This is a genomic window from Okibacterium endophyticum (assembly GCF_054780075.1).
The window spans coordinates 172416-270899 of the sequence record NZ_BAAGXA010000006.1; the positions used below are offsets into that span (position 1 = coordinate 172416).

General features: G+C 65.8%; 91 protein-coding genes and 1 riboswitch (1 of these 92 cut by a window edge). Of the genes, 31 read left to right on the forward strand and 60 right to left on the reverse strand.

The window, feature by feature from the left end:
* Window positions 1-970, forward strand: partial view of an o-succinylbenzoate synthase gene (locus ACYVF5_RS09385; RefSeq protein ID WP_460945632.1) — the 3' portion only. It extends 20 nt beyond the left edge of the window; 970 of the gene's 990 nt are visible here — the last part of the coding sequence; the start codon falls outside the window, past its left edge; it ends in the stop codon at window positions 968-970.
* 32 nt (window positions 971-1002) lie between these two features.
* Here the strand turns inward: ACYVF5_RS09385 and ccsB are convergent, their stop codons facing one another.
* From ccsB to ACYVF5_RS09410, 5 genes are all read right to left on the reverse strand, one after another.
* Window positions 1003-2058 (reverse strand): c-type cytochrome biogenesis protein CcsB, encoded by a 1056-nt coding sequence (gene ccsB / locus ACYVF5_RS09390; RefSeq protein ID WP_460945818.1) that lies wholly within the window; start codon window positions 2056-2058, stop codon window positions 1003-1005.
* Between the two features lie 262 nt (window positions 2059-2320).
* Window positions 2321-4003: a cytochrome c biogenesis protein ResB gene (gene resB / locus ACYVF5_RS09395; RefSeq protein WP_460945634.1), complete on the reverse strand. Its 1683-nt coding sequence runs from the start codon at window positions 4001-4003 to the stop codon at window positions 2321-2323.
* Window positions 3987-4712, reverse strand: coding sequence for a cytochrome c biogenesis CcdA family protein (locus ACYVF5_RS09400; RefSeq protein WP_460945819.1), 726 nt, complete (start codon window positions 4710-4712; stop codon window positions 3987-3989). Before ACYVF5_RS09400 ends, resB begins: the two co-directional genes overlap by 17 nt.
* A 44-nt stretch (window positions 4713-4756) precedes the next feature.
* Entirely contained in the window at window positions 4757-5374 is a 618-nt protein-coding gene (locus ACYVF5_RS09405; protein ID WP_460945636.1) for a TlpA family protein disulfide reductase, read from the reverse strand.
* Entirely contained in the window at window positions 5371-6006 is a 636-nt protein-coding gene (locus ACYVF5_RS09410) for a histidine phosphatase family protein (protein ID WP_460945637.1), read from the reverse strand. The genes ACYVF5_RS09405 and ACYVF5_RS09410 overlap by 4 nt, the downstream gene beginning before the upstream one ends.
* 254 nt (window positions 6007-6260) lie before the next feature.
* Between ACYVF5_RS09410 and aspS the strand changes: the two genes are divergently transcribed.
* Window positions 6261-7601, forward strand: coding sequence for an aspartate--tRNA(Asn) ligase (gene aspS, locus ACYVF5_RS09415; protein ID WP_460945639.1), 1341 nt, complete (start codon window positions 6261-6263; stop codon window positions 7599-7601).
* A gap of 178 nt (window positions 7602-7779) precedes the next feature.
* Here the strand turns inward: aspS and ACYVF5_RS09420 are convergent, their stop codons facing one another.
* From ACYVF5_RS09420 to ACYVF5_RS09445, 6 genes are all read right to left on the reverse strand, one after another.
* Window positions 7780-8082 carry a Dabb family protein gene (locus ACYVF5_RS09420; RefSeq protein ID WP_460945641.1) on the reverse strand — a complete coding sequence of 101 codons (303 nt, stop codon included), beginning with the start codon at window positions 8080-8082 and terminating at the stop codon, window positions 7780-7782.
* A complete protein-coding gene (locus tag ACYVF5_RS09425) occupies window positions 8079-8357 on the reverse strand; it encodes a glutaredoxin family protein (protein WP_460945643.1) in 279 nt (92 codons plus the stop codon). Before ACYVF5_RS09425 ends, ACYVF5_RS09420 begins: the two co-directional genes overlap by 4 nt.
* Window positions 8358-8432: 75 nt before the next feature.
* On the reverse strand, window positions 8433-9782 hold the full coding sequence (locus ACYVF5_RS09430) for a phosphotransferase family protein (protein WP_460945645.1): 1350 nt from the start codon (window positions 9780-9782) through the stop codon (window positions 8433-8435).
* Window positions 9783-10054: 272 nt separating this feature from the next.
* A complete protein-coding gene (locus ACYVF5_RS09435; protein ID WP_003792170.1) occupies window positions 10055-10153 on the reverse strand; it encodes a 30S ribosomal protein bS22 in 99 nt (32 codons plus the stop codon).
* Window positions 10154-10261: 108 nt separating this feature from the next.
* Window positions 10262-10456, reverse strand: coding sequence for a helix-turn-helix domain-containing protein (locus ACYVF5_RS09440; protein WP_460945647.1), 195 nt, complete (start codon window positions 10454-10456; stop codon window positions 10262-10264).
* An 85-nt stretch (window positions 10457-10541) separates the two neighbouring features.
* Window positions 10542-10982 carry an ArsR/SmtB family transcription factor gene (locus ACYVF5_RS09445; RefSeq protein WP_460945649.1) on the reverse strand — a complete coding sequence of 147 codons (441 nt, stop codon included), beginning with the start codon at window positions 10980-10982 and terminating at the stop codon, window positions 10542-10544.
* Window positions 10983-11163: 181 nt separating this feature from the next.
* Here ACYVF5_RS09445 and ACYVF5_RS09450 point away from each other — a divergent pair, with 181 nt between their 5' ends.
* On the forward strand, window positions 11164-11835 hold the full coding sequence (locus ACYVF5_RS09450) for a potassium channel family protein (RefSeq protein ID WP_460945651.1): 672 nt from the start codon (window positions 11164-11166) through the stop codon (window positions 11833-11835).
* Between the two features lie 615 nt (window positions 11836-12450).
* Here ACYVF5_RS09450 and ACYVF5_RS09455 read toward each other — a convergent pair.
* Entirely contained in the window at window positions 12451-13230 is a 780-nt protein-coding gene (locus ACYVF5_RS09455; protein WP_460945653.1) for a hypothetical protein, read from the reverse strand.
* 119 nt (window positions 13231-13349) lie between these two features.
* Window positions 13350-13712, reverse strand: coding sequence for a DUF4190 domain-containing protein (locus tag ACYVF5_RS09460; RefSeq protein WP_460945655.1), 363 nt, complete (start codon window positions 13710-13712; stop codon window positions 13350-13352).
* Between the two features lie 462 nt (window positions 13713-14174).
* Between ACYVF5_RS09460 and ACYVF5_RS09465 the strand changes: the two genes are divergently transcribed.
* A complete protein-coding gene (locus ACYVF5_RS09465) occupies window positions 14175-15851 on the forward strand; it encodes a molybdopterin-dependent oxidoreductase (protein ID WP_460945657.1) in 1677 nt (558 codons plus the stop codon).
* 18 nt (window positions 15852-15869) lie between these two features.
* On the opposite strand, the gene proC is transcribed toward ACYVF5_RS09465, so the two are convergent.
* The gene (gene proC / locus ACYVF5_RS09470) at window positions 15870-16712 is read right to left on the reverse strand and encodes a pyrroline-5-carboxylate reductase (RefSeq protein WP_460945821.1); all 843 of its coding nucleotides are present in this window, start codon (window positions 16710-16712) and stop codon (window positions 15870-15872) included.
* Between the two features lie 123 nt (window positions 16713-16835).
* Here proC and ACYVF5_RS09475 point away from each other — a divergent pair, with 123 nt between their 5' ends.
* Window positions 16836-17798: a cation diffusion facilitator family transporter gene (locus tag ACYVF5_RS09475; protein ID WP_460945659.1), complete on the forward strand. Its 963-nt coding sequence runs from the start codon at window positions 16836-16838 to the stop codon at window positions 17796-17798.
* A 167-nt stretch (window positions 17799-17965) separates the two neighbouring features.
* Here ACYVF5_RS09475 and tadA read toward each other — a convergent pair whose 3' ends face one another.
* Window positions 17966-18430 (reverse strand): tRNA adenosine(34) deaminase TadA, encoded by a 465-nt coding sequence (tadA, locus tag ACYVF5_RS09480; protein WP_460945661.1) that lies wholly within the window; start codon window positions 18428-18430, stop codon window positions 17966-17968.
* Window positions 18431-18474: 44 nt separating this feature from the next.
* Between tadA and upp the strand changes: the two genes are divergently transcribed.
* Together upp and ACYVF5_RS09490 are read left to right on the forward strand one after the other, a co-directional pair.
* Window positions 18475-19107 carry a uracil phosphoribosyltransferase gene (gene upp, locus ACYVF5_RS09485; protein WP_460945663.1) on the forward strand — a complete coding sequence of 211 codons (633 nt, stop codon included), beginning with the start codon at window positions 18475-18477 and terminating at the stop codon, window positions 19105-19107.
* A 464-nt stretch (window positions 19108-19571) separates the two neighbouring features.
* Window positions 19572-20321 (forward strand): winged helix-turn-helix domain-containing protein, encoded by a 750-nt coding sequence (locus ACYVF5_RS09490; protein WP_460945665.1) that lies wholly within the window; start codon window positions 19572-19574, stop codon window positions 20319-20321.
* 134 nt (window positions 20322-20455) lie between these two features.
* On the opposite strand, the gene ACYVF5_RS09495 is transcribed toward ACYVF5_RS09490, so the two are convergent.
* The 3 genes from ACYVF5_RS09495 to ACYVF5_RS09505 form a co-directional block, all read right to left on the reverse strand.
* Complete coding sequence (locus ACYVF5_RS09495) at window positions 20456-21208, reverse strand: YidC/Oxa1 family membrane protein insertase (protein ID WP_460945667.1); 753 nt, start codon at window positions 21206-21208, stop codon at window positions 20456-20458.
* A 68-nt stretch (window positions 21209-21276) separates the two neighbouring features.
* Window positions 21277-21588, reverse strand: coding sequence for a DUF6412 domain-containing protein (locus ACYVF5_RS09500; protein WP_460945669.1), 312 nt, complete (start codon window positions 21586-21588; stop codon window positions 21277-21279).
* Between the two features lie 113 nt (window positions 21589-21701).
* A complete protein-coding gene (locus ACYVF5_RS09505; RefSeq protein WP_460945671.1) occupies window positions 21702-22412 on the reverse strand; it encodes an SDR family oxidoreductase in 711 nt (236 codons plus the stop codon).
* Between the two features lie 331 nt (window positions 22413-22743).
* Between ACYVF5_RS09505 and ACYVF5_RS09510 the strand changes: the two genes are divergently transcribed.
* A complete protein-coding gene (locus ACYVF5_RS09510) occupies window positions 22744-24312 on the forward strand; it encodes an aldehyde dehydrogenase family protein (protein ID WP_460945673.1) in 1569 nt (522 codons plus the stop codon).
* Between the two features lie 71 nt (window positions 24313-24383).
* On the opposite strand, the gene ACYVF5_RS09515 is transcribed toward ACYVF5_RS09510, so the two are convergent.
* Complete coding sequence (locus ACYVF5_RS09515) at window positions 24384-25619, reverse strand: IS1249 family transposase (RefSeq protein WP_460945823.1); 1236 nt, start codon at window positions 25617-25619, stop codon at window positions 24384-24386.
* A 200-nt stretch (window positions 25620-25819) separates the two neighbouring features.
* Between ACYVF5_RS09515 and ACYVF5_RS09520 the strand changes: the two genes are divergently transcribed.
* Window positions 25820-26119 (forward strand): hypothetical protein, encoded by a 300-nt coding sequence (locus tag ACYVF5_RS09520; RefSeq protein WP_460945675.1) that lies wholly within the window; start codon window positions 25820-25822, stop codon window positions 26117-26119.
* Window positions 26120-26189: 70 nt separating this feature from the next.
* On the opposite strand, the gene ACYVF5_RS09525 is transcribed toward ACYVF5_RS09520, so the two are convergent.
* The gene (locus ACYVF5_RS09525) at window positions 26190-26717 is read right to left on the reverse strand and encodes a nitroreductase family deazaflavin-dependent oxidoreductase (RefSeq protein WP_460945677.1); all 528 of its coding nucleotides are present in this window, start codon (window positions 26715-26717) and stop codon (window positions 26190-26192) included.
* A 197-nt stretch (window positions 26718-26914) separates the two neighbouring features.
* On the opposite strand from ACYVF5_RS09525, the gene ACYVF5_RS09530 reads away from it, so the two are divergent.
* The 3 genes from ACYVF5_RS09530 to ACYVF5_RS09540 are packed head-to-tail and all read left to right on the forward strand — an operon-like array spanning window position 26915 to window position 29516.
* Window positions 26915-27403 (forward strand): MarR family winged helix-turn-helix transcriptional regulator, encoded by a 489-nt coding sequence (locus tag ACYVF5_RS09530; RefSeq protein WP_460945679.1) that lies wholly within the window; start codon window positions 26915-26917, stop codon window positions 27401-27403.
* A gap of 32 nt (window positions 27404-27435) precedes the next feature.
* On the forward strand, window positions 27436-28983 hold the full coding sequence (locus ACYVF5_RS09535; protein ID WP_460945681.1) for an AlkA N-terminal domain-containing protein: 1548 nt from the start codon (window positions 27436-27438) through the stop codon (window positions 28981-28983).
* Complete coding sequence (locus ACYVF5_RS09540; protein WP_460945683.1) at window positions 28980-29516, forward strand: methylated-DNA--[protein]-cysteine S-methyltransferase; 537 nt, start codon at window positions 28980-28982, stop codon at window positions 29514-29516. The genes ACYVF5_RS09535 and ACYVF5_RS09540 overlap by 4 nt, the downstream gene beginning before the upstream one ends.
* Here ACYVF5_RS09540 and ACYVF5_RS09545 read toward each other — a convergent pair.
* The 7 genes from ACYVF5_RS09545 to ACYVF5_RS09575 all read right to left on the reverse strand — a co-directional run bounded on the left by ACYVF5_RS09545 (window position 29501) and on the right by ACYVF5_RS09575 (window position 36684).
* Window positions 29501-30586, reverse strand: a complete 1086-nt coding sequence (locus ACYVF5_RS09545; protein WP_460945685.1) for a YihY/virulence factor BrkB family protein — start codon at window positions 30584-30586, stop codon at window positions 29501-29503. The genes ACYVF5_RS09540 and ACYVF5_RS09545 overlap by 16 nt on opposite strands.
* Window positions 30570-30878 (reverse strand): hypothetical protein, encoded by a 309-nt coding sequence (locus tag ACYVF5_RS09550; protein WP_460945687.1) that lies wholly within the window; start codon window positions 30876-30878, stop codon window positions 30570-30572. Before ACYVF5_RS09550 ends, ACYVF5_RS09545 begins: the two co-directional genes overlap by 17 nt.
* Before the next feature lie 56 nt (window positions 30879-30934).
* The gene (locus ACYVF5_RS09555) at window positions 30935-31612 is read right to left on the reverse strand and encodes a DUF6766 family protein (RefSeq protein ID WP_460945689.1); all 678 of its coding nucleotides are present in this window, start codon (window positions 31610-31612) and stop codon (window positions 30935-30937) included.
* A 97-nt stretch (window positions 31613-31709) separates the two neighbouring features.
* Window positions 31710-32327: a flavodoxin family protein gene (locus ACYVF5_RS09560; protein WP_460945691.1), complete on the reverse strand. Its 618-nt coding sequence runs from the start codon at window positions 32325-32327 to the stop codon at window positions 31710-31712.
* A gap of 65 nt (window positions 32328-32392) precedes the next feature.
* Window positions 32393-32968, reverse strand: a complete 576-nt coding sequence (locus ACYVF5_RS09565) for a hypothetical protein (protein WP_460945693.1) — start codon at window positions 32966-32968, stop codon at window positions 32393-32395.
* 14 nt (window positions 32969-32982) lie between these two features.
* Window positions 32983-34188 (reverse strand): serine/threonine-protein kinase, encoded by a 1206-nt coding sequence (locus ACYVF5_RS09570; protein ID WP_460945695.1) that lies wholly within the window; start codon window positions 34186-34188, stop codon window positions 32983-32985.
* 51 nt (window positions 34189-34239) lie between these two features.
* Window positions 34240-36684 (reverse strand): bifunctional lysylphosphatidylglycerol flippase/synthetase MprF, encoded by a 2445-nt coding sequence (locus tag ACYVF5_RS09575; protein WP_460945697.1) that lies wholly within the window; start codon window positions 36682-36684, stop codon window positions 34240-34242.
* A gap of 193 nt (window positions 36685-36877) precedes the next feature.
* Between ACYVF5_RS09575 and ACYVF5_RS09580 the strand changes: the two genes are divergently transcribed.
* The 3 genes from ACYVF5_RS09580 (at window position 36878) to ACYVF5_RS09590 (ending at window position 41216) form a co-directional block, all read left to right on the forward strand.
* Window positions 36878-38266: a glycine--tRNA ligase gene (locus ACYVF5_RS09580; RefSeq protein WP_460945699.1), complete on the forward strand. Its 1389-nt coding sequence runs from the start codon at window positions 36878-36880 to the stop codon at window positions 38264-38266.
* A 98-nt stretch (window positions 38267-38364) separates the two neighbouring features.
* Window positions 38365-39801 carry a MinD/ParA family ATP-binding protein gene (locus tag ACYVF5_RS09585; RefSeq protein WP_460945701.1) on the forward strand — a complete coding sequence of 479 codons (1437 nt, stop codon included), beginning with the start codon at window positions 38365-38367 and terminating at the stop codon, window positions 39799-39801.
* A gap of 1067 nt (window positions 39802-40868) precedes the next feature.
* Complete coding sequence (locus ACYVF5_RS09590; RefSeq protein ID WP_460945703.1) at window positions 40869-41216, forward strand: integrase core domain-containing protein; 348 nt, start codon at window positions 40869-40871, stop codon at window positions 41214-41216.
* On the opposite strand, the gene ACYVF5_RS09595 is transcribed toward ACYVF5_RS09590, so the two are convergent.
* The 3 genes from ACYVF5_RS09595 to ACYVF5_RS09605 all read right to left on the reverse strand — a co-directional run bounded on the left by ACYVF5_RS09595 (window position 41170) and on the right by ACYVF5_RS09605 (window position 45345).
* Window positions 41170-41382, reverse strand: a complete 213-nt coding sequence (locus ACYVF5_RS09595) for a hypothetical protein (RefSeq protein WP_460945825.1) — start codon at window positions 41380-41382, stop codon at window positions 41170-41172. The two genes, ACYVF5_RS09590 and ACYVF5_RS09595, sit on opposite strands and share 47 nt — an antisense overlap.
* Window positions 41383-41427: 45 nt before the next feature.
* Window positions 41428-44823, reverse strand: a complete 3396-nt coding sequence (locus ACYVF5_RS09600) for an RHS repeat-associated core domain-containing protein (RefSeq protein WP_460945705.1) — start codon at window positions 44821-44823, stop codon at window positions 41428-41430.
* An 87-nt stretch (window positions 44824-44910) separates the two neighbouring features.
* Window positions 44911-45345 (reverse strand): META domain-containing protein, encoded by a 435-nt coding sequence (locus tag ACYVF5_RS09605; RefSeq protein WP_460945708.1) that lies wholly within the window; start codon window positions 45343-45345, stop codon window positions 44911-44913.
* A 229-nt stretch (window positions 45346-45574) separates the two neighbouring features.
* Between ACYVF5_RS09605 and ACYVF5_RS09610 the strand changes: the two genes are divergently transcribed.
* From ACYVF5_RS09610 to ACYVF5_RS09625, 4 genes are all read left to right on the forward strand, one after another.
* Complete coding sequence (locus tag ACYVF5_RS09610) at window positions 45575-47569, forward strand: S1 family peptidase (RefSeq protein ID WP_460945710.1); 1995 nt, start codon at window positions 45575-45577, stop codon at window positions 47567-47569.
* Between the two features lie 161 nt (window positions 47570-47730).
* Window positions 47731-48726 carry an adenosine deaminase gene (locus tag ACYVF5_RS09615; RefSeq protein ID WP_460945712.1) on the forward strand — a complete coding sequence of 332 codons (996 nt, stop codon included), beginning with the start codon at window positions 47731-47733 and terminating at the stop codon, window positions 48724-48726.
* A 208-nt stretch (window positions 48727-48934) separates the two neighbouring features.
* A complete protein-coding gene (locus ACYVF5_RS09620) occupies window positions 48935-49333 on the forward strand; it encodes a cupin domain-containing protein (protein WP_460945714.1) in 399 nt (132 codons plus the stop codon).
* A 3-nt stretch (window positions 49334-49336) separates the two neighbouring features.
* Window positions 49337-50815 carry an FAD-dependent oxidoreductase gene (locus ACYVF5_RS09625; RefSeq protein WP_460945716.1) on the forward strand — a complete coding sequence of 493 codons (1479 nt, stop codon included), beginning with the start codon at window positions 49337-49339 and terminating at the stop codon, window positions 50813-50815.
* A gap of 97 nt (window positions 50816-50912) precedes the next feature.
* Here ACYVF5_RS09625 and ACYVF5_RS09630 read toward each other — a convergent pair whose 3' ends face one another.
* From ACYVF5_RS09630 to ACYVF5_RS09640, 3 genes are all read right to left on the reverse strand, one after another.
* Window positions 50913-51944 (reverse strand): NAD(P)-dependent alcohol dehydrogenase, encoded by a 1032-nt coding sequence (locus ACYVF5_RS09630; protein ID WP_460945718.1) that lies wholly within the window; start codon window positions 51942-51944, stop codon window positions 50913-50915.
* A 143-nt stretch (window positions 51945-52087) separates the two neighbouring features.
* On the reverse strand, window positions 52088-52873 hold the full coding sequence (locus ACYVF5_RS09635; RefSeq protein WP_460945720.1) for an ABC transporter permease: 786 nt from the start codon (window positions 52871-52873) through the stop codon (window positions 52088-52090).
* Complete coding sequence (locus ACYVF5_RS09640) at window positions 52870-53820, reverse strand: ATP-binding cassette domain-containing protein (protein WP_460945722.1); 951 nt, start codon at window positions 53818-53820, stop codon at window positions 52870-52872. Before ACYVF5_RS09640 ends, ACYVF5_RS09635 begins: the two co-directional genes overlap by 4 nt.
* 83 nt (window positions 53821-53903) lie before the next feature.
* Between ACYVF5_RS09640 and ACYVF5_RS09645 the strand changes: the two genes are divergently transcribed.
* Both ACYVF5_RS09645 and ACYVF5_RS09650 read left to right on the forward strand, forming a co-directional pair.
* Window positions 53904-54692 (forward strand): TetR/AcrR family transcriptional regulator, encoded by a 789-nt coding sequence (locus ACYVF5_RS09645; protein WP_460945724.1) that lies wholly within the window; start codon window positions 53904-53906, stop codon window positions 54690-54692.
* Window positions 54693-54855: 163 nt separating this feature from the next.
* Window positions 54856-55785 (forward strand): hypothetical protein, encoded by a 930-nt coding sequence (locus tag ACYVF5_RS09650; protein WP_460945726.1) that lies wholly within the window; start codon window positions 54856-54858, stop codon window positions 55783-55785.
* A gap of 126 nt (window positions 55786-55911) precedes the next feature.
* Here ACYVF5_RS09650 and ACYVF5_RS09655 read toward each other — a convergent pair whose 3' ends face one another.
* From ACYVF5_RS09655 to ACYVF5_RS09675, 5 genes are all read right to left on the reverse strand, one after another.
* Window positions 55912-57066, reverse strand: coding sequence for a PQQ-dependent sugar dehydrogenase (locus ACYVF5_RS09655; protein WP_460945728.1), 1155 nt, complete (start codon window positions 57064-57066; stop codon window positions 55912-55914).
* Between the two features lie 76 nt (window positions 57067-57142).
* Window positions 57143-58120, reverse strand: coding sequence for an epimerase (locus ACYVF5_RS09660; protein WP_460945730.1), 978 nt, complete (start codon window positions 58118-58120; stop codon window positions 57143-57145).
* A gap of 2 nt (window positions 58121-58122) precedes the next feature.
* Window positions 58123-58344: a hypothetical protein gene (locus ACYVF5_RS09665; protein ID WP_460945732.1), complete on the reverse strand. Its 222-nt coding sequence runs from the start codon at window positions 58342-58344 to the stop codon at window positions 58123-58125.
* Between the two features lie 149 nt (window positions 58345-58493).
* Window positions 58494-60179: a hypothetical protein gene (locus tag ACYVF5_RS09670; RefSeq protein WP_460945734.1), complete on the reverse strand. Its 1686-nt coding sequence runs from the start codon at window positions 60177-60179 to the stop codon at window positions 58494-58496.
* Window positions 60176-60961 (reverse strand): ABC transporter ATP-binding protein, encoded by a 786-nt coding sequence (locus ACYVF5_RS09675; protein ID WP_460945736.1) that lies wholly within the window; start codon window positions 60959-60961, stop codon window positions 60176-60178. The genes ACYVF5_RS09670 and ACYVF5_RS09675 overlap by 4 nt, the downstream gene beginning before the upstream one ends.
* Window positions 60962-61084: 123 nt before the next feature.
* Between ACYVF5_RS09675 and ACYVF5_RS09680 the strand changes: the two genes are divergently transcribed.
* Together ACYVF5_RS09680 and ACYVF5_RS09685 are read left to right on the forward strand one after the other, a co-directional pair.
* Entirely contained in the window at window positions 61085-62308 is a 1224-nt protein-coding gene (locus ACYVF5_RS09680) for a sensor histidine kinase (protein ID WP_460945738.1), read from the forward strand.
* Window positions 62305-62970, forward strand: coding sequence for a response regulator (locus tag ACYVF5_RS09685; RefSeq protein WP_460945740.1), 666 nt, complete (start codon window positions 62305-62307; stop codon window positions 62968-62970). The genes ACYVF5_RS09680 and ACYVF5_RS09685 overlap by 4 nt, the downstream gene beginning before the upstream one ends.
* A gap of 169 nt (window positions 62971-63139) precedes the next feature.
* On the opposite strand, the gene ACYVF5_RS09690 is transcribed toward ACYVF5_RS09685, so the two are convergent.
* The 4 genes from ACYVF5_RS09690 to ACYVF5_RS09705 all read right to left on the reverse strand — a co-directional run bounded on the left by ACYVF5_RS09690 (window position 63140) and on the right by ACYVF5_RS09705 (window position 67377).
* Complete coding sequence (locus ACYVF5_RS09690) at window positions 63140-64681, reverse strand: bifunctional hydroxymethylpyrimidine kinase/phosphomethylpyrimidine kinase (protein ID WP_460945742.1); 1542 nt, start codon at window positions 64679-64681, stop codon at window positions 63140-63142.
* Window positions 64678-65349, reverse strand: coding sequence for a thiamine phosphate synthase (gene thiE, locus ACYVF5_RS09695; RefSeq protein WP_460945743.1), 672 nt, complete (start codon window positions 65347-65349; stop codon window positions 64678-64680). The genes ACYVF5_RS09690 and thiE overlap by 4 nt, the downstream gene beginning before the upstream one ends.
* A complete protein-coding gene (thiM, locus tag ACYVF5_RS09700; protein WP_460945745.1) occupies window positions 65346-66155 on the reverse strand; it encodes a hydroxyethylthiazole kinase in 810 nt (269 codons plus the stop codon). The genes thiE and thiM overlap by 4 nt, the downstream gene beginning before the upstream one ends.
* Window positions 66147-66238: riboswitch (TPP riboswitch) on the reverse strand. (Overlaps the previous gene by 9 nt.)
* Before the next feature lie 140 nt (window positions 66239-66378).
* Window positions 66379-67377, reverse strand: coding sequence for an AraC family transcriptional regulator (locus tag ACYVF5_RS09705; RefSeq protein WP_460945747.1), 999 nt, complete (start codon window positions 67375-67377; stop codon window positions 66379-66381).
* A gap of 87 nt (window positions 67378-67464) precedes the next feature.
* Here ACYVF5_RS09705 and ACYVF5_RS09710 point away from each other — a divergent pair, with 87 nt between their 5' ends.
* Complete coding sequence (locus ACYVF5_RS09710; RefSeq protein WP_460945749.1) at window positions 67465-67758, forward strand: DUF427 domain-containing protein; 294 nt, start codon at window positions 67465-67467, stop codon at window positions 67756-67758.
* Between the two features lie 68 nt (window positions 67759-67826).
* On the opposite strand, the gene ACYVF5_RS09715 is transcribed toward ACYVF5_RS09710, so the two are convergent.
* The 13 genes from ACYVF5_RS09715 to ACYVF5_RS09775 form a co-directional block, all read right to left on the reverse strand.
* Window positions 67827-69020: a thiolase family protein gene (locus ACYVF5_RS09715; RefSeq protein ID WP_460945751.1), complete on the reverse strand. Its 1194-nt coding sequence runs from the start codon at window positions 69018-69020 to the stop codon at window positions 67827-67829.
* 11 nt (window positions 69021-69031) lie between these two features.
* Window positions 69032-70219 carry an acetyl-CoA C-acetyltransferase gene (locus tag ACYVF5_RS09720; protein WP_460945753.1) on the reverse strand — a complete coding sequence of 396 codons (1188 nt, stop codon included), beginning with the start codon at window positions 70217-70219 and terminating at the stop codon, window positions 69032-69034.
* A 33-nt stretch (window positions 70220-70252) separates the two neighbouring features.
* Window positions 70253-71008 (reverse strand): SDR family NAD(P)-dependent oxidoreductase, encoded by a 756-nt coding sequence (locus ACYVF5_RS09725; protein ID WP_460945755.1) that lies wholly within the window; start codon window positions 71006-71008, stop codon window positions 70253-70255.
* 322 nt (window positions 71009-71330) lie between these two features.
* Window positions 71331-72698 carry an HNH endonuclease signature motif containing protein gene (locus ACYVF5_RS09730; RefSeq protein ID WP_460945757.1) on the reverse strand — a complete coding sequence of 456 codons (1368 nt, stop codon included), beginning with the start codon at window positions 72696-72698 and terminating at the stop codon, window positions 71331-71333.
* A 248-nt stretch (window positions 72699-72946) separates the two neighbouring features.
* Window positions 72947-73570 carry an HAD family hydrolase gene (locus tag ACYVF5_RS09735; protein ID WP_460945759.1) on the reverse strand — a complete coding sequence of 208 codons (624 nt, stop codon included), beginning with the start codon at window positions 73568-73570 and terminating at the stop codon, window positions 72947-72949.
* Window positions 73567-74673, reverse strand: a complete 1107-nt coding sequence (locus ACYVF5_RS09740; protein ID WP_460945761.1) for an ABC transporter ATP-binding protein — start codon at window positions 74671-74673, stop codon at window positions 73567-73569. The genes ACYVF5_RS09735 and ACYVF5_RS09740 overlap by 4 nt, the downstream gene beginning before the upstream one ends.
* Window positions 74674-74677: 4 nt before the next feature.
* The gene (locus tag ACYVF5_RS09745) at window positions 74678-75976 is read right to left on the reverse strand and encodes a type 2 periplasmic-binding domain-containing protein (protein WP_460945763.1); all 1299 of its coding nucleotides are present in this window, start codon (window positions 75974-75976) and stop codon (window positions 74678-74680) included.
* Window positions 75977-76054: 78 nt separating this feature from the next.
* Entirely contained in the window at window positions 76055-76876 is an 822-nt protein-coding gene (locus ACYVF5_RS09750) for a carbohydrate ABC transporter permease (RefSeq protein WP_460945765.1), read from the reverse strand.
* Window positions 76873-77808 carry a carbohydrate ABC transporter permease gene (locus ACYVF5_RS09755; RefSeq protein ID WP_460945767.1) on the reverse strand — a complete coding sequence of 312 codons (936 nt, stop codon included), beginning with the start codon at window positions 77806-77808 and terminating at the stop codon, window positions 76873-76875. Before ACYVF5_RS09755 ends, ACYVF5_RS09750 begins: the two co-directional genes overlap by 4 nt.
* The gene (locus ACYVF5_RS09760) at window positions 77805-79943 is read right to left on the reverse strand and encodes an outer membrane protein assembly factor BamB family protein (RefSeq protein ID WP_460945769.1); all 2139 of its coding nucleotides are present in this window, start codon (window positions 79941-79943) and stop codon (window positions 77805-77807) included. The genes ACYVF5_RS09755 and ACYVF5_RS09760 overlap by 4 nt, the downstream gene beginning before the upstream one ends.
* A 36-nt stretch (window positions 79944-79979) precedes the next feature.
* Window positions 79980-80849 carry a MurR/RpiR family transcriptional regulator gene (locus tag ACYVF5_RS09765; protein ID WP_460945771.1) on the reverse strand — a complete coding sequence of 290 codons (870 nt, stop codon included), beginning with the start codon at window positions 80847-80849 and terminating at the stop codon, window positions 79980-79982.
* Window positions 80850-81014: 165 nt separating this feature from the next.
* Window positions 81015-81362, reverse strand: a complete 348-nt coding sequence (locus tag ACYVF5_RS09770; protein ID WP_460945773.1) for a hypothetical protein — start codon at window positions 81360-81362, stop codon at window positions 81015-81017.
* 32 nt (window positions 81363-81394) lie between these two features.
* Window positions 81395-83461 carry a sigma-70 family RNA polymerase sigma factor gene (locus ACYVF5_RS09775; protein WP_460945775.1) on the reverse strand — a complete coding sequence of 689 codons (2067 nt, stop codon included), beginning with the start codon at window positions 83459-83461 and terminating at the stop codon, window positions 81395-81397.
* 303 nt (window positions 83462-83764) lie between these two features.
* On the opposite strand from ACYVF5_RS09775, the gene ACYVF5_RS09780 reads away from it, so the two are divergent.
* Complete coding sequence (locus ACYVF5_RS09780) at window positions 83765-83932, forward strand: hypothetical protein (RefSeq protein WP_460945777.1); 168 nt, start codon at window positions 83765-83767, stop codon at window positions 83930-83932.
* Window positions 83933-83958: 26 nt separating this feature from the next.
* Window positions 83959-84087, forward strand: coding sequence for a hypothetical protein (locus ACYVF5_RS09785; protein ID WP_460945779.1), 129 nt, complete (start codon window positions 83959-83961; stop codon window positions 84085-84087).
* 125 nt (window positions 84088-84212) lie between these two features.
* On the opposite strand, the gene ACYVF5_RS09790 is transcribed toward ACYVF5_RS09785, so the two are convergent.
* Together ACYVF5_RS09790 and ACYVF5_RS09795 are read right to left on the reverse strand one after the other, a co-directional pair.
* A complete protein-coding gene (locus ACYVF5_RS09790; protein ID WP_460945780.1) occupies window positions 84213-88385 on the reverse strand; it encodes an SdrD B-like domain-containing protein in 4173 nt (1390 codons plus the stop codon).
* Between the two features lie 140 nt (window positions 88386-88525).
* Window positions 88526-89221: a hypothetical protein gene (locus ACYVF5_RS09795; RefSeq protein ID WP_460945782.1), complete on the reverse strand. Its 696-nt coding sequence runs from the start codon at window positions 89219-89221 to the stop codon at window positions 88526-88528.
* A 371-nt stretch (window positions 89222-89592) separates the two neighbouring features.
* On the opposite strand from ACYVF5_RS09795, the gene ACYVF5_RS09800 reads away from it, so the two are divergent.
* The 5 genes from ACYVF5_RS09800 (at window position 89593) to ACYVF5_RS09820 (ending at window position 94853) form a co-directional block, all read left to right on the forward strand.
* Entirely contained in the window at window positions 89593-90315 is a 723-nt protein-coding gene (locus ACYVF5_RS09800; RefSeq protein WP_460945784.1) for a cohesin domain-containing protein, read from the forward strand.
* Between the two features lie 68 nt (window positions 90316-90383).
* Window positions 90384-92213 carry an amidase family protein gene (locus tag ACYVF5_RS09805; RefSeq protein WP_460945786.1) on the forward strand — a complete coding sequence of 610 codons (1830 nt, stop codon included), beginning with the start codon at window positions 90384-90386 and terminating at the stop codon, window positions 92211-92213.
* 199 nt (window positions 92214-92412) lie between these two features.
* Entirely contained in the window at window positions 92413-93885 is a 1473-nt protein-coding gene (locus ACYVF5_RS09810) for an aldehyde dehydrogenase family protein (protein WP_460945788.1), read from the forward strand.
* A gap of 242 nt (window positions 93886-94127) precedes the next feature.
* The gene (locus tag ACYVF5_RS09815; RefSeq protein ID WP_460945790.1) at window positions 94128-94583 is read left to right on the forward strand and encodes a VOC family protein; all 456 of its coding nucleotides are present in this window, start codon (window positions 94128-94130) and stop codon (window positions 94581-94583) included.
* Between the two features lie 141 nt (window positions 94584-94724).
* A complete protein-coding gene (locus ACYVF5_RS09820) occupies window positions 94725-94853 on the forward strand; it encodes a hypothetical protein (protein ID WP_460945792.1) in 129 nt (42 codons plus the stop codon).
* Between the two features lie 58 nt (window positions 94854-94911).
* On the opposite strand, the gene ACYVF5_RS09825 is transcribed toward ACYVF5_RS09820, so the two are convergent.
* The 3 genes from ACYVF5_RS09825 to ACYVF5_RS09835 form a co-directional block, all read right to left on the reverse strand.
* The gene (locus ACYVF5_RS09825; RefSeq protein WP_460945794.1) at window positions 94912-96504 is read right to left on the reverse strand and encodes an ABC-F family ATP-binding cassette domain-containing protein; all 1593 of its coding nucleotides are present in this window, start codon (window positions 96502-96504) and stop codon (window positions 94912-94914) included.
* A gap of 205 nt (window positions 96505-96709) precedes the next feature.
* Entirely contained in the window at window positions 96710-97198 is a 489-nt protein-coding gene (locus tag ACYVF5_RS09830) for a MarR family winged helix-turn-helix transcriptional regulator (RefSeq protein ID WP_460945796.1), read from the reverse strand.
* Window positions 97199-97240: 42 nt separating this feature from the next.
* Window positions 97241-98281, reverse strand: a complete 1041-nt coding sequence (locus ACYVF5_RS09835) for a hypothetical protein (RefSeq protein WP_460945798.1) — start codon at window positions 98279-98281, stop codon at window positions 97241-97243.
* Window positions 98282-98484 lie beyond the last annotated feature (203 nt).

The following is a 98484-nucleotide window of genomic DNA, read 5'->3' on the forward strand; positions in this document are numbered from 1 at the left end:
GGCCGCCGAGCTCATCGACTCTGCCCACGTCGTCTCGCTCCCTCTGAACACGCGGTTCAGAGGGGTCGAGCGCCGCGAGGCGCTCCTCGTCGAAGGACCGAACGGCTGGTCTGAGTTCTCGCCGTTCGTCGAGTACTCAGACGACGAGAGCGCGAACTGGCTGCGCGCGACCCTCGAGTTCGGCTGGGGCGACGTTCCCGTCCCACTGCGCACGAGCGTCCGGGTTAATGCGACGGTGCCGGCCGTTTCTGCCGATCGCGTCGCCGAGGTGCTCGCCAGGTACAACGGATGCCGCACGGCCAAGGTCAAGGTCGCGGAGCGCGGGCAGACGCTCTCCGACGATGTCGCCAGGGTGCGACGTGTGCGCGAGCTGCTCGGCGCAGAAGGCCGGGTGCGGGTCGACGCGAACGGAGGCTGGAACGTCGACGAGGCCGAGCACGCGATTCACGCCCTCGCCGAGTTCGATCTCGAGTACGTCGAGCAGCCATGCCCGAGCGTGGATGAGCTCACCGAGATCCGCCGTCGCACCCGCTACCTGGGCATCCCGATCGCGGCGGACGAGAGCGTGCGCAAGGCTGAAGACCCGCTCGCCGTCGCACGCGCGGGCGCCGCGGACCTGCTCGTGATCAAGGCGCAGCCGCTCGGCGGCATCCGGGCTGCACACCGCATCACGGCAGAGGCCGGGCTCCCGGTGGTGGTGTCGAGCGCACTCGACACCACTGTCGGCATCTCGATGGGTGCGCACCTCGCGGCGAGCCTGCCCGACCTCGACTACGACTGCGGGCTCGCGACGGCGTCGCTCTTCGAAAGCGACGTGACGGATGCCCCGCTACGTCCGGTGAACGGAGCGATCGCCGTGCGCCGGGTCACCCCGTCAGCGGACCTTCTCGCGCGCCATAGGGCATCCGCAGACCGGCGTGAGTGGTGGCACGAACGCCTGCGACGCTGTCACGCCCTGATTGCAGGCTGAGGCCAGCGCTCACCCCCGTCAGCGAGCTGCGCTCACAGTCCGCTGTATGTGTGCAGCCCTTTGAAGAACACGTTCACGACGCCGAAGTTGAACAGCACCGCAGAGAAGCCGATGATCGAGAGCCAGGCCGACCGGGATCCACGCCAGCCGCGCGTGGCCCTCGCGTGGATGTAGCCGGCGAAGACGACCCAGATGATGAAGGTCCAGACCTCTTTGGTGTCCCAGCCCCAGTAACGGCCCCACGCGCGTTCAGCCCAGATCGCGCCGGCGATCAGGGTGAAGGTCCAGAAGATGAATCCCACGATGTTCACTCGATATGCGAGGTTCTCGAGACGTTCGGACGACGGCAGCGTGGCCATGAACTTGAGCTTCAGCCGTTTGAGGTCGAGGCCCATGACCTCCCGCCGGTGCTGAACCAGCTGCAGCACGGAGAGGGCGAAACCGAGTGCGAGAAACGCGGTGCCGAGGCTCGCCACAAACACGTGGATGACCAGCCACGCTGACTGCAGCGCCGGAGGGAGCGGCACAACGGCCACATAGAAGTTGACGGTGGACAGACCGAGGAGCACAACAACGAGCCCGATCACAAACGTGCCGATAAAGCGCAGGTCGACCCTGAGCAGCACACCGAGGTAGACCGCGACGATGAGCAGGGTGCCGGTCATCGCGAACTCGTACATGTTCGACCACGGCACGCGCTCGGCGGCGACTCCGCGCAGAACCGTCGCACCGAGGTGCAGCAGAAACGCGATGACCGTCAGGGCGACGGCGACACGCAGCGACGGCGAGCGTTTCGGCTCGACCTCTGCGCCGTCGTCCCGCGCACCCCTCCGTGCGGGACGGGTGAGTGTGGCCGTGCCGGTGGACGCGGCGGGGATGGCACCCGTGGAGGCCGCGTCGCCCGAGGCCGTTCCCGCCGACGCGGTTGCCGCTGTCACGGCTGAAACGCCGGCGACGTCTGCGCTTTCCGCGCTTTCTGCGCTTTCCGCGGCGGATGCATCCGCCGCCTCGGCTGCCGAACGCACCTCTGCGGAGCGCCTGCCGAGGTCGAGCGCGAACGCGATGAACGCGAGAGCGTAGATCGCCATCGCCGACCAGAGAAGAAGCACCGAGTACGCGTTGTAGTCCACGCCCTACAGAGTACCCCGCCCCCACGGGATCGCACTACGCAGCGTAGAACTCGTGCGCTCGCCGAACCGGGTCCTCGGTGGTTGAGCAGGCCGCGAGGAACGAGCGACCGCGTCGAAACCCTCCGCCATCGTCAGTCGGTTCGATGCTCAGGGTCTCGACCCTTCGACACGGCCCTGGCGGGCCTGCTCAGGGCACCGCGGGCTCGACCCCCGGCGGAGCTCAGGGGCGCTCGACCCCGAGAGCCGTGCCGTGCCGGTAGGCGATCGACCCGACGGCCTCTCTGAGCGTCGGGTCCTCGCCGCGCGCGAGACCGGCATACTCGACCCGAACAGTGCCGTCTGGCCCGTCGACCGCTTTCACCCACACCCGTCGCCTCGGAACGAACAGCGAGGTGAGCAACCCGGCCAGGATCAGGATCGCGAAGACCAGCACCCACCCGGCAGACGGATCCGAGTGCACGTCGAACGAGGCGAACCTGTGCACGGAGTTCGAGAAGTCCCCGTCGGCGGCGTCACCGTCTTCGTTTGTGAACGTGACCGTGCCGAGCCCGTTCGGGAGCTCCTGGCTCTGCCCGGGGGAGAGCTCGATGGAGTCCATCCCCGTCTCACCACCCGTGAGCTGCGTCATGTCGTCTGTGTTGAGCGAGTAGACGGACTTCGGAACACCCTCGTCGATGCCGAGATCACCCGAGTACACGTTGAGCGTGAGCACGGGGAGCACGAGGTCCGGATAGGTCGACGTGTATGCGCCCGTGTCGAGCTGCACAGCCGTCGGATAAAAGAACCCGAGCATACCGATCTGCTCGCTCAACCCGTCCGGAACCTTGATCACTCCGAGGGATGTGAGGTTGGCGTCCTGCGGCAGAAAGGGAACGGAGTCGGTGAACACCACATGGCCGTCCGGGTCTGTGACGGTGATCGTCGGAGCGTATCCGTTGCCGAGCAGGTAGACGTCCGTGCCGGCGAACCGCAGCGGGTCGTTGACCTTGACCACTCGCTCGCTCGTCTCACCGTCTGGCGTCCGCGTCGTGACGAACGCGCTGAAGTCGATGGGCTGCCCATAGGCATCGAGATTGCCCTGCTCGTAGGTCGCGTCGAAGCCGTCGAGCGAGAGTGCATACGGTGCGAGATCGTCGGGGTCGAAGAACCGGCCGGGGTTGAACGAGTTGTAGTCGGAAACGGTGTTGACGAAGGTCTGCCCCTCGACCACCACACGCTGCCCCGAGAATCCGAAGCCCCCGCCGATGCCGACGGTGACGAGCACACCGAGGAGCGCGACGTGAAAAACGAGGTTGCCCGTCTCTCTCAGATAACCGCGTTCCGCTGAGACCGACAGATCGCCGTTCTTCGCCTGATAGAGCTCCACGCGGTAGCCCTGCTTCTTGAGCATGCCGCGTGCCGCATCGATGGCTTCTCCGGCCGACCCGCCCGCGTAGCTCTCCGTTGTGTAGGCGGGAAGCTTGGACAGCCGCACAGGGGTGCGAGGCGGTCTCGAGCGCATGGCGTCGAAGTGGTGCTTGGTGCGGGGGATCACACACCCGATGAGCGACAGGAACAGCAGCAGATAGATGCTCGAGAACCACGCCGAGGTGTAGACGTCGAACAGCTGCAGGTTGTCGAGAATCGGCGCCAGATCGGGGTTGTCCCTGAAATACTGGACGACGCCGTTCGGGTCGGAGCTGCGCTGAGGAACAAGGGAACCCGGCACAGCGGCGATCGCGAGCAGCAACAGCAGCACAAGCGCGGTTCGCATGCTGGTCAGCTGGCGCCAGAACCAGCGAAGCCATCCGACGAACCCGAGCTGAGGCTGGGTGATCTTCGTGCCGCCGAAACCCGATTCACCGCTCTCGGATGCCTGTGGCCCTGCTGACGAGGAATCCTGATAATCAGAGGGGCGTGACAAAACCGCTGATCACCACCCCGAGGTGAGACATAACGACTCCCCAGACCCCGGTGACCATAAGCACGCCGAGCACGAGCAGGAGAACACCCCCGCCGATGTTGATGGCACGGATATGCCGCCTGAGGAATGTCACAGAACCGGTCGCCCAGTTGAGGCCGAGCGCGACGAGCAGGAACGGGATGCCGAGGCCGAGGCAGTAGCTCAGACCGAGAAGGGCGCCTCGACCCGCCGAGCCGGAGTCGAGGCTGAGGGCACTGATCGCGATGAGCGTGGGCCCGAGGCACGGCGTCCAGCCGATCGCGAACACGACGCCGAGAAGCGGTGCGCCGACGAGCCCCGTTGCCGGGCGGAACGACGATTTCACGGTGCGCTGCAGAAACGTGACCTGCCCGATGAAGGCCAGCCCCATGATCATCACCACCGCTCCGAGAACGCGGGTGATGGCATCCTGCCACTGGATCACGAACGCGCCGATCGTGCCGGCGAACGTCGAGATGATCACGAACACCAGCGAGAACCCGAGCACGAACAGAAGCGCACCGAGAACCACCCTCGACCGGCCGGCAGATCGCGACCGTCTCGCGCCGTTCGACATGCCGCTGACATAACCGAGGTAACCGGGCACAAGCGGAAGCACACACGGCGACGCGAACGACACGAGGCCGGCGAGCAGGGCGATGGGCACGGCGAGCAGCAGCTGGCCGTCCATCACGATGGCGCCGGGGTTCACAGGGTCCGCTTCATGGGGAGCGCCTAGTCGGATTCTGCGAGAGTGTCGCGGATGAGGGTCGAGAGAATGGATTCGTCTGGCAGCTGGCCGAGGATGCGCGCGGCGACGCGACCCTCCGCATCGAGAACGAGTGTGGTCGGAACGGCCCTCGGCGGCACGGAGCCGGTGAAGGCGAGCTTCACGGCGCCGTCGTTCGCGTCCATGATCGACGGGTAGCTGATGTCGTAGGTCTCGGTGAACGACAGGGCGGTGTCGGGCTGGTCATAGACGTTCACACCGACGAACTGAACGGACTGCTCGGAGTACTCGGTCCACAGTTTCTGCAGCTGGGGGGCTTCTGCGCGGCACGGGGCGCATCCGGCGTACCAGAAGTTGACGACCAGCACCTGCCCGGCATGGTCGGCCGAGTCGAACGGCTCGCCCGTCTCGACGACGCCAGAGAAGGTGACGGACTCTTCGCGCTCGTCGACGGGAATCTCGGTGACGGACCCGTCGCCGGCGATGTAGCCCTTGTCGCTCCCCGCTCTGTACTGCTCGGCCAGCGGGTCGTTGGCCGTGCAGCCGGCGAGCAGCATGGCGGCGGCGGCAGCGGAGGCCACCGCCAGGCGCCAGCGGCGTGCCTTGTTCGACCGGCCACTCATACGGCACCCACATCCGTTGCCCGCGCGGCGAGCGGTGCGGCGGGATCCGTGTATCCGACCTCGACGAAACGCTCGTCTGAGTGCTCGAGAGTGGTGACGCTCGAGAGCGCACAGCGACGGTTGCGCGGGTCATGGGCCAAACGGATGCCGGCGAGCGACGAGTGCACCATCCAGATCGGGAGCTGGTGGCTCACCAGCACAACGTCCCCTCCATCCGTCGTCGACCATGTGCCCTCGATGACGGCGAGCATCCGCCCGACGATCGACGAATACGCTTCGCCCCAGCTCGGCTTGGACGGATCTCGAAGCGCACGCCAGTTGAGGGGATTGCGCAGTGCGCGGCGCATTCTCTTTCCTTCGAAGAAGTTGTGCGGTTCGACCAGCCGTTCGTCGGTCTCGATCTCGAGGCCGAAACGCTCGGCGATGGGCGCCGCGGACTCGCGTGCGCGTTGCAGCGGCGACGAGACCAGGCGCGTGATCTGGCGCCCGCGCTCCGCGAGATCAACAGCTGCCGCGACCGCCATCTGTCCGCCGAGCTCAGAGAGACGGTAGCCCGGCAACCGTCCGTAGAGCACACGCGACGGGTTATGCACCTCGCCGTGCCTCACGAGGTGGATCTGACTGGCTACCACCAGACCAGTCTACGTTCGCGCTCGCTATGAGTTTGCCGGGACGAGCACGTCGCGCGATCCGGCGGACGCCACTCGACCTCACTCGTCGCTCGACCTCACTCGTCGCCGACGATCATCACGCGCTACTCCATTTGTGACGCGCTATCCGAAATAGGGGCGCGCATCACAAATGGAGTAGCGCGTGAGGGGCGGGGCGGGCGGGCGGCAGGCGGCGCGGGGAGGCAGCCGGCGACGCTCGCGTAAGCTTGACTCCCGTGAGTGCACGCGAATTGATCAAGAACCTGGCCGCCCTGCCCGACGGGCCCGTCTCCGTCTCCGGATGGGTGGACACGGTCCGCGACCAGAAAAAGGTGCAGTTCATCGTGCTGCGCGACGAATCGGGAGCGGTTCAGCTCGTGAACCCGGCCGTGCGCGAGCTCAACCCCGATGACGAGGCCTCGCAGGCGAAGCTCGAGATCACCGAGGCCGTCTCGGCTCTCTCGCACGGCTCCTTCATCACGGTGAGCGGTGAGCTCAAGCACGACGAGCGCGTGAAACTCGGTGGCATCGAGGTCAAGGTCCACACCCTCGACGTGGTCAGTGAGGCCCTCCCAGAGACGCCCATCGCCGCTGATTCCAGCCTGGACAAGCGCCTCGACTGGCGGTTCCTCGACCTGCGCAACCCGAGGCAGGCCCTCATCTTCAGGATCCAGACGACTTTCGAGCACGCGCTGCGCGAGTACTGGGTCGACAACGACTTCATCGAGATCCACACACCCAAGCTCATGGCCAGTGCGAGCGAGTCCCGCGCAGAGCTCTTCGAGGTCGAGTACTTCGACACGAAGGCCTACCTGGCGCAGAGCCCGCAGTTCTTCAAGCAGATGGCGCAGTCCGCAGGCCTCGGCAAGGTGTTCGAGGTCGGGCCCGCGTTCCGCGCCGACCCGTCGTTCACCAGCCGTCACGCCACCGAGTTCACCTCGATCGACAGCGAGATCAGCTGGATCGACTCGCACGAAGACGTGATGAGACTGCACGAAGAGCTGCTGGTCGCGGGCTTCACCGCGGTGAAGGCGAAGCACGGCGACGCGATCAAGGAACACTTCGACGTCGACATCGAGGTGCCCACAACGCCGTTCCCCCGCATCCCTCTTGCCGAGGCGAAGCAGATCGTCAAGGACCGCGGCTACGAGATCCCCCGCGCAGATGACGACATGGATCCAGAGGGCGAGCGACAGATCGCCGCATACGTCGCAGAGACGTACGGGCACGACTTCGTGTTCATCACCGACTATGCCTCGAGCATCCGGCCGTTCTATCATATGCGCCACGACGGCGACCCGGCGCTCACGAACAGCTACGACCTGATCTACAACGGCGTCGAGATCTCGACGGGAGCACAGCGCGAGCACCGCATCGACGTGCTGATCGAGCAGGCGAAAGAGAAGGGCATCGATCCAGAGGAACTCGGCTTCTACCTCGACTTCTTCCGCTATGGCGTGCCGCCGCACGGCGGGTTCGGCATGGGCCTCGCACGTGTGCTGATGCTGATGCTGCACGAGTCGTCGATCCGCGAGGTGACCTACCTGTTCCGCGGGCCGACGCGCCTGCTGCCGTAGGCATCCGACCGCTGATGGGCCATGGGCTCGCGCCGCCAATCTCCGCGTCGCGCTGCTGAACGCCCCGCGCGCTGAACCATGGGCCCCGCGCTGAACCACGAGGCCGGAGCACTGAACCATGGACCGCAGTGCGAGTGGCCGCAGCCGGAGCCCGAACCGAGCGCCGCGGTCCGCGACTCTAGAGCGTGATGTCGATCGACGAGCGTTCGGACACAACAGACCTGACGAACGCCGCGACCTCGTGGTGACGCGGATGCGCCTGGTACCGCTCGAGCGCATCGACGTTCTCGTAGTCGGCGATCAGCACAACATCCGCGTTCACGTTGTGGTACGCGACGTTCCCCGAGATCCTGAGTGACTGGATCTCGGTGATCTCAGGAACCAGCTCGTTGAATCGACGCTCGATCTCTGCCGTGTGCTCAGCTTTGGTGGCGGCGTCGGCGGCCGCCAGCTTCCAGATGACGATGTGCCGAATGGTCATGGGGCTCCTTGTGCGTCGCGGATGGCTGTGGCCAGCCGTGTGGGATCGACTCGCCAGTACGTGTGCATACGTCCGTTGACGAGCACAACCGGAATCTCTTCCCAATACTTCGCATACAGCGCCCTGTCGTCGAGGATCGACAACTCCGTGACGCTCGTCTGCGGGGCGTCGGGATCGGCCGAGAGTTCGGCGACGACCGCCTGCACCATGACGCGGGCATCGTCACAGAGGTGACAGTCCGGCTTGCCGATGAGGGTGATGTCTGCGTGGGCCACTCCCCCAGCGTAGCTCCGCGTCAGCAGGGCGGATCGCGATGGTGTGGATGTCGGCTGCCGCTCTCGCGGGTCACGTCACCCGGCGCGACGGCACGCTGGCCCCGTCCGCCGTCCGTGGCCCGTCTCGTCCGCCATGATCGTCTCGGCTTCGCCGATGAACCGCTCGGCCAGTCGACGGCCGTCTGCGTTGTGCTCTCTGACGGCATAGCCGAAGGCGTGGGCGAGCAGGTGAACGCTCGCCACGGCATCCGACCGGTCGACGATCCCGCTGTCGCCCGGAGCGAACTCCCGCCAGCGCGACCGCACGTCGGAGGCCACGCATCTGTATGCCATCGCTCTCTCATCCTCGCCGGCCGTCTCGTTCGCTATCGCGCTCACCATCAGGTGGGCATGCAGGCACCCCAGGTCGTCGGCCCGGTCACCGCGCCCGGCGGTGTCGATGTCGAGCACACCGGTCACCGAGATCGGAATCCCTCGATCCACGAACACCTGCCCCAGGTGCAGGTCGCCGTGGATGGTGACGTCCGGCGCCTGTTCGGCCAGCTCGAAACGCACGGTGGATGCCTCGGCCACCGTGGCAACGCGCCTCGCGTGCTGGGGCATCACCTCGGCGAGCCGCTCGCGGTACCAGTCCACGCGGGTGAGGAGCGAGGTGCGGGCGCGCTCGCCTGACGGCGCAGCACCGATGGCGAGTGTGAGGTCTTTCAGCGCGTCGACGAACCCCGTGTATGCAGCCACGTCGACGATGCGGTCGCTCGCGGGCACCCCGCGAAGCGCGTCGAGCACAACGAGCCCCGCCGGCGACCAGCCGCGGCTTTGCGGCACCGGCAGGCCGGCCTCGTGGAACCGGCGATGGGCAGAGTGCAGTGCCTCTGCCCGCCGAGGCCGCACCACTTTCAGATAGAGAGGGCCTTCTGCGGTTCCGAACCGCAGCACTGCCCGTTTGCCGGGGCGGTAGGCGAGCATGTCGAGGCCACCGGTCATCTCGATGCCGAACGAGGCGACCGAGCGCCTCGCAGCATCGGGAAAAGCCGCCGTTGCAAGCGCCGGAAGAGCTGGATCATAGGGGTGGACCCAGGCGGTTATCCGTTCGCCGGTCTCGGGATGCCGCAGGGAGATGACCGTGTTCAGGCCCTCGTCCGTCTGCGGTTCGGCCTGCACCTGCGGGTCTGCCGGCGTTGTGCGCTCGTCGTCTGTCCGGCCTGCGCGTTCGCCTGGGCCTGTGTGGTCGTCCGGGTCTTCGGCCGGGGTGGTGTCGATGTAGATACGGGCCTTCTTATGCTTCTCGCCGCCGGCCAGCACCACATCGTAACCGAGCATGTAGCCCGCCGTCGCGGGCTCCGCATGCGAGAGCACGGCGTCGACAAGCTCGCGCCCTGCCGCATCGGCAACTCTCTCGAGCACGTCTCTCGCATCGTCGAACACTCCTCCAGTCAACTCCCCCATCGCCTCGGCGCGGTGAGTTCTCGATGAGAAAACTCGAATCGATCAGGCGCGGGATCTGCCGGGCATACGACAGCGAGAGAGAAGACCAGCGGCGAAGAAAGGGGGCAGCCTCGACGACCGGACGGTGACCGGCCGTCTGCCGGCTCTCGTCTGCCGGCTCTCGTCTGCCGGATCCGTCACCGGGCCCGCCGGATCCGCGCGCACCAAAAAGCGCCGGGACGCGGCCCGGCGCTTCGGCGGTGCAGCAGTGACTACTTCTTGTTGCGGCGCTGGTGACGAGTCTTCCGCAACAGCTTGCGGTGCTTCTTCTTCGCCATGCGCTTGCGACGCTTCTTGATTACGGAACCCACGTAGACCTCACAAAGATTGGGTGTTGGCCGCGAATGCCGCGACCGGCAGAAAAAATGCCTCGGAACAGTCTAGCGGAAGACTGGCATAAGCGCGTCGCTCGCGCTGTGCTACGCCGTATCTGCGACGTGACGCTGAACCGCCTCGGCAACGGCGGACTCTGGAACCCGAAAGGACCGACCGAACCTGATGGCGGGCAGCTCACCCGCGTGCACCATGCGGTACACGGTCATCTTCGACACACGCATCATCTCCGCGACCTCGGCGACGGTGAGAAAACGCACGTCCTCAAGATCGCTCGCCATGGAAACTCCTGTGGTTGATGTGACTCGGGTGAATAGCAGAACCCTACCGCCCGCGTGCGCCCGTGTCGAGTGCGAGGCCGGATGCCTATCCCTTGCTGAGCTTCTTGCTCACCGAGTGAACAGCGGATGCCACACGATGCGATGCGCCCGCAGCGACGCTGCCGATCGCATCCGCGACCTGCCTCGCCTGTTCGGGAAGCCCGCGTGCGAGCACCATCGCGTCGGCATCGACGTCGACGTCGAGGCTGAGAAAGGGGATGAGCCAGTCTTCGACCTGCTCGAGCGGTTCGGGCTCGAGGCGGTAGTAGCGGTGCTGCCCGTCTTCCCTGACCGAGACCAGTCCGGCCTCGCGCAGAACCTTCAGGTGTTTCGACACCGTCGGCTGGCTGAAACCGAGCGCGGCGACGATCTCCGAGACGCTCGTTCCGCCTTCATCAGCCGCTGCATCCGGATCGTGCCGCTCGCGCAGAACCTGCAGAATGTCACGCCTGGTCGCGTCCGCGATCACGTCATAGATGTCGGCCATGTGCCAAGGGTAGTGATTCTCGGCGCCGAGTTCTATGACGGATGCCATGCGGCGGCAACACGCGGCGGTTGGGCCATGGCGCTTGCCCTGCTCACGTTGCGCATTGGTACAGTGACTCTCGTCGCCGCTGTCGTGGCCATCCCACGCCGGAACGTCATGCGACCAGAAGAAAGGCCCGTAGGTGGTTGATCGGATCAAACACGACGCTCCCGTGCTCATCATCGGGCTCGGGCGCTTCGGCGCGGCCTGCGCGGGTGAGCTCGACAGGCTCGACCGCGAAGTTCTGGCCATCGACGAGAACTCGGGTCTTGTGCAGAAGTGGTCGGAACGCATCACGCACACGGTCCAGGCCGATGCACGCAACATCGAGGCCCTCAAGCAGATCGGCGCCCAGGAGTTCTCGACGGCCGTCGTGGCCGTCGGCTCATCGATCGAGTCGAGTGTGCTGATCGCGGCCAACCTCGTCGACCTCAAGATTCCGCAGATCTGGGCGAAGGCCGTTTCGCAGTCACACGGAAAGATCCTCGCCAGGGTCGGCGCCAACCACGTCATCTACCCGGAAGCAGAAGCCGGCGAGCGCGTCGCCCACCTGGTGTCGGGGCGAATGCTCGACTTCATCCAGTTCGACGACGACTTCGCGCTCGTGAAGATGTACCCTCCCAAGCCGATCCGGGGCAAGAACCTCACCGAGTCCGGTGTGCGCACCAAGCACAACATCACAGTTGTCGGCGTGAAGTCGCCCGGCAAGCCGTTCACCTACGCGACGGCAGACACGGTGGTCTCTGATCACGACCTCATCATCGTGTCTGGGAGCACCTCTGACATCGAGAAGTTCGCGGCGCTCGGCGGCTGAGGATGCCTCGGTCTCGTCGGCCTCGTGACGGGCCGCGGCGCGGTGAGTCCGAAATACGCTCGGGCTACAGGACCACCGATCAACCCGGCCGGTCACCACGACATGCTGGTCTGGATCGACGATGCCGTCAACCATGCCATCGGTTCTGGTGAGATCCCTGCTCAGTTGCTGAGTGACCCACGACTGGTGACGATCTCACCCTCGCTATGCCTCGGACTGAGACGGGGCGCTTTGGCGCTACTACGTTCACTCACCCACCTGAGCTAGAAGAAATGCCCGTCACATCACCAAGCTTCAGCGTCAGCTCACGAAACCAAGGAGGACAACTATGCCCAAGTCCAGACTGGGTGAGGCCGTTGCCTTCCCCGATTCAGATCAGTATCAAGCACTGACGACAAAACAGAAGGTCGACTTTGTGCGCAATGACGCAGTCGGACACGGCTGTGCCTGGGGACGTCCCAAGGCGACCCGGCGATCGCGTCGATGGTTGAGAACAGCTCGCCGACAACGAGTGAAACCGCATGGGCATTCGGAAACCTCTACGGTCGTTATCGGAAAACAACGACAGTGGTTCCTGATCTGGGATATGCTGGAATCAGACGATCATACGGGTGCTCAATCGATCTTCACCCAGGTACCGCATCCGGTTGAGCTGAACGCGTAGTCGCTTGCTGCAATCGTGACCTGGACGCGCTTGGCTGCCGCGGCAAAGTAGTTGTCGATGGTGTTCCCGTTTGCGTCTTGACGCTCCCAGTAGCAGTCAGTGATGTCACCCTCAATAGCAAACGTGCCGGGCTGGATCTCCGTCCCAACGAGATAGACACCTTCACCAAAGCGGGAACCATCAGCTCTCGCCTTCGCATCGGCATCGACTTGCGCCAGAATCGCGCGGACGTCGTCAGCCGCCGGATGAGTCGGACAAATGAGCAAGGCTGCATTTACCTCTTGCACCTGGGACTCGCTGTACGGGATTGTCGGGTTTGTCGCGTAGCCCATTCCAGGCATTACACAGATTCCGTAGAGGTACTTCAGATGAGACATGTCGGAGTAACCCGCGATCGCGGCGGCAGCATTTTGCTGCTCAGTCCACTCTGAGCCCTGCTTAATCGCTTCGCATGATCCAAGAGCTGCACCCGAGCGCCATGCCTCTTCCAACGATTGGAACACCAGCTTGTTGGAGAACTCCGCGTCATAGCAGCTGAACGTGTACGAGACAGGAACCGGCGTCGGTGTTGGCCTCGGAGTCGCAGTCCTACTGGTCTCAGAGACCCTCGACGGAGTCTCGCTCGGTGCCGATGTAGAAGCGCATCCAATGAGAGAAACTATGACAACTGCTGCCATGACGACATATGCCGATCGTCGCATGACTGCCCTCGAGATTCCCGTATCTAGCATCTCTCCAGTGTGAGCTCACCTTTCAGCCCCGGTCGTGTATACGACTCCCCCAGTTCGGGTCACACACGATCACGGTTGTTCTCACGATTGCTCTGAAACGAAAGAGGAGATCGGGGCAATTAGTAGACAATGCCTGACGCCGAAGAGGCCGCCATGGCCAAAATCCAGAAGAACGTCACCACGATCGAAATGACGAGGGTGATCCCTCCGAGAATGATGCCTGCGATGGACGTTCCCATACCAAGACCGTTCAGCTCATGCGTTCGTTTCATGCCAATGGCTCCGAAGACAACGGCGAGGACAGCCGGTATGAACGCGAAGAACATCGAGACGAGACCGAAGAACGGAATTGGAATCGTGATGCCGATGAGAATTGCGACGAGTCCCAAGACCAACGGTGCGGTCGCCATGCCATTCGATGGAGCGTTTATGTTCTGGTGATATACGATCTGGGTGGATACCGGGGGTGGATACTGGCTCATTCCCTCAGTGTGCCCGAGCGATTGCAACGTGTTTTGCGCGAGACACCCCCAGTTCGGGGATGAGCCCCAGCTGAACATAAACGACGGGAGCGGGAGATGTGCCTAAGTCTCCCGCTCCGTGTACCTACGAAATGGCTGTTGACTTCTAGAACGACTTGTCGTCACCGTAGCTAGCTGCCCCGGGTCTCCAGGAATCTCCGCCAGCGGATGTTCCTGGGTCAGAGGCAGGCGCTCCCCGTGCCGCAGTCGTCCAACCATCTGAAGATGCTGCAGCGGGCGAGGGGGAGCCCCACGAGCTCTCTTGTGACGCGCGTGCCTCGAGAGGCTGGCGCGTCGCAAAGGGCTAGCGCCTGACGAGTTCCGGCGGCGGCGCGGCCTCCGCGGCCAGGCCTTTCGCGATCCGTTCTCGTTTCGCAAGATCTGGCCGCGACACAGAAACTGTCGCCGAAGTACCCTCGGGTTATGACGAGCACCGCGCCACGCCGGCGAACAGCAAGCGAAGCGTGGACCGGTCCCCTCGCCGCGCTCGTCGCCGCCGTGCTTGCGGCTGGTCTCGGCGAGCTGCTCGCCGCCGCCCTCGCGGCGGAGTCGAGCCCGTTCGCGTCGATCGGATCGGCGCTGATCGACCTTGCCCCGACGTGGGCTAAGGATCTCGCGATCGCGCTGTTCGGCACATCCGACAAGCTCGCGCTGCTCGTCGGTGTCGCGATCGCGCTGCTCGGCGTCGCGGCGATCGCCGGTCTGCTGCAACAGCGCCGTCCGCCGGCCGGCGCGCTCATCATGCTGGTCCTCGGCGCGGCAGGTGTGTTCGCCGCCACAACGCGGGCGAACGCGACGAGCCTCGCCTGGATCCCGTCGGCGACCGCTGGCATGGTCGGAGCCCTCGCGCTCATCCTGCTCACCCGCGCCGCGTCTGCGCTCACGGGCGCATCCTCGGCAGAAGCTCCGTCCGCTGGACGAAGAACGATCGACCGGAAGAAGGCTGAGCCACCGGAAGCCGCTCTCTCGACGTCGGGCCTTCCGACGCCTGTTCCTCCCCCCGCGGGCACAGCGCAGAACAGGCACAAAGCCGACCTCAGCAGGCGGTGGTTCCTCGGCTGGAGCATCGCAGCCACGGTGGTCGGAGCCGCTGCGGCCGCCGGATCGGCTGCGGTGCGGACAGCGGGTCGCACGGTCGCGGCCGTCCGCGCGGCGATCCGCCTGCCCGCGCCTGCAACCGCAGCGCCGGCGATCCCCGCCGGCGCCGACCTCGAGATTCCGGGCCTCGCACCCGTCGTCACCCCGAACCCCGACTTCTACCGCATCGACACGGCGCTCATCGTGCCGCAGGTCGATCCGGCCGGCTGGTCGCTGCGCATCCATGGCATGGTCGAGAAAGAGCTGACCGTCACCTGGAACGACCTGCTCGCGCTGCCGCTCGAGGAGTCGGCCGTCACCCTCGCCTGTGTGTCGAACGAGGTCGGCGGCTCACTCATCGGCAACGCCGTGTGGCTCGGCTACCCGATCCGGAACCTGCTTGAACGGGCGCGGCCGCTCGCCGATGCAGACATGGTGCTGTCCCGCTCGATCGACGGGTTCACCGCCGGCACACCGATCGAGGCGCTCACCGACGATCGCGATGCACTGCTCGCGATCGGGATGAACGGCGAGCCGCTGCCGATCGAGCACGGGTTTCCCGCCCGCCTCGTCGTTCCCGGGCTGTACGGCTATGTGTCGGCCACGAAGTGGGTGGTCGAGTTGGAGGTCACCCGATTCGACGCGGCATCGGCGTACTGGACGGATCGCGGCTGGTCGGAGCGCGGCCCGATCAAGCTGCAGTCGCGCATCGATGTTCCGCGCGGAGGAACGATCGACTCGGGCGAGACCGTCATCGCTGGCGTCGCGTGGCAGCAGCGGATCGGGGTGTCGGCCGTGGACGTGCAGATCGACGACGGCGCGTGGCGCGAGGCAACGCTCGCCGCCGCCATTTCGGACGACACCTGGGTGCAGTGGTCGATCCCCTGGAATGCGGCATCCGGCGATCACACCATCCGCTGCCGTGCCAGGAACACACGCGGCGAGACCCAGACGAGCCAGGTGCGGCCGGTCGTGCCAGACGGTGCGACGGGCTGGCACACGCGTCGGGTGTCGGTACGGTGACGCGGATCGTGCGGCGCGTCAGGCGCCGGAGGCGAGCTCTCTCGCCCGCGCAAGCGCGGCATCCGTCGCCTCGTCGAAGACGGCCCTCAACCCGGCCCGCTGCAGCACGGCGACGGCACGTTCCGTGGTGCCATTCGGGCTCGTGACCTGAAGGCGAAGCTCTTCTGGCGTGCGCTCCGACGCGGCGAGCAGCTCGGTCGCGCCACGGAACGTGCCGCCGACGAGGAGCGCAGCCTGCTCCGGAGTGAAACCTTTGTCGATGGCCGTGCGCGTGAGCTCTTCGATGAGATAGAACACGTATGCCGGGCCAGACCCCGAGATCGTCGACAGTGCGTCGAGCTGGTTCTCTGGCACCTCGACGACCTCGCCGACGGTTTCGAACACCGCTCGGGCGAGGGCGAGATCGTCGTCCGACGACCGGGTTCCGGCCGAGAGGCCTGTGATCCCCCTGCCGACGATCGCCGGGGTGTTCGGCATCGACCTGATCACGGGAACAGACGCGGGGAGCAGGCTCTCGAATGTCGAGATCGTCACGCCGGCCGCGACGCTCACCACGATCGTGCCGGGCGAGACGGCATCCGAGATCTCGCGCAACAGATCTGGCACTCCGGCTGGCTTGACGGCGACGAGCACGATCCGCGCCCCGTCGACCGCCCGCGCATTCGCGTCGGGGTCATCGTCGAGAGCGAGCGACGTCACCCCTGGTCCCTCGAGCGCCGAGGCCTTCGCCCTCGTGCGGTTCGTCACGCGGATGCCTGCGGTGCGCACCCCCGGCTGCAGCAGCCCGGAGAGGATGGCGGAGCCCATGGATCCGGACCCGAGGATCGCGATCGCAGGCAGGGAGACGGCTGAAGCGCGGATGTCGATCACGCGCCCAGTTTATGGGCATGTGAATGGGCATGTGAGAGGCACTCCCTTGCACCCCCGGTCGGTCATAGGATTGCGATGTCGGCACCCCACTCGAACGAACGGCAGAAGAGATCCATGAGCGCATCAGGCGGAACCAAGGCCATCATGGCCGCTTTCCTCGCGAACACGGGCATCGCGGCGACCAAGTTCATCGCCTGGTTCTTCTCCGGCTCGGCGTCGATGCTCGCCGAGGCCGTTCACTCCTGTGCAGACGCGGGAAACCAGCTGCTGCTCATCCTCGGCGGCAGGCGGGCACGTCGCAAAGCCGATGCCGAGCATCCGTTCGGATACGGGCGCACACGCTACATCTATGCATTCATCGTCGCCATCGTGCTGTTCTCCGTCGGAGGGTTGTTCTCGATCAACGAGGGCATCCAGAAGATCCAGCACCCGCACGAGCTGGAGGTCTGGTGGCTTCCGCTGCTGGTGCTCGCGGTCGCCATCGTGCTCGAGTCGTTCTCACTGCGCACAGCGGTGAGGGAGTCGAACCATGTGCGCGGAAAGCTCTCGTGGGTTCAGTTCGTGCGCAGGGCGAAAGCACCCGAACTGCCCGTCGTGCTTCTCGAGGATGTCGCAGCGCTGCTCGGCCTGGTCTTCGCGTTCATCGGTGTCGGTCTCACCGTGCTCACCGGGGCGAGCATCTGGGATGCCATCGGCACTCTCGCGATCGGCAGCCTGCTGATCGTGGTCGCGGTCGTGCTGGCGATCGAGACCTCCAGCCTTCTCGTCGGTGAGGGCGCAACAGTTGCCGACAACAACAAGATCATCGCGGCGATCGAGTCGAGCGACGAGGTCGAGCGGCTCATCCACATGAAGACCCTCTACCTCGGGCCGGACGAGATGATGGTGGCGGCGAAGCTCGCCTTCGTGCGAGACATGCCCCTCGGCGACGTAGCGTCGGCGATCGATGATCTCGAGGGCCGCATCCGTGAGGTCGTACCGGTGGCGCGTGTGATCTATCTCGAACCGGATGTCTACAGGACGCCGGGTGCAGACGCACCATCGACCGAGTCGATAGTGCTCAAGAGCGAGGACTGAGCTCTCGGCCGCTCGTGACCGACGGCCGACCCCCGACCCGCGCGCTGGACTCGTAAGCGACGGGCTGAACGGGCCCGCAGCCGGCCGCCCGGCTCCTCGCTTGACCCGAGCGGGCTCTGCCCCGATCGAGAGCGGGACGAGGCCATCCAGCGCGCCCGACCGGGCGGCTAGCGGTCGCGAAAGAACTCGGTCAGCAGTGCTGCACAGTCGTCTTGTTCGACTCCTGACACGACCTCGACAGTGTGGTTGAGCCGGCGGTCGCGCAGCACGTCATACACACTCCCGCCCGCGCCGGCCTTGTCATCCCATGCGCCGAACACCACACGCGGAACACGTGCGGCGAGAATGGCGCCAGCGCACATCACACACGGCTCCAGGGTCACGATGAGCGTCGTGCCGGTGAGACGCCAGTTTCCGGTGGCCCATGCCGCTCGCCTGATCGCTATCATCTCTGCATGCCCGGTCGGGTCGTCGAGCGCCTCACGCTCGTTGTGCCCCCTGGCGATGACCGTTCCCTCGGCGTCGAGCACTATCGCGCCCACGGGCACGTCGTCTGTCTCGAGGGCGAGACGGGCTTCGTCGAGAGCGACACGCATCCCCTCGCGGTCGCCGCGTGCGACGGGCAGTGTCATGCGTCCCCCTCCACGGCAGGTAACGAACGGGTAGGTTAGAGCCTATGCGAGTGCATGTAGCCGATCACCCTCTTGTCACGCACAAGCTCACCGTACTGCGTGACAAGAACACGGCATCCCCCGTGTTTCGCGCTCTCACCGAGGAGCTCGTCACCCTTCTCGCCTATGAGGCGACGCGCAACGTGCGCACGAACAGCGTGCGGATCGAGACACCCGTCACGTCGACGACGGGACTGACCGTCAGCGAGCCGAAACCGCTTGTCGTGCCGATCCTTCGGGCGGGGCTCGGCATGCTCGAGGGTATGGTCAAGCTGCTTCCGACGGCTGAAGTGGGTTTTCTCGGCATGGTCAGGAACGAAGAGACCCTCAAGCCGACCACCTACGCCGAACGCCTCCCCGACGATCTCTCTGACCGCCAGTGTTTTGTGCTCGACCCGATGCTCGCAACGGGCGGGTCTCTCGGCGCGGCCATCGGGTTCCTGTTCGACAGGGGTGCCGTCGACGTCACGGCCATCTGCCTGCTCGCCGCCCCAGAAGGCGTCGCAGCCGTCGAGAAGGCGACGGAGGGTCGCGATGTGACTGTTGTGCTCGGTGCCATCGACGAGCGCCTGGACGAACACGGATATATCGTGCCGGGGCTCGGAGATGCCGGCGATCGGCTCTATGGACTCGTCTGAGCGTCGCAGCTCATTGCGCCGACGAGCATCCTTCGCGCACCACGCCGAACATTCTTCGCGGTAAGGATGCTTGTGGCGCGCTTTCTTCGATCATGCGCGAGGAAACGTCATAGTGTGCAACGACTTGACACACAGCGCAACATTCGGCTTGAATCCTACCTATGACTGAAAACGCGCTGTTCCCAGGCTCCGTCGAGCTTCGCGGGACTGCCGGCATGATGATCGCCGGCAGCGCGGTTTCGTGTTGTCGAATGTGTCACTGACTGCTTCGACCGCCCCACACCACCGAGAGACGTTCAACGGGAACACGGTTCCGACGAAATCCGGTGCAGACACAGCGGTGCAACGCTCGGCATCTGCGTCGAACGCGTCACCGCACCAGGCCTGAAGGGCCGCACAACACCAGCGAATCCGCCTCGGTAGAGAGCCGCCGGATTCCGCGATCATCACAAGGATTCCCCATCATGTCACTTGCACACACCACCACTGCCCCCGCGGCCGTCGCCGTCACCGGAACCGGCATCGCACGCTCGCGCGCCGACCTCAAGGCCGCACCCCAGGCACCCGCATCCGCTTCGCACATTCGCGCCGTGCCTCAGGGGCCTGAAGCTCGCGGCTTCGCGCTGTACGTCGGACTCGACGAAGAGAAGGCGCGCGCCGCCGGCACAAGTCTCGGCGCCATCGTCGAGGCCATCAAGAACCTCGTCGGCGACCTCGCTCCCGATGCAGAGGCCTATGCCGCCGTCGCGCTCGCTCCGACCGGTGTCGGCGGCCGAGACGTCGACGTCGTGCGTCTCGCCCTGCAGGAGCCGTCTGCACTGGCCAAGCACCGCCACGTCGAGGCAGACGAGCAGGATGACGACGGGCAGGACCGCGCGCACGCCGGCGTGGTGATCGACATCTCGCGCAAGCGCCTTGTGCTCGACAACGAGCCGATCTCGCTGACCTACAAGGAGTTCGAGCTGCTGCAGTACCTGGTGCTGCGCGAGGGACGCACGATCGACCGTGCAGAGATCATCACGTCGCTCTGGAAGGGCGAGGACGACGAGATCCCGAACGAGCGCACGATCGACGTGCACGTGCGGCGCCTGCGCGCAAAGCTCGCACGCTACGAAGACATCGTGCGAACCGTGCGCGGAGTCGGCTACCGGTTCGACCGTCACGCAGACGTCTCGATCCGCTACGCCTCGACCCCGTCGCCCGACCTCATCTGAGCCGCCCCGCTCTGAGCCCGCGGGCTCAGAGCGGGAAAACCGGCCGAGAGCGGGGAAAATTTTGAGATTTGCCCCTCCGTCGGCCGGTTTTCCGTCTCTCGGCCATCGTGGTGGGTGCATCGTGGTGGGTGGTCTCACCCCGCGGCGCGCCCGGCCACGACCCGGCGCATCGTCGCCCGTTCGATCAGCGTCCAGCTCGTCGTCACGGTGAGATACACCGTGGCCGCGAGCGGAACGATCGCCGCGAAGACGACGGTGATGAACGGCATCCAGCTGAGGATGCCCATCAGCCCGGCCATTCCCCCGGGAGCACCGTCGGCGACCGGCATGGCCAGCCTGGACGCGTGCCGGCGCGAGACCCAGGCGACCACTCCGACGATCACGAGCAGTGCGAGGTAGACCAGCACACCAGGCCACACCTGCCCGGCTCCCAGAAACCCGAGCAGAGACGAGCCGAGCGGCACGCCGAACAGCAGTTCGGTGAGCAGCCCGTTCGGATGCCCGTTGATCGTCGCCAGAATGAACAGGGCATAGACGACAGAGACGATGGGCGCCTGCAGGAGTGTTGGCAGGCATCCGGCGAACGGTGACGCCTTCTCTGCCGCATAGAGCTCCATGGTCTTGCGCTGCAGAAGCTCCGGCTTCGTCTTGTAGCGCCGCTGCAGCTCCTGCAGCTTCGGGGCGAGCCTGCGCCTGGTGGTCTCTGCCTTCACCTGTGCCCAGCCGACGGGGATGAGCATCGAGCGAACGGCGAGGGTGATGATGACGATGGCGAGCACCGTCGCGAATGCGCCGGCGAACGGTGTGACGAGTGATGCGAGTGAGGTGACGAGCGAATAGGCCACGTCGAGTATCGCCGCGATGGGCGCAAAAGAATAGATGTCCACGTGTGTGGTCCTTACGGTCAGGGAGAGATGGTCGCGATGCGCGACCGCGCTCCCTCACGACGGAAGGACTACGCGATCGCCCCCGACAACGACGGCGCACGCGGGCGAGGGCGCCCCTGGGTGTTCGGATGCCTCGGCGCGACCATCGTGCCGAGCACCTCGCGGTGCTGCCTCGAGCGGGATCCCACCGTCAGGCTGAACGCGACGATGATCACCGCGAGGTAGCGGGCCCCGAGCGCGGCGGCGAGTGTGAGCACGGCGACCCCGGTGACGAGTGCCACGGAGTAGCCAGGGTGCCCAGAGGGTTCGGCCTGAGCGACCGCGAGCGCCACGAACGACACGGTCACGAGCGTGACCAGCCAGGCGTAGAGCGATCTCACGGAGCATTCCCCTCTCGCCGCAAGCCTACCGCGCGCTCACGTTCGGCATCCGGGTGTCACCGCCCCATCGCCGGCACGTGTTCCTGGCGCGGGTGTCTGCGCAAACGCGCTCGTCAGACGCCGAGTCCGGCGGCGAGCTGGGCGACCGCATCGTCGAGAGGTGTGTCACCAGAGACAAGGTCGAGCGTGAGTCCCACCGTGTGCGGTGCGTTGAGCACCGCAGCGACAGCTGCCGCCACGTCATCGCGCGGAACATCGCCGTACCGTGGGCCGGCAGCATCCGCCTCTGAGGCCGCGCCGCCTTCTGTGATCGCGACGAGTGAGACGTGTCCGGTGCCCTCGTCGTCGGTCAGACGCCCGGGGCGGATGATCGTCCAGTCGAGTCCGGAACCGCGGAGCGCGGCATCGGCCTCGCGTTTCGCCTCGACGTATGCCTTCCAGTCCTCGCTCGCATCGTCGGCGACCGGCCCGTCTATGCCCATCGCCGAGATCTGCACAAACCGCGTGATGCCCGCACGGGATGCCGCCTGCGCCGAGAGCACGGATGCGCCGTAATCGACGGTGTGCTTGCGCTCAGGACCGGAGTCCGGGCCGGCGCCCGCGGCGAAGACGACGGCGTCCGCACCGTCGAAGGCACTGGCCAGCTGGTCGACCGTCGCCGACTCCACGTCGAGCAGCAGGGGTTCTCCCCCGTCACCGACGATGTCGCCCGCGTGTTCGGGATTCCGGATGATCGAGAGCGTGCGGTGCCCGTGCTCCGCGAGGCCCCTGGTAAGCAGCCTGGCGATCTTGCCGTGTCCGCCGACGATTGCGATGGTGATCATCTGTTCTCCCTTGGTCGCCTGGGCGTGATGCCCGATGCACGCCATCAGACCAGAGAGCACAGCACTCGTCAAACCCCCTGGCTGAGAGTTCTCTGTCACCTCGCGCCGGCCTGCCCGCATTCAGCCGACGACATAACATGGAGTGCCGTCTGTCACGTCGGCTTGCGTCCGAGGATCGGCAGCCCGCCGAAAGGAGATGCCCGGATGCGATTTCTTGCTACGAGCGCTGTCCCGTCCTACTGTTGCTAGAAACATGACGGACGTCACAGACTCCAACAGTGTTGACACATCGATCCCGCGGGGCGCCACGCGTTCCACCAAGGAGGACCCATTGACCGAGACTTTGACACCGGCACCGACGCCGACACGGAACGTACGGCAGGAGTGGGCTACGGCCCTGCCCTTCATCGACGGACGGAGAGCGACGTCGACGAACGCGAGCGCGCCCGTCACCGACCCGGCGAATCCGTCGATCACGATCGGTTCGGTTGCCGAGTGCAACGCCGACGAGGTCGATGCGGCGGTCCAGGCCGCAGACCGCGCGTTCGCCGGCTGGGCGGGTCTCGGAGCCGCTGAACGAGGCCGCCTTATGCGAGAGGCGGCGGACCGGATCGTCCCGCTGTTGGACGACCTGGCCGAGACCGTGACCCTTGAAGTGGGAAAGCCGCTGGTGGATGCGCGGCTCGATGTCAACGGCGCTGTCCACCTGTTGCGGTCCTTCGCCGGTATGGCGGCGGTGGTTGAACGCGTGACGGACGCCGTGGGCGATCCCGGCGCGGGAGCGGCATCGGTGGTGAAGATCTCTCGCAAGCCGGTGGGTCCGGTGGCTGTCATCTCGCCCTGGAACACCCCGGTCCACCTCTGCTTCAACGCGGTGGCCCCGGCGCTGATCAGCGGCTGCACAGTTGTGGTCAAGCCACCGGAAGCCGCACCTCTTGCTCTGACAGCGGCCGTGACCGAAGTGGCGAAGGCTCTTCCGCCTGGTGTGCTCAACGTGGTTCCCGGGCGCGGTTCGGTCGCAGGTTCGGCCCTGACCGGGCATCCGAAGATCCGCAGCATCCTCTTCACCGGTGGCACGGCCGCGGGTCGGCAGGTGCTCGCCTCAGCAGCAGAGACGATCAAAAAGGTGTCGATGGAACTGGGCGGAAACGACCCTGCCATCGTGCTGGAGTCCGCAGAAATCACCGAAGACATGCTGCGCGAGCTGATTGCCGGATGTTATTCGATGAGCGGACAGATCTGCTACAACATCAAGCGCATCTACGTTCACCGTTCGCACTACCGGGAGTTCACCGAGAAGTTCACCGCACTCGTTGACAGGATCATCGTCGGCAACGGCTTCGACAGCCAGGCTCATATCGGCCCGCTGACGACGAAGGCCGGATACGAGAACGCACAGCGGCTGCTTGCAGAGGCTCGCCAGGCCGGTGCGCACGTCTATGAAGGCGGGATCCGAGCGGCGTCTGCAGACTGGGACAACGGCCAGTACATCGCGCCGACAGTCGTCACCGGTCTGGCCGCAGATTCCGAGCTTGTCCTCGACGAGCAATTCGCCCCGATCATCCCCATCCTCGCCTTTGACACCGACGATGAAGCCGTCGCAGAAGCGAACCGCACGGAGTTCGGGCTGGCGTCCTCGGTATGGAGCTCCGACTACGAGCACGCCGAGCGCGTCGCCGAACGCATCGAGGCCGGCAATACGTTCATCAACGTGCACCGGATCGGAGCATCGGTCCCCATCGCCCCCTTCGGCGGAGTCAAAGGATCAGGACTGGGCCGCAATCACGGCGAATACTCCATAGCGGCGTGCACAGAGGAGCATGCGGTTATCCGTTTCGACGATCCCGGCCGCGATGTGCCGGGCATCGTCCACTGGCAGAACCTGACCCTCGACAGCTAACGGGAGACCGTGAGAAATTTTTCGAGAATAACGGTTTGATAACTAGACGCCGTTACCGTTCCGTTATATATTCATAGAGCGTCAGTTGTTTGCTGTGGCAGCTGACGCGGAATGTGATTGCAGGACACTCTTGGTGCAAGGGAGAGGGCCGGTCGTAAGCCTCTACGACCGGCCCTCAGTCCGTTAACCGGCCCCGCTTTTCGGCTTATAGGCAAGAAATAGTGGATGGGTTCGGGCGTGTCATGAGCGTCCTGCCATCCGGTGCGGTGCCAGAGGCCTTCTTCTGCGGTGAGTGCTGTGTCGTAGAGCGCTGGTCCGATTTGCTCTTCGCTTGGTGCTGGTGGCGGTGTTGGCACGGGTTTGTGCGCGTAGTGGTGTGCGCGGGTGATCGGGATTTCGTGGAGCAGCAGGAACCACTCGGCGGCTCGTCTGCGGTGCGTGATCGGCATGCCGCGGTGGTGTCGGAGTAGGTGTCGGATTTGCGAGTTCAGGCCTTCGAGGCGTGAGGTCGCTCTCGGGTTGCCGTGTTTGAGCGAGGTGAAGACGTGGCCAGCTTCGGTGGCGCGGTGCAGGATGTTCCAGGCTCGGCGGAGTTTGAGATGGGTGTAGCCGAACTGGCCGTTGTCGTACAGGGTTCGTTCTTTGGTGAGGTACCCGAACTGTTGCCACCATTGTTCGAGTGTGAGGCGCCAGGTAATCGCGGCGTCCACGTCCTGAACCTCGGTGAGGTTCAACGCGATCTGTCTCAGCGCACGGCCTGCTTTCAGTCGTGGTTTCCGTGTCAGTTCGCGGGTGACGTTGAGTTGCAGGTGGAAGATGCAGCGTTGGATCGCGGTCTCGGGCCATGTGTTCGCCAGTGCTGAGCGGATGCCGGTTCCGCCGTCGGTGACGACCACGGTTGGTTGCGGAACGTGTTCGAACAGCGCTTCCCAAGCGGCGGTGGATTCACGAGCGGCCCATTGCCAGGCGATCACATGTCCGGTACTGGACTGGGCGATCAGCAGACACCAGGATCCGATCCAGACCCCGTCGACGAGGACTGCATCGTGGACTTCGCCGGTCACAGGTAGGCGTGGTTCCAGCTGCCAGCACCATGCTGTTTCGTGTCGGAACGACCGGCCCGTTCCACCGCCGAACTCGGCCTGTGACGCTTTCCCGGTCAGCCAGGACAGAAACCGTCGCAGCTGTTCGCGCTCGGTCACGTCCGTGCGCGTGCGAGTCGCGGACGAGCCGCAGGTTCGGCACCGCCAGCGTTGAGTCCCTGACGGGTGCCGGCCATTCTTCACAAGATGCGATCCACATACCATGCAGGTCGTTGAATTCGAGGGAAGGTCCACGACTAAGGGTCGCGGACCATAACAATCCCCGTCCTACCGCACGATCACGCGGCTAGACCGAAATCCCATCCACTATTTCTTGCCTATAACCCCGCTTTTCCGCATTATCGCCTTCTGCAACCGCGTCGAGCAACGCGCACCGAGCAATGCACACTGAGTACCCTGGGACGATGAGCGCCAGCGACGACAGGGCGGATGCCGCGGGCCGGCCTCCGACCCAGAAGGCCCGGTCTCAGCGTGTGCTCGGCTTCATCTGCTTCGGTGGCGGCCTTCTCGTCGTCGCCGCCGGCATCCTCCTCGCCGTCCTCGGTTTGGTGCGGGGCGACCTGCTGCTGCTCGTCGGCATCCTCGCCCTCGTGGCCGGCTTCGTGGTGAACGTCTGGGGTCTGGTGCTGCTCTACCGCTCGATCGTCATCCCGCCTGGCCCGACCCGCCCCGCGGATGACAACGAGGCCGAGCCGATCGAGTAGAGAGCTCGTGAAGCGCCGCCGCATCGAGATCGACGCGCGCTCAGATCGATCTCGATGCCAGGCCTCCGTTTCACGATCGTCGCACCGGACCCTCAGAGAGGGTCTCGGGGTGCGATGCCTCCGAGACAGGCACGAGCCGAAAGATCCGCAGCACACGACCCGACGCCCGCTCGTAGTCGCGATAGTGAGGCCAGTTCTCTTCGAGGGCCGTCCAGACCTCCTCGCGCTCAGCGTCTTCGATCAACGTCGCGTGCACCGGAATGCGCCGTCCGCGCACGCTCACCTCGATGTCGGGGTGCGCCATGAGGTTCCAGGTCCACGCCGGATGCCCGCCCCTGGCGAAATTGCTTCCGGTCACGAGCATCCGCCCACCGGGCTCGGGGCAGTACATCACAACTGTCTCGCGTTCGGCTCCCGACTTCGCGCCGATCGTGTGCAGGACGAGCGAGGGAAGGAGCAGCCCGCTCAGTTGCACACGTCCTCGGGTCAGCCACGCCATCATCCGCTCGAGGGGCGGCATCACCGTTGGGCCGACTCGACGGAAGAAGCGCGATCGAGAGAAGCGCGAGACCAGCGGCCGGAACGAACGTGGGAGCATAGTCCGATTCTGCCGCTCGCAGCTCCGCGGTCACAGGCCCTCGTCGACAACGCGTGTCGATTTCTCAGCTCCGGTCACGCCAGCAGGCGGCGCCAGGCACGCCGTGCGCATGTTCCCCGCATCGAGCAGGACATCGACGCCGTATCGGTCCCTCCCCCTTGTGGAGGGGTACCCTCGAGGAGAAGAGCGGAGGAGCGATGGCGTCGAAGTCGCAAGCGGTTGCCACCTGGGAGTCTCTTTTTCGGGCTCAAGTGCAGGTGATGCGAAGGCTCGCGGCCGACTTTCCCACACACGAGATGTCGCTGAACGAGTACGACGTGCTCTTCAACCTGTCGCTTCAGCCGGAGCGCGCCGCTCGTCTTCGCGATCTCAACGAGCTCGTCTTCTTGAGCCAGCCGAGCGTCAGCCGGCTGGTCGACCGGCTCGTCGCGCGCGGAATCGTGATCAAGGAGCAGGACCCGGATGACCGCCGCGGAACCATCGTGCGCATGACCGCCGCGGGTTTCGATGCCTACAGGCGCGTTGCCGCCGCACACATCGACACGATCGCGAATGTCGTCGGCGACCGTCTGAGCGACGACGAGCTCAAGCAGCTCAGGTCACTCACCGACCGGTTGTACGGGAGCAGGCCCGCGAGCCGCAGCCACGTGCCGAGGCCACGAACTGCCGTGTCCGATTCCCGCTAGCGGTCTCGACCTCGGAGTGCGAGACTCGAGGAATGGCAGCACGAGAGCTCAGCTTCGACGAGCGTTACCGCGTGATCCAGGCACGGGATCCTCGGTTCGACGGGCAGTTCATCACCGCCGTGCGGTCCACCGGAATCTACTGCCGCCCCAGCTGCCCGGCGCGCACCCCGAGACCGCAGAACGTCACGTTCTACCCGACGAGCGCCGCAGCACACGAAGCCGGCTTCCGTGCGTGCAAGCGCTGCCTGCCAGACGCCGTGCCGGGGACTCCCCGCTGGAATCTCAGCAGCGACGTCGCCAGTCGTGCGATGCGGCTGATCTCCGACGGCCTCATCGAACGCGACGGCGTTCCCGGCCTGGCGTCCAGGCTCGGGTACTCCACCCGTCACCTCACTCGCCTGCTCACGGCAGAACTCGGCGCGGGGCCGCTCGCTCTGGCTCGGGCCAACCGTGCGCAAACGGCTCGAACCCTGCTCACGTCCACAGACCTCGCGTTCTCCGACATCGCCTTCGCGGCGGGTTTCACGAGCATCCGCCAGTTCAACGACACCGTGGCAGAGGTGTTCCAGCTCACCCCGACCGAGCTCCGCCACCGGCAACGACGCGGTGGCGCCCCATCGCGCGCAACCGAACGCCCCGGCACCATCAGCCTGCAGCTGCCCTACCGCGCCCCCTTCGATTCGGCTGGGGTGTTCGCCTGGCTGCGACCGAGGGCGGTCACGGGCGTCGAATGGGCAGAAGAGGCGCGCTACACACGCACGATCTCACTGGCATCCGGGCCGGCAGTCTTCACCGTCGAGCGCGGTGCGGATGCCGCATCGCAGTTGCGCCTGACCGCTCGCCTGACAGCGCTCGCCGATCTCGCTTCGCTTGTGGCCCGTGTGCGCAGGTTGTTCGACCTCGATGCGGACCCGGTCGCCGTCGACCGGGCGCTCTCGGCCCACCCGGCCGTCGCCGACAGCGTTGCGGCGACGCCCGGCATCCGTTTGCCCGGTGCCGTCGACCCCGAAGAGATGCTCTTCCGCGCCCTCATCGGGCAGCAGGTCAGCGTTGCGGCTGCCCGAACTCAGCTGAACAGGCTCACAGAAGCGGCGGGGGCCTCTCTCGAGGGTGACGACGTCACCCGGCTGTTCCCGACTGCCGCGCAGATTCTCGAACACGGGCCAGCTGCTCTCGTCGGACCGCGGGCACGCATCACCACGATCATGCGCGTGGCCGACGCTCTGGCGACCGGGGCGCTGCAGATCTCCTGGGCAGACGATCCCGACGATCAGCACCTGGCGCTCACCGCCTTCCGTGGCATCGGAGACTGGACGGCCGGCTACGTGAGCATGCGGGTGCTCGGCAGCACCGATGTTCTGCTCACCGGTGACGTCGCCCTCAGAGCCGGCGCGCGTTCGCTCGGACTGCCTGACACCCCGCGTGAGCTCGCCGCCGCGGTCGACGAGCTCTCGCCGTGGCGCAGCTACCTCTCAATGCACCTCTGGCGAGCGGCGGGCACAGCCCCGCCCCGCCCAGCGCGACAGCCCGTCTCACGCACGCACCCCTCATCCGCATCACCGAAAGGCTCCACATCATGAGCACGATGACCCCAGAGACCGTCGCCATCAGACAGACCGTGCACACACCGGACGGCCCGTTCACGATCATCGCGCGAGACGACGGCGCGGTGCTTGCATCCGGCTGGACACCAGACGCCGACGCACTTCTGTCGCGGATCTCGTCGGCTCTGCGCCCCCTGAGCACAGCCGTGGGCGTGACTCCGGCCGCTGACGCCGTGCGGGCCTACTACGACGGCGCACTGCACACCATCGACACCGTGCCGGTGGCGCAATCCGGCGGCGAGTTCCGTGTGCGGGCCTGGCAGGTGCTGCGGCGCATCCGGCCCGGTTCGCCACTCACCTACACCGAATTCGCGGCCGAGGCCGGCAACCCGGCGGCCGTGCGAGCCGCGGCGAGCGCGTGTGCCACGAACGCGCCAGCCCTCTTCGTGCCATGCCACCGCGTGCTGCGCAGCGACGGGTCGCTCGGCGGATTCGCCTGGGGACTCGACGTGAAACAGTCGCTCCTCGACAGGGAAGCCGTGCGGCGCGAGGATCAACCCCTGTTATGACCGCTTGAGAGGCGCAGGTTGCGCGCCTCAAGCACCGCCGCGGCTTCGGCTTCGATGTTCTTGTCGATCTGAGAGGTGTGCCTGAGCGGCAGCTGCACGGTGTATTCGGCCTTGATCCCGGCCTGCAGCTCACGCACGCGTTCGAGTTCTGAATCGATCTCTGCCCCGAAGAGCAGCGCCATGTTGCTCAGATACAGCCACAGCAGAAAGATGATCACCCCACCGAGCGAACCGTACGTCTCGTCGTAGTTCGAGAAGTTGGCCGCATAGAAGAAGAACCCGGTGGTTGCCAGTGCCCAGACCAGAAGCGCAACGGCGGCGCCGACGCTCACCCAACGGAACCTGGGCTGCTTGATGTTGGGGGTGAAGTAGTAGAGCACGGCGATGATGATGACGGCGAGCAGCACGAGCACCGGCCATTTGGCGATGTTCCACACAAGAAGTGCCGTCTCGCCCAGGCCGATCAGCGAACCCACCGCTTCGGCTATGGGTCCGGTGACGATCAGAAGGAGCGCCATCACCGTGAGCAGCGCGATCGCGAAGACGGTGATCGTGAGGATGACCGGTTGCAGCCTGAAGAACGGCCGCCCCTCCTGCACACGATAGATCCGGTTCATGCCGCGAGAGAACGACCGAACGTATCCAGAGGCAGACCAGATCGCCCCGCCCAGACCGATGACGAACGCGAGACCCGCCCCGGGCGCCGCCGTCAGCTCTGTGAGAGGCCCCCTCAGCGTGTCGACGGTGGCTTCTGGAGCGAGGGCGCCGAAGAGCTCCAGCATGCCGTCGATCACGTTCTCGTCCTGGCCGACCAGGGCGAGCAGCGAGACGATGGCCAACAGCGCCGGGAACATCGCGAGAACCGCGTAATACGTCAGCGCCGCCGCGACATCGACGGCCTCGTCTTTTCCGAACTCGCGGATGGCGCGTTTGAAGACGGCGAACCAACTCGCCCGACGGATGCCCGTGGGCGAATTCGCCTTGACCGGTGCGCTGGCAGACGGCACGGCACTGCCCGCAGCGTTCTTCGGACCGTCAGCCTTCTGCGTTGTGTCAGCCTTCTTCGCCACGACGGCTCCGTCCTCTTCGGTGCGATGCGAGTTGCGCTTCGGCGTCACGGTGCTTTCGCAGAGACCCCACACTGATCACGATGGCAAGTGCGGCCGCGACGATCGCGCCGAGCGCAGCGACCGCCATCCCCGCGTTGACCTTGCGTCTGATCGCCGCGATCGTCGCGGCGAGCTCCTCACGCTGCTCCTCGATGTTGAGCCGGCGCACGTTCGGGCCGATGTTGCCGACCCGCTCGCTGTAGTTCGTCGAGAGACCGGTTCCGGTGTCTGCGTCGACCATCGCATCACTCACGTCTGCCTCCATTCCGTGTGTGCACACGCGCACCGTTCATCAGTCGGGTCACTTCATCAGTCGGGGGTCACAGCCGTCACGTCGTGCGGCGCGCCGACGAGCTTCGACTCCGGCGACCCGCGCTGGCGCAGGTACACCGAGAGCGCGACCATGCTGCCGACGGCCAGAAACTCGGACTGCCAGTTCTGCAGGGTGCGGTTCCAGAAATCAGCCGATCCGACGTAGCCGAGCCAGTCCACGGGCGATGCGCCGTGCAGAACCTGTTCCTCGTTATAGACGACCATGCCCGCCACCGACTGCGCCCACCACGAGAGCAGAAAGATCGCGCCCATCACAAGCAGCAGCGAGTTCGAGAAGAGCCAGAGGCGAAACCCGCCGGCTTTCGCCGACGGCGGCGAATCATGCCGCGCATATTCTCCCACCAGCTCTGTCTCGTCGCTGTCGACCCCCTCGTCTCCCGGTTTCTTCGACTCGGGCGATCCACGTTGCACAAACCAGATCGTCGCGAGAATGAAGAGGAAGAACTGCAGGTACTCCGACTGCCAGTTCTCGGCGACATCGACCACGAAGTCCGACGACGTCACGAACTGGCCGAGAGAGACCGTAGCCTGCCCGTGCGACGCCTGCTCCTCGTTGTAGACGCCGAGTCCGGCGAATGCCTGGCCGATGAGGGCCAGAACGAATATCAGCGCGAAAGCCAGGCTCAGTCGGTGCTGTTTCAGCTGTGTGGACATCTCACTCACCTCCCAGACAAAGCGATGACCAGCATGTACACCAGGCCGGCGCCGATCACGATGAGCCAACCGCTGAAAACTGCACGCATCGTCTGCCTCATCCCTCGAGAACCGGGTACGGGCTCGCCGTCAAGAGCCCGGCGAGATGGGAGGTGTTCGCCGCGGCGGTTCTCATCGCCGCCACAACGGGGTCTGGAATCGACGGGAGGTCCTTGTAGTCAGTGCCGTGCATCGCCTCACCGTTCCAATAGGCGACGGCCTGCGACGGCACGGTGAACCCCAGGTCGCTCAGGCCCTGGTAGAGGCTCGCGGTGATCGCGTGAGCGCCGTCCTCGTTTCCCACAACGGCCACAGCGGCCACCTTGTCGAACAGGATCGGGCGACCCATCGCATCCGTCTCGCTCAGCTCGGCGTCGAGCCGTTCGAGCACACGCTGGGCGACGCTCGACATATTGCCCAGCCAGGTCGGTGTCGAGATCATCAGGATGTCGGCGTCGAGAATCCGCTGTCGAATGGCGGGCCATTCGTCGCCGTCTCCCATATCGGTCTGCACGCCGGGCGCGATGTTGTGGTCGACGACACGAATCAGGTCGCCCGTCACACCGTGCCGGGTGAGCTCACCCATAAACTGCTGGGCGATGAGCTCACTGCTTGACGCCCCCGGCGAGGGAGTCAGCGTGCAGATGAGCGCGAGAGCCTTCAAGGTTTCTGTCATAGCCCCAGTGTGGCCCGGCGCGTCAGTGCTCCCAACGGGTCACATCGAGGAGCCTGCCTGCGGCATCACGAGGGTGTTGAGGTTGTCTCGGGCGTGGGTTCGGGCTCTGAGCTGGGCGGCGGACTGTTGCCGTTGCCCTCGTTGCCGCCACCGTTCCCGTTGTCGCCGTTCCCGTCGCCCTGGTTGCCCTCGTTGCCGTTCCCGTCGCCCTGGTTGCCGTCGTTGCCGTCGTTGCCGTTGCCGTCGTTGCCGTTGCCGTCGTCGACGTTGCCCTCGGTGCCGGAGTCGGTCGCCTGGTCTTCAGGCAGCGGTTCCTCGACGGGCGGCGGCTCTGCCGCATCGAGGGCAGCCTGAACGTCGGCTCTCACGGTTTCGAGAGCCTGCTCGATGTCCTGGTGACGTGCGAATGACACCGAGCCGTCGGACGCCGCCTTGTCGAGTGCAGCGGCCAGTTCGTCGAGCTCGGTCATCGCGCCCGCGAAGTCGCCGTCGGCAACGGCCTGGGTCACCTCGAGCACGTTCTGCTGAAGGATCCCGGCGGCTTCGGCATCGAGATCGGCCTGCGGGGCACAGCCCGAGAGGGCGAACACCGCCAGCACGGCCGAGACGGCGACCGCGGGGCGCCACCTGCGTGCGTTCACTGCTCCGTATGCCTTCACTGCTCCACGCTCTCTTGGATTTCTTTCAGGTCTTCACCGATCTGACCGGGCACAGCAGGGTACTGCGGCGGTTCCACGACCTCGCCCCCGCGGGGGAACCCGGTCAGGATCATCGTGACGATCGCCGCGATCAGAAGCACTGCGGCGATGAGGCCGATGCGGATGCCCCAGTTCGGTTTGCGCGCCGGTTTCGATTCGTTTTTCGGCTCCTCTGGCGTCGCCTGGGCGCCAGACCCATCGTTCTCGTCATTCTCGATGTGCGAGAGCAGCTCCGTCGCCACCGTCGGAGCGTCGGCTTGTGTGTGGGCGGCGAATGCCACCGTTTTCGCCTCGTCTGCCGACGACGCTGCCATCGCCTGCGGGTCGGTGCGAAGAGCCATCGCGACCTCGTGCGCCGTCGGACGGTCCTCGGGGTTCTTCGCCGTGAGCGAGCGGATCGTCTCCGTCCACCGTGGACCGACGTCTTCGGGAATCGGCGGCTCGGCGAGAACACGGGCGATAGCGGACTCCACGGCCGGGCCGGGGAAGGCCTGTTCACCGGTGAGGCATTCGAGCAGCACGAGCCCCAGTGAATAGACATCGCTCGGCGGCCCCACGTGCTCGCCCTTTGCCTGCTCCGGACTGAGATAGTTCGCCGTGCCGATCGTGGTGCCTGTCGCCGTCAGCCTCGTGCTGTCGACGAGGCGGGCGATGCCGAAGTCGGTGAGCTTGGGGTGCATCCGGGTGTCGGCCCCGACGGCGTGAGCCATCAGGATGTTCGCGGGCTTGATGTCGCGATGCACGATCCCGTGCGAATGGATGTGGTGGAGAGCGTCGGCGAGGTCGGCGCCGATCTGCGCGACCTCTGGCGGTGCCAGCGGGCCGTCTTCGAGCCGGGAGCGCAGGTCGGACCCGTCGATCAGCTGCATCACCACGAACGCGTGGGGCGGGCCGTCGGGCTGGTCGTCCACACCGGCGTCGATGAGCATCGCAAGCCCGGGGTGGTTGAGTGCGGCGAGCATACGGACCTCGGCCTGCTGACGCAGAAGCTGTTCGGCGTCAGTCGCGTCGGACCGAAAGACCTTGAGCGCGACATCACGGTCGAGCACCTCGTCACGGGCTCGATACACCGACGCCATGCCCCCTCGTCCGATCAGGGACTCAACCCGGTAACGTCCGCCGAGAACAAGGCCTATCGTTTCTACATTCGGTGGTTCTGCCACGATCACGCTCCTGTGTGCCCATGATAACCGGGCGACCTGACGCCCCAACCGTCACCGAGCGACGAGGGTGCGCACCAGCTCTGCGGCCTGCTTCGGGCTCACGTCGGGAAGGTAGGCCCTGCTGATGGCCGTGCCGATCGCCGGCAGGGCGAGCGGATCGGGATAAGCGAGATAGATCGTCGAATAGGTCGGGTTGAACTTCGCCTTGAACCGGAACAGGCTTGAGAACCCGTATGCCGGTTCGAGTGTGTCGGCGAGGAACGTGAGCAGTCTGTCCATGGCGGTGGGCTCCTGGCGCACGTCGCCCGGCTTCTTGGCGAGTGGTGCGCCAGAGAGGCTGAGCACCTCGATCCCCGTCTCTTTCATGTGCAGTGCGGCCGACGCGATGAGAAACTCCATGATGCCGGGCATGCTGTCGTCAGCACGCCGCATGAAGTCGATGGTCCAGCCGACGACCCGGCCGTCTCGATACATCGGCAGCCAGCTGGTGATCGCCTGCACACGATCATCCGGCCCGATCGCGAGCATCAGTTTGACCTCGGGGTCTTTCAGCTCGTCCATGCCGCCGAGGGTGAAGCCCATCTCGGGGAGCGCCTTCTCCGACACCCATTGCTCCGATATCACCTTGAGCTGCGTCGTCCGCACGACCGACAGCTCACGGTAGGTCGTCCATTCGGTGGTGATTCCCGCCTTGATCCCCTTGTTGAGCGCCTGTCTGACCTTCTGCCATGGCTTGCCGACGAGGTCGAACTGCTGCGGGTGCATCAGCGTCTCTTCGCCGACAGACAGGCACTGCCATCCCAGTCGGTCGAAGACCGGCACATGCTCTTCGTGCACGCTGTAGAACGCCGGAGTCCAGTTGTGGGTGTCGCAGAACGCGGCGAACTCCCTGATCGTCTGTTCCTCTCGGCCCGTCGGGCAGATCGGGTCAGACAGGGTGAGTGCGATCCCGCCGGTGACCCGATACGTCACTGCCGCGTCGCCATCGTCGCTGAACCAGTACACGTTCCCCGGCCAGGTCGCCATGTAACCGAGGGTTCCACCGCCCTCGCGGCGCAGAAGCTGCTGCACCCGGTGGTGATCTGTCAGGCGCGCACGAGAATCCGTCGCCCGGAACAGCCGCAGCAGCCCGACGATGACCGCAACCCAGAAGACCACTCCGGCCCAGCGATACACGACGATCGCGATCGGATCCGTCGGCACGATGACGGTGTCGAGCCCAGAAGCCAGGCTCGAGGGCACGAATCGCATCAGCGTGTCGAGCGCGAGCTCGGGCGGTGTTGTGGCGGGAACATACGAACCGAGGGTGAAGAACCCGACGACGAAGTAGACGACGGCGAGCACAACGAAAACGAGTGCCGTGACCGAGCCGAAGCCGATGAGTGCCTCACGCGGAGCGACGAGGGCGAACTCGCCGCGGTTGATCAGCAGCAACGCCGCGATCGCGACCGGAACGAGCACGGCTGACCCGACCCACACCACCCATTCGACAACGTCGACGGCGGTTCCGGAGTCGGCGAGGGCCTGCTGGATGTCTGTCGCCACGTCGAGTCCGGCGAAGCTGATGACGACGAAGGCGGCGTTCACGCCGATGGCGAGCCAGAGCGCGGCTCTGCGGCCCTTGCGCAGCCCGATGGCGGCGACGATCAGCAGCAACAGGGGCATCAGCGAGAGCAGCACCGGCCCGACCCCGGCAGCGCTCACGAGAGCGAGGTCATGCTCGCAGGCGGCGGTCGCATCGTCGGCACAGCGGGCGAGGGTCTCCGCACGGTCGGGAAATGTATCGCCGAACAGCGATGAGACGAGCGCGAGCGGAGTGAAGCTCGTGGGGTTGGTCAGGGCGACGAGAGGGCCGACGGCACTCACCGCGACGACCGTGGCGATCAACTCGCGTCTCTCCATGTGCGAGCTGTGGGTGAGCCTGAGGGTCGACCGGTCGCGCGCGAGGATCGCACCGAGCAACAGCCCCGCGAGGGCGGCGAGCAAGCGGTACATGTTGACCGGATCGCCCGCGTAGAGCACGAAGATCAGGATGAAGGCGAGCGTGACCACACGGATGCGCCGTCGCCAGAGCACGGATGCGAACGCGCTGGCGGTCATGATGGCGCCCGCGATGCCGACGAACGGGTCTGTCGACAGGTCGTCGGCCGTCGCGGTCGACCACCACTCTCCGATGCTCTGCCCCAGGGTCTGCAGGAGCACCCCTATCGTCACGCCGACCACGCCGGTCGCCAAGAACGCGAACGCCGCCCTCATCGGCCCCATCAGGCGTTCGGCAGCGCCGAAGACCGCCAGCGCTGCGAGCACCGACAGAACAAGCTGCAGAGGGTCGCCTGCGATGAGAAGCGCTGTGACAGGCGTCCACCAGTGCACGGCACCGACCGTCGATGAGACGCCGGCTCCCCACCAGAGCGACGATTCGTCACCGATCGGAGCAAGCGCAGACCCCGCAAGCACGGCGCAGACGACGAACACTGCCGCCAGTGCGATGCTCACGGGGGTGCTCCGCAGCGAACGCCAGAACAGTCTCACGAGGTCTCGCATGTCTGCCTTCCTGCACGGGTGCATCCGCTGTGACGCACACACCGCATCATTCCGTATGGAGGGCTCCTCTCAACAGCCCCAGCAGTGGCAATTCACGCCCTGCGGCTAGGATTACGTGCAGTCGTGCCCACGTTTCGGAGGAATTTTGTCAGACCAGTCCCGCCTCGAGTCCGTCATCACGCTCGCGCAGCATCGCGGCTTCGTCTTCCCCTCGGGCGAGATCTACGGAGGCACGCGCTCCGCCTGGGACTACGGGCCCCTCGGCGTCGAGCTCAAGGAGAACATCAAGCGACAGTGGTGGAAAGCCTTCGTCCAGGGCAGGGGCGATGTCGTCGGCCTGGATTCGGCGATCATCCTGCCGACGGCCGTCTGGAAGGCATCCGGTCACGTCGAGGTGTTCAACGACCCGCTGACCGAGTCGCTCATCACCCACAAACGCTACCGGGCTGATCACCTCTTCGAGGCGTATGAGCAGGAGCACGGGCACCCGCCCACGAACGGTCTCGCTGACATCCCAGACCCCGAGCACCCCAAGAAGATCGGACAGTGGACCGAGATCAGGCAGTTCTCGGGCATGCTCAAGACGTACCTCGGTGTTCTCGAAGACGAGAGCGGTCTGCACTACCTGCGGCCGGAGACCGCGCAGGGCATCTTCACCGACTTCGCCGCTGTGCTGCAGACCTCTCGCAAGAAGCCGCCGTTCGGCATCGGCCAGATCGGCAAGGCGTTCCGCAACGAGATCACACCGGGCAACTTCATCTTCCGCACACGCGAGTTCGAGCAGATGGAACTCGAGTTCTTTGTGAAGCCGGGCGAAGACGAGGAGTGGTTTCAGACCTGGATCGACCTCTGCTGGGACTGGTTCACCGATCTCGGGATCGATCCAGAGAACATCCGTCGCCTCGAGCACTCGCCGGAGTCGCTCGCGCACTACTCGAAGCGCACCGTCGACATCGAATACAAGTTCGGTTTCGTCGGTGGCGACTGGGGCGAGCTCATGGGTGTGGCGAACCGCACGGACTACGACCTCAAGACGCACTCGGAGCACTCGGGCAAAGAGCTGTCGTACTTCGACCAGCAGTCGGGCGAGCGATACATCCCCTATGTGATCGAACCGTCGTTCGGGCTCACCCGCGCCCTGATGGCCTTTCTCGTCGACGCGTTCCACCAGGAGGACGTGCCGAACGCCAAGGGCGGAGTCGACACGCGTACGGTGCTGAAGCTCGACCACCGTTTGGCACCCGTGAAGGTCGCCGTGCTTCCCCTGTCGCGCAACGAAACCCTCTCTCCCACGGCTCGCGGGCTCGCCGACAGACTGCGCAAGCACTGGAACATCGACTTCGACGACGCACAGGCGATCGGCCGCCGGTATCGCAGGCAAGACGAGATCGGCACACCGTTCTGCGTCACCGTGGACTTCGATACCCTCGAAGACAACGCGGTGACCGTTCGCGACCGCGACACCATGCAACAGGAGAGAATCCCCCTTGATCAGCTCGAGGCATATCTCGCGGCACGCCTCATCGGCGCATAGGCAGGCTCAGTGACGAACGTCGCCCGCTTTCAGACGGCTGTTCGGAGCGATGCCGGGCAGCCGTTCGGAACGGATGAACGCATGAAACAGGAGAACGAATGACCACAAACGATGTTCGCGAAGACCGCGAGATCATCGCGCGCGTCAAAGACGATCTGACCGCCGTCGTCGATATCGCCGGCACGGAGCAGCTGCTCTCGGCAGACGACCCCGAGCGGCTTCGCGCACGTGTTGTGCAGCTCGTCGCCCGTGAGGCGGAGGCCCGTGGTCGTGCACTCCAGGTGGTGTTGTACGAGAACTCCGAGCGCTGGCCGCTGCTTGTGCACCCAGACGGCCGAGTGGACGAGGTCACCGTCGGGATCCCCGCTGCTGCTGCGCCTGCCGCACCCGCTCCTGCTGCTGCTGCTGCGTCGACGGCTGCCGTTCCTCCGCCCCCTCCTCCGGCGGCGGCGGCAGCGGCTGACAGCGCGGGCGAACCGCTGCCCGCCGCCGCACCAGTGCCCGTTGCACCTGAGCCCGTTGCACCTGGACCCGTTGCACCTGAGCCCGCGGTACCCGCGTACCGGCCGGCCCAGGCATCCGTCGGGCCCAACGGTCAAGCGTTGCCGACGCTCGACGACCTGCTGCGTTCCAGGCCTCAGGTCGCCAGCGGCCCGGCCAAGATGGGATGGCAGGGCTCGATTCACCGGATGACCGGTGGCGCGATCTCACCTCGTCCGGGAAAAGCCGAGCGATCTCGGCGCGAGACGATCGAGAACGTGCAGAAGATCTTCGCGGGTCCGCGCACGATCGTGATCGTGAATCCCAAGGGCGGAGCGCACAAGACCACGGCGACGGTTCTGCTCTCGGCGACGTTCGGCACCTATCGCGGCGGATCGACCCTCGCGTGGGACAACAACGAGACCCGCGGCACTCTCGGCTGGCGGGCGCAGTCCGCTCATCACCACCGCACGGCCGTCGACCTGCTCAACGATCTCGACCGGTTCGCGGATGCCCGCCGGGCACGTGTCGGCGACCTCGACAACTATGTGCGCGCCCAGGCGGACTCGCAGTTCGACGTGCTGGCCTCAGACGAAGACGCCGCCGCCTCGTCGACGATCGATGCAGCCGCGTTCAACCGGCTGCATGCGACGCTCAGCCGGTTCTACCGGTTGATCGTCATCGACACCGGCAACAACATGCGCGCCTCGAACTGGGAGGCCGCGATCGAGGCAGCCGACCAGCTCGTGATCGTGTCGACCGTGCGCGAAGACACCGCGGCAAGTGCTGCCTGGCTGCTCGACGGCCTGCGCGAGAAGGGCTACGGAGACAAGGTCGCACACGCCGTCACCGTGCTCGCGTCACCGTCGAAGAAGTCGGATGAGGCTCTTCAGCGGCGTCTGATGACCCACTTCCGTGCGCTGACGCGCGACGTGGTCGCCGTTCCCTATGACTCGTCGCTCGTCGACGGCGGCGCCGTGAACATGGAGGCACTGTCGCCCGAGACCCGCGAGGCGTGGCTGAAGGTGGCCGGCTCGATCGCCGCCGGACTGTAGGGCGCGCGGCCGCCTCAGGCACCGACCGCTACTCCTTTCGCGACGCGCCACCCTATTTCGTGTAGCGCATCACAAATCGAGGCGCGCGTGGCGAATTCGCCCCGCACCTCGACTGCGTGAGTCGCACGGTGATCGTCCATACAACCAGCAGCAAATTAATGGCTTTCGCGCTGACACGCGGCGGAATGGGCCTCGGATTGCTGGCCTTTCAAACAGCGACTCCAACCCGAGGGACAAGAGACTACTTATTTGCGCGCCGAGCGGCGTAATACGTAGCGATGTCAGCGGCGATCATCAGGACGGCTACAACCAGCAAGGCCGAGAACAGGACCCCCTCGGGTCGACCGATAAGGATGGTCAGGGCAATAATCAGAACGCCAAACTTCAGCAAAATACTGAGGATTCTCCTGGGCCTGCGGTTGAGTCTCATTACCTGTTCCTTGGGATCCAACGAGTCGATCGGGTTACACCCGGACAGGTCGCCAGACGGAGACGAAGCGAACTTGCTGGCTGGCGTCGCATATACGAACCGGACCACGACGCGGGTCAGCAACATTAAACATCTACGAGTTGACTACTCCGTAATATGACAGTCACGACAATGCTTCGGCTACTGCCCTACCGCGCTTAACGTTCAGATACCTCGCTTCGCCATCCACCGGTAAACGAAGAACGCGACGATCCCGAGCACGATGAGACTCGAGCCCAAGATCAGAAAAAGGGGTCGCCACTACTCTTCGCGCCGAGATCGAGAACACCCTTGATCGCCATGAGGATTCCCGCGGCGATACAAAGCCAAGGCATAACGAGGCGGAGAGGCCCATAGCGCCACTTGTATCTCCCGGGCTTTGACTCTGCGCTCTTGCCTTCCTCGCTCATCACTATTGTCGTTCCACGAGTCGTGGTTGACCGCCGATGTAGAGAAGTCGTCGTCGGTCACGGCAGCGCTCGTGGCAGTCACTCGTGTTGTTCCATATGGCGAATAGCTGTATGCGCCCTCGATCGCCGCCGGGCTGTAGGCCCCAGCCACGGCGGTTTTCAGTCCCACGCCGCCGTTCCTCGTTGGCGTGCGGCGGAACGCGACCGATAACGGTGGCCCCTTCCGTGTCATTGAACTTCCAGTTGTTCATCACCACCCGCCCCGAGCTGCGGCACGTGCGCACGAAGGTCCGCGCCCGAGACAGAACGGGTCACGCGAACGCGGATTCGGCACGCTGAAGTACGAGCGGCTCTTCCTCCACGATATCCCCGACGGGATCGAGCTGATCGAACGGGCCACGAGCTACCGGATCGAGTACAACAACGCCCGCCCGCCCGAGGCGATCACCTGGAACCGCCGGGTCAACCGTGCACCCCGCCAATCCCACCCTAATTTCCATCGTCACGTAGGGAGCCGATGCGCGTCGTCAGCCTGATGACCTGCCAGGTCACGGGGATCGCCGAGAGTGCGCTTCCACCCGCGATATACCACCCGGCCGGCTTATTTGCAAAGAGCACACAGGCCACGACGACGACGACTTGAACGAACAACAACGCAAGCCAACCCAACATGCGCTTTCTTGCCCGAGACTCTTCAGTCATTGACTACTCCAATTTGCTCGGCGCTACCAAGTACGCACAAATTGCTCAACCGCACGAATTTATGATGTCACCGACACTGTAGACAACACCCGTGACAGAGGCGATGAATCCAATCGCAGCGACGGCACCTAAGAAGAGCGTGGGGGCGCCCACGATCAATCCGATCGTGGACGCAGCGAGAGACACGGATCCGAGAACAAGAGTGAAAATTGCTCCTGCGCAATCAGTGCCCGTAGGGTCTTTCGCGTTAATCGGGTTGCAGGCGGCGTAGGAGTAGGGGTGCGCTTCCTGCCCGGAGGGGTCCATCTGCGTGAACCTGCCGATAGTGGCGTCGTAGTATCGTGCGCCGAGCTTGTACACGTTGTCAGACTCTTGGTAGCCGCCGATATAGCGGAGCCGGTTGTCGGTCACAGCAGTACTCGTGCCAGTGGCTTGCGTCTCTCCGTACGGCGAATAGCTGTATCCGCCCTCAAAGGCTCCAGTTTCGGAGAATATCCCGACGACGGAACCGAGGTGGTCCTTCGCGTAGTAGTACTCGGAGATTCCCTTGGCGTAGCCGACTGGGTCGTTGTCCGCGGTTCGGATGTATGAGACCGAACCCGCGCCGTTCGTCTCCCGTGTCAGGCCGATGGGCATGGTTCTGAACGTGCGGTCGTTTCCGATGGTGAGTTGTTCGGTGTTCCCTTGTCCGAAGCTGGTCACAGGGGTGCTGCCGATTGCGGTTACCTGCAGACGATCCCCGTAGTCGAACGTCGCACCGGTGGTGCCGTTGGCGGTTTGATTGCCAGCGGCGTCGTACTCCCAACTCGCGACGTCGGTGGTAGTCGAAACGAGTTGATGGGCCGCGTTGTAGGTGTAGTCGATCGTGGTCGTCGGGTGGCTAGGGAGACCCCGCTGTACTTGCTGAATGCGGTTCCCGGCGTTGTCATAGTCATAAGTCCACTGCTTATACATGATGCCTATACCGGGGAATCCCGCGGAGGAACTGGCCTGCGTAAGCCGGTTGTAGGAATCGTAGACGTACTGCGTTGTCGTATCAGCTGAGACGCCTTCCTCAACTGCTGAGAAGCGAGTTTGCACGTTGCTGCGGTCGTTGGCTGGAGAGGCTGTGCCGGCGCTGTAGCTGTAGCCGATGTCAACGCCGACAGTTCCGCCGGAGTCTTTTGCGGTGATTCGGGTGGGGCGTCCCGATGCATCGCGTTGCGTTTCCTGGGCAGCGCCGCCGGGAAAGATGCGCTTGGTTTCTGCGCCGTTGAGGTCATACTCGAATAGCACGCATTCCGACCCTGCAGTGGGAGCCCCGCTCGTCGGGCAAACCCCGTCATTGTCGCGTACAGACGTCAGCTGGTTGGCTGCGTCGTACCCATAGAACACGTGCTGGCCAACTTGTGGGTCTCGGAACGCGACCAGATTCCCGGTCGCATCAAGGTTGAGTTGAGTTTGTTGCACAAGGGACTCGCCATAGAGGTCCATGAAGTAACTGTCGGTGCGACCGTACGCATCGAAGAAGGATCTCCGCTCTCGGCCAGCGTTGTCCCATTCGTCCGCGACATCGCCGTTCCCGCGGTACGAGACGTGCTGCTCGTCGTTGTTCTCGTATGTGGTCTTGACGAGTCTGTCGAAGACGTCGTAGGCGTAGCCGGTCGTGTCACCGTTGCCATCCGTGACCGACGTCACTCGGCCGATCGAGTCATAGGCGTACGTTGTCGTCCCGAGCGGTGCGGGAGGAGTGACCGTGGCCAGGTTGCCATCGACGTCATAGGAGTACGCGGTGACGTTTCCGTTTCCGTCCTTGGCGGTGCACACTTGTCCGGCGAACCCACCACACACGGTGCGATCGCTTGTTTCATACGTGTATTCATGCTCCACGGCACCGGCAGTGGAGTTCGTGACTTTGGTGGGGTTACCGGCTGCGTCGTATTCGTAGGACTTCGAGTTTCCGGCGTCATCGGTGCTGCACTTGGCCAGATACGGGTGTCCACTTCCGCCGTTGGGACAGTCGACGCCCTGCGCATAGGCAGCGGTTGCCGCGGCGCCCGTGGGGAGGGTTGCGCTCGTCCGATTGTTGTTCGCGTCGTATTCATACGTGGTGGTGTTTCCGGCGTTACCGCCGCTTGCGAAGGCGTCCGTCGTCGTCTGCACGTCACTGTTCGATGTCCACGTCTGTGACCGCTCCCGGTCGAGGGGATCGATCGTTTTCACCACGCGACCTTCATTGTCGAATTCGAACGTCGAATCGTTGCCGTTGGGGTCGGTCACCACCGTTTGGGCAGAGCTATAGGCGAACCCGGTCACGATCCGGTCCGTGCTACCCGAGAGGCCTTCCCGAACCTCGGTGACCCGATGCTGAGCATCGTACGTGAACTCGGTGACCAGATCTTGCGGCTGTGATCCTCCCGAGAAGCTTGAGGAGATGCTCGCGAGCCGACCCTCACTGTCGTATGTATAAGTCGTTGTGAGGTTGCCGTCCGCGCCGACCACTGTTTCAAGTCGATTCTCGTTGTCCCAGGAGTATGCAACTGTTCGGCCGGCCGAATCTGCCAAGCCCGTGCGAGCACCGAAGTATGTGGTGATATTCACAGCACGACCCGCCGCATCAACCATGCCCTCAAAATCGCCCCAGGTGTTCCCGTCGTAGTCGATGCCAACACCGTTGCGATCAGTGTAAGTTGCTCTATGGCCGAAGTTGCCGAACGTGTATTTCTCCCCCGTCTGGTTCGAGGTCACAACCAGCTTCTGGTTCTGATCCTCGGTCAGGGTGAGGTTACTTCCCGGCGCGCTCTCCCACACGCCGCTCGAGTTCTTCGCAAACTCAACTTTGAATCCGTTGGCGGTCGTGAACGTCGCCGTTGTCTGATTGTTGAAGGTGGCCGTGAGATCGGGAACCGAGAAGTCCCAACCGCCGCCAAGTGCGCCGTCAAGCGACGATAGTCCGTTGTACACACGGCCGAGATCGATCCCAACACCCGGCCCGGCGATCGCAATATCCGATGATTCGACAAGCAGGTTTCCGTTGGCGATATTCACGCGCGCGGTCGACCTATCTCCCAGGTCGAATTCTTCAAACGAAAAATACGGCATGGAACCCAAACCGGGCGCACCCACAGGAGTGCCAGGTGGTGCACCGTGAGGACTGACCTCTCCGTCTGCATCGGGCGGCACAGTCGAATCACCATCCGGGGCGACAGGTTCGCTGCCCTCTTCATCGCCCGGCGGCACCACCTCTGAAGCCTCTGCCGACGGCGTCCATGGCGTGGAGGCCAAGGCCGACGATTCTGGCATCTCGACTGCAGGTTCTGCACGGTTTGATGCCGTCGCTGGCAATGACGCCGCGAGCAAGCTTCCTACACCGATAAATGTTCCAAGTGCGGTGTACAACGATGCTTTCCGAAACACAAAAACCCCCGTGGGTCCAATGGTGCCTGAGCGCAGCGTGCCCATCCTGTGTCATCGAGGTACTACCCCGCTACCGCGCACCAATGAACAACCGATGAATGGACTCCGTCGGCAGGGTGACGCAACGAGGGGCTACTCGGCGCGCTCGAGCGTGCCGATCTCTTCACCCTTCGCGTTCATGATCACGAGCGTCTCACCCTCGAGAGTGGCCGTCTTCATCTTCGAGAGCCAGGTGTCGACCCCCTGGCAGGCTTTCATCGTCGACAACAGATCACCGAATGTGGCCGTTTCGCCCTCGAGTTCGTAAGTCGTCGAGAACCCGTTGCAGCCGTCATGGCCCGTCGCGGTGTTGTCATCGTAGAGTTCGAGCCGTGGCTGACCCTTCTCGTCTGAGCCCCATTCGCCGATGACCGTCACCGGCGAAGAATCACCCGTCGAGCCGCCGGACGAGCCACCACCACCGGGCTGACTTCCCTGTCCGCACGCCGAAAGCGAGAGCACCGCTGCGGCAGCCGCCCCGATGAGAACGGCCGTGATACGTCGTTTGCGCGTTGCTGGAGCGATCATGCGTCGAGGGTATAACCGCATCATGCGTGTCGGCTGATGAGTGAACAGATTGAGAGGCCAACGCGCTGGACAGCCGCCTATGGGGAGAACTACCCCTCGAGAAAGGTTGCTGTGACCGATCGATGAACGATACCGTCAACATGTCCCCCTTTCCGGGGACATTTCTGCGCTCTGCTGGCACCTGGTCAGTGAGTGAACTTCTCGCACATTACCCCTGGGGGACACACGTATGCAGCAACGCGGTAGACGGCTACGCCGTTCATTGGCCATCGGCACAACAGCGGCTCTCGGGCTCGGCGGCATGCTCGTCGCCACGCCCGCCTTCGCCAACGAGAGCGAAGAGCTCGCCCCACTCAGCGGGTCGCAATACAAGGCGAATGCCTTCGAGCTTCTCGGCGAAGACGGCGTTCAGGCTGTTGCACAAAACGCTGACGGGCAGATCGTCGTGGTGAAGACCGTTGACTCCGACGTGGAGGCCGTCGACGAATTCGACGAGCGCTACGCGAACGTCGTCATCAAAGAGGTCAGCTCCGAACTCCGCGCGTACGACACAAACGACGTCGTCGGCGGAGCGGGCTATTTCACCAGAACGAGTGAAGACGCGCTATCTGGGTCGTCATGCTCCATCGGATTCACCGCATGGACACCGGCGGGCGACCCTGCTGTTGTGACCGCCGGTCACTGCACAGATAACGGCGACAACACTGTAACCGACCTCACGCTTCCGACCAGCGACATTGCCGGTGGCGCCCCCGAGGGCTCACCTGTGGTTCTTACGGCAGCCCTCGGAACATTCGGTTTCTCGCAGCACGGCGGACCGGACAACACCATCGGTACCAATGACCTTGATTCCATCGACGTTGCCGTGATCGACGTCGCCAACGGCAGCCTGAACCTCGAGCCAGAGGTCACGGACTGGTCCACGACCGCCGACCTCTCTGAATCGACGACCACGATCACCAGCGTCGGGTCCGCTCAGATCAACCAGCCGGTCGCCAAGAGCGGTCGCACCACCGGTAACACCACAGGCACCGTCACTGAGGTCAACGGCTGGGCAGAGATCGGCGATCGCATTGTCTATGGTTTCGGCTCGGAGCTCGTCGGTGGCCCCGGCGACTCGGGAGGGGCGGTGTACCAGGGCAACACAGCTGTCGGAATTCTCAGTGGGGGCTCAAGCATCGCTGAAGGCGACTCAGAGAACTTCATCTGGGCATCCGACTTGCAGAACAGCCTCGCCCACACCGGCGGCTACACCCTGCAGCTGCACGTCGACGCACCCGTGTTGACGAGCCCCGCTGACGGCGGCGAAGTGCAGACCGGCGCCGCGATCAGCGGAACCGGCCCCGCATCGACCACCATCGTCGTCACCCCGACCGGCGCAGAAGCGTTCGAGATCACCACGGATGCCTCTGGCAACTGGAGCTTCCCCGCCCCGGGCGCTACCGGACCATACAGCTTCTCGATTTTCGCGAAGAACGGCTTCAACGAGTCGACCGTCAACGAGTACGCACTCGACGTCGTTCCCGCTCCGCTGACCGCTCCGGTCATCACGAACCCCGCTGACGGCTCAGACGTCGTCACCGAGGTGACCGAGATCACCGGCACCGGCCGTCCCGGCGCCACGGTCACCGTCTCGGGCGACGTCGAGGGCACGGCTGTTGTCGGCTCCGATGGAACCTGGTCCATCGAGACAGACCTCGGCTATGGCAGCTACGAGATCACCGTTGTGCAGGCACTCGACGGTGAAACGTCACCGGCCGCAACAGCTGCGTTCGATGTTGTTCTCCAAGCTCCGGTGATCACGTCTCCGGCCGATGGTGCTGAGTTCGCCGCGGATGCCGCACCGACGACCGTCACCGGCACCGGCGTCGAGGGCGCGACCGTGACCGCCGCCATCAATGGCGTCGACCTCGGTTCGACCACGGCCGCCGAGGACGGCGCCTGGGAGCTCGCGCTCGCAGCGGGCGTCCAGACCGGCACGAACACGATCGCCGTCACCCAGTCGATCGACGGAGTCTCGTCGAGCGCACAGGTGTCGTTCGTCGTCGCGGCAGCGCCTGCACCGGCCCCGGCACCAGCGGGCTCTGGCACAGGCTCTGGCGACCTCGCCGAGACCGGTGCAGAGTTCACGCCGGCCCTCGGGCTCGCGGCGATGATGCTGCTCGCCGCAGGCGCATCGCTCGTTGTGATCCGCAACCGCAAGAGCGCTGCTTCACAGAAGTAGTCACTGACGCAGAAGGGGGTGTCGGGCACGTGCCCGACACCCCCTTCTGCGCGTCTGCATCACGATGCTCACGGCTTCTGACGAAAGCCTGCGCGTCGCACGCGCGATACGCTGAAAGGCGTTTGATCGTGTCGACGACCGCCGCGACGAGAAGGTGACATATGGACCACTCCCCGCCACGAGCATCCGGCTCGCCCAAGGTCGAGTTGCACATCCACATCGAGGGCACACTCGAACCCGACCTCATCTTCGAGCTCGCCGAGCGCAACAACGTGCGGCTGCCATACACCGACATCGACGACCTGAAACGCCGATACGAGTTCAGCGACCTGCAGTCGTTCCTCAACCTCTATTACGCGAACCTCACGGTGCTGCAGCACGCTGTCGACTTCACGGAGCTGACCGACGCCTACCTGGCAAGAGCGCAGTCCGCCGGGGTCAGACATGCAGAGATCTTCTTCGACCCGCAGGCCCACACCTCCCGCGGAGTGGAGCTCGGGACGGCGCTCGAAGGCGTCGCGACCTCGCTGCAGACGAGCGAAGAGCGGTTCGGCATCTCGACGGGTCTGATCGTCTGCTTCTTGCGCGATCGTCCACCCGCAGAGGCTCTCGATGTGCTCGAGCGGGTGCTGGCATCCGGTGTTCCGGTGCTCGGCGTCGGGCTCGACTCTGCCGAGGTCGGGTTCCCCCCATCGCTGTTCACCGAGGTGTTCGCCCGGGCGAAGGATGCCGGCCTGCGGCTCGTCGCACACGCGGGCGAAGAAGGGCCGTCCGGCTACATCGTCGAGGCTCTCGACCTGCTCGGCGCGGAACGGATCGACCACGGCATCCGCTGCCTCGACGACGATGCCCTCGTCGAGCGTCTCGTCACCGAACGAATCCCTCTGACGGTGTGCCCGCTCTCGAACGTGCGCCTTCGTGCCGTCGACATGCTGGCCGGGCACCCGCTGCCGGTGATGCTCGAGCGTGGGCTCGCCGTCTGCATCAACTCCGACGACCCGGCCTATTTCGGCGGCTACATCGACGACGTCTATAACGCGGTCGAGCAGAGCCTCGGACTCTCGGCCGATGCGCTCGACACGCTCACCCGCAACGCGATCACCGGCTCGTTCGCGAGCGACGAGCGCAAGGCGAGCCTGCTCGCCGAGCTCTCGTAGCCCGCCGTCTCTCTGAGAACCGCCCTGAGCGCCTCGCGCCACTCGATTTGTGATGCGCTACACGAGTTCGTGTAGCGCATCACAAATCGAGTGGCGCGGGGTGAACTGGCGGGAGCTCACGTCGCGCGACCCTGTGCGGCATCGGCCCCCGAGCGTACGGTGGAGAAACCGCACGCCTGAGAAACCGCACGCCTGATAGAGGAGCATGATGTCGATCACCGATCACGGTCCCAAACCGTTTGTCACGAGCATTGAAGACGCCACCCTGTCGAACACCGACTTTCGCGCCACCCTGTGGACGGGCAGGCACCTGCAGGTGACGGTCATGGCGATCGAGCCCGGCGGTGAGGTCGGCCTTGAGAAGCACGATGAGGTCGACCAGTTCCTGCGCATCGAGTCGGGGCAGGCGAAGGTGCAGATGGGCCCGAAGAAAAACGAGCTCGTGCACGAGTGGACGGCAGGAGCCGACGATGCGGTGTTCGTTCCCGCCGGCTCATGGCACAACCTCACCAACACCGGCGATGACACGCTGAAGCTCTATTCGGTCTATGGCCCCGCGGACCACAAGCCCGGAACTGTGCAGCACACCCCACAAGACCCCGAGTAGCCCGTGACCTCGCTATGGCTCGACAGGCATCCGGTCGTCGAGACAGACGTGCCCCGCGGATCGAGAAGGTTCGACGAGATCGTCGTGGGTGCCGGTCTCACCGGTCTCTGCGCCGCCGTGATGCTCGCGCGTCGTGGTCGCCGCGTCGCCGTTCTCGAGGCGCGGCGGGTTGGCGCGGTCGCCACGGGCAACACCACCGCCAAGCTCAGCGTGCTGCAGGGGTCGCGGCTGCAGCAGATCAAGCGGCGCAGCTACCAGAAGATCGTGCAGGCCTACGTCGACGCGAACCTCGCGGGGCAACGCTGGATGCTCGATTTCGCCCACGAGAACGGCGTCGCCGTGCAGAGGCGCGCGGCGGTGAGCTACGCGTCGACCCGTGAGGGTGTGCCGACACTCGAGCGCGAGTACCAGGTGGCGCGGTCGACGGGTCTGCCGGTGAGACTCTCGGCGGATGCCGGTCTTCCGTTCCAGACCTATGCGGCCGTCGTTCTCGACGGGCAGGCGCAGTTCGATCCCCTCGACGTTCTGGCCGCCCTGGCCGCCGAGCTCAGGCGCCTCGGAGGCGTCATCTACGAGGGTGTGCGCGTGACAGGCGCACGTGCGACCCGCCCGGTTCTCGTGCAGAGCACCGAGGGCGAGTTCGAGGGCGATCACCTGGTGCTCGCCACCGGCATCCCCGTCCTCGACCGCGGGCTGTACTGGGCGAAGCTCACCGCCAAGCGCTCGTACGCCATGAGCTTCCGGGTGCCCGGCGAGCTTCCGCCAGACATGTACCTCAGCGTCGACAGCCCGTCCAGGTCCATACGCACGACGCCGGATGCCGACGGCGAGCTTCTGCTCATCGGCGGCAACGGGCACGGCGTGGGCAGGCATCCGTCACCGGCGTCGCTCGTCGACGACCTGACCGAGTGGACGAACCGGCACTGGCCGGGCGGTGAGCGGACTCACGTGTGGAGCGCACAGGACTACGAGTCACCGCACGGTGTGCCGTTCGTCGGGTGGCTGCCTCGCGGGCGCGGGCGGATCTACCTCGCCACGGGCTTCGACAAATGGGGAATGACGAATGCGGCGCAGTGCGCACTCACACTGGTCGGCGACCTGCTCGGCGAGACCCCGGGCTGGGCGTCTGTGCTGCACAAACGGGTGACCACGCCGGTGGCCCTCGCCGTCGGCATCGGCATGGGCGCAGCCGTCGCCAAGCACTATGCCGTCGGCTATGCCCGTGCCCTCGGCAGGAGGCTGCCGGAGGATCCCCCGGCCGAGGGCACGGGCACGATGGGTCGCGAGGGTGTGATGCCGACCGGCGTCTCGACGGTCGACGGCATCACCTGTCGTGTGTCTGGCGTGTGCTCACATCTGCACGCGATCGTCTCGTGGAACGACCAGGAGCGGACCTGGGACTGCCCCGCCCACGGCTCGCGCTTCGCAGCGGACGGCAGCCTGCTCGAGGGGCCTGCGGCGAAGGGGCTTCGGCTGCGCTGAGCCCGATCGCCGCACATCCCCACGTCTGCACGAGCACGCGCCGAACCGCGGCGCCAGGCCGGCAATCGGATGCCGCGGCGTGGCGATGCAGACCCGCTTACTCCCCCGGGCGCACGATCACCTTCAGGCTCTCGGACTTCGTCGACTCTTCGAACGCCGCTGCGACGGCGTCGAGCCCGAAGCGGGCTGTGACGAACCTGCCCGTCGAGATACGCCCCGCGGCGGTGAGGGCGATGGCCGTCGGCCAGGTATTGGCGTACCGGTAGATTCCGGTGAGGGTGATCTCGAGGTTCATGATGTCGATCACCGGGAGCGGCATCTCGGTCGCGCCGAGCCCGACGAGCACCGCACGCCCGTTCGGACGCACGTTCTTGATGCCAGAGACCACGGCCGGCGTCGCGCCCGACGCGTCGATGAACGCATCCACCCCGAGGCCGAGTCCGGAGACATCCACAGAGCCGGCGTCGATCGTCTCGGTCGCGCCGAACGAGAGGGCGCGCTCCCGCCTGGCCGCATCGATGTCTGACACGATGACCTCTGTCGCGCCGAACGAGAGGGCGACCTGGGTGAGCATGATCCCGATCGGACCGGCGCCGGAGATGAGCACACGATCACCGGCTGTGACCTGGGCTTTGCGCACACCCTGGATCGCCACCGAGAGCGGTTCCATCAGAGCGGCGGCGTCTTCGGTCATGCTGTCCGGAATCGGATGGGCGAACACGGCGGGAACCGTGACATATTCCTGGAACGCTCCATCGACGGGCGGAGCGGCGAAGAACTCGACGCTCGGATCGAGGTTGTACACACCTGTGCGGCTCTGGACTGAGGTGAAGTCCGGGCGCTGCGGTTCGATGGCGACGCGTTCCCCCACTCGCGACGACGAGACGCCCTCGCCGACGGCAACGACGGTGCCGCCGCATTCGTGGCCGAGCACTATCGGCTTCTCGACGACGAAGTTTCCCAGCCTGCCGTCGTGATAGAAGTGGGTGTCTGAGCCGCAGATGCCCACAGAGCCCACCTTCACAAGCACATCGCCCGGCTGGGGATCGGGCACCGGCCGGTTCTGGATCTCGAGCTCGCCGGCTTTCAGCAGAACACTTGCACGCATGGTCGAGGGAATGTGCTGCACAGTGGGGCCTTTCTCTCTGGGTGACCTCTCACCGACGAGCGTTCACCCGGTTCGGACGCATTCACCCATCATGCCCGGTGAATGCGTCCGAACGGGATGCAATCGGTGGTCCTGCACCCCAACCGGGTCGTTATCGGCTCGATTCAGCGACGCAGCCGGCGGTAGGCCCGCGCGGACAGCGGCAGGAACACCAGCACCAGCACCAGAGGCAGCACCACCGCAAGGGTGAGCGCGTTCGACTCGAACCAGCCTCCCGTCAGCCCGGTGGGATTTCCGAACAGCTGTCTCGCCGCCGTCGCGGTGGCCGACACCGGATTCCATTGCGCGATGACCGCCAGCCAGCCCGGCATCGTCTCGGGTGAGACGAACACATTCGAGAGAAAGCCGATCGGCCACACCAGAACCTGGATCATCATGGTCGCACCAGGGCTCCTGAACGTCAGCCCGAGAAAGATGCCCACCCAGAGAAGCGCAAATCTCAGCCACAACAGCAGAGCCACGGCCAGCAACGCGGACCCCAGCCCGTTGTTCACCCTCCAGCCGATGAGCAGTCCACCGCCCATCAGAACCACGAGTGTGAGCGCCGAATAGAGCATGTCGGCCCCGGAGCGGCCCAGCACCACCGCCGCACTTGAGATCGGCATGGAGCGGAACCGGTCGGTGACGCCCTTCGCCGCATCCGCAGACATCGCGGCCATCGTGTTCTCAAGACCGAAGAGCATGGTGAGCGCGAACATGCCCGGCAGCAGAAAGCCCATATATGCTTCGGAGCCGGCACCCGGCACATCTATCGCTCCGCCGAGCAACAGGCCGAAGACCAACAGCAGCATGATCGAGAACAGCAAGCCGAAGATGAGGGATGCCGGCTGCCGCACCCAGTGAATCAGGTCTCGTTGGGTGATGATCCACCCTTCGCGAAGCGCGCTCATACGGACACCGTCCTTTCGTCAGCACCGGTCAGGGTGAGGAATACCTCATCGAGTGTCGGTCGCCTGATCGACAGGTCGTCGAGCACGATCCCCGCGCTGTCGAACTGCCGCACGGCCTCAACGAGTGACGCAGCACCGTGAGCGGTGGCGCTGGCCGATGCGGAGTCTGGATCTTCAGTGGCGATCGAACCGGTGACCCGCCCGATGATCTCGACGGCTTCAGCGAGCCTGGAGGGGTCCGAGACGCTGACCTCGAGCAGGTCTGGAGCCGTCTCTCGCTTCAGCTCGTCTGGCGTGCCCTCGGCGATCACCGCGCCGTGGTTCATCACGGAGATGCGATCGGCGAGCTTGTCTGCCTCGTCGAGATACTGAGTGGTCAACAGAACGGTGGTTCCGGCCGCACTCACCTCCCGAATGCCGACCCAGACCTCATTCCGCCCGCGCGGGTCGAGGCCGGTGGTCGGTTCGTCGAGAAAGAGCACAGAGGGCCGCAGGATGAGGCTGGCTGCGATGTCGAGTCGGCGGCGCATCCCCCCGGAATAGGCCGAGACCGCACGCGAAGCCGCCTCGATCAGCCCGAACTGGTCGAGCAGTTCGTCTGCGCGTGCGGTCGCAGCGCGTTTGCCCAAGCCGAACAGGCGCCCGAACATCACGAGGTTCTGCCGGCCGTTCAGAATCTCATCGACAGCGGGGCTCTGGCCCACAAGTCCGATCTCTCTGCGCACACGCGCCGCAGAGGTCCTCACATCGTGCCCTCCGATGGTCGCCGTTCCCTCATCGAATGAGATCAGGGTCGAGAGCGCCTTCACCGCGGTGCTCTTGCCTGCTCCGTTCGGCCCGAGCAGACCGTGGATGCTTCCGGACGTGACGGTGAGGTCGAAACCGTCGAGAGCTGTCACGTTCCGATATCGCTTGCCGAGGCCTGTGGCTACAAGCGAATGGTTCATTCGTTCCTCTTTTCTCTGTACAGCGTACAGCCTTGGGGGAAAACTATAGTGTACGCCGTACGGAAAAGCTAGACTAAACCTTCATGACCGAGTTCACCGGCGCTTCTGATCGCGACAACACCCTCGCGCTCCTGTGGCGCGAGCAACTGGGAGAACCGCGCGGGACCCGAGGACCTCGCCAGAAGGTGAGCGTCGACCAGATCGTCGACACAGCGATCTCGGTTGCCGACGACGACGGAGTCGAGGCCATCTCGATGCGCAAGATCGCTGAGCGCATCGATGTCTCGACGATGTCGCTGTACACCTACGTCGACTCCAAATCGGCTCTGATCGACCTCATGATCGATCGCGTCACGTCGTGGCTGCCACGAGAGCCGCTCGACCATCTGCCGTGGCGGGCTCGCCTGCAGCGCATCGCTCGCCAGCAGCTGGAGCACTACAGACGGCATCCGTGGCTGTTTCAGGTCAACACCTCACGCCCACCGCTGGGGCCGGGAATCTCGGACCAGTATGAGTATCAGCTCTCAGCGGTCGAAGGGATCGGCCTCACCGATCTCGAGATGGACGGCGTCATCACCCTCGTCGGCAGCTTCGTTGAGAGCACAGCGAGAGCCGAGGTCGACGCGCGGCGCGGCGCCAGTCTGTCAGGACAGAGCGACCTGGAGTGGTGGGAGGCGAACGCGACTGTGCTGGATGCCGTGATGGATGCCGAGCGGTTCCGTTTGTCTGGTCGCGTCGGAACCGCCGCCGGCGAGGCCTACCAGTCCCCCTCGAGCCCCGACTTCGGATTCGAGTTCGGGCTCGGCGTTCTACTCGACGGAGTCGAGCGCATCATCGAGCGGCGTCGGCACCTGCCGGATGCTCCGCAGTGAGGCCGGAGGCCTCTCTATGCCGGATGGCGCGACGTCAGGGGAGCTTCATCCTCGAGTCCATCCGCCCCGGTGCCATAACCGTTGCACCTGTGTGCGAGCTATGCGATAGGGTGAAGACCTACTTGTCACCAATTTGAGGGGTATTTCTTTGTCTGGAAACCTTATGAAACGTCTTGGCGGCGGCATCGCCGCCGTGGGACTCGCTCTCGGCGGCGTCGCGATCAGCTCGGCTCCCGCGATGGCAGCGCCTGCACCTGAGGCCACGATCGCCGTTGCCGACACCACGTTCACCGCCGGCAGCTGGGGCGACGGCATCGAGGTCACCGGTGAAGGCTTCCCGGCCGACACCGACGTCAGGGTCTACCTGGGCGCACAGGGTGAGAACGGCGGCGGCGAGATCGCCGGCGTCGACGTCACCACGGACGCCGACGGAAACCTCGTGGCGACCATCGTTCCCGATGCATCGAACCCGCCGGTCTCGCCAGACGAGAACGGCTTCCCGGTCTACGCCGTCAACTACTCGTACCAGGACGGCGAGGGCGAGTACGTCTTCGGCGAGGGCGTCGAGCTGACGATCCTCCCCGGAACCGCGATCACCGGCCCGGCCGAGGTCGACCCGCAGGCGCTGAAAGACGGCGTCGAGGCACAGATCGTCGGATTCGGCGATGACAGCACCGTGAGCGTCTCGCTCGAGATCCTCGACCCGGACACCAACGAGTGGACAGTGCTCTCGACCACCAACCAGCCTGTCGTCGACGGCGCCGGCGCTGTGTCGGTCACCGCTTCGTACACCGACGGCAGCCTCATCGAAGCCGGCCGCAGCTTCCGAGTCGTCGTCACAGGCGACACCTCGGGTGCCGTCGCGACCTGGTACTTCGTGACCGCTGGTGCCGTTGCACCGACTCCGGTCGACCCGGCACCTGTCGACCCGGCGCCCACGGCACCGGTCGATGGCGGCACCACTCCCGTTCTCGCCGAGACCGGTGCGAACGACCAGGGTCTGCTCGTCGGAGGAGGACTCGCTCTCTTCGTCCTCGCCGCGGGCGCTGCTGCTCTGATGGTTGCCCGTCGCAAGGCGGCACTCGAGAGCTAGTCAGGTCTGACAACCCGTACTGAACGGAGCCCCTCCGGTGATCACACCGGAGGGGCTCCGTCTCTGCGGGCACCTGTGCGCGGGCCACAGCTCACGCCAGAGCTCGCGCCACGGCCCGCGCCGCAGTCACCGCTGTTCGACGAGGGGAACACGGATGACACGGTCGCCGCCGGGGTCACCGCCCGTTCCCGTGGTGGCATCCGTGTTCGAGGTCATCAGCCACAGGGAACCGTCCGGGGCGACGTCGACGGTGCGAATGCGACCGTACTCGCCGACGAAGTGCGCAACCGGATCCCCGGCGGCGTTCGGGCCGTTCACGGGGAGCTGCCAGAGCCGCTCGCCGCGCAGAGCGCCCATCCAGAGCGACCCACCGGCATACACGATGCCCGATGGAGACGCTTCTTCTGGACGGAAGGTGAAGATCGGAGGCTGGCCGGTGTCGCCCTCGACGCCCTCGGTCTCAGGCCAGCCGTAGTCGGCACCGGGAGTGAGCACATTCACTTCGTCCCAGGTGTTCTCGCCCAGCTCCGACGCATACACGGTGCCATCGGGGCCGAAGGCGATCCCTTCCACGTTCCGATGCCCCGTTGAGAAGACGGCGGTGCCGAACGGGTTGTCCTCTGGGATCGAACCGTCGAGCGCCACCCGAAGAACCTTGCCGTTCAGCGAGGTCTCATCAGCGGCATTCTCGCGTTCACCAGCGTCGCCGGTTCCGATCCACAGGTATCCGTCCGGCCCGATCTCGAGCCGGCCGCCATGATGCCGGTCCGCCGTGCGGATGCCGTCGAGCAACACGCGCTCCTCGGTCAGGGAACCGAAGTCTTCGGCAATGCTCAGCGCGACGGCGCGATTGCTCTGCGACGACGACACGTAGGCGAACACGGTGCGATCCGAGTCGAATCCCGGAGACGCGGCGATCCCGAGAAGGCCGCCCTCTGCGCTCACCTCGACACCGGGCACAACACCGACGGTCTCGGCCTCACTGGCGCCCTCTGGCAGACGAAGGATCTCACCGGTGGTGCTCGACGAGATGAGCGCTGACCCGTCTGGCAAGAACGTGAGACCCCAGGGGGTCTCGAGTCCTGTGACGAGTTCTTCGGGTTCGCCGAGGGCGAGGTTTGCTTGCGCCGTCTGCGTCGGTGCACTGCTGACGCTCGGCGGCGAAGCCGAGCCGGACTGTTGCGGCTCACTCCCCGAACAGCCGGCGAGAATCAGAGCCAGAGCGGCTGCAGAGGCTGCCGCAGCTGCCAGAGACGTGCGGTTCGAGCAGATGCCTGCCATGTCGATCGCCTCCCGCTCTCTATGGTGACCCATCGGCGACGTCATCGGAATGGCACACGGCAACCCGCGCCTGGACTCAGTGCTGTGCGGAGCCACCCGCGCGCTCACGCACGATCTCGCGAAGCGCCGGTTCGAGATCGGGGCGCGAGAACCGGTACCCCGCCTTCTCGAGACGCGCCGGCACCACCCACCGACTTTTCAGCACGAGTTCGGTCTCGGTGCGGATCACTGCAGAGCCGACCTCGAGCATCCACCGCCACGCGGGCAGGCCGATGCGCACCCCGAGAACCCGGCGGAGCATCCGCATCATGCTCCTGTTGTCAGAGGGATTCGGTGACGACACATTGATCACCCCATTGATGTCGTCGCGCTCGCGCAGGAATCGGATGACGCCGAGCACGTCGGCGATGTGCACCCAGCTGACCTTCTGCCGCCCGCCGCGAGCGCCGACCTCGTGGAACGTTCCGGCGTCGCGCCTGGCCTTCGTCGAGGGCCAGCGACCGTCGAGCTGTGGACCGCCGAGCCCGAACCGGGTGAGCCGGATCAGCGGGAGGAGGGCGCTGCCATCGCCGAGCACGATGGCCATCCGCAGCGCGACGCGCCTGGTGCCGGGCAGGTCGGGTGAGAAGAACTCTCGCTCCCAGGCTGTGGCGATGTTCACCGAGAAACCGGTTCCGATGTCACCGTGATCCTCGGTCATCTCCCGGTCTTCTGCATGACGATAGATCGTCGCCGTCGACGAGTTGAGCCAGAGCGGTGGCGGGTTCTCGCACTGGGCGATCGCCTCGGCGATGGCGCGGGTCGTCTGCACCCGCGAGCGCAGGATCTCGGCGCGGTTCGCCTCGGTGTATCGGCAGTTCACGCTCTTGCCTGCGAGGTTGATCACGAGATCGGCGCCGTCGAGAAGGTCGGTGATGGCTGCGGTGTCGCCCCACCCGACGTCGGCGCCGTTTCGGCCGATCGTCGTCACGTCGGCGCCGTCGGCGCGAAACGCCGCCACCAGATACCGTCCGATGAACCCTGACGCGCCCGCGATGACGATTCGGTCTCTCATGGTCAGCCTTCCTTCTGTGCCTCGGGCGCGACCTCGTAGTGGAAGACGCCGTTGTACTCGTAGAGTGTTCCGAACACAGGATGCACGAGGGTCAGTGCAATTCGTTGCCCGATGCTCGCCGAATCCGCGCTCTCGATCAGTGTGACCACGGTGGCGATACTCCGAGGAAGCCGGCTGATGGTCTCAGCGGCAGACGCTTCATACGGCGACAGAGAGGCAGGCATGTTCTGCCACAACCCTATCCGAGCGGCCGGTAGCCGGTAGCCGCACATCCTCCCACCATGCGCTACTCCATTTGTGACGCGCGCCCCTATCTCGTGTAGCGCGTCACAAATGGAGTAGCGCGTGACGCCCGCAGCCCCTCACGTGTGCATCAGCGGCGGGCCGCTTTGGCGAGTTTCTCGTTCCGCTCCTTCTGCCTGGCCGCGACCAGTTGCTGCTCGCCCTTCAGCGTGGTCCGTGCGATCCAGTCGAGGATGCCGTTCGATTCGCCTTCGCGAAAGATCGTGCCGTAACGGATGCGGCTGAAGACGTCGCTCATTCTGGTGCGCAGGTATCGGATCGCGATGGCACCGAGCAGCCAGGCCGCGCCGAACCCGTTCGCGACCCCGACGACCGCGGCAAGCACGGTCACCAGACCGGAGCCGCTGATCGCGGCCCACACGATGACCGCCACCGTCGGCAGCACCGTCAGGCTCAAGGCCGCGATGACCACCCACACGTGAAGCGAGATGTTGCCATTGGCGTCGTTCGGGCCGACACGACGGCGCGGGTCGACACCGGGAGAGACACCGACCGCCGAGGTGAGAACGGCGGCACCGGCAGCGGCGCCGATCGTCGCCGGAATCGCCGCGATCAGATACGGAACCGCCCACCACGCCTGGCCGATCAGAAGGAACACCACCGTAACGAGAACCGCGCGCGGCAGGAACACGATGACCATCGCCCATTGGCGACCGCGAACATCCGATCGCACCGAGGTCTCGTCTTCGCCGACGACGTTCTGCCAGACAGCCGATCCATCCTGGCCATAGAGGTTGCATCCGCTGAGACCGAGCATAAAGGCGACGATGACCCCGGAGAACGCCGCGACCGGGGCGGTATAGCCGCCGAGCAGGGCGAAGATGCCGATCGCCACACCCGTCCAGACCGCCGTTGAGCTCTCGAGCGCACGCCACGCGTCTCGTCGCCACTGCCGCACCTCTTTGAGGATGACCGCTCCGGTCTGCGTGGCCGGAATCATCCCGCCGCCGGCGACAAGCCTGATGGAGCGAGGCCGCCCTCTGCGGTGCACAACGCGCGCGGAACGCGGAACCAGGAGCGCAATGGTGGCGATCACAAGAAGCAGGTCGAGCGCGGCGAGTGCGAGCAGAAGCAGCAGCGCATTGCCCCACGAGCCCGCAGCGGCCTCGTCGATCGCCAGCAGGGGCCAGGATGTCGGAAAGGCGTTGAGCACGTCGGTGATCGGCCCGGGCGGCACACCCTGCGACAGCAGCAGGGGAACGCTCTGCACGGCCACCGAGACGATCATCCAGCCGGCGAACATCGCGGCGAACATGATGCCGAACTGCACACCGGCGATCTCGATGCCCAGCTTCGTTCGCATCGCCGCGCCGAGCAGGCCATAGACCAGGCGCGACAGCGTGATGATGAGAATCCAGCTCAGCACCGCGCCGAGAACCGCGATGACGATGGTGGCCGGGGCGATGACCGCAGCCTGCCACGACGACGCGAGAAGGGCCAGCAGCACAAACCCAGACGCGATGCTCACAAAGACGCTGGCGAGCAGACCGCGCCCGACCGTCGCCTTCGACAGCGGAAGCAACGAGAAATAGTCGGGGCGCAACACACCCGCCCCGCTCATCAGAACGGGCCCGACCATTCCGCCGACCATCCAGACGGCGAAGCCCAACGCCAGAACCGAGTGACGAACGCCTTCGTCCGGCACGATGGCGGCTGCGACCCAGGTGGCCATCACAAATAATGCGCCGATGATCCATCCCGCTTTGCGCAGTCCCGCCGAGCTGTTGCGGAGCATCGCGAACTTCAGAGAGATCATTGCCCGATCCACGTCAGCTCCTCTTCGTCGATCGGAGCGGCGCCGACAAGCTCGACGAAGCGGTCTTCCAGGCTTGCGCCTGCCCGCACGTCGTCGAGAGGCCCCTGTGCGACGACAGTTCCGTTGGCCACGATCGCCACCCGATCGCAGAGCTGCTCGACGAGGGCCATCACGTGGCTCGAGATCACCACAGACCCTCCCGCGTCGGCGAAACGACGCAGGATGCGGGTCAGCACGCGGGCCGACACCGGGTCGACGGCCTCGTACGGCTCGTCGAGCACCAGCACTCGAGGGGTGTGCAGCAGGGCTGTGGCGAGACCGATCTTCTTGCGCATGCCCGTCGAGTACTCGCCGACCAGGGTGCCGAGCTGCTCGGCCTCGTCGAGTTCGAGAACGCGCAGGAGCTCAGCGGTGCGCGAGGCGACGATCTCTTTCGGCATCCTTCTGAAGCGACCCCAGTATGTGAGCAGCTCCCCGCCGGTCAGACGCTCGGGCAGAGCGAGACCGTCGGGAAGAACACCGAGCCGGCGCTTGGCCTCGATCGGGTCCGACCACACGTCCACGCCCTGCACGAATGCCCTCCCCGCCGACGGGCGCAGCAGGCCGACGGCCATCGACAGGGCAGTGGTCTTTCCCGCGCCGTTCGGGCCCACCACTCCGAAGAACGATCCGTGGGGAACCGTCAGATCGATCCCGTCGACGGCGACCTTGTCTCCGAAGACACGCCGCAGGCCCCTCAGCTCCAGCGCCCACCCGGTCGAGCTCGTTGTGTTCTCAGTCATGTCGTCCAGCGTGGCGGGGTGGCTGCTCGACCGCATCGGCCGACTGGCCAGAACCGATCGACGACCGGCCACGATGCGCGACGCACGCTCATCACGCGGGTGCGGCATCCCTATCATTGGACCATGGAGACGGCGTCGAACGTCACGATCGAGCCTGCCTGGCACGGTCTCGGCCGACGTCTGTCGCCGTTCGCCGTCTCTCGCAGTCCCGGCGAGTGGGGCAGCGACACGGTGTTCTTCGCCCTCGCACTCGTGCAATGGTGGGTGAACGGCCTTCCCGAGATTCATCCGCAGATCGCTGACTGGTTCTGGCCGATCGACCGGACCGTCGGCTTTCTCGCCTGCTGCCTGCTCTGGTGGACGAGACGCTACCCGGTGGTCTGCGCGCTGCTGTTCATTCTTCCGGGCTCGATAGCGATCACGGCGGGTCTTCCCACCCTGATCGGCGTCTGTCGCGTCGGCCTCCTGGCCGCCAGGCCGGCAACGGCCCTGCTGATCACGGCCGTGCACATCGTCTGTGCGCTCCCCTATCACCTGGTCGCGCCGATCCCGGCGATGCCCTGGGAGATGTGGGTCGTGGTGATACCGCTGCTCTACGCCCTGGCGCTCTGCATCGGCTTGCTGGGCCGCGCGCGGCGTCAGGTGATCGCCGGGCTGAGGGAGTCGGCGGCGCGTGACCGTGAGCGATATGAAGAGCAGCTGATCAGCACCCGCCGCGACGAGCGGGAGCGCATCGCCCGCGAGATGCACGACGTGCTCGCCCACCGCATCTCGCTTCTCTCTGTGCATGCCGGTGCGCTCGAGTTCAGAGCCGGCTCGACGGCTGCGCTCACTCCGGACGAGGTTCAGGCCGCCGCCCGGGTGATCCGCGAGAACGCCCATCTCGCCGTCGAGGACCTGCGAGAGCTTCTGGCGCTGCTCAGGGCCGACGGAGACGAACTCGGAACGGGCAGACCGCAGCCGCGCCTCGCCGATATCGGGGGACTCGCCGCCGAGGCCGCCGCGGCCGGCCAGCAGGTCGACCTCTCGATCGACGTGGATGCCGCCGGGGTGCGTGAATCCGTGCAGCGAACGATCTATCGCGTGGTGCAGGAGTCCCTGACGAATGCCCGCAAACACGCTCCCCTCGCGCGGGTGCGCGCGCAGGTGACAGAGAACGACAGCAGCATCCGGGTTCTCATCGACAACGCGGTTCCCGTCGGGGTCTCAGACACCGACCTGCCCGCGGGCGGCAGCGGATTGATCGGCCTGGCGGAACGCGTCCGCGTCGACGGCGGCACCCTCGTCTCTGGCATCGAGGGCGGGCGCTTTCGCGTGATCGTCGATCTTCCGGCAGGAACACGATGAGCGGCGAACGCGTCTCGGTTCTGCTCGTCGACGACGACCCGCTCGTTCGCGCCGGCCTTCGCCTGATGTTTCAGGGGCATCCGCGTGTCTCGGTCGTCGGCGAGGCGTCCGACGGCGACGAGCTGATTGCCGCTGTGCGGACGACACGTGCGGACGTGGTTCTGCTCGACGTCCGGATGCCTCGAATGGACGGCGTCACTGCCCTTCGCGCCCTGCGCGCCGAAGAGCGTGATGCGCCGGCGGTCGTGATGCTCACCACGTTCCGTGCCGACAGCGTTGTGCTCGATGCGCTTCGGGCCGGTGCCGCCGGATTCCTGCTCAAGCACACGCCTCCCGAAGAGATCCTGGCCGCCGTGACCACCGCCGCCACGGGAATGCCGACGGTCTCGCCGAGCGTTCTCGGGCAGCTCATCGACCATGTGAGAAGGAGCGGGAACGAGACGTCCGCCCCCGTGCAGAACCGCCTGGGAGAGCTCACCGAGCGGGAACGAGACGTTGCGCTCGCCGTCGCGGACGGACTGTCGAACGGCGAGATCGCCGAACGGCTCTATCTCTCGGTGGGCAGCGTGAAGGCGCACATCTCGAGCGCTCTCGCGCGCCTGGGGATCGACAATCGCGTGCAGCTGGCGATCATCGCCCACGAATCACGGGCCCGGGAGTGAGTGGTGTGCGGTCGAGCCCTGCTGGCGGAAGAGCCCGACCGTGGTCGAGCCTGCGGAGCATCCTTAACCACGCGCTACTCCATTTGTGACGCGCGCCCCTATCTCGTGTAGCGCGTCACAAATGGAGTAGCGCGTGATGATCGCAGCCTTCAGGGGCGCATCAGGCGCATCAGGGGCGCAGCAGGGGCGCGGCGAAGAACGCGAGCTCGTGCTCGGCCGCCAGCCGGAAGGCCTCCTTCATCGCAGCCCGGTTGTCCCGTGTGGCTGCCGCAGCGGCGTCGAACACGATCTGCACCGCTCGACGGGTGTTGTCCGCGAACACGGCATCCGCATAGGCATCGAGCCACGGCGCGTACGGATGCTCCGCAGACGACATCGTGTGCAGCCGTGTGCCGACATCGTGATAGAGCCAGAAACACGGGAGCAACGCGGCGACGAGCACGTTGTAGTCCGAGCGCGCGACCGCCGCGAACAGGTGATTGAGATAGGCAGTGGTCACGGGACTCGGCAACGCTTCGACGACGCCACCGTCAGCCGAGAGAAAGCTCTCGTGGAGCTGAAGCTCGGCCACGATCGCACCCCTCGCGCTGTCCGCCCAGAACGCCTGCTCAGCCTGTGTCGGTGCGAGCCTGCTCGCCTCGGCCAGTGCTCGTGAATAGTCGCGCAGATAGAGGGCGTCCTGGGCGAGGTACCAGAGGAACGCCTCACGGTCGAGGGTGCCGTCCCCGAGGGCGCGCACGAAATCGAGCTGGTCGATCTGCCCGCGGATGTCGTGGATGTCGGCCCACCACTGCTCGGCGAGGTCATCGGCGCTCGCCTGCGCGATGCCTGCACGCTCCCACAGGTCTGCGAAGTGACTGATCGGGCCGTTGCCCTCACCGACGGCGAGCGATTCCCCGGAGGCTATGCTCTCGGTCAGCCATGCCTTCGCCCGTTCCAGGGCGGGCTCCCAGCCGCCCAAAACCGGGTGGAGCGTCGCGAGCGCCGATGACAGGGAGCATCCGGTTCCGTGTGTGTTGGCCGTCGCGATCCGCGCACCGGTGAACTCGACACGGGTCCGTTCCCCCGCGAGCCGGCCCGCGGCATCCACGAGAGCGTCGGGAACGCTCTCTCCGGCGAGGTGTCCGCCCTTCGCCAGCACCGTCACGCCATACCGCTCAGACACACGGTGCGCTTGCTCGAGCACGCCTGCCCAGTCCGCCGCGACGGGCTCATCGGCGAGCACGGCGAGCTCGGGGATGTTCGGCGTCACCAGGTCTGAGAGCCGCACGAGCTCGCGCAGCGCTCTCTCCGCCTCGCGGTCGAGCAGCCGGTCACCGCTCGTCGCGACCATCACCGGGTCTATAACGACAATGGGCGGGCGAACACGGCGCAGCCAGTCACCGACGGCCGCGACGATTCCGGCGTCTGCGAGCATCCCGATCTTGACGGCGTCGATCTCGACGTCGTCGCTCACCGCGTCGAGCTGCTCGACGAGGAACGACACAGGCGGCAGGTGCACCGAGCGCACACCCTGTGTGTTCTGGGCGACGAGCGCCGTGACGACCGCCATGCCGTATCCGCCGTGTGCGGCGATGCTCTTGAGGTCGGCCTGGATGCCTGCACCCCCTGTCGGGTCTGTGCCCGCGATCGAGAGCACACGGGGCACACGGAGAACAGGGCCCGGCACAAGGGCAGACCGGGCGACGCCCGTCGAAAGGATGTTGTTCATGCAGTCGTTCCCTCTTTCCATGCTGTGACAAGATGAGCGGCCGCCGCCCTCGGATCGTCGGCCGCGCAGATCGCCGACACGATGGCGGCGCCGGCGGCGCCCGCTGCTCGAAGCCGGGGCAGGTCGCTCGCGTTCACCCCGCCGATCACAACGGCGGGCAGAGTGGTCGCGGCGATGAGCCGCGCGGCGGCGCGATGCCCGAGTGCCGCGGGCGCGTCCCGTTTGGATCTCGTGGGATGCAGCGCCCCGATACCGACGTAGTCGACGACACCGGGGTGGGCCGCGGCGTCGCGCAGCTGCTCCGGCGTCGCGGCACTCACCCCGATCACCGGTTCCGGCCCGATGAGCTGGCGCACGAGAACTGCGGACAGGTCTGATTGGCCCACGTGGACACCCGTCACACGTGCCCCGGAGGCGCGCGCCGCCTGAAAAACGTCGACCCTGTCGTTCACGAACAACGACACGCCGTCTGGGATCAGCTCCGCGATCCGCAGCACGGTGTCGAGCATGTCGCGCGCCGAGGCATCCTTCTCACGCACCTGCACAGCTGTGACGCCGCCTGCGACGGCCTCTGCGACCGTGTCGTCGATCGCGCGCCCGGCAGCGAGCGACTGCCCCGAGTCGGTCACCAGATAGAGCGAGAGGTCGGCGTTCCGCACACGGGTCATAAGAACGATGCCCGCTCGGCGATGACCTCGGCGTCGACGGAAGCGAGCGCGTCGATGAACGCCACAGCGAAGCTGCCCGGCCCGGCAGAGCGGACGGCGGCGATCTCGGCGGCGACACCATAGACCGCTGTCGCAGCAGCGGTGGTTGCCAGCCGGTCGTCGTCGAGAGAGGCGAACGCAGCCATCACGGCTCCCAGAGCGCACCCTCCTCCGGTGATTCTCGTGAGAAGCGGATGCCCGTTGCCCACCCTGATCGTGCGCCGGCCGTCCGAGATGAGGTCGACCGGTCCAGAGATCGCGACGACGGCACCGCTTGCGATCGCGAGCCCTCTGGCGTGCTCGCCGGCGGCATCCACTTCGTCTGTGCTGTCCGTTCCACGACCGCCGCCCCCGGCGCCCGCGAGTGCGAGGATCTCTGAGGCGTTGCCCCGGATGATCGTCGGACCCGCATCGACGAGGCGATGCGCGAGCGCGGTGCGCACCGGGAGCACACCGACCGCGACAGGGTCGAGAACCCACGGTGTTCCCACATCGACGGCCGCGGCCGTCGCTTCGATCGCCGCCTCACGCTGCTCCGTCGTCGGTGTGCCCAGATTGACGAGAAGGCCGGAGGCGACGCGAGCGAAAGCATCGGCCTCGTCGGGGATGTCGACCATGGCGGGCGACGCTCCGATCGCGAGCAGTGCGTTCGCCGTGACGTTTGTGACGACGCTGTTGGTGATGCACTGCACGAGCGGTGGATTCCCCCGCAATCGGGCGAGAGCACGTTGGGTGAATGAAATGAGGTCTTCTGGCGTGCGCGACATACGCGACATCCCTTCGCTAGTCCGAACTAGATCAGGTTCGACGGGTGTGTTCTCAGCCCTCGCGGGCACCCCGTGTCACAAGTGCTCTCCAGTCTAGGCACTCTTTCGTTGTGGCTCATCCGAACCGCGTCTGCTGCAGGCTCGACGAGCCCCCGTAATAGTTCGTTGTTCCCATGAGCACACGGTGACCGAGGCGACGTTGGCTCATAAACCTCGGGCGACCTCACCGGCGCAGGGCTACCGATCCACGGTCCCTCGGCTGCGCATTCAGCGAGACGCGGAACTCACGTGGCGACATCCCGACAACACGCCGAAAAGCGGTGCTGAAGGCACTTTCGGACTGGTATCCGATGGCCCCTGCGATGGCCGTGAGGGAGTCCTGCGTGCGCAGTGCGCCACGCGCTAGCTGCATTCGCCACTCAATGAGGTAGTCCAAAGGAGGTCTTCCCACTCTGGCTCTGAAGGTCGCCGCGAAGGCTGACCTCGACATCATCGCAATTTTGGCGAGCTCTTCGAGCGTCCAGCGATGGCGCGGCTCAGCATGTATAGCGCGTAACGCTGCCCCGATCCCATCGTCGGAGACCGACGCAAGCCATCCCAGTGGCTTATGGGACGAACCGGCGTGCGACCTCAGCATATGCACCAGGAGGATCTGGGCCAGATGCTCAAGGACAAGAGACCGGCCCGGCTTGTGCGTCTCAATCTCGTGGACGAGAAGGGTCGCGATATTCCAGAGCAGCCTTCCGTCAGTGTCGTCTGCTTTCACAAGCATGGCCGCGGGAAGGGATGAAAAGAGGGTCGATGCATCGGAATCTTGAAACGTGAAGTCGACGCTGCAGGTGTACGTGACAGAACCTTGAGAAATCTCGGACCCGCTCGCGGAGACTTCCTTGCCGACCGGCCCGTTCGAGTCGCGAGCTCTGGCTGCCTCAATCGAGCTTCCGAGGCCATAAGGGGGCGGATTTCCGAGAAGATAGAAGTCTCCAGCGCTCAGGAAAAGTGGTTCCAGTCCGTCGACGCACAGCCAGCACTCGCCGTGCACTATCACGCCGAGCTTGACGTGCGGGAAGGGCGAGAACTGAGCCCTCCAGGGCGCCGTCGCGCGGAGTGGGACGGGAACAACGGTCTGGGGTCGCGCCAACGCCAGGACATCACGGAAGGGGTCATGTGCATCGAGGAGGACCTCAGCGCTGGACGATCGATAAGAAATACTGGATTCCACGTTATGGACTATACGCCCAGCGCGGGGAATGATGGGTATTGGCAACAGCCGCAAGAAGTATCCATCACGTTTTATCGAAAGGACGACATGAAAGCCACACTCGGGGACAAGGTCATCGCGACTGCGGACGCCAAAGATCTCGTTATGATCGAGGGGAACTGGTATTTCCCTCCGAGCTCTATCACGTGGTCGGCGCTGGAATCGAGCCCAACGGTGTACACGTGCCCCTGGAAGGGGCAGGCCGAGTACTACTCCCTCGTCGGCGGCCCGAAGGATGTCGCTTGGGCGTACGTTGCACCCAACGCGGATGCCGTCAAGCAGGTCGGCAGAGACTTTTCCAAGTTCGTCGCGTTCGATCGCGCCGTCGTCATCAGCGAGTAGCCCGTCGTAACGGTCAGAGGTCCTGGCACGCCGCATTCCCGCGGGCCAGGGGATGAACGCGAAGCGCCTCAGAACCGCTCGATGATCGTTGCGTTGGCCATTCCTCCGCCCTCGCACATGGTCTGCAGGCCGTAGCGGCCGCCCGTCGCCTCGAGGTGATTCACGAGAGTTGTGAGAAGGCGGGTTCCGGATGAACCGAGGGCGTGGCCGAGTGCGATCGCGCCGCCACGAGGGTTGAGCTTGGCCGGGTCCGCGTCGAACTCGGCTGCCCACGCGAGTGGCACCGATGCGAACGCCTCGTTCACCTCATAGGCGTCGAGATCGTCGAAGACGAGCCCCGATCGTTCGAGGATGCGCCTGGTGGCCGGAATCGGACCGGTGAGCATATAAAGGGGATCGTCTCCCACGACAGAGAAGCTGTGGAACGCGGCACGCGGGGTGAGACCGAGCCGCATGGCCATCGACTCACTCATGATGAGCGTGCCAGACGCCCCGTCGGTCAGCGGAGAGGAGTTGCCCGGCGTGATCGACCAGTCGAGGTCGGGAAAGCGCTCGGCGAGATCCTCTGTCCTGAACGCAGCGGCAAGGCCCGCCAACCCCTCGACGGTCGTCGTCGTCCGGACCGTCTCATCACGGGCGAACATCACCTCGGCGCCATCGGCATCCGTGACCGGCACGGCGAGTATCTCGGCGTGGAACGCACCGCTCCCGGCGGCCTCTGCCGCGCGACGATGTGACTCGGCTGCGAACTCGTCGAGCCGGCGACGGCTGAAACCCCACCGCTTCGCGATGAGCTCCGCTGACACACCCTGGTTCACGAGCCCGTCTGGAAAGCGGCTTCGTACGCCGCGCCCATAGGGAGTCCCGCCGGCGGCGGCCGTGCCGAGCGGCACCCGGCTCATCGACTCGACGCCCGCGGCGATGACGATGTCATACGACCCAGCCATCACACCCTGCGCGGCGAACGTCGCCGCCTGCTGGCTCGATCCGCACTGCCTGTCGATGGTCGCGGCCGGCACTCTCGTGTCGAAACCCGCCGCGAGCATGGCGTTGCGCGCGACGTTGGCGCTCTGGTCGCCGATCTGGCTGACGCATCCGACCAGCACATCGTCGACCTGCGCGGAGTCCAGCCCGTTGCGCTCGATCAGGGCAGACAGCACGCTCGCGAGCAGGTCGGTCGGGTGGGTGCCCGAGAGCGCCCCGCCCCTCTTGCCCTTGCCGGATGCCGTGCGGATGACGTCGACGATGACCGCGCGTTCCATGATCGTGCCCCCTATGTGGTCTTCGGAACCCTGACGATGAGCGCGTCACCCTGCCCGCCACCGCCGCAGAGGGCGGCAGCGCCGATGCCCCCGCCGCGACGGGCGAGTTCGAGTGCGAGGTGCAGCACGATCCGGGAACCCGACATTCCGATCGGATGCCCGATGGCGATCGCGCCGCCGTTCACGTTCACCCGTTCCGCGTCGATGCCGAGGTCGGCTGCCGAGGCGAGACCGACAGCGGCGAATGCCTCGTTGATCTCGACCAGGTCGAGATCGGCGGGCTCGATCCCCTCTCTCTCGCATGCGACCCGGATGGCGTTGGCCGGCTGATGCTGCAGGCTCGAGTCTGGTCCGGCCACCATTCCCGCCGAGTGGATCTCGGCTATCCAGTCCAAGCCGCGGGCCTCTGCCTCGTCTCTGCTCATAAGCACAACGGCGCAGGCGCCATCGGAGATGGGCGACGAGTTGCCCGCGGTCACCGTGCCGTCTGCCCTGAATGCGGGGCGCAGCCCGGCAAGGGCCTCAACGGACGTGTCGTCGCGCACGGCCTCGTCACGGTCGAACACAACGTCACCGCTCCGCCGTGAAATCGTCACCGGCACGATCTCGCCGACGAAGCGTCCCGCACGATGGGCGTCTGCCGCCCGGTGATGCGACCGCGCCGCGAAGGCATCCTGCGACTCACGCGAGAGCGGGTGCGCATCGTTGTGCTTCTCGGTCAAGAGACCCATCGACTGCCCGGTGTAGACGTCGAAGAGGCCGTCGACCTCCATGTGGTCTGCCATGGTGATGGCGCCGTATCTCTGGCCGGCCCGCGAGCGCAGCTGCAGGTGCGGGGCCTGGCTCATCGACTCCTGCCCGCCGGCGACCACAGTCGAATACAGGCCGGTGCGGATGAACTGGTCTGCGATGATGATCGACTGGATGCCAGAGAGGCAGACCTTGTTGACGGTGAGCGAGGGCACCGTCATCGGCACACCGGCCGCGACAGCCGCCTGCCGCGCGGGCATCTGCCCGGCACCGGCGGTCAGCACCTGGCCCATAATGACCGCATCGACGGAATCAGGGGCGATCGCGGCCCGCTCGAGCGCCCCGGCGATCGCCATGCCTCCGAGTTGTGCTGCCGAGAAGTCCGTGAGCGATCCGAGCAGTCGCCCGACCGGTGTTCGAGCTCCGGCGACGAGAACAGTTGTGGTCATCGATGATCCGCCTTCCGTGTGGTAGCCCTGCGTCTACTGCGGGGCCATTCGCAGTGCGCCGTCCATGCGGACCACCTCGCCGTTGATGTAGTCGTGCTCGACGAGCATAAGCACAAGCTGTGCGTATTCGCTCGGCCGGGCGAGGCGTTGCGGAAAGGGGATGCCCGCGGCGAGCGATCCGACGACCTCTGTTCCGAGTGAGGCGAGCATCGGTGTGTCGACGATGCCTGGCGCTATCGTGTTGACCCGGATGCCCGAGCGGGCGAGATCGCGGGCGGCGGGCAGGGTCATGCCGACGACGCCAGCCTTCGACGCCGAGTAGGCGACCTGGCCGATCTGGCCCTCGTAGGCGGCGACCGAAGCCGTGTTGACGATGACACCGCGCTGCCCGTGCTCATCGGCGCTCTGCTGCGCGATCACTTCTGCGCCGAGCCGGAGCACGTTGAACGTGCCGAGAAGGTTGACCTCGATGGTCGTGCGGAACACCTCGAGCTCGTGCACCCCCTTCGACGAGAGGATGCGTTTCGCCGGGGCAATCCCCGCGCAGTTGACCACCAGTCGCAGCGGCTTCGTGTCGTCGATGGTGTCGAGCGCTGCCCGGACATCTGCCTCGCTCGTGACATCTGCGGCCGCATAACGGATGCCATCCGCCCGGCCGGCCTTCTCGATCTGCGCAGGCAGGTCGAGTCCGAGCACCGTGGCTCCGCTGGCGACGAGTTCACGAGCGGTTGCCGCGCCGAGCCCTGAGGCGGCGCCGGTGACGACGGCGGTGATTCCCTGGAGTCTCATGGCGCTCCCTTCGACTGTCCGGTGCGACGATGCACCGATGCGGTTCAGGTTACGCGATGCGCTCCAGTCCTTCCGCTTCCGAACGATCCTCTGACGACAACGCCGGTGTCTGCGTCTGTGTCTGCGTCTGTGTCGAGACGATCGAGCAGTCGAGGGCGCACGACGATCCCCGAGGGCAGTCGGGGGATGCCGAAGATGCCTTCGTCGACTGATCGTCCCTGTTCTGTCGCGTGACGCACCGGCTCCCCTGTGAGGTCCGCGTGGCGCTTGCAGCATCCGAGCCCCGCGCACCCGACGGGCACCTGCGGTCAGGTGGTGCGCGTCATCCGGTGTTCGCGTATTTTCGTCGCCGAAGCCAACCGGGTGCTCTCACCCTGGGCTTTCCCCGGATGAACTCGATGCTCCACTGCCCGCGTTCGAGCATACGATGGTGGCCGTAACAGACGAGGACGCCGTTGTCGGTCGCGGTGTGGTTGTCGTGACTCCACTCGACCACATGATGCGCCTCGCACCCGATCGCGGGGAAGCCGCATCCGGGGATCAAGCAGGTTGTGCCGTCGCGGGCGACGATGCCCAGCCGCTGCGCCCTCGTGAACAGCCTGTGATCGTGCTCAAGTGCGACGAGCTTGCCGAACGGACCGAGAATCGCACGCTGCACAGCACCGTCGCAGAGCTGCTGCCTGACGGTGGACATCGGCACCGGATCGGTCACCCCGACGATCCGCCCGGAGCCCTCGTCTCGCAGCAGATCCTCCGCGCGCACGGTGACCACCACGGTCGGCGACGCACCCGCGACGGAGAGCTCATCGGTGGTCTTCGCGAAGGTCGTGAGCACCGTCGCGAACAGATCATGACCCCGCTGCTCAGGCGTGCGGGTGTCGCGAACCTCCGGGTCTTCGCAGACGCACTCACCGCCCGGGCAGGTGCACGGTTCTGTCGGGAGGAACTTCGGTGCGGACTTCGGGGTCGCCACCGCACCGGCCAGCGTGAACCACTGCGCCGCGACCTCGGGCGTGAGCGCACCGCCGACCGGATGCACGCCGTGACGCGTCGTGCGACTGACCCACATGCCGCGTGCCTGGAACGCCTCGTCCGCGCGCGGTTCGACTCCGTCCGGATCGAGCGCGTCACGCCACAGACGAGCCTGACCGGCCACGAGATCGGCCGAGAGCGGCACCCCGGTCTCGGAACCGGTCGCCTGAGCGACCAGATTGCGCTCGGCGTCGGCGAGCATAACGACATCCGCTCTCGGTGAGGCCTTGCGCAACTCACGCGTGATCGCATCCGCTGCATCGAGACAGAGCCGACCGGACCTGAGCTCGGCACCGACCTGCGGGAACAGAGGAGGCAAAGGGACACCGGTGACAGAGGCCCGGCTCTGCGTGAGCTGCCCGACGCGGATGCGCTGGCGCACCGCGGACGAGAAGACACCCGTCAGCTGTTCGACCAGCAGAGCACCGGTGCGGTAGCCGTGCCGAGCGGACAGGCCCTCGTCACCGAACACCCGGTCTGACCGCTTCTCCACCTCGACCGCCGCCTGCACCCGCAGCGCGTCGACCGAGCGTCCGACCTCTTCGACCGCAACGATGAACTCGAGCAGCTCGTCATCGTCACCTCTGACAGCGGTCGATCCATCGACATCCCGGAGCGCGGCGAGCACTCGCTCCACGGCATCGATCGGGCTGGTCATACCGCTTATTCAAGCAGCAACCACTGACACTGGGGCAGCGTGCGGAATCCAGGCGTTCACGCCTCGCAACCGGTCTCCGACACCGGTGACGGGCGCCTTGGGCGAGACGTCGAAGAGCGACGCGCGACCGTGTCGAAACCCCGCTCATCGTCGGTGGGTTGATGCATGGGGTCTCGACGGGCTCGACCACCGGAACGGACTCGACCACCCGAATGGCGCTCGACCGCCGGAATGACGACGCGGTGCCGTCAGGCCACCCTCTCGAACAGGTCTTCCAGTTTTCTGAGGTCCGAGACGATCAGCTCGGCGCCGGCCGCGAGCAGTCGCTCGGCGGAGGTGTAGCCGTCCGTGACTCCGATCGCCCGGTAGCCTGCGCTCACGGCGCTCGTCATGTCGTACACGGTGTCGCCGACATAGATCGCCCCGGCACGTCCCCTGCGCTCCTCACGCAGAACCCGCGGTTTGTCCGCCACCCCGCCGTGTACGCAGGCCCACAGGTCCGGAAGCCGCAGCGCCCGCAGATCGGTTGCGATCGACGCCTCGGATGCCGCGGAGACGATACCGAGACGGGCGCCGGCATGGTGCATCCCGACGAGCATTTCACGCAGCCCCGCCCGAGCCACCGGCTCCCCCGCCTGCATACCGAGATTCCACTCGGCCTCGGCGTCGGCGAGCTGGTGCCGTTCCACCCCGAGTCCGCTGAACAGCTCCCGCATCGGCAGCAGGAATCGATCACCGAACTGCTGTGCGTCGAGCCCGGGCAGCTCCCGCGCGGCGAGCACGCCGTTGAGGGCGTCCCTGGCGCGGTCGGCGTCGAGCACGATCGTGCCGTTCCAGTCGAAGAGGATCGTTGTGTCGTCGAGCCGCCTCATGCGGCGACCGCTTGAGCGGCGCGTTCGATGCCTTCGCTGCGGGCGTTCCCCAGCCGCCAACCGGTGTCTGACGCATAGACGTGAACGTCCTCCGGGGCGCACAGCGCGGTCACACGCTCGCCCACGTGCGGGGAGGAAGCGAGGTCGCAGCGCAGGGCGACGGTGGTGGTGCCGTCGTCGCAGCGCAGATGCACCACGCGATCCTTGCCCGTCGGCTCGAGCAGCACGACCTCGCCCTCGATCGCCCACGCGTGCCCGGCGTCCGCGTGGGTTCCCAGATGCAGATGCTCCGCACGGACCCCGAGGGTGACGGTGCCCGCGGTGATGCCCGTGTGGCGCCCGAACACCGAGGAGTCGGTCTCGGGGTCGACGGGGAGCAGGTTCATCGGCGGTGTGCCGATGAAGCCGGCCACGAACAGCGACCCCGGCTCGGCATACAGTTCGTCCGGAGTGCCGAGCTGCTCGATCCGCCCCAGATTGATGACGGCGATGCGATCCGCCATCGCCATCGCGTCGAGCTGATCGTGGGTCACGTTCAGTCCGGTCGCACCAACCGATCGCAGCAGCGAGGCGATCTCGAGGCGCAGCACCGCGTGCAGCTGCGCGTCCAAGCCCGAGAGCGGCTCGTCGAGCAGCACGATGCCGCTGCGGCGGGCGAGAGCTCTGGCGAGCGCGATGCGCTGGCGCTGGCCGCCGGACATCTCTCTCGGTTTGCGCTGCAGCAGGTGCTCGACCTGCATACGCCCCGCGATGTCGTGGGCGCGTGCCTCTGCCTCTTTCTTGGGAAGGCCGAGACCGTGGCGCAGGCCCAGCGTGATGTTCTCGAGCGAGCTGAGGTGGGGATACAGCGCGAAGTGCTGGAACACGATGGCGATGTCGCGGCGGTGAGCCGGGATGCCCTCCTGGGGCACACCACCGACCTGCACCGAACCGCCGTCCGCGTTCTCGAGGCCCGCGACCACGCGCAGGAGCGTCGACTTGCCCGATCCCGAGGGACCGAGGATGGCGACGTGCTCGCCATCCTCGATCCGCAGGTCGATGCCGTCGAGGGCCCGCACGGAGCCGAAGCTCTTCTGGATGCCGTTGAGGCTGACCGTGCTCATCGGACTACTCGGCCGCGATCGCGTCGATTGCGGTGACGGCCTCCGAGACCGTCGGCTCGGGGTCCGCGCCTGTGGCGAGCTTCTGGGCCATCGCACGAAGCAGGTCATTGACCTGCACCGTCACGTCGCCGGGGAAGCCACCCCACGGGGTCAGCGTCTTGTCGTAGCTCCAGGCGTAGGTGAGTTGCGGAGTCGCGCCCTCGCTGGAGAGCAGTTCGTCGGCGGCGGCCGAGTCGACCGGAATGTAGCTGTAGCCTGTGCCGCTCGCCTTGAGCACGGCCTCCGTCGAGAGCAGTTCAGAGATCAGGGCCGTCGAGAAGGCCGCGTCACACGCATCCTCACTCAGCACCACCCAGCCGTTGCCACCGGCGGGCAGAGGACCGTCCTCGCCACCGACGCTCGGAAGGTCGACGGGCGCCCACTCGAATGCGCCGGCGATGCTCGTGCCGAGAGACGCGATGAGCGAGGTCGTGCTGACCATAAAGGCGGCATTGCCGCCGGTGAACTGAGCGATCGCGTCTTGGAAGCCGACACCCAGCTCGAGCTTCTTCTGCGCGAGCGTCGACCAGATCGAGAGCGCCTCCACGGCCTTGCCCGTGTCGAAGGCGGCTGAGCCGTCTTCGCCGACGAACGGCTCTCCTGACCCCTGCACAAAGGCCTGGCTGAACCAATCCGCGAGAGAGTCTGTAGGAATGGTGACTGACGGGCTTCCGGTCATCGCGCTCACCTTCTCAGCTGCGGCGACCAGATCGTCGAAGGTCTCGATGTCGCCGGTGACGCCGGCGGCGTCGAGCAGGTCTTCGTTCACGAGCAGCACCGGCGCGGAGATCTGTGCCGGCGCCATGTATACCTCGCCGTCGATCGTGCCGGCTCCGAGGAACTGCTTCTGGTACGTGTCGGCCAGGGCCTCTGGGTCGATCGGGTGCGAGTCATAGGTGTCGACCCAGAAACGCACCTGTCCCAGACCGCTCATGGTGAGGTCGGGGCGCTTGCCCACTGCGATGTCTGCGACGACCTGCTTGGTGAGATCGTCATAACTCGTGGTCGCCTGCGGCTCGCCGTTGATCGTGAGACCGGGGTACTGCTCTTTCAGGCTGGCGGACGCGACCGACATCGCCTCGCTGGCCTGCTGGCCGAAGACCGCGTCGATGGTGGACTCGGCGGGGTCGCAGTCGTCGATGTCGGCTGCGGCGGCGACGGTTGCGTCCGGGTCGCTCGTAGCACTCGGTGAGCAACCGCTCAGCAGGATCGCGGTGCCGGCCGCGAGGGCTCCGGCCGCGAGCAAAAGGCGGGATCTGGACATGTCGGGTTTCTCCTTCAAAGGGTGTGTTGTGCGGAGGTTGTGGTGGTTTTTGGGCAGGCGGTCTAGGCGGAAACTGTGTTAGCCGGGAATCTCCGCGCCGCTCATGCCCTGGACGAAGCGGCGCTGGGCGACGAGGAAGAGGATGACGACGGGGGCGGTGACGATCGCGGCTCCGGCGGCGAGGGCGGAGTAGTCGAACCCGATCTCTGCCTGCTGAAAGACGGCAAGCGCGAACGGCGGCGTGCGCAGCTCTGGGCTTCTGGCGATGAGCAGCGGCCACAGATAGTCGTTCCAGTGCACGAAGACGCTGAAGACGCTGAACGCGGCGATGCCGGGCGCCGCCATCGGCACGACCACACTGCGCAGGATGCGCAGGTGCCCGAGTCCGTCGGTGCGAGCCGCCTCCATCAGAGAGTCCGGAATCGCCATCATCTGCTGGCGCAGCAAGAAGATCCCGAACGCGCTCGTCATAAACGGCAGCACCAGGCCGGCGATGCTGTCGCCGAGGCCGGCGAGGTTCACGCCGATGAAGGTGGGGATGAGCGTGACCTGTGCAGGCACCAGCAGGCATGCGAGCACGATCCCGAGCACCACACCGGAGCCGCGCATCCTGACTTTCGCGAGAACGTAGGCGGCGGGGATGCAGGTGAGCAGTTGCAGGGCCAGGATCAGCGCTGTCACCCCGCCTCCGACGAGCACCGCCTGGCCGAGGTCGCCCTCCTCCCACGCTCGGGCGAAGCTGCTGAGGTCGAAGCGTGAGGGGAACAGAGAGATGCCCTCGAAGAAGACCTCGTCCTCGGGCGCAACGGCGGTGCGCAGCATCCAGTAGAAGGGGAACACCGAGATGGTGATCGCGAGGGCGAGGAGCACCCAGCGGAGCACCCGGAACACAACGTTCATCGTGCCCTCCCTGCGAGCACCCGGCGCTGCAGCAGTCCGACGCCGATGAGGGCGACGAGCAGCAGGAGCGAGAGCGCGGAGGCGGCGCCGAGGTCGAAGTACCCGAAGCCGAGCCGCCAGGTCATGGTGAGGATGGTCTCGCTGGAGCCCTGGGGGCCGCCCTGGGTCATCACGTTGATGGTGTCGAACACCTGCACAGACCCGAGCACGGTGATCACCACGGCGAAGACCACCGTCGGCTTCATCACCGGGAGCGTGATTCGGGTGAGCTTGGTCCAGCCTCTGATGCCTTCGGCGCGAGTCGCCTCGGTGATGCTGCCGGGGATCGTGGAGAGTCCGGCGAAGAAGATCATCATCGCGAACGATGCCGCGCGCCAGATGCCGACGAGCGCGACGGTGACGAGCGACGTCGACGTGTCGCCGAGCCAGTTCACCGCCGGAATGCCGATCAGACCGAGCATCTGGTTGACGAATCCGCCCTGGTAGGCGAACACCCAGCGAAAGACGACGGCCATCGCGACGAGGTTCGCCGTCATCGGCAGGAACAGCAGGGTGCGGACGAGAGCCTTCCCTCGCGACACGCTGTCGGCGAGCAGCGCGAGGCCGAGGCCGATCGCGAGCGCGGGGATGATCGTCAGCAGCGAGTAGATCACGGTGTTCCCGATCGACTGCAGCACGGCCGGATCGGTCAGCACCCGTTGGAAGTTGCCGAAGCCGACGAATTCCCATACGCCGCCCGCGAGCGGAACGGTGAAGAAGCTGGCGACCAGGGCGAGCACGGCGGGGAGGAGCACGAACAGGCCGATGCCGATCATCGCGGGAGTGATCATCAGCGCCGGAACCCAGCGGCTTCCGCGCACCGCCTGCAGGGCGACGGGCGGGCGAGGGGCCGCCTGTGGCGCCGGTGGCCGCTCGAGCGTCTTGGCGGTCACGATGCGATCTCCCGTCGCACCGCGCGGATGCCTCCGTCGACCCCGACGGCCAGCAGCAGGCCACCGGCCTCGGTGAGCGGTGCGGCGATCGGGGCGCTCAGCTGCGCCCGTCCGGTCTCCAGCCCGTCGAGGCCGATCCGGCGGATCGTGCCGTCGAGCCCTGGAAGCAGGAGCGTGTCGTCCACGAGCAGCGGTGCAGCGATCACCGGGTGCGGGAGCTTCGCGTACGACGACATCGGGAACGGTGCGTCGCCGGTGATCGTGAGCTCCCATGCGGTCTCACCCGTCTCGCTGTCGAGCATACGGATGCCGTGTCCGGCCACCGTCGCGACGTAGCCGCCGGGCGTGACCAGCGGAGTCGCCGGGCTGAACCGGCCGGGGTGATCGACGTTCCACAGCAGCTCCCCCGAGTCTCGCCGCACGCTGGCGGTGCCGGCGAACCGCGGCATGACCACGGCGTCGGCCTCTGGGTCGTATGAGGCGGTGCCCATCACGAGCAGCTGCTTGGCCGACATAAAGGTCTGCTCTTCAGCCTCGTCCGGCTCGTCGCTCGTCGACCAGATCGCCTTGCCGGTTGCCGCGTCGATCCCGATGGGGGAGCTCGGCGTGGGCCAGAACCCCATAACGAGCAGACCATCGACGATGAGAGGCGCGGCGTGGTGCACGAGGTTGTGGTGCGGCGAGAGGTCTGTGCGGCGCCACAGCACCTCGCCGGTCGCGGCATCCAGGCAGCGCAGGTCGGCCTGATCCCCGACGTAGACCCGGCCCGCGGCGAGGGTCGGCGCGCCCCAGCCGAACCGGCGGAGCGGATCGCTCGACGGCACACGCCACCGCGGTGCTCCGGTCTTCAGGTCCCAGGCGGCGACGTCACCGCTCACCTCCGCGGCGATGACCAGATCGCCGAAGACGACCGGTGCCGTCTTCACGGCGGACGGCGTCGCCGCACGCCAGGCGGGCTCCCCCGTGCGCAGGTCGAACGCCTCCACGGTGCCGGCCGGGTGATCCTCGATCTGCGAACCGGCCAGGACAAGGTCGCCTGCGACGGCGACGGGCTGCCGGTGTCCCGCCCCGGAGAGCTGGGCGTGCCAGACGACGTTCGTCTCGCTGAGCGTGCGGGGCGTCGCCGCGAAGGTCGACCGGTTCACGTCGCCGAGGGCGGGTGACGGCGTGGTGCTGAGCAGGGTCTGCGTCGCGAGGCTGATCGACTCGCCGTCCCAGGTCACCCGTCGGTAGGCCGGAGGGCTGTAGTCGAGGCTCGCGAAGAACGTTGTGGGGCTGTTCACGTGCAGGGTGCCGTCGACCTCCACCACACGTGACGTGTGCCAGTGGCCGGAGAACGCGGCGATCGGCAGCCACGGAACGTGGTCGAGCAGCGAGAAGTTGGCCTGATCGTGGAAGAGCAGGATCCACGGGCTCCCCTCCGGCAGCATCGCGAGGTCGTTGCGCATCCACTCGTTCTGCACCTCGTGGTCGAGGCCGAGTTCGTGGCTGTGCCAGTCCATGGCGACGACGTGCAGCCCGGCCACCGTGAAGCTGTACCAGCGCGGGCCGATGAACCGCTCGTAGTTCTCGGTGGTGCCCTCGTTCGTGAGGTAGTTGTTGCGGCTGAGCACAAAGCCGTGTGCGCCGTTCATGTGGTCGTGGTTGCCGGGAATGAGGTGGACGGGCACCGGGCTCGCCGACAGCGCGCGCTGGTAGGCCTCGTATTCGACGGGAAGCCCGTGGTCGACGAGGTCGCCGGTGATCATAACGCTGCGCGCGCCGGGCGCCAGCTGGTCGAGGCGCGCGAGAAAGTCGGTGAGCTGGTGCGGGTAGCTGCCTTCGATGCCCATGCCGAGCGACGCCCGGTCGACCTGCTCGCGACCGGGCTCGCCCGGGGCGATGGTCACGTGCGTGTCGGTGAGGTGCACGAACTCATAGGGCAGCGGCTGGTGTTCGGGGACCAGCGTGAAGTGGATCTCGTTGTCGGTGGCCGGCACCCACCAGGGCTCGGCCGCGAAGCCGTCTGGGCGGCTCACAACAACGAACCGGCCCTCGTCCGCGAGAGCGAAGCTCCCATCAGCATCTGTCGCGACGACCTCCCGGCCGTTGCTGACGGGGATGCCGACACAGGGCTCTCCGTCAGCCGTTTCCACGATTCCATACACGATGCGCGTCCTTTCGGGTTCGGGTCAGAGCCGGTGCTCGACGAGCACGTCGGCGGCGAGCGCTTGGGCTTCGGTGGCGAAGGGCGAGCGCAGGGAGAGCAGCGAATAGATGACGTCGAGCACCGTGAGGTGCACGATGCGGCTCGCCATGGCCTCCACCCGGTATGCCGTCTCGGCACTGCCCGCGACGATGGCGAGATCGGTGATCTCGGTGAGCGGCGAGCTCACGAAGCTCGTCACCGCGATCACCGTCGCCCCGGCCGCCTTCGCTGCGCGTGCTGCGGCCAGGGTCTCGAAGGTCGATCCCGTGTGGCTGATGGCGAAGAAGACGTCTGCGCTCCCCAGCATCCGTGCCGAGACGTGCTGCGCGTGAACATCGGCGAGGAACGTCGCGTTGATGCCGATGGTCGCGAGCCGATAGGAGATGTCTGCCGCGAGAGGGGCCGAGGTCCCGACCGCGCCGAACTGAACCCGTGGTGCCGCGAGCATACGCGTGGCGACGTCATCGATGAGAGCCGGCGAGAGCGCGTCAGCCGTGCGCTCGAGCGCCTGACGGGTGGCGCCGAGCACCTTGTGCACGAGTTCTTGGGCGCCGTCCTCCGGGCCGATCGCCCCGAGCGACGGCCTCTCGGCAGATGCCGCCTCTCCGGCGAGCAGGATCTTGAGCTCCTGGAACCCGCGGAGCCCGAGGCTCGTGCACATTCGCACGACACTCGCCGCCGACGACTCGGCCTGCTGCGCCAGTTCGGTGACCGAGAGGTGGATGACCGCGAACGGGTCGGCGAGCACGGCATCGGCGACTCGGCGTTCGGCCGGGCTCAGCACGGAAGCGTTCGCCCTGACGCGTTCGAGAATGCTTGTTGCGCGTGTCTGGGGTGCCTCGAGATCGGTCATGTCTTCGACGCTAGAAGCGGAATGTGACAGAAGATGAAACCGAAGGTGAATGATGAACGTTAATTTCAGCGTTTACGTTCACCTGAAATTTGTGTTCACATCGTCAGCTCAGAGCAGACGCGCTCGCACACCGGGTGGAGCAACTGGTCGCAGAAACCGCAGAAGCTACAGCGGGTGCTCGAGTGCCTGCACAACACGCGCGGCGGGATAACCCCAGCCGCGGTCCTGCTCATACCAGACAGGGTCGAGCAGTGCGATCTCGGCGTCAGACAGCACAGCGTCGACGAATTCCTGCGGCAGGCAGCCGTTGCGCTGCGCTCTGCCTCTGACGGTAGCCGCCTCGACACCCAGAACCGCCGCGACGGCGCTGGCCGTGTAGCCCTCGTCGAGCAGAGCGCCGATAACGGTTCGCCCGGTGCGGAACGCCGCACGACGGTCGGAGCCGACGGCCTGCTGCTCCAGAGCCCGTGCGGCGAGCAGCAGGTCGACCAGCCGCACGGAAAGGCCGCTCACGTGAGGTCGAAACGGTGCTCGACTCATCACGCTCACCCTTCTACCGGGTCCGGCTCAGCGGAGGGCACCGGCTCCTCATCCGCGACGTCGACGTGATTCTCTTCACGGCCGGCAGTCGCCTCTGAAGGGGCGGGATCAGGTTCAGGCGCTGAGCCAGGCTCAGGCAACACGGGAGGCTCGGGCAACACGGCAGGCTCGGGCAACACGGCAGGCTCGGGCGGCACCGTCGACTCGACGACGTAGACCGAGACGGTGAAGACGACGCCCACACGGTCGTCGCGCAGGTAGGCAGCGCCGATTCTTCTGTCGTTGAGGGTGACGAACTCCACACCGAGGTCGGCGTGCCCGTCGGCGTCGAGAACGGCTGTCGCGATCACGACACCGTCGAGAACAAGCCCGACCGTCTGCCCGGGATCTCCGCCGAACGACAGACTGCGCTGGGTTCCCCTGACGATCGTCTCACCGTGGAGGATTCCCGTCAGAACCGGCGGTTCGACGACGGCGACGCAAACCACTGGCGACAGCGCCGACCCGCCCGAGCCGTCGGCTCGCACCTGCCGCGCCGCCACAGCATGACTGCCGGGTGACAGGTCTGCGAGAGTGACCGACCATTGCCCGGACTCATCGGCTTGTGCGGCGGCCTGGACCGTCTCGTACGCGACGACTTCCACCGTCGCACCTGGATGCGCCCCCTCACCGGATACGATCGCCTGGACGTAACCACCCCCGTCGTCGACAGAGGGCGCAGCGAGTGTCGGCAATGCAGCCTCCGCGGCCGGTTCCTGCGGTTCCGGTGCCGGAGCCCGTTCCGGGGTGGGAGTCGGAGCCGGAGCCGGAGCCGGGACATCCTCTTCACGGGAATCGTTATGCGGTGGGAGCGAAGACTCCGGATCATCCGGCGGCTGTGCGCTGTCGACGGGAACCACGGGAGATCCCGTCGATGGCAATGACGACGCCGATTGCGACGGCGCCTCTTGCAGCGGAAGAGTGACGCTCGGGGTGCTGGCCGACGTGTTCACCACGGCTCTGGGTGGAGGCGCTGTGAGCACGGCGCCGATGACCAGAGCCGCGGCGGCCCCGGCGCCAGCTGCCGCAAGGATGATCGTCCCGAACGCCGTGGTGTGCGATGCCCCGGCCACACTGACGGCTGCCCCCGAGCTGACGCCGGCTCCGGATGCCCCGAGAGCGGCACCGCCGCCGGTTCCAGACGCAGACGATCCGCCGGCCAGCCCGGCTGTCGACACGTCGGCGATCACCCGAGCGGGCATCGCCGACGCCATGACGCTCGTTGCAGCGCCGTTCATGTGAAGCCACGCGGTGTAGCCGGATGCCCCGACGGCGCCCGCCACGAGCGGAAGAAGAACGAGCGCCAAGCGGGAGCCGATGTCCTTCGCCTCTGCCGCCACGATCGTGCATCTGGTGCACTCGGCGAGGTGAGCATCCACACGAGCCGCTGCCCGGGCACCGAGGTTTCCCCGAGCGTATGCACCCAGGCGCTTGATCGCCTGCGCATGATCCGATTCGTCGTCCACAGATTGGATGTGAGCCTGGATCCACGCCTCGCGCAAACCTTCCCGAGCACGGTAGGCGAGCGCCGAAACGGCGTTGGCCTTCAGTCCGAGAAGAGGCCCGATGTCGGCGGGCGGCATTTCCTCGACCTCGACGTACCAGAGAACCTCTTGCCAACGGGTCGGAAGGCTCCGAAACGCCTGCACACTGAGGCTGCGGTCCAACGCGTCGTTCAGCGAGGCGTCACTGCTCTCCAGATCTTCGAACGTGTCTATGGCTTCGAAGGCGATCTCCCGCCGCGCGTTGCCCCAGGAAGCTGCCGTGTTCTTTATCGCCGTGTACAGGTAGGGGCGAAAAGCACCCGTCGGTCCTTTCCCCCGTCTGAGTGTGTGGAAGATGCGAACGAACGCCTCGGAAACCAGGTCATCCGCGTCGAAGGTGGTCGTCACCGACCGGGCCAGCGCTCGACCGGCAGATGCGTGGCGGTGCCAGAGCTCGCCGAAGGCGTCGCTGTCACCGGCGCGGCTACGCTCGATGAGTTCCGCGTCAGAACACGTCGCGGCGTCGTTCGCCGCGCCGGGCTTGTTCATAAGCCTCCGATGTGAGAAACGGACATGGGTTTGTGTGTAAGACCACGAAAGCGACGGTTCGTGACGCGAGAGACTCGGAGAATGTCCACGGTGGGGACGCACGACATCGGGTCATCGATGTCGGGGACCCCTCCCTCGCGACGATCAGTCGTCAGCGGCGTCATGGATGCCGGTCTGTTCCGTCTTATAGGTACCGGGAACGACGTTCGCGGTGGAAGGGAACATGCTGTGAGGATTGATGTGGCGACGAGTTCGCACGCTGACGACTCGGGTGAGCCAGGGGCGTCAGGTGCAGATGCATGTGTGACCACCCTCGATGAGGCGACGGGACCGCGGAACGACACCCCGGCCGGTCGAGGGCTGCTGTTTCGAACCATCACCAAGGATCTGCCTCTCGAACGCCTCATCACGAGAACCGAACGCCTTCATCTCTTCGGCATGCCGTTGTCGGCCGAGCCCGCAACGTCGTGAGTGGTGCGACTCACCAGCGATCCACGGTGTTGGTCGCCGCGGGAACGGTTCTCGTACTCGCGAGCGGAATCGCCATCGGACTGCTCGGGTGGATCGTCTTCGGCGTCATCCTGTGCGTTGCCGGTCTTGTGACCCTGGTCTCGTCCATCGCATAGGCGACGACCGGCACGTCGACCGAAGAGCCGGCCCGAGATCACTCGGGCCGGCTCTTCTTTCAGGGTATTCCCCGGACACCGTTAAGGGGACGGGTGCCCGGGGAATCTCTCAGGAGCCGACGGCGTCAGTCCTCGGGCATCGCCTCGACGTGACGGCGACGACGAAGGAGCAGTGCTGCTCCTGCCATCAGCGCCAGCACGGCGAGGAGAACTGCGCCCGTGGCCAACGACCCACCGGTGTGTGCCAGGTCGTCGTCACTCGCTGCCGCAGGTGTCTCCGGCTCTGTCGGCGGGTCCTTCGGGTCTTCCGGAGGAACCTCGCCACAGGCCGTGTCGGTGACCGTCGCGCCGTCGACCGTCAGCCGGGCCTCGTTGAGAAAACCGGTGCCCCGCTCGGACTCGGTCAGCTCGCAGTCGCCTTGCTCTGCGGTGATCGTCGTCGCGACTGTCGTCTCGACCACGACCTCGTAGGTGTGGGTCTCTCCACCCGCGATCGTCTGGCCGGCGACGAGGATCCTGTTGTCGATCCCGTCGAACGCCGGATCGATCACGATGTCGCCGGGAGCCGTGTTCGACGCCGTCACCTTGTCGATCTCGATGTCGCCACCGAACGTGAGCTGGTCATCCAGGTCGTACGTTCCCTCGGCCGTGCCGGCGTTCGCCACCACGATCTCGTAGGTCACGGTCGCCCGGTTGTCCTCGTCGAGCTCGGTCTGCTCGACCAGCTTCTTGTCGACGGTGATGTCGACATTGCGGTCGATGATCAGGCCCTGATCCCAGTTCGGGTCGTCCGAATTGGGCGCCAGCGCGAACTCGGCGGTCTCACCGGTTGTGGTGTCGCCGTCGGAGTCGAGCGCGTCGTCCGATCCGATGTTCTGTTGTGTGAACGTGGTGTTCGACGCCAGAGCGTTCGGATCGAAGGTGACCTTGTAGGTGCCAGAGGCCAGACCCGTGAAGGAGTACTTCCCGTCCGCGTCTGTTGTGGTGCTGAGGCTGACGGGGTTGCCGTCGAGGTCCACACCCACCAGCGTCACGGGGAAGCCCGCAACACCCGGCTCACCGGCATCCTGGATGCCGTCGGCATTGAGGTCCTCCCACACGAAGTCGCCGACCGATGACTCGATGATGGCGATCTCGCGCGAAGCAGGTCCGACGGGCTGGGTCACGCCCTGAGCACGACCGGCTGTGGTGTTCTCATAGACGTCACCGCCGTCGTTGTTCGTCGGCGTCATCACGATGTCGACGGACAACTGGTCAGCCGGGGCGAAGGCACCCGGGCGCAGGAACCGCAGACCGGTCACGTCCGCAGGAGCGGTCGGGCAGTCGGATGCCGTGCCGTTGCCAGACACGACGTTGCCACCCGTGATCGCGTCACACCACACCGTCGCACCCGTTGCACCGTTCGACGCATCGTCAGGGTCGGCGTTCAGGCTGGCCGGAGCCGCTGCGGTGTAGAGCATCGTGATGCCCGTGCCCGCGGCGACCGTCGCCGAGGTGAACGTCAGGTCGCCCGTGAAGTTCGTGGTGCCGACGCCGTTGGCCGGCAGCACGTCGATCACATCGACATCCGACACATCGACCGGTGAGTCGATGTTGGCGAAGTCCACGGTCCAGGTCAGCGTCCGCGGCGTCTGCACACCGTCGGGGTTGATCTCGACCAGGGGCCTCGGTGTCGACTTGGCGATCTTGATGCCCGTGGGCAGAACCAGCTGGATCTGCGCTTCGTCGTCACGCGCCGAGGCGAGCGACGGGTCCTGCGGAGAGCTGATCAGCGTGACGTTGGTGTACGTCGCGTTGCGCGCGGTCTCGAGGATGTCGACCGTGTAGATGATCGGATCGATCGGGTCATTGACCACCAGCGAGCCCAGATCCCACTTCACGTAGGTCTGGTTCGCCGGGCACGCCAGCTCCGATCCCGCGGGGGCACCGGCCTGCACCAGTGCCGGTGTGATCGGGTCGCCGTTCGCACGCACGGAAGACACGAACTGCTGGTACTCCGGCAGGCAGTCCTCCACGATGGCCTCTGCCATAACACCGGCGGGCACGTCGGCCGTCAGCGTCGGGTTCAGGCGGTAGTCCACCTGTGAGCCCGCGGTGTACTGCGGAACCGCCGTGTCGGTGAAGTCACCGGTGCCGGGGTGCTTGACGTACTTCTTGATGCGTGCGCTGACACCGCCGATCGTGAGGCGGTCACCCCACGACGACTGGTGCGTCGCCGGGTCATAACTCGAGGTGTCGTAGGCCTTGGGGTCTGCGATCACTCCGTCGCCGTCGGTCAGGCCCTCGACCCACTTGCGCGAGCCCCAGTTGCCGATCACGTCGCCCTGGTCGCCCGCGGTGTCGCGCACGGTCTGGCCGATCGTGAGGTGCACCACGAACGAATCGGGGAGTCCGACGAAGTCAGAGCTGTAGGAGACGCGCACCCGGTTGACTCCCGAGTACACACCCTCAGCGTCCAGCGTCGCACCAGGCACAGCGGCCGGGTTGTCGTACCAGGTGCCGGTCGAGCAGTCCGAGTCGGCGCCGGCACCGGCCGGGCCGCTCGAGTACTCGATCTTCAGGTTGCGCAGCTCGGACAGCGGCGCCCGATCACCGTTGCCGTTGCGGAAGTAGGAGACCCATGCGGCGTCGCCGTTGGAGGGCCTGATGTACGGCTGGTCTGGCGACGCGTAGGCGCCTGGGGTCAGCCCGAGCTGGGTGTCGTCCCAGACGTCGCAGGCCAGGTAGCTGCGCGAGAACTGGGTGTCAGACAGCGGCACACCACCTGTGGATTCCATGATCAGGTTGCTGAGGACCACCTGGCCCGGCAGCACGACGGTGTTGCCGTCGCGCACCGCTGATGATCCGGGAGGTCCCTCCCAGTAGCCGCGGCTGAAGGTCCAGGTATCGGTGTTGCCTTTCTTGCCCCACGGGCTCGAGAAGAACTTGTCGAAGTGCTCACCGGCGGCCCCACTGCCACCGCGCATGGAGAGCACGGCCGTGCGGTTGTTGTTCTCGACAACCTCACCCGTGTTGGGGTTCCCCGCGATGTCCGTCATCACAACGTCTTCGTAGGTGTTCTCCGTCGCAAGGGTCTTTGTGACGCCGTCGGCGCCGACCGTCCCGAGCTCTGTGACCGCGTCCTGAGGGATCTCCATCTTGATCTCGTAGATCACGACGTATGCGACGTCTGCCGGCGGGGTGCCAGAGCTTCCGGGGAGCTCGGTCGGGTAGTGATAGCCGGTGGTGTCTGCGTCTGTGATGGTAATGCTCACGGGTGCGCCGAGACCGCCCGGCTGCTGGCAGTCGATGACGCCGGAGTCGGACGCGGAGTCGACGTTCGGAGGGTTGGACCGGCTCCAGGGCAGCTGCGTCCACGTGGCGTAGCTGACGTCCTGGCAGGCGCCGAACCTGGGAGCGTACTTCTCGAGCGCGGCGCTCTCCGATCCGGCGAGCGCGACAGCCTGCGCCCAGACCGTCGCACCGAAGAACGAGGCCGGGGTCATGTCATCGGTGAGCGTGATCGGCGAGGCCAGCGGAGTGATGCCCTTTCCACCGGGGGGTGCGTTCACCGTCAGCGGGTAGTAGACCGGACGGCACAGTCGGCTGGCGTCGAAGGAGCAGGCCTGCAAGGGGTCTTGCGTGTAGGGACCGGCATTCTCGGGCACCGCTGCACCACGCTTGGAGACGTCGAAGTTCGCGACGGCAGACACGGTGTGCTCCACCGCGTTCGAGACCGCGGGCTCGGTGACCTGGGTCGAGGTCGCACTCGCCGTCATCGGATCCAGGGTGACGCCGTTCGGAACCTCTGGGCGCACCTTCGAGACGAAGTCGTAGTCGAGCGACGTCCCCTGCTTCTGGTCGGCCACAACGCAGACGACGGTCTGGGTCGGCAACGACTGGTACGAGGTGCCGGTCACAGGGATCACCGGTGTGCCGATGCTCTCAGGCGTCACCGATGAGCCCGCGAGACAGAACGGCGGAAGCTGCACGAGCTCCTCGCCCTGCGGCAACGTGAACGAGATCGCCGGGTTGGTCTGGTCTTCGCCCTCATAACGGACGCCGACCGTGTAGGTGACCGTGTCATTGGTGCGCACGATGTCGTTGTCTGCGCTCGAGTCGTTGCCGGGTGCGTCGTCGGCGTCGAAGTCCGGGGTTCCGGTCTTCTGCGCGAGTGTGACGTTCAGCGTTCCATCACCGGGTGCGGCGAACGCGGGGGTGGCGCCCAGTCCGGCTGCGGGCACCAACAGTGTCCCCAGCAGTGCGGGAATCACCACCGCGGCGCCTCTTCGGCGCACGGTTCCTTTGACTTTCAGCATGTGTTCACTCCGGTCCTTTCGACAACTCTGTACAGACGGATTCCGCGGCGCATACACAGATGCATACAGAACCCTCATCGACTGAGAGACCAGCGGTTCTGCCATCGATGACGGGGGTGCACACGAATTCACCCTGTGTCTCACCCTCTCGGCATGATCGGACGCCGCCGGTCATCCGACGCGCCGACACGATGGCTCTCGCGTGTCAACGCGATCCCGTAGCCGGTCAACCACAACATCGCCGCTGTCATTGCGGCGAATTCGAACCACCCGCCGTCGCCTTCCCACGAGGCGAGAGAAGCGACGGCACCCAACGCCGCGCAGATCGCAACAACACCGAGCACGATGAGACACAGGCACCGCGCCCGGGGAGACCGTGTGATCGACCAGACCTGCAGCACTGCGACGAGTGCGCCGACGAAGCCGAGGACGGCTGCCGTGACGTGCAGAAAGTCCTGCGGTGTCGACCCGGCCGTCAGCGGAACCGGGCATCCGGGAGTGCAGGTCACCGCAGAGGCGAACCCGAACATGGCGGCGGTCACACACAGCGTGCCTGCCACCGGCCACCACGCGAGGACTCTGTGTCGAGGTGATGTGGACGGCGCAGCCGTCGCGATGAAGATCGCGCCGACGGACAGCATCAGCAGCGCGAGGTTGAACCACGGAGCCGTTGCGACATCCGGCGCTCCCATCGCACTGACGTACAGGTGCCCCTCGAGCGCTCCCCGGCAGCACCAGATGACCACAAGCGCGACTGCTGTGAGTGAGCTGCCGACGGCGGCGCGCACTCGTCGATTCGCCGTGTGGGAGACGCCGACGCTCGCATGGATCGTCATGAGTCGCTGCCCGACCACACGGCGACGCCTGGCACCGAGTCCCTGCCGGTGAACGACTTCTGCATATCGGTCCTTTCAGTGTGGTTCCCTCTGAAAGAGCGACATGCGCATCCCTGATGACGCCGTTCGGGGTTTTCGACGAAAAAACTCGACCGGGCAGAGATGAAACCTCGTCGTAATAGAACGCATGAGTGCGCGAAACACGTCGTGGATAGCGTGAGCTCATCCTGAATCACCCGAGCGGACCGACGTCGATACGCTGCACTCGAATGCCGAACCGGCGGTCCCTCCACAGCCAGGAGAATCGCCGCCGCTCGATCACTCGTGTTCTCGACGCTCGGTCTTCGACACCGAGAGAAGATCACTGCCCCATGCAGAAAACTGTCTCGCGCCAGAGGCTCGCACACTCCGTGCTCGCGACCTGCGCGCTCACCCTGGGCCTTGTCGGCCTGACCGCTGCTCCCGCCCTCGCTGCGCCCGTCGCGGCCGGGTTCGACCTGGCCGTCACCCCGACCGCCGACGTCGGCGACACCGTGGACGTGCAGCTCGATCTGACGGGCGTCACCGATGTGTACGCCTACGAGCTGACCCTCGCCTATGACCCTGCGCTGTTCGACTACGTCGAGGGCAGCGCCACCGGACCGGAGGGCGGCTACGACATCGCCGAGGCGCAACCGGAAACAGGCGCGGTCACACTCATTCACACCCGCTTGGGCAGTTCGCCCGCTCTCGCCGGCGACATCAGCGCCACACTGCAGCTGACGGCGATCTCAGCCGGAGAGGCCACACTCACCGCGAGCGGTGTGCTCATCGACACCGAGCACGTCAGCACAACCCTTGCGGACACCACACCTGCAGCTGTCACAGTGATCGCGGCGCCTGTCGACCCCGCAGACCCGGACGACGGCGGTGGCGGCCCGGGCAACTCGCCCTCTCCCTCTGCGACACCGCTGCCGGCCGGCACAGACACCCCGAGCGGGTCGGACCCGCTCGCCACCACCGGATTCGACGCACTCCCGTACGCCATAGCCGCGGTCGCCCTCATCACAGTCGGCGCGCTCGTCGCCCGCCGACGGATCGCAGGTTCGCGATGAGCGCCACCCGCCGTTCAGCACCGACCGCCCGCTGCACTGAGCAGCCTGTCTCCCGAAGGACCTCAGACATGAACAACCACCGCCGACGCACGGCACTCGCCGGCACCACAGCACTCCTCGCCGTGCTCGGCACGGGAGCGTTCGTCTCGACAGGTGCTGCCGCAGCACCCACTGAGGCCGGTGTCTTTCTCGCTCCGCACTACACCGAGCTCGATCTGACCGGTGACCGCCAGGTGACGCGTGACGACCTCGATGTGTTCGCCGAGAATCTCGGCGCGACTCCGGATGCCCCTGGCTGGGATGCCGTCGCCGTTGCAGACGTAGACGGCGACAACACGCTCACGACGAGCGACCTCGCGTCGCTCTCGCAGCGCATGATCTATGACGACGGCGCGTTCGAGCTGGTCGAGGCATCCGTCATCGACATGCAGGCGGCCATGAACGCCGGCGTGACCACCTCTGCCGAGATCACCGGCGAGTATCTCGATCGCATCGCCGCCTACGACCGCACGATCGTCGACACCGAGGCGGGCGGCCGGGCACTCAACTCGATCATCACCGTGAGCGATGCGGCACTCGCCGCCGCCGCCGAGGCCGACGCGACCAGGGCATCCGCCGGCATGACGAGCATGCTGCTCGGTGTTCCGATCGCGGTGAAAGACAACTACAACACCGTCGACATGCCGACGACGGGTGGCTGCGGCTGCTGGAACGACAATCGGACAGACACGGACGCCACCATGGTCGCCGGTCTGCGGAACGCGGGAGCCGTCATCCTCGCGAAGGCGAGCCTCGACGAGTTCGCGTACGGATTCGCCTCTGAGTTCTCGTCGTACCAGCCGGCCGGTTCCACAGTGCTGGTCGCGAGCCCGTATAACACAACGAAGACCGCCGGTGGCTCGAGCGGAGGAACGGGGGCCGCCATCGCCGCGAACCTCGCGGGAATCGGGTTCGGCTCAGACACCGGAGGCTCGATCCGGGTTCCGTCGACCTACAACCAGCTCGTCGGCATCCGCCCCACGGTCGGGCTCGCCAGCCGTGACGGCATCATCCCGCTCGCGCTGAGCCAGGACACAGGTGGTCCGATGGCGCGCAGCGTCACCGACGCCGCGGTCGCACTCGACGCCGTCACCGGCATCGATTCCGCTGACCCGGTCACGGCCGAGCAGCAGGGACTCGTTCCGGAGTCGTACACCGCATATCTTGACGAGGATGCCCTCGCCGGCGCCCGGATCGGGTTCGTTCCCTCGATGATCGGCGACAATCCGACGAACGTGCGGCTGTGGGCAGAAACCCGGGCGACGCTCGAAGCACAGGGCGCAACGGTTGTCGAGGTGACGCCGCCCGCCGGTTTCTCTGACGTGCTGGGCGAACCGAGCGGCAGCACCAATGAGTTCAAGCACGACCTGCAGGACTACATCGACACGCACCTCGCCCCCGAGGTGACGCAGCGATCGATTGCAGACATCCTCGCCGGCGGCAACTACGTCACCTCACGCCAGCGGGTCTACGAGTCGAGGGATCAGGTGACCGAAGAGACCTATCAGGCGTGGGCAGGTGAGAACGGATCGCACACGCGGGCGATCGCGAACGGCAACGCGCTCGTGACGAGCATGCTCGACGACCTCGATCTCGATACGCTCGTGTATCCCTCCGGCACGCCGTACGGAACCCAGGGCACGAACATGAGGCTGAGCCCGAACACGGGGATGCCGGCGGTCACGGTGCCGATGGGCCAGGCGACCGCGGCGGACGGCACGATCACCGGGGCCGGCGTGAACCTCGAGTTCCTCGGACGGGACTACGCCGAGGGCACGATCATCGGTCTCGGCTACGCATTCGAGCAGGCCGTTCACGCTCGAACGGCTCCCCCGCTCTACGGTCCGCTCGCGGGCTGAGGGCAGGCCGACCGACCGACAGCAGCCGGGGTGCGCGACGCAGTCGTTGCCCCGGCTGCTCTCAGTCGTCGACGAGTTCGTCGCCGAGACACCATCGGTACGCCTATAATTCACCAACGATCAAGGACGATCGGCAAACTCGACGACCGGCAACTCCACGACCGGCACTCGACGACCGGCAAGCTCAAGGAGGAGAACCATGCCAGAGAGTGTGACACTCGCACCAGACCGCCTGTTCATCGACGGGGAGTGGCGAGAGGCGTCAGACAATGCCAGAGCGAGTGTCATCGCTCCAGCGACGGGCGCGAAGATCGCCGAGGTGGCTGCCGGCACCGTGCAGGACGTCGACGATGCCGTCTCAGCTGCACGACGGGCATTCGACTCAGGCCGCTGGTCGGGGTTGTCTGGGCGCGAGCGTTCACGAGTGCTTATGAAGGTCCACGACCTGATGCGCGAACGTGCCGAGGAGCTCGCCCGCGCAGAGAGCCAGGATGCCGGCAAACCGATCACCTTCGCGCGTGTCGTCGACGTCGAACACGCAGCGCTCCAGTACGAGTACGCGGCGAGTCTCGGCCAGCATCTCGACGGGTCGGTGCGCGAGACTCCGGGGAACACCCACGCCTACGTGCGCCGTGAGCCGCTCGGAGTCATCGCCGCCATCACGCCGTTCAACTTTCCGCTTATTCTCTCGTCCACCAAAATCGCCACGGCGCTGATCGCGGGGAATACCGTCGTTCACAAGCCGGCCTCCGACACCCCGCTCTCGGCGCTCATCATGGCCGAGATTCTCGCAGAGGCCGGAGTGCCGAACGGGGTGTTCAACGTTGTGACAGGGGCCGGATCGGTCCTGGGCGATCGTCTCGTCTCACATCCCGACGTCGACAAGGTCGCCTTCACGGGGTCGACCGAAATCGGTGCGCATGTCGCGGAGCTCGCCGGGCGCGCCCTGCGGCCGGTTACGGCGGAACTGGGCGGAAACGCCGCCAACATCGTCTTCGCCGACGCCGACCTCGATCAGGCGATCGGTGCCGTCATCCCCGCATTCGTCTTCAACGCGGGACAGTTCTGCATGGCCGGGCCGCGCCTGCTCGTCGAACGACCGCTCTATGACGTGGTGCTCGGAATCCTTGAGCAGGCGGTCCCCGGCGTCCCGTTCGGTGACATCGACGACCCCGCCACCGTGATCGGCCCGCTCGCATCTCGCAAGCAGCTCGAGAAGGTGACTCGGCTCGTCGAGGCGGCCAAAGCCGCCGGCGCGCGGGTGGTCACCGGCGGGCATCCCGTCGACCGCGACGGCGGGTTCTACTATGCACCGACAGTCCTCGCCGATGTGCAGAACGACAACCCGGCCGTCGTGCAGGAGGTCTTCGGTCCCGTGCTCACGGTTCAGGCGTTCGACACCGAGGAAGAAGCGATCCGCCTCGCGAACTCCACACCCTACGGCCTCGCATCGGGCATCCAGACGACCAACCTCGCGAAGGCTCATCGTGTGGCCGCGCGGCTCGACGCCGGCATCACCTGGGTGAACGGATGGGCCATGCTTGACCCGTCCGTTCCCTTCGGCGGCGTCAAGCAGAGCGGCTTCGGTCGTGAATACGGCCCCGAAGCTCTTGAGTCCTACCTGCGTTCCAAATCCGTCGTCTTCAACCTCGACGAAGGAGCAGGCAAATGACAAGCGGCCATTCGGCCCGGAGGTGACCGCTACTGCCGCAGCAGCCGGCAAGAAAGACACGAGCGCGGCATCCGGCCTGATCCGGGACGTGTTGCGGCCTCCATCCGGCCACTGAGTCGGCGTCGGAGTCGATTCGGCTACTGAGACCGTCACGGCGTCCGTCCTTCGAGCTCGCGCATACTCGAGCAGCGAAAGCGTGCCGGATCCGCGTAGAGTGGGCGGCACCGAACAAGGAGGTTCCCATGGCCGAGCTCGCACCGATCCAGCCGTGTCTGTGGTTCGACGACCAGGCGCGTGAGGCGATGGAGTACTACGTCGACGTCTTTCCGAACTCACGGATCATCTCGATCGACGAATACCCCGACGAGCATTTCGCCGGTATGTCTGGCAAGGTGCTGAACGGTCAGTTCAGGCTGAACGGCGTGGACTTCGTCTGCCTCGACGGCGGACCACTCTTCACCTTCAACGAGTCGATCTCTTTTGTTGTGTCGTGCGCCGATCAGGACGAGATCGACGGGTACTGGGCGAAGCTCTCACACGTGCCCGGCTCCGAGCAGTGCGGTTGGTGCAAAGACAGGTTCGGAGTCAGCTGGCAGATCATCCCCGCCAATATGGGCGAGCTGATCCGGCGTCCAGAGCAGGTACAGGTGATGATGCGTCAGAAGAAGATCGTGATCTCCGAGCTCGAGAACGCCTGAGGGTTCAGATCAGCGGCACTTTCGTACGGCGCGTTCCGCGATGAACGCGCCATAGATGACGACGAAAAGGTACTGGACCGCTTGACGACGAAAACGTAGTCACCTGAACTCATTACGGATCGTAATGAGCGGAGGGATCCGATGGTCTACCGAGAGATCGAAGCCGGGAAGCCGGGCAAGCTCACCGAGCGACTCTTCGCAATGCTCGACGCCACAGGGGTTCGGCTGTATGCCGAGCTTGATCCGACGACGACGGACGACGATGCCTGAGTTCTCGGTCGAGCTGTACGGCGAGCGCATCGGGCGTCTCGTCGGCACCTGGAACAGATCAGAGCGCCCCGGTGGCCGCCGTCTCGGTGACCCGTGGCGTGCCGTCGAAGATCAGCAGTCGGTCGGCAAGCTTGTCGACGAAGAAGCGGTCGTGGCTGACCACGATCACGGCTCCGGGAAAATGTGTGAGCGCCCGCTCCATCACCTGGGTGCTCGTGATGTCGAGGTGGTTCGTCGGCTCGTCGAGCACGATCACGCCCGCGCCGGAGAGCAGGCACTGAGCGATCGCGACGCGAGCGCGCTGTCCGCCCGACAGCGTGCCGATCTTCTGCTTCAGATCGGCGTCTGAGAACTGCAGCATCGCGAGAAACCGGTTGACGCTCTTTTTCGTCGCGGTGAGCGCGAGCGAGTCGGGGTACGCGTTCACGGCGTGGCCGACGGTGTCGGTGAGGTCCAGCTCGGCATACACGCGGTTGTACGACACGAACCGCGCGCCGCGCGCCCAGCGCACGCTTCCGGCATCCGCTTGTGTCTCGCCCGTGAGCACGTCGAGCAGTGTCGACTTGCCAGAACCGTTCGAGCCGAGCACGGCGACACGGTCGCCCCGGTGCAGGCTGAACGACAGGCCGTCGAAGAGGGGGGTGCCGCCGAAGCCCTTGGTGAGCCTGTCGACGGTGAGCAGGTCGTTGCTGAAGCGCAGCCCGTCGTAGATGCCCGTGATGATCTGGTCGATCGGACGCGGCGCCTGGCGCTTCTTGATGTCGGCGAGGCGACGGGATGCCGCGTTCGCCGGATTGCGTGCCGCCTCGCGTCTGGCCGTGCTCGCGGCCAGTTCATAGGCGAGCAGCTCTTCTTCGTGCGCGAACTGGCGCTCGAGCATCTTGAGCCGCGACTGCTTGGCGGGCACGTAGGCCGAGTAGTTGCCGTCGTACTCCTGCAGGCGGTAGTTCTCGATCTCGACGATGCGCGTGACCATCGCGTCGAGGAACTGGCGGTCGTGCGAGACGACGAGCACCGCGCCGTCGAACCCGGCCAGCCAGTTCTCGATCCAGCGCACGCCGTCGAGGTCGAGAAAGTTGGTCGGTTCGTCGAGCAGCAGAACGTCGGGCGCCTGCACCAGGATCAGGGCGAGCGCCGCACGGTTGCGCCACCCGCCGGATAGCCGGTCGACGGGGAGGTGCCGCCGTTCCTCGTCGAAGCCGAGGCTCGTGAGCACGGTGTCGATGGTGTTCTCGTAGGTCCAGCCGCCGATGGCATCCATTCGCTCGAACAGCTCGCCCTGCTCGGTGAGCATACGCGTCATCTCGCTGTCGTCCATAGGCTCCGCGAGCTGCATCCCGATCTCGTCGAGGCGTGCCTGTGCCTCGTGCACAGCGGCGAAATGGCCGCTCAGCGTCTGCCACGTGCTCTGTTCGCCGTCGAGCTCAGAGAACTGCGAGAAGTAGCCGATCGTGGTGCCGAGGGTGACATCGACTGTGCCACCCGTCGGCTGCTGGCGCCCGAGCACCAGCTCGAGAAAAGTCGTTTTGCCCGTGCCGTTCTTTCCGATGAGACCGACGCGGTCACCCCGGCGCAGCTTGAGGAACGCCTCGCGCAGAACGGGTCGACCGTCGTACTCCATGCTCACGTCGTTCAGGCGAATCAGGCTCACAGGTGTCCTCGGATCAGGTGGGGCGTTTCAGACGAGGCGATCGGGCGAGACGGATGCCTCTGGCCGACGCGATCTGCCAGGCGGCACCTGACGTGGTGCCGGCTTCTGGCCGGGCTCACTCTATCGGGCTCGCCTGTGCGTGCCCTTGGGCAGGGCGGGTGTGGCGTTTCCCTGGTGCTGTGTGCTCTGGTATGACCGCGGCGTGCTACGCGGGCGAATCGCCGAGCTGTCGCAACAGGCTGGCCAGCTGAGACTGCTGTGCGCTCGTCAGGATCTGAAGCTGTTCCGCTTCAAGCCGCACCAGCTCGACCATGGCGGCATCGACCCGCTCGATGCCCGCCGGAGTCAGCCGTGCAAGGTTGCTCCTGCCGTCTTTCGGGTGCGCCTTCCTCTCGAGAAGACCCCGCGCGGAGAGGTTCTCCAGTCGATTCGACATCGCTGCCGTACCGACCATCGTCGATCGCGAGAGCTCCATCGGGCTCATCTCGTGGGGCGGTTCCGCTCGGCGAAGCGCCGCGAGAACGTCGAACTCCCAGCTGCTCAGTTCGGCGCTCTCGAATGCGGCAGCACGAAGCTCGTTCAACCGAAGCGCAACGCGCCGGAGTCTGGACATGACATCCAACGGGGTGAAGTCCACCCCGGGCACACGATCGGCCCAGGCGTCCACCAGCAGGTCTACCTCGTCGTCTTTCATGATGTCTTCAGGCTACAGAGGCACGGAGCTCGGCGCGCGACATCACTCTGGGCGATTGAGCCCGTCCCCATCCCATGTCAGGTCGGCGTCGGTGCGAATCGGCAGCACCTCGAGAGCCGGCGTCTGCACGAGTTCGCGGATGAGTGCATTCGTCCCCGCAACGAGCGTCGAGTCGAAGTCGATCTCGGTGGCGAGCACCCATGAGTGATCGTCGGGCCACAGAATGCTGGGCGAATGCGCCCCCATGACCTCGTCGGCCCAGGGCGCACGACCTGGCCACGCGGCACCCGCAAAGTCATTCGCCCCCGCCTCGAACAGAATGTAGTGCCGCCCGGTGTCCCCATGCAGATCGAACCGGGGCCCGACTGCGACGTCACGTGTGAGCACTCCAGAGCCGGGTTCCGGCTGGCCGTGAGCACGGCCCGGAAGCGCCTCGATCGCGGAACGGGCCCTCGTCATCCCCTGCCGCGCCACGGCAGCAAGGCGCTCGCGAAGCGACGGTTGGCCGGTGTGTGCTGCAGCCTCGTCGGCGTGGTGCGCAGAGAGTCCATCGCTCGACTCGGCTACCACGTACGCCACCCCTGCCGACCTCGTAAGTCCACCCCATCCCTCCCAGATCGCGGCGATGCCGGCATCCGGAGTAGCTGTGTGACGGGCGAGAACCGCGGATGCCGTTGCGAGCGACGCGGCGTCAAGACAGCCCTCGAACGTGTCACCGTAGCGCCAGCCGTCTGCGGCGATCGCGCCGTGGACGTTTCCATGGTCGCGCCGCACGAGCCGTGCGTACTGTGCCTCTGCGTGCATGGTGGTGCCGAACGATGCCGCGGCCTGCGCCCACGTCGCGCGCTCCGTCTCGAGCGAAGCCGCAATATCGTCGACGCCATCTACGTATGTGGCCTCATCGATGCCCTGCCACGTCTTCGTGTCGTGCGGGCGATCACGGTCGACAGGATGGAACAGACGCGCGTATGCCTCGAATCCCCGCGGCACAACTGACAGGATGCTGCCGAACGGCTCAGCTTCCATGTGTCGAAGCCACTCCCCGCGAGTGGCGTCAGGCACCCATTCGAATCGTTCTGACATATGGCTATTCTGCGCTGGCGCAGCGGCGCCTGAACAGACTCGACCCGAGACGGGCTTCACGAGCGAGTCAGAGCCGACTACGAGCGCGAGACTCCCGCGCTGAATCCGATATCCGTGAGCGGGTCTCGACGAGCTCGACATTGAAGAATGGTTGTCGTGGTTCGGGGCCGGTCTGACCTCAAGCTCGACGGACTCTGTGATGT

Coding starts and splice junctions, on each gene's coding strand:
- thiE (WP_460945743.1), bottom strand. CDS start 65,349: ATGACCCGTGTGCGGAACGCCGACCTCTCGCTCTATCTGGTGACCGAC.
- ACYVF5_RS09595 (WP_460945825.1), bottom strand. CDS start 41,382: ATGACTGAAGAGTCTCGGGCAAGAAAGCGCATGTTGGGTTGGCTTGCG.
- ACYVF5_RS09525 (WP_460945677.1), bottom strand. CDS start 26,717: ATGCTCCCACGTTCGTTCCGGCCGCTGGTCTCGCGCTTCTCTCGATCG.
- thiM (WP_460945745.1), bottom strand. CDS start 66,155: ATGTCGCGCACGCCAGAAGACCTCATTTCATTCACCCAACGTGCTCTC.
- ACYVF5_RS09790 (WP_460945780.1), bottom strand. CDS start 88,385: ATGCTGAAAGTCAAAGGAACCGTGCGCCGAAGAGGCGCCGCGGTGGTG.
- ACYVF5_RS09490 (WP_460945665.1), top strand. CDS start 19,572: ATGTCACTTGCACACACCACCACTGCCCCCGCGGCCGTCGCCGTCACC.
- ACYVF5_RS09810 (WP_460945788.1), top strand. CDS start 92,413: ATGCCAGAGAGTGTGACACTCGCACCAGACCGCCTGTTCATCGACGGG.
- ACYVF5_RS09725 (WP_460945755.1), bottom strand. CDS start 71,008: ATGAGACTCCAGGGAATCACCGCCGTCGTCACCGGCGCCGCCTCAGGG.
- ACYVF5_RS09600 (WP_460945705.1), bottom strand. CDS start 44,823: ATGGGCACGCTGCGCTCAGGCACCATTGGACCCACGGGGGTTTTTGTG.
- ACYVF5_RS09635 (WP_460945720.1), bottom strand. CDS start 52,873: ATGAGCGCGCTTCGCGAAGGGTGGATCATCACCCAACGAGACCTGATT.
- ACYVF5_RS09610 (WP_460945710.1), top strand. CDS start 45,575: ATGCAGCAACGCGGTAGACGGCTACGCCGTTCATTGGCCATCGGCACA.
- ACYVF5_RS09655 (WP_460945728.1), bottom strand. CDS start 57,066: ATGGCAGGCATCTGCTCGAACCGCACGTCTCTGGCAGCTGCGGCAGCC.
- ACYVF5_RS09710 (WP_460945749.1), top strand. CDS start 67,465: ATGAAAGCCACACTCGGGGACAAGGTCATCGCGACTGCGGACGCCAAA.
- ACYVF5_RS09445 (WP_460945649.1), bottom strand. CDS start 10,982: ATGGCCGACATCTATGACGTGATCGCGGACGCGACCAGGCGTGACATT.
- ACYVF5_RS09730 (WP_460945757.1), bottom strand. CDS start 72,698: ATGACCAGCCCGATCGATGCCGTGGAGCGAGTGCTCGCCGCGCTCCGG.
- ACYVF5_RS09830 (WP_460945796.1), bottom strand. CDS start 97,198: ATGAAAGACGACGAGGTAGACCTGCTGGTGGACGCCTGGGCCGATCGT.
- ACYVF5_RS09460 (WP_460945655.1), bottom strand. CDS start 13,712: ATGAGCCAGTATCCACCCCCGGTATCCACCCAGATCGTATATCACCAG.
- ACYVF5_RS09680 (WP_460945738.1), top strand. CDS start 61,085: ATGGAGACGGCGTCGAACGTCACGATCGAGCCTGCCTGGCACGGTCTC.
- ACYVF5_RS09520 (WP_460945675.1), top strand. CDS start 25,820: ATGAGCGCCAGCGACGACAGGGCGGATGCCGCGGGCCGGCCTCCGACC.
- tadA (WP_460945661.1), bottom strand. CDS start 18,430: ATGACACTGCCCGTCGCACGCGGCGACCGCGAGGGGATGCGTGTCGCT.
- ACYVF5_RS09720 (WP_460945753.1), bottom strand. CDS start 70,219: ATGACCACAACTGTTCTCGTCGCCGGAGCTCGAACACCGGTCGGGCGA.
- ACYVF5_RS09475 (WP_460945659.1), top strand. CDS start 16,836: ATGAGCGCATCAGGCGGAACCAAGGCCATCATGGCCGCTTTCCTCGCG.
- ACYVF5_RS09585 (WP_460945701.1), top strand. CDS start 38,365: ATGACCACAAACGATGTTCGCGAAGACCGCGAGATCATCGCGCGCGTC.
- ACYVF5_RS09560 (WP_460945691.1), bottom strand. CDS start 32,327: ATGACAGAAACCTTGAAGGCTCTCGCGCTCATCTGCACGCTGACTCCC.
- ACYVF5_RS09690 (WP_460945742.1), bottom strand. CDS start 64,681: ATGAACAACATCCTTTCGACGGGCGTCGCCCGGTCTGCCCTTGTGCCG.
- ACYVF5_RS09670 (WP_460945734.1), bottom strand. CDS start 60,179: ATGATCTCTCTGAAGTTCGCGATGCTCCGCAACAGCTCGGCGGGACTG.
- ACYVF5_RS09685 (WP_460945740.1), top strand. CDS start 62,305: ATGAGCGGCGAACGCGTCTCGGTTCTGCTCGTCGACGACGACCCGCTC.
- ACYVF5_RS09605 (WP_460945708.1), bottom strand. CDS start 45,345: ATGATCGCTCCAGCAACGCGCAAACGACGTATCACGGCCGTTCTCATC.
- ACYVF5_RS09530 (WP_460945679.1), top strand. CDS start 26,915: ATGGCGTCGAAGTCGCAAGCGGTTGCCACCTGGGAGTCTCTTTTTCGG.
- ACYVF5_RS09820 (WP_460945792.1), top strand. CDS start 94,725: ATGGTCTACCGAGAGATCGAAGCCGGGAAGCCGGGCAAGCTCACCGAG.
- ACYVF5_RS09775 (WP_460945775.1), bottom strand. CDS start 83,461: ATGAACAAGCCCGGCGCGGCGAACGACGCCGCGACGTGTTCTGACGCG.
- ACYVF5_RS09540 (WP_460945683.1), top strand. CDS start 28,980: ATGAGCACGATGACCCCAGAGACCGTCGCCATCAGACAGACCGTGCAC.
- ACYVF5_RS09650 (WP_460945726.1), top strand. CDS start 54,856: ATGAAACGTCTTGGCGGCGGCATCGCCGCCGTGGGACTCGCTCTCGGC.
- ACYVF5_RS09805 (WP_460945786.1), top strand. CDS start 90,384: ATGAACAACCACCGCCGACGCACGGCACTCGCCGGCACCACAGCACTC.
- ACYVF5_RS09645 (WP_460945724.1), top strand. CDS start 53,904: ATGACCGAGTTCACCGGCGCTTCTGATCGCGACAACACCCTCGCGCTC.
- ACYVF5_RS09835 (WP_460945798.1), bottom strand. CDS start 98,281: ATGTCAGAACGATTCGAATGGGTGCCTGACGCCACTCGCGGGGAGTGG.
- ACYVF5_RS09420 (WP_460945641.1), bottom strand. CDS start 8,082: ATGACCATTCGGCACATCGTCATCTGGAAGCTGGCGGCCGCCGACGCC.
- ACYVF5_RS09615 (WP_460945712.1), top strand. CDS start 47,731: ATGGACCACTCCCCGCCACGAGCATCCGGCTCGCCCAAGGTCGAGTTG.
- upp (WP_460945663.1), top strand. CDS start 18,475: ATGCGAGTGCATGTAGCCGATCACCCTCTTGTCACGCACAAGCTCACC.
- ACYVF5_RS09620 (WP_460945714.1), top strand. CDS start 48,935: ATGTCGATCACCGATCACGGTCCCAAACCGTTTGTCACGAGCATTGAA.
- ACYVF5_RS09640 (WP_460945722.1), bottom strand. CDS start 53,820: ATGAACCATTCGCTTGTAGCCACAGGCCTCGGCAAGCGATATCGGAAC.
- ACYVF5_RS09740 (WP_460945761.1), bottom strand. CDS start 74,673: ATGAGCACGGTCAGCCTCAACGGCATCCAGAAGAGCTTCGGCTCCGTG.
- ACYVF5_RS09400 (WP_460945819.1), bottom strand. CDS start 4,712: ATGGACGGCCAGCTGCTGCTCGCCGTGCCCATCGCCCTGCTCGCCGGC.
- ACYVF5_RS09795 (WP_460945782.1), bottom strand. CDS start 89,221: ATGACGATCCATGCGAGCGTCGGCGTCTCCCACACGGCGAATCGACGA.
- ACYVF5_RS09465 (WP_460945657.1), top strand. CDS start 14,175: ATGACGAGCACCGCGCCACGCCGGCGAACAGCAAGCGAAGCGTGGACC.
- ACYVF5_RS09455 (WP_460945653.1), bottom strand. CDS start 13,230: ATGCTAGATACGGGAATCTCGAGGGCAGTCATGCGACGATCGGCATAT.
- ACYVF5_RS09675 (WP_460945736.1), bottom strand. CDS start 60,961: ATGACTGAGAACACAACGAGCTCGACCGGGTGGGCGCTGGAGCTGAGG.
- ACYVF5_RS09555 (WP_460945689.1), bottom strand. CDS start 31,612: ATGTCCACACAGCTGAAACAGCACCGACTGAGCCTGGCTTTCGCGCTG.
- ACYVF5_RS09745 (WP_460945763.1), bottom strand. CDS start 75,976: ATGTCCAGATCCCGCCTTTTGCTCGCGGCCGGAGCCCTCGCGGCCGGC.
- ACYVF5_RS09735 (WP_460945759.1), bottom strand. CDS start 73,570: ATGAGGCGGCTCGACGACACAACGATCCTCTTCGACTGGAACGGCACG.
- ACYVF5_RS09750 (WP_460945765.1), bottom strand. CDS start 76,876: ATGAACGTTGTGTTCCGGGTGCTCCGCTGGGTGCTCCTCGCCCTCGCG.
- ACYVF5_RS09505 (WP_460945671.1), bottom strand. CDS start 22,412: ATGATCACCATCGCAATCGTCGGCGGACACGGCAAGATCGCCAGGCTG.
- ACYVF5_RS09800 (WP_460945784.1), top strand. CDS start 89,593: ATGCAGAAAACTGTCTCGCGCCAGAGGCTCGCACACTCCGTGCTCGCG.
- ACYVF5_RS09535 (WP_460945681.1), top strand. CDS start 27,436: ATGGCAGCACGAGAGCTCAGCTTCGACGAGCGTTACCGCGTGATCCAG.
- ACYVF5_RS09665 (WP_460945732.1), bottom strand. CDS start 58,344: ATGCCTGCCTCTCTGTCGCCGTATGAAGCGTCTGCCGCTGAGACCATC.
- ACYVF5_RS09660 (WP_460945730.1), bottom strand. CDS start 58,120: ATGAGAGACCGAATCGTCATCGCGGGCGCGTCAGGGTTCATCGGACGG.
- ACYVF5_RS09405 (WP_460945636.1), bottom strand. CDS start 5,374: ATGAGTGGCCGGTCGAACAAGGCACGCCGCTGGCGCCTGGCGGTGGCC.
- ccsB (WP_460945818.1), bottom strand. CDS start 2,058: ATGGCGATCTACGCTCTCGCGTTCATCGCGTTCGCGCTCGACCTCGGC.
- ACYVF5_RS09515 (WP_460945823.1), bottom strand. CDS start 25,619: ATGGTATGTGGATCGCATCTTGTGAAGAATGGCCGGCACCCGTCAGGG.
- ACYVF5_RS09765 (WP_460945771.1), bottom strand. CDS start 80,849: ATGACCGATCTCGAGGCACCCCAGACACGCGCAACAAGCATTCTCGAA.
- ACYVF5_RS09440 (WP_460945647.1), bottom strand. CDS start 10,456: ATGGCGAGCGATCTTGAGGACGTGCGTTTTCTCACCGTCGCCGAGGTC.
- ACYVF5_RS09715 (WP_460945751.1), bottom strand. CDS start 69,020: ATGGAACGCGCGGTCATCGTCGACGTCATCCGCACGGCATCCGGCAAG.
- ACYVF5_RS09815 (WP_460945790.1), top strand. CDS start 94,128: ATGGCCGAGCTCGCACCGATCCAGCCGTGTCTGTGGTTCGACGACCAG.